The sequence below is a fragment of the Planktothrix prolifica NIVA-CYA 540 genome (assembly GCF_963864145.1).
GTDB classification, from domain to species: Bacteria; Cyanobacteriota; Cyanobacteriia; order Cyanobacteriales; family Microcoleaceae; genus Planktothrix; species Planktothrix agardhii.
In genome coordinates this window covers 1-100,065 of the sequence record NZ_CAWLTW010000001.1, presented here as the reverse complement: position 1 = coordinate 100,065, position 100,065 = coordinate 1, and the positions used below count along the sequence as shown (strand labels likewise).

Annotated in this window: 78 protein-coding genes, 2 tRNA genes and 4 pseudogenes; 34 read left to right on the top strand and 50 right to left on the bottom strand. The window is 39.5% G+C overall.

The features are described 5' to 3' along the window. The 3 genes from AC559H_RS00420 to AC559H_RS00410 all read left to right on the top strand — a co-directional run. Positions 1-703 (top strand): WD40 repeat domain-containing protein (locus AC559H_RS00420; RefSeq protein ID WP_040957857.1); only part of this gene is annotated, 703 nt, incomplete at its 5' end. 53 nt (positions 704-756) lie between these two features. Continuing rightward, positions 757-2,889, top strand: coding sequence for a caspase family protein (locus tag AC559H_RS00415; RefSeq protein ID WP_026793379.1), 2,133 nt, complete (start codon positions 757-759; stop codon positions 2,887-2,889). Positions 2,890-3,304: 415 nt separating this feature from the next. Beyond that, positions 3,305-3,724, top strand: coding sequence for a hypothetical protein (locus tag AC559H_RS00410; RefSeq protein WP_026793378.1), 420 nt, complete (start codon positions 3,305-3,307; stop codon positions 3,722-3,724). Positions 3,725-3,775: 51 nt separating this feature from the next. Here the strand turns inward: AC559H_RS00410 and ftsH are convergent, their stop codons facing one another. From ftsH to AC559H_RS00390, 4 genes are all read right to left on the bottom strand, one after another. Next, a complete protein-coding gene (gene ftsH, locus AC559H_RS00405; protein WP_026793377.1) occupies positions 3,776-5,629 on the bottom strand; it encodes an ATP-dependent zinc metalloprotease FtsH in 1,854 nt (617 codons plus the stop codon). Between the two features lie 192 nt (positions 5,630-5,821). After that, positions 5,822-7,720, bottom strand: coding sequence for an ATP-dependent zinc metalloprotease FtsH (gene ftsH4, locus AC559H_RS00400; protein ID WP_026793376.1), 1,899 nt, complete (start codon positions 7,718-7,720; stop codon positions 5,822-5,824). A gap of 389 nt (positions 7,721-8,109) precedes the next feature. Next, a complete protein-coding gene (locus AC559H_RS00395) occupies positions 8,110-9,348 on the bottom strand; it encodes a RuBisCO small subunit-like domain-containing protein (protein WP_026793375.1) in 1,239 nt (412 codons plus the stop codon). Between the two features lie 170 nt (positions 9,349-9,518). After that, positions 9,519-9,713: a hypothetical protein gene (locus tag AC559H_RS00390; RefSeq protein ID WP_141292508.1), complete on the bottom strand. Its 195-nt coding sequence runs from the start codon at positions 9,711-9,713 to the stop codon at positions 9,519-9,521. A 210-nt stretch (positions 9,714-9,923) separates the two neighbouring features. On the opposite strand from AC559H_RS00390, the gene dps reads away from it, so the two are divergent. From dps to AC559H_RS00375, 3 genes are all read left to right on the top strand, one after another. Beyond that, complete coding sequence (gene dps / locus AC559H_RS00385; protein WP_026793374.1) at positions 9,924-10,430, top strand: DNA starvation/stationary phase protection protein Dps; 507 nt, start codon at positions 9,924-9,926, stop codon at positions 10,428-10,430. A 41-nt stretch (positions 10,431-10,471) separates the two neighbouring features. Further along, entirely contained in the window at positions 10,472-11,110 is a 639-nt protein-coding gene (locus tag AC559H_RS00380; protein ID WP_026793373.1) for a helix-turn-helix domain-containing protein, read from the top strand. Between the two features lie 101 nt (positions 11,111-11,211). Next, a complete protein-coding gene (locus AC559H_RS00375; RefSeq protein ID WP_026793372.1) occupies positions 11,212-11,541 on the top strand; it encodes an STAS domain-containing protein in 330 nt (109 codons plus the stop codon). 116 nt (positions 11,542-11,657) lie between these two features. Here AC559H_RS00375 and AC559H_RS00370 read toward each other — a convergent pair whose 3' ends face one another. Then, positions 11,658-12,794 carry a PP2C family protein-serine/threonine phosphatase gene (locus AC559H_RS00370; RefSeq protein ID WP_026793371.1) on the bottom strand — a complete coding sequence of 379 codons (1,137 nt, stop codon included), beginning with the start codon at positions 12,792-12,794 and terminating at the stop codon, positions 11,658-11,660. Positions 12,795-13,120: 326 nt separating this feature from the next. On the opposite strand from AC559H_RS00370, the gene AC559H_RS00365 reads away from it, so the two are divergent. After that, the gene (locus AC559H_RS00365) at positions 13,121-13,540 is read left to right on the top strand and encodes an ATP-binding protein (RefSeq protein ID WP_026787585.1); all 420 of its coding nucleotides are present in this window, start codon (positions 13,121-13,123) and stop codon (positions 13,538-13,540) included. Positions 13,541-13,582: 42 nt separating this feature from the next. Here AC559H_RS00365 and AC559H_RS00360 read toward each other — a convergent pair whose 3' ends face one another. Next, the gene (locus tag AC559H_RS00360; protein WP_026787586.1) at positions 13,583-14,617 is read right to left on the bottom strand and encodes an amidohydrolase family protein; all 1,035 of its coding nucleotides are present in this window, start codon (positions 14,615-14,617) and stop codon (positions 13,583-13,585) included. A gap of 558 nt (positions 14,618-15,175) precedes the next feature. Here AC559H_RS00360 and AC559H_RS00355 point away from each other — a divergent pair. Continuing rightward, a complete protein-coding gene (locus AC559H_RS00355; RefSeq protein WP_026793370.1) occupies positions 15,176-16,516 on the top strand; it encodes an adenylosuccinate synthase in 1,341 nt (446 codons plus the stop codon). Between the two features lie 110 nt (positions 16,517-16,626). After that, positions 16,627-17,736, top strand: coding sequence for a hydrogenase formation protein HypD (hypD, locus tag AC559H_RS00350; RefSeq protein WP_026793369.1), 1,110 nt, complete (start codon positions 16,627-16,629; stop codon positions 17,734-17,736). A gap of 45 nt (positions 17,737-17,781) precedes the next feature. On the opposite strand, the gene AC559H_RS00345 is transcribed toward hypD, so the two are convergent. From AC559H_RS00345 to AC559H_RS00295, 11 genes are all read right to left on the bottom strand, one after another. Then, entirely contained in the window at positions 17,782-18,627 is an 846-nt protein-coding gene (locus tag AC559H_RS00345; protein WP_026793368.1) for a M56 family metallopeptidase, read from the bottom strand. Beyond that, positions 18,627-19,049 (bottom strand): BlaI/MecI/CopY family transcriptional regulator, encoded by a 423-nt coding sequence (locus AC559H_RS00340; RefSeq protein ID WP_026793367.1) that lies wholly within the window; start codon positions 19,047-19,049, stop codon positions 18,627-18,629. Before AC559H_RS00340 ends, AC559H_RS00345 begins: the two co-directional genes overlap by 1 nt. Before the next feature lie 116 nt (positions 19,050-19,165). After that, positions 19,166-19,501: a cytochrome c6 PetJ gene (petJ, locus tag AC559H_RS00335; protein ID WP_026793366.1), complete on the bottom strand. Its 336-nt coding sequence runs from the start codon at positions 19,499-19,501 to the stop codon at positions 19,166-19,168. Positions 19,502-19,704: 203 nt separating this feature from the next. After that, positions 19,705-21,606, bottom strand: a complete 1,902-nt coding sequence (locus tag AC559H_RS00330) for a hypothetical protein (RefSeq protein ID WP_051319791.1) — start codon at positions 21,604-21,606, stop codon at positions 19,705-19,707. A 31-nt stretch (positions 21,607-21,637) separates the two neighbouring features. Then, a complete protein-coding gene (locus AC559H_RS00325) occupies positions 21,638-22,591 on the bottom strand; it encodes a lysylphosphatidylglycerol synthase domain-containing protein (RefSeq protein WP_201799587.1) in 954 nt (317 codons plus the stop codon). After that, complete coding sequence (locus tag AC559H_RS00320; protein WP_026787593.1) at positions 22,591-23,001, bottom strand: lysozyme inhibitor LprI family protein; 411 nt, start codon at positions 22,999-23,001, stop codon at positions 22,591-22,593. Before AC559H_RS00320 ends, AC559H_RS00325 begins: the two co-directional genes overlap by 1 nt. An 82-nt stretch (positions 23,002-23,083) precedes the next feature. Continuing rightward, positions 23,084-24,337 (bottom strand): rod shape-determining protein RodA, encoded by a 1,254-nt coding sequence (rodA, locus tag AC559H_RS00315; RefSeq protein ID WP_026793365.1) that lies wholly within the window; start codon positions 24,335-24,337, stop codon positions 23,084-23,086. A gap of 25 nt (positions 24,338-24,362) precedes the next feature. Beyond that, entirely contained in the window at positions 24,363-24,713 is a 351-nt protein-coding gene (locus AC559H_RS00310; protein WP_026787595.1) for a VOC family protein, read from the bottom strand. A 79-nt stretch (positions 24,714-24,792) separates the two neighbouring features. Next, a complete protein-coding gene (locus AC559H_RS00305; RefSeq protein ID WP_026787596.1) occupies positions 24,793-25,701 on the bottom strand; it encodes a tetratricopeptide repeat protein in 909 nt (302 codons plus the stop codon). Between the two features lie 125 nt (positions 25,702-25,826). After that, positions 25,827-26,441: a pentapeptide repeat-containing protein gene (locus AC559H_RS00300; protein WP_026793364.1), complete on the bottom strand. Its 615-nt coding sequence runs from the start codon at positions 26,439-26,441 to the stop codon at positions 25,827-25,829. A gap of 22 nt (positions 26,442-26,463) precedes the next feature. After that, a complete protein-coding gene (locus AC559H_RS00295) occupies positions 26,464-27,879 on the bottom strand; it encodes an HD domain-containing phosphohydrolase (protein WP_026793363.1) in 1,416 nt (471 codons plus the stop codon). Between the two features lie 192 nt (positions 27,880-28,071). Between AC559H_RS00295 and AC559H_RS00290 the strand changes: the two genes are divergently transcribed. Continuing rightward, positions 28,072-28,854: a calcium-binding protein gene (locus AC559H_RS00290; protein WP_051319792.1), complete on the top strand. Its 783-nt coding sequence runs from the start codon at positions 28,072-28,074 to the stop codon at positions 28,852-28,854. A gap of 7 nt (positions 28,855-28,861) precedes the next feature. On the opposite strand, the gene AC559H_RS00285 is transcribed toward AC559H_RS00290, so the two are convergent. From AC559H_RS00285 to AC559H_RS00260, 6 genes are all read right to left on the bottom strand, one after another. Beyond that, positions 28,862-29,932 (bottom strand): sensor histidine kinase, encoded by a 1,071-nt coding sequence (locus AC559H_RS00285; protein WP_237745613.1) that lies wholly within the window; start codon positions 29,930-29,932, stop codon positions 28,862-28,864. Between the two features lie 398 nt (positions 29,933-30,330). Beyond that, on the bottom strand, positions 30,331-31,410 hold the full coding sequence (gene fba, locus AC559H_RS00280) for a class II fructose-bisphosphate aldolase (protein ID WP_026793361.1): 1,080 nt from the start codon (positions 31,408-31,410) through the stop codon (positions 30,331-30,333). Between the two features lie 436 nt (positions 31,411-31,846). Beyond that, on the bottom strand, positions 31,847-33,118 hold the full coding sequence (locus tag AC559H_RS00275) for a hypothetical protein (RefSeq protein ID WP_026793360.1): 1,272 nt from the start codon (positions 33,116-33,118) through the stop codon (positions 31,847-31,849). 91 nt (positions 33,119-33,209) lie between these two features. Next, positions 33,210-33,281: transfer RNA gene (locus AC559H_RS00270), tRNA-Lys, on the bottom strand. A gap of 71 nt (positions 33,282-33,352) precedes the next feature. Continuing rightward, a complete protein-coding gene (locus AC559H_RS00265) occupies positions 33,353-34,246 on the bottom strand; it encodes an aldose epimerase family protein (protein ID WP_026793359.1) in 894 nt (297 codons plus the stop codon). Between the two features lie 69 nt (positions 34,247-34,315). After that, on the bottom strand, positions 34,316-36,304 hold the full coding sequence (locus AC559H_RS00260; RefSeq protein WP_051319793.1) for a CapA family protein: 1,989 nt from the start codon (positions 36,302-36,304) through the stop codon (positions 34,316-34,318). Between the two features lie 647 nt (positions 36,305-36,951). On the opposite strand from AC559H_RS00260, the gene AC559H_RS00255 reads away from it, so the two are divergent. Further along, positions 36,952-37,113, top strand: a complete 162-nt coding sequence (locus AC559H_RS00255; protein WP_141292963.1) for a ribbon-helix-helix protein, CopG family — start codon at positions 36,952-36,954, stop codon at positions 37,111-37,113. Here the strand turns inward: AC559H_RS00255 and AC559H_RS00250 are convergent. The 6 genes and pseudogenes from AC559H_RS00250 to coaE all read right to left on the bottom strand — a co-directional run bounded on the left by AC559H_RS00250 (position 37,097) and on the right by coaE (position 41,918). After that, positions 37,097-38,935, bottom strand: a complete 1,839-nt coding sequence (locus AC559H_RS00250) for an AAA family ATPase (RefSeq protein WP_026786305.1) — start codon at positions 38,933-38,935, stop codon at positions 37,097-37,099. The two genes, AC559H_RS00255 and AC559H_RS00250, sit on opposite strands and share 17 nt — an antisense overlap. 557 nt (positions 38,936-39,492) lie before the next feature. Further along, a pseudogene (locus AC559H_RS00245) lies at positions 39,493-39,675 on the bottom strand (CapA family protein); the annotation flags it as partial. Beyond that, positions 39,666-39,848: pseudogene (locus AC559H_RS00240) on the bottom strand (AAA family ATPase); the annotation flags it as partial. The pseudogenes AC559H_RS00245 and AC559H_RS00240, both read right to left, overlap by 10 nt. A gap of 270 nt (positions 39,849-40,118) precedes the next feature. Then, positions 40,119-40,565: a T3SS (YopN, CesT) and YbjN peptide-binding chaperone 1 gene (locus AC559H_RS00235; protein WP_026786304.1), complete on the bottom strand. Its 447-nt coding sequence runs from the start codon at positions 40,563-40,565 to the stop codon at positions 40,119-40,121. Between the two features lie 292 nt (positions 40,566-40,857). Further along, positions 40,858-41,208 (bottom strand): photosystem II reaction center protein Psb28, encoded by a 351-nt coding sequence (gene psb28 / locus AC559H_RS00230; protein WP_026793357.1) that lies wholly within the window; start codon positions 41,206-41,208, stop codon positions 40,858-40,860. A gap of 62 nt (positions 41,209-41,270) precedes the next feature. After that, positions 41,271-41,918 (bottom strand): dephospho-CoA kinase, encoded by a 648-nt coding sequence (gene coaE, locus AC559H_RS00225; RefSeq protein ID WP_026793356.1) that lies wholly within the window; start codon positions 41,916-41,918, stop codon positions 41,271-41,273. Between the two features lie 125 nt (positions 41,919-42,043). Here coaE and AC559H_RS00220 point away from each other — a divergent pair, with 125 nt between their 5' ends. After that, positions 42,044-47,359, top strand: coding sequence for a CHAT domain-containing protein (locus AC559H_RS00220; RefSeq protein ID WP_051319719.1), 5,316 nt, complete (start codon positions 42,044-42,046; stop codon positions 47,357-47,359). 115 nt (positions 47,360-47,474) lie between these two features. Here the strand turns inward: AC559H_RS00220 and AC559H_RS00215 are convergent, their stop codons facing one another. Together AC559H_RS00215 and AC559H_RS00210 are read right to left on the bottom strand one after the other, a co-directional pair. After that, positions 47,475-50,945: a CHAT domain-containing protein gene (locus tag AC559H_RS00215; protein WP_081694809.1), complete on the bottom strand. Its 3,471-nt coding sequence runs from the start codon at positions 50,943-50,945 to the stop codon at positions 47,475-47,477. 158 nt (positions 50,946-51,103) lie between these two features. After that, a complete protein-coding gene (locus AC559H_RS00210) occupies positions 51,104-51,958 on the bottom strand; it encodes a DUF4384 domain-containing protein (RefSeq protein ID WP_026793354.1) in 855 nt (284 codons plus the stop codon). Positions 51,959-52,441: 483 nt separating this feature from the next. On the opposite strand from AC559H_RS00210, the gene AC559H_RS00205 reads away from it, so the two are divergent. After that, a complete protein-coding gene (locus AC559H_RS00205; RefSeq protein WP_026798401.1) occupies positions 52,442-53,728 on the top strand; it encodes a DUF4407 domain-containing protein in 1,287 nt (428 codons plus the stop codon). A gap of 191 nt (positions 53,729-53,919) precedes the next feature. Beyond that, positions 53,920-54,474 carry a hypothetical protein gene (locus AC559H_RS00200; protein ID WP_026793352.1) on the top strand — a complete coding sequence of 185 codons (555 nt, stop codon included), beginning with the start codon at positions 53,920-53,922 and terminating at the stop codon, positions 54,472-54,474. 281 nt (positions 54,475-54,755) lie between these two features. Here the strand turns inward: AC559H_RS00200 and AC559H_RS00195 are convergent, their stop codons facing one another. The 5 genes from AC559H_RS00195 to AC559H_RS00175 form a co-directional block, all read right to left on the bottom strand. Further along, complete coding sequence (locus AC559H_RS00195; RefSeq protein WP_036833270.1) at positions 54,756-55,706, bottom strand: class I SAM-dependent methyltransferase; 951 nt, start codon at positions 55,704-55,706, stop codon at positions 54,756-54,758. Positions 55,707-55,768: 62 nt separating this feature from the next. Next, a complete protein-coding gene (locus AC559H_RS00190; protein ID WP_233423013.1) occupies positions 55,769-56,026 on the bottom strand; it encodes a type II toxin-antitoxin system HicB family antitoxin in 258 nt (85 codons plus the stop codon). Positions 56,027-56,074: 48 nt separating this feature from the next. Continuing rightward, the gene (locus AC559H_RS00185; protein WP_051319720.1) at positions 56,075-57,700 is read right to left on the bottom strand and encodes an S-layer homology domain-containing protein; all 1,626 of its coding nucleotides are present in this window, start codon (positions 57,698-57,700) and stop codon (positions 56,075-56,077) included. A gap of 12 nt (positions 57,701-57,712) precedes the next feature. Next, the gene (locus AC559H_RS00180) at positions 57,713-60,154 is read right to left on the bottom strand and encodes a calcium-binding protein (protein WP_026793348.1); all 2,442 of its coding nucleotides are present in this window, start codon (positions 60,152-60,154) and stop codon (positions 57,713-57,715) included. 43 nt (positions 60,155-60,197) lie between these two features. Beyond that, a complete protein-coding gene (locus tag AC559H_RS00175; protein ID WP_051319721.1) occupies positions 60,198-60,902 on the bottom strand; it encodes a polysaccharide deacetylase family protein in 705 nt (234 codons plus the stop codon). A 95-nt stretch (positions 60,903-60,997) separates the two neighbouring features. Here AC559H_RS00175 and rd point away from each other — a divergent pair, with 95 nt between their 5' ends. Together rd and AC559H_RS00165 are read left to right on the top strand one after the other, a co-directional pair. Continuing rightward, the gene (gene rd / locus AC559H_RS00170) at positions 60,998-61,159 is read left to right on the top strand and encodes a rubredoxin (RefSeq protein WP_071782528.1); all 162 of its coding nucleotides are present in this window, start codon (positions 60,998-61,000) and stop codon (positions 61,157-61,159) included. A 9-nt stretch (positions 61,160-61,168) separates the two neighbouring features. Continuing rightward, positions 61,169-62,407 carry a BaiN/RdsA family NAD(P)/FAD-dependent oxidoreductase gene (locus AC559H_RS00165; protein ID WP_026793346.1) on the top strand — a complete coding sequence of 413 codons (1,239 nt, stop codon included), beginning with the start codon at positions 61,169-61,171 and terminating at the stop codon, positions 62,405-62,407. Positions 62,408-62,561: 154 nt separating this feature from the next. Here AC559H_RS00165 and AC559H_RS00160 read toward each other — a convergent pair whose 3' ends face one another. Then, positions 62,562-62,753, bottom strand: coding sequence for a hypothetical protein (locus AC559H_RS00160; protein ID WP_026786290.1), 192 nt, complete (start codon positions 62,751-62,753; stop codon positions 62,562-62,564). 75 nt (positions 62,754-62,828) lie between these two features. Between AC559H_RS00160 and ruvA the strand changes: the two genes are divergently transcribed. Next, the gene (ruvA, locus tag AC559H_RS00155; RefSeq protein WP_026793345.1) at positions 62,829-63,461 is read left to right on the top strand and encodes a Holliday junction branch migration protein RuvA; all 633 of its coding nucleotides are present in this window, start codon (positions 62,829-62,831) and stop codon (positions 63,459-63,461) included. A 34-nt stretch (positions 63,462-63,495) separates the two neighbouring features. On the opposite strand, the gene AC559H_RS00150 is transcribed toward ruvA, so the two are convergent. The 4 genes from AC559H_RS00150 to mutS form a co-directional block, all read right to left on the bottom strand. After that, a complete protein-coding gene (locus AC559H_RS00150) occupies positions 63,496-64,116 on the bottom strand; it encodes an ExbD/TolR family protein (protein WP_026786288.1) in 621 nt (206 codons plus the stop codon). A gap of 67 nt (positions 64,117-64,183) precedes the next feature. Then, on the bottom strand, positions 64,184-65,008 hold the full coding sequence (locus AC559H_RS00145) for a MotA/TolQ/ExbB proton channel family protein (protein WP_026793344.1): 825 nt from the start codon (positions 65,006-65,008) through the stop codon (positions 64,184-64,186). 433 nt (positions 65,009-65,441) lie between these two features. Beyond that, complete coding sequence (locus AC559H_RS00140) at positions 65,442-66,683, bottom strand: RNA-guided endonuclease InsQ/TnpB family protein (protein WP_026793343.1); 1,242 nt, start codon at positions 66,681-66,683, stop codon at positions 65,442-65,444. Positions 66,684-66,857: 174 nt separating this feature from the next. After that, entirely contained in the window at positions 66,858-69,521 is a 2,664-nt protein-coding gene (gene mutS, locus AC559H_RS00135; RefSeq protein ID WP_026798400.1) for a DNA mismatch repair protein MutS, read from the bottom strand. 141 nt (positions 69,522-69,662) lie between these two features. On the opposite strand from mutS, the gene AC559H_RS00130 reads away from it, so the two are divergent. After that, positions 69,663-71,546 (top strand): putative bifunctional diguanylate cyclase/phosphodiesterase, encoded by a 1,884-nt coding sequence (locus AC559H_RS00130; RefSeq protein ID WP_051319722.1) that lies wholly within the window; start codon positions 69,663-69,665, stop codon positions 71,544-71,546. A 72-nt stretch (positions 71,547-71,618) separates the two neighbouring features. After that, positions 71,619-72,296 carry a lecithin retinol acyltransferase family protein gene (locus AC559H_RS00125; RefSeq protein WP_026793342.1) on the top strand — a complete coding sequence of 226 codons (678 nt, stop codon included), beginning with the start codon at positions 71,619-71,621 and terminating at the stop codon, positions 72,294-72,296. Positions 72,297-72,487: 191 nt separating this feature from the next. Here the strand turns inward: AC559H_RS00125 and AC559H_RS00120 are convergent. Continuing rightward, positions 72,488-72,559: transfer RNA gene (locus AC559H_RS00120), tRNA-Gln, on the bottom strand. A 190-nt stretch (positions 72,560-72,749) separates the two neighbouring features. Between AC559H_RS00120 and AC559H_RS00115 the strand changes: the two genes are divergently transcribed. After that, a complete protein-coding gene (locus AC559H_RS00115) occupies positions 72,750-73,199 on the top strand; it encodes an NUDIX hydrolase (protein ID WP_026793341.1) in 450 nt (149 codons plus the stop codon). Positions 73,200-73,268: 69 nt separating this feature from the next. Here the strand turns inward: AC559H_RS00115 and AC559H_RS00110 are convergent, their stop codons facing one another. Next, positions 73,269-74,150, bottom strand: coding sequence for an NAD(P)-dependent oxidoreductase (locus AC559H_RS00110; RefSeq protein ID WP_036833273.1), 882 nt, complete (start codon positions 74,148-74,150; stop codon positions 73,269-73,271). A gap of 353 nt (positions 74,151-74,503) precedes the next feature. Between AC559H_RS00110 and AC559H_RS00105 the strand changes: the two genes are divergently transcribed. Next, positions 74,504-74,707, top strand: a complete 204-nt coding sequence (locus tag AC559H_RS00105) for a hypothetical protein (protein WP_148292349.1) — start codon at positions 74,504-74,506, stop codon at positions 74,705-74,707. Between the two features lie 216 nt (positions 74,708-74,923). Here the strand turns inward: AC559H_RS00105 and AC559H_RS00100 are convergent, their stop codons facing one another. Beyond that, entirely contained in the window at positions 74,924-76,015 is a 1,092-nt protein-coding gene (locus AC559H_RS00100) for an ISAs1-like element ISPlr1 family transposase (protein ID WP_026795269.1), read from the bottom strand. A gap of 81 nt (positions 76,016-76,096) precedes the next feature. Between AC559H_RS00100 and AC559H_RS00095 the strand changes: the two genes are divergently transcribed. Continuing rightward, positions 76,097-77,299 (top strand): hypothetical protein, encoded by a 1,203-nt coding sequence (locus AC559H_RS00095; protein ID WP_237746343.1) that lies wholly within the window; start codon positions 76,097-76,099, stop codon positions 77,297-77,299. An 87-nt stretch (positions 77,300-77,386) separates the two neighbouring features. Here the strand turns inward: AC559H_RS00095 and tatC are convergent, their stop codons facing one another. Next, the gene (tatC, locus tag AC559H_RS00090) at positions 77,387-78,358 is read right to left on the bottom strand and encodes a twin-arginine translocase subunit TatC (RefSeq protein WP_173401002.1); all 972 of its coding nucleotides are present in this window, start codon (positions 78,356-78,358) and stop codon (positions 77,387-77,389) included. A gap of 199 nt (positions 78,359-78,557) precedes the next feature. Here tatC and AC559H_RS00085 point away from each other — a divergent pair, with 199 nt between their 5' ends. Next, positions 78,558-80,060 (top strand): CHAT domain-containing protein, encoded by a 1,503-nt coding sequence (locus AC559H_RS00085; protein ID WP_237745633.1) that lies wholly within the window; start codon positions 78,558-78,560, stop codon positions 80,058-80,060. Positions 80,061-80,155: 95 nt separating this feature from the next. Here AC559H_RS00085 and acsF read toward each other — a convergent pair whose 3' ends face one another. Beyond that, complete coding sequence (gene acsF / locus AC559H_RS00080; RefSeq protein WP_026786282.1) at positions 80,156-81,232, bottom strand: magnesium-protoporphyrin IX monomethyl ester (oxidative) cyclase; 1,077 nt, start codon at positions 81,230-81,232, stop codon at positions 80,156-80,158. Positions 81,233-81,612: 380 nt separating this feature from the next. On the opposite strand from acsF, the gene AC559H_RS00075 reads away from it, so the two are divergent. Together AC559H_RS00075 and AC559H_RS00070 are read left to right on the top strand one after the other, a co-directional pair. Continuing rightward, complete coding sequence (locus AC559H_RS00075) at positions 81,613-82,707, top strand: permease (protein ID WP_026786280.1); 1,095 nt, start codon at positions 81,613-81,615, stop codon at positions 82,705-82,707. 27 nt (positions 82,708-82,734) lie between these two features. Next, positions 82,735-83,526, top strand: coding sequence for a TIGR03943 family putative permease subunit (locus AC559H_RS00070; RefSeq protein WP_148292071.1), 792 nt, complete (start codon positions 82,735-82,737; stop codon positions 83,524-83,526). An 80-nt stretch (positions 83,527-83,606) separates the two neighbouring features. On the opposite strand, the pseudogene AC559H_RS00065 reads toward AC559H_RS00070, so the two are convergent. Continuing rightward, positions 83,607-84,236: pseudogene (locus tag AC559H_RS00065) on the bottom strand (RNA-guided endonuclease TnpB family protein); the annotation flags it as partial. 120 nt (positions 84,237-84,356) lie between these two features. Between AC559H_RS00065 and AC559H_RS00060 the strand changes: the two are divergent. The 3 genes from AC559H_RS00060 (at position 84,357) to AC559H_RS00050 (ending at position 87,169) form a co-directional block, all read left to right on the top strand. Then, complete coding sequence (locus AC559H_RS00060; RefSeq protein ID WP_026793335.1) at positions 84,357-85,880, top strand: hypothetical protein; 1,524 nt, start codon at positions 84,357-84,359, stop codon at positions 85,878-85,880. Positions 85,881-85,979: 99 nt separating this feature from the next. Next, a complete protein-coding gene (locus AC559H_RS00055; protein WP_026793334.1) occupies positions 85,980-86,993 on the top strand; it encodes a succinate dehydrogenase/fumarate reductase iron-sulfur subunit in 1,014 nt (337 codons plus the stop codon). Further along, positions 86,990-87,169, top strand: coding sequence for a CAB/ELIP/HLIP family chlorophyll-binding protein (locus AC559H_RS00050; protein WP_026786275.1), 180 nt, complete (start codon positions 86,990-86,992; stop codon positions 87,167-87,169). The genes AC559H_RS00055 and AC559H_RS00050 overlap by 4 nt, the downstream gene beginning before the upstream one ends. A gap of 58 nt (positions 87,170-87,227) precedes the next feature. Here the strand turns inward: AC559H_RS00050 and AC559H_RS00045 are convergent, their stop codons facing one another. Next, positions 87,228-88,460 carry a molybdopterin molybdotransferase MoeA gene (locus AC559H_RS00045; RefSeq protein WP_026786274.1) on the bottom strand — a complete coding sequence of 411 codons (1,233 nt, stop codon included), beginning with the start codon at positions 88,458-88,460 and terminating at the stop codon, positions 87,228-87,230. Between the two features lie 328 nt (positions 88,461-88,788). Here AC559H_RS00045 and AC559H_RS00040 point away from each other — a divergent pair, with 328 nt between their 5' ends. Then, on the top strand, positions 88,789-89,055 hold the full coding sequence (locus tag AC559H_RS00040; RefSeq protein ID WP_051319842.1) for a hypothetical protein: 267 nt from the start codon (positions 88,789-88,791) through the stop codon (positions 89,053-89,055). A 208-nt stretch (positions 89,056-89,263) separates the two neighbouring features. Here AC559H_RS00040 and prfB read toward each other — a convergent pair. Then, positions 89,264-90,386, bottom strand: a protein-coding gene (prfB, locus tag AC559H_RS00035; RefSeq protein ID WP_144018148.1) for a peptide chain release factor 2 whose coding sequence is annotated in 2 segments (ribosomal slippage) — positions 89,264-90,313 and positions 90,315-90,386 — 1,122 coding nt in all. Because the reading frame shifts where the segments join, the coding sequence is not laid out codon by codon here. Positions 90,387-90,474: 88 nt separating this feature from the next. On the opposite strand from prfB, the gene AC559H_RS00030 reads away from it, so the two are divergent. Next, the gene (locus tag AC559H_RS00030) at positions 90,475-92,154 is read left to right on the top strand and encodes an ArnT family glycosyltransferase (protein ID WP_027249628.1); all 1,680 of its coding nucleotides are present in this window, start codon (positions 90,475-90,477) and stop codon (positions 92,152-92,154) included. A gap of 316 nt (positions 92,155-92,470) precedes the next feature. Here the strand turns inward: AC559H_RS00030 and AC559H_RS00025 are convergent, their stop codons facing one another. After that, positions 92,471-93,442, bottom strand: coding sequence for an SPOR domain-containing protein (locus AC559H_RS00025; RefSeq protein WP_052349299.1), 972 nt, complete (start codon positions 93,440-93,442; stop codon positions 92,471-92,473). Positions 93,443-93,578: 136 nt separating this feature from the next. On the opposite strand from AC559H_RS00025, the gene mnmA reads away from it, so the two are divergent. The 4 genes and pseudogenes from mnmA (at position 93,579) to AC559H_RS00005 (ending at position 99,780) form a co-directional block, all read left to right on the top strand. Beyond that, the gene (mnmA, locus tag AC559H_RS00020; RefSeq protein ID WP_026793330.1) at positions 93,579-94,667 is read left to right on the top strand and encodes a tRNA 2-thiouridine(34) synthase MnmA; all 1,089 of its coding nucleotides are present in this window, start codon (positions 93,579-93,581) and stop codon (positions 94,665-94,667) included. 197 nt (positions 94,668-94,864) lie between these two features. Continuing rightward, the gene (locus AC559H_RS00015) at positions 94,865-96,157 is read left to right on the top strand and encodes a M16 family metallopeptidase (protein ID WP_026786269.1); all 1,293 of its coding nucleotides are present in this window, start codon (positions 94,865-94,867) and stop codon (positions 96,155-96,157) included. A 357-nt stretch (positions 96,158-96,514) separates the two neighbouring features. Beyond that, positions 96,515-97,971: pseudogene (locus tag AC559H_RS00010) on the top strand (GAF domain-containing protein); the annotation flags it as partial. A 39-nt stretch (positions 97,972-98,010) separates the two neighbouring features. Then, positions 98,011-99,780 (top strand): EAL domain-containing protein, encoded by a 1,770-nt coding sequence (locus tag AC559H_RS00005; RefSeq protein ID WP_367184629.1) that lies wholly within the window; start codon positions 98,011-98,013, stop codon positions 99,778-99,780. Positions 99,781-100,065: the final 285 nt, after the last annotated feature.

The following is a 100,065-nucleotide window of genomic DNA, read 5'->3' as shown; positions in this document are numbered from 1 at the left end:
AGCGGTGAGTTTCAGCCCCGATGGCAAGCACCTGGCGACCGGGAGTGGTGACAGCACGGTGAAACTGTGGGATGTCAGCACCGGCAAAGAAATCAAAACCCTGAGAGGGCATACCCATACGGTTCATGCGGTGAGTTTCAGCCCCGATGGCAAGCACCTGGCGACGGGGAGTCACGACAACACTGTGAAACTGTGGGATGCCAGCACGGGAAAGGAAATCAAAACCCTCAGTGGGCATACCCACTTTGTTCATGCGGTGAGTTTCAGCCCCGATAGCAAGTTGCTGGCGACCGGGAGTGCTGACAACACGGTGAAACTGTGGGATGCCAGCACCGGGGAAGAAATCAAAACCCTGAGAGGGCATACCCACTGGGTTATTACGGTGAGTTTCAGCCCCGATGGCAAGTTCCTGGCGACCGGGAGTGCTGACAGAACCGTGAAACTGTGGGATGTCAGCACCGGGGAAGAAATCAAAACCCTGAGTGGGCATACGGACTGGGTTTATGGGGTGAGTTTCAGCCCCGATGGCAAGCTCCTGGCGACCGGGAGTGGTGACAACACCGTGAGACTATGGCGATTAGATTTTAATTATTTAGTTGGGAAGGGATGCCATTTTATTGACAATTATCTCAAGCCTAATCCTGATGATGCCGATGCCCAAGAAATTGAACGGGAGTTGTGTAGTAAACTACCTAAAAGATAGGCATCCAATTCTAAATAAACTCAAGCCTTTGCAAACATTATCCCCTTAAACAGATGACTAATTCAACCCCTAACTTCCACGCCCTATTCATTGGTATTAATTTCTATTTCCCCCATCGCTTACCCGAAGGGAACTGCTACAAAAATTTAAAGGGCTGTGTCCAAGATATTAACCACGTCGAAACCTATTTAAAAAATACCTTTAACCTCACCCCCGACCAAATTATTAAACTCACGGCCACAGCTTCCGATAATCCTGAACAACCCCAAGAACCCCCGGAATTGTTACCGACTTATGAAAATATTGTTAACAAATTTAAAGAAGTAACCGCCAAAGCTCAACCTCAAGATCTTGTTTATATTCACTATTCCGGTCACGGGGGACGAGCTAAAACAATTTATGAAGATATTAAGGGGTTTGGAGCCTTCGATGAAGCGTTAGTTCCCACCGATATTGGTCAACCTAATTCCCGCTATTTACGAGATTTGGAATTAGCCAAACTTCTCGATGATATGGTACAAAAACAGTTAGCCGTAACGGTGGTTTTTGATAGTTGTCATTCGGGAGGAGCAACGAGAGAGGAAACCAAAGAGGAAGAAAATGTTGCTGCGCGGGGTTCCCATTTTATTGATATGACAGACCGACCGAAGGATAGTTTAGTTGCTCCTCCTGATGAATTTGCCCAAATTTCACGAAATATTGTTACTAATAGTCGCAGTATTACGGTTGCTGATAGTTTATTTCCAACCCCAAACGGTTACACCTTAATTGCAGCTTGTCGGGATCATGAATTAGCTTATGAAAAGGTATTTGAAGGCACAGAACGTAACGGTGCTTTAACCTATTTCTTGTTAAAAGCTCTACGGCAATTCGGTACAGAAATCTCCGCCCAAGAGCTATATGATCGCATTTCTAATCTCGTTAATAATGACTTTAAACGACAAACTCCATTGTTAATTGGAGAGACAGAACGTACCTTTTTTGGTGCTCAAACGGTTAAGGTGAGTCGTACTGCTCCAGTGATGAAAGTAGATATTACTAAAAATCAAGTCCAGTTACGAATGGGTCAAGCCAATGGGATTAAAAAAAGCGCAGAATTCGATATTTTTAAATTCAGAACCAGGGATTTTAAGGATAACGACCAGCGCATTGCATCAGCTACAGTTGTAGAATTGGGAGCCTCTGACTGTTGGGTAGAAATAACGGAGCTACACAACGAATTTATAAGCAGAGAACCCCGTCCTAAATTAGCTGAAAGAATGATTGATATTGGTTTTCCTGCTTATTATGTAGGGCCAGGGGTAAAACAAATTCGCAAAATTCGGATGCTTTTACCTGACGCATCAGTGCAATTTCCCGGTATTAATCTGTTATCAATTCCAACAAAAATTAAACAAATTAAAGAAAGAGTGGAAGGTCATCGCTGGATAGAATTCTGTTCAGAAGAAGAACCTGATGAGAATGTAGATTATTTTGTTTCCCTGAATTCAGAAGGAGAATATTGGATTTTAGATGCTAACAAACAACGGATTAAAAATATTCTATTTCCGATAAAAGTCGATGAACCGGAAGCCGAGGAAAGGTTAATTAACCGCCTCATTCATGTTGCTCGATATTATACTGTTTTAGATTTGGATAATGATGATGCTTTTGCTCCCTTAAATGGTAAACTTAAGGTTGAATTAGTGAAATCTGAAAAACGCCAACTTAAAGTTTTGAATACGGGGAACAATATTCCTGTAATAACAGAACGTGAAGAAAATATTTATCTAAAAGTTCGGAATGAATCTAAGCAAACGTTAAATATTACTATCTTGATCCTAGATGCGGATTTAAGTATTTCTACATTCTATCTTGATGGTGTAGCTGCTGAGGCAATAGAACCTGGACAAGAGCAAAACTCAAGAAAAAACCTCACACTTGAATTACCCCAAAATTATCAGGAAGCACTAAATGTGATCAAAGTGTTTGCAACGGTGAATAAAACAACTTTTGAATTATTAGAATTACCCGCCTTAGACCAAGAACGAAGAGGATTTGGAACTCAAACACCGACTAATTCCTTGGAGAAATTATTATCGGCTGTTGTGGATGAAGATAACCCAACGCGAAAGGTTACAATGGCGGTAGATGCTAGTGACGAATGGACGACGGAAAAGGTGGAAGTGGTGGTGAAAAAAAGCTAGTTTTGTTTGATAGCAGGAGACAGGGGATAGGATGCTGAAACCTAAACAGAGAACTCTTTTCCTGCCTGTTCCCTCCCCCCAAGCCCCCCGTGCACGGGGGTTTGGGGGGGCTTGTTCCCTGTCCCCTGCTATAATTGACTTTAACAAAGTTTTTTAGTAAAATTTAGCTAAAGTTAATTAGATTAAATATAGCAGTCGCGCCTGGGGTGTTAGGACATACACTGATGCTAAAACCGCGCACAGAGAAATCTTTTCCTGCGGTGTTCCCTGCTATAACACAGATTAAAATCCGTGAAATCCGTGAAATCCTCTTAAATCCGTGATCGCTGTTCCCTGCTATAATAGATAGGGATAAAACCCTATTTTAAATCGGTTCACCCCCAAACAATAGACTGACTTTAGCTGGAGTTTTTCAATGCAAGATTACAATGAATTAATCCCACAGTTATTAGAACTAGATGAAGAATCCCTAGAAGAACAGTTGGGTCTTCAAGTTGAAGGTACACTGGATTCCATTGATATTAATGCCACCGCTAGAGCAGCCATAAATCCTGAAGTATTAGAAGCAGGTAAACATTTCCTGAAACAACTCAATTCAGGACTTTATGATTTGATGTGTAATCCTTTAGGTTCTGATCCAGAAACAGAGAAAGTATTAGATGAAGTCATTAACGAAAATTATACTAAAGCGGCAGGAATATTGGCTCCTGTTCTCGTATCTGGATTAGGATTAACTCCTGCTATTGCCACTTTAATTGCCACATTAGTAATTAAAAAAATTGCCAAAGAAGGTTCGGAAGTAATTTGTAAATCTTGGAAAGCTAGTTTACCCTAGATGCGAAAGTTAATGTCCTCATATTTTCTAAGCGAGGATGGAAAATATCAATTATCGAGATCCAGGTTGAACCCGATCTAATAACTGTTGTAATTCATCCCCTTCTATTACTTCTGTTTCCAATACTTTTTGAGCAATTTCTGTTAACAATTCTCGGTTATAATTCAAAATAGCTAACGCTTTTTGGTGAGCATTATTAACAATATCCTTCACCTCATCATCAATGGCTTCTGCGGTTTTTTCACTCATGGGACGGCGCAAATTTGCCTCCGAATTGCCTAAAAAATTATTCTGTTTGGCTTTTTCATAAGCTAAGGGCCCCAGGGCTTTACTCATGCCATAATTAAGTACCATTCTTTCGGCTAATTCCGTTGCCCGTTGTAGGTCATCGGAGGCGCCATTGGTAACATTTCCAAAGACTAATTCTTCGGCAGACCGTCCTCCTAATAGCATGGCAATTTGTTCCCGAAATTCGATTTCATCCATCAAAAAACGGTCTTCCGTTGGCATTCTTAAAGTATAACCTAACGCCGACATTCCACGCGGCACAATCGAAATTTTAGTCACCTTTCCACCGCCGGGCATTAACGCCCCCACAATGGCATGACCAACTTCATGATAGGCGACAATTTTCTTCTCTTTTTCATTTAACACGCGACTGCGTTTTTCTAACCCGGCAACCACCCTTTCAATAGCTTCATAAAAATCTTCTTGTTTGACCAATTTGCGTTGATTTCTAGCCGCTAATAGGGCAGCTTCATTAACTAAATTAGCTAATTCTGCCCCGCCAAAACCCGGAGTTCTGGTGGCAATTGTGTGTAAATCAACATTGTCTTCTAATTTAACTTTTTTAGCATAAATTTCTAATACGGCTTTGCGTCCGGCTAAGTCGGGTCTATCGACTAATACCTGTCTATCAAAGCGTCCGGGGCGTAATAATGCTGCGTCTAAAGCTTCGGGGCGGTTAGTGGCTGCTAATACAATCACCGTCGCATCTCCTACCCCAAACCCATCCATTTCTGTTAATAATTGATTTAGGGTTTGTTCCCGTTCATCATTACTGCCACTCTGGAAACTTCCACTACTTCTGGACTTACCAATAGCATCTAATTCATCAATAAAAATAATACAGGGAGCTTTCTTTTTCGCCTGTTCAAATAAATCGCGCACCCGGGCGGCTCCGGTTCCGACAAATAATTCTATAAATTCAGAACCGGATATACTAAAAAAGGGAACTCCGGCTTCTCCAGCAACGGCTTTTCCTAATAGGGTTTTTCCGGTTCCTGGGGGGCCAACTAATAGCACACCTTTGGGAATTTTTGCCCCAATTTCGGTGAATCTTTCGGGACTTTTCAGGAAATCTACAATTTCGGCTAATTCGGTTTTGGCTTCATCTACTCCAGCCACATCGGCAAAGGTAATATTATCGGTTTGACCTTTAACAAAAACTTTGGCTTTACTTTTATTAATTGATAAGGCCCCTTGGGGATCTCGTTTCATGAAATATTGAAACGCCACGACTAAAATTAACGGGGGAATTACCCAATTTAAGATCACATTCACCCAACTTTGTTTGGGAGGGGGAGAAGCGGCGAATTCAATTCCCCGAGTTTCTAAGCGTTTAGGAAGTTCTAAATCAAAAATAGGGGTTGTGGATAAAATTCTTTCCGGTTGTTCATTTTGTGCTTTAATTTGGTAAAGAATTTCGTTTTCTCCGACTAGAACTTTTGAAACTTTACCATCTTCAATTTGTTGGATAAAAAAACTATAGGGGACTTTGGGAAACCGAGGGCGAGTTAATTGAGGTAATAACCAATTTCCAATTAAGATTACTCCGGCTGAGATTAATAAAAATTGGGTAATTTTTTGAGAACTGGGTAATTTAGGTCTTTTTTTAATACTCATAAAATTTGGTTCTAGTTTACTCTCATTAACCTCGTTAACCTCGTTAACCTCGTTTCTAGGTTCTACCTAGAAATGCTCCTAGGGTGGCTCTGCCACCATTCTTTAAATAGGATAGCATTGTCAGAGGCAGAGCCTCTGATCGGCATTCCCTGGTAGAACCAGGGAACGAGAAACGAGAGGGGGATAGATTAATTATGCGATCGCGGCGGGAATTTTGCCCTCGTATTTAACTTGATTTAACAAGTGTTGTAAATTCTCCCCTTCAATAACTTCTGTTTCTAAGATTTGTTGGGCAATTTGCTCCATTAAATCTTTATTTTGATTCAGGATATCTAGGGCAATTTCATGGGCGTTTTCCACTAATTGTTTCACCTCATCATCAATGGCTTTTGCGGTTTCATCACTGACATAACGGCGAGGATTCATCATCATATTATCACCGAGGAAGGTATTTTGTTGACCCTTTTCATAGGCCAAGGGCCCCAATACTTTACTCATCCCATAACTGGTGACCATGCGTTCAGCTAAATCTGTTGCCCGTTGTAGGTCATTTGTTGCGCCTGTGGTAATACTTCCAAATACAACTTCTTCGGCCGAACGTCCCCCTAATAAAGTAGCAATTTCGCCTTTAATTTCTTCTTCACTGAGTAAGAAACGGTCTTCGGTGGGCAGTTGTAAAGTATATCCTAAAGCCGCCATTCCCCGTGGCACAATTGAGATTTTAGCCACTTTATTTTGACCGGATACTACTGACCCAACAATGGCATGACCAACTTCATGATAGGCGACAATTTTCTTCTCTTTTTCGTTAAGAACACGGGATTTTTTTTCTAACCCCGCAATCACCCGTTCAATGGCTTCAGCAAAGTCGGCTTGACTCACGGTTTCCCGTTTATTTCTAGCAGCTAATAAGGCAGCTTCATTAACTATATTAGCTAAATCTGCGCCAGCAAAACCAGGGGTACGAGTAGCGATCGCTTTTAACTCCACATCGGGCCCGATTTTAACTTTTTTAGCATAGATTTCTAGGATTTGTAAACGACCCGATAAATCAGGGCGATCAACTAAAACTTGGCGATCAAATCGACCTGGACGCAATAAAGCTGGGTCTAAGGTTTCGGGTCGGTTGGTAGCAGCTAAAACAATCACCGTCGCTTGTCCGGCGGCAAACCCATCCATCTCGGTTAATAACTGGTTTAGGGTTTGTTCTCGTTCATCATTTCCCCCATACATTCCACCACTAGAACGGGATTTTCCAATAGCATCTAATTCGTCAATAAAGATGATACAAGGGGCTTTCTTTTTGGCTTGTTCAAATAAATCTCGAACTCGCGCCGCGCCTGCACCGACGAACAATTCTACGAATTCTGAACCAGAAATGCTAAAGAATGGAACGCCTGCTTCTCCGGCTACGGCTTTGGCTAATAGGGTTTTTCCTGTTCCTGGTGGGCCGACTAATAACACCCCTTTAGGAATTCGAGCTCCTATCTTTAAAAATCGTTCAGGAGTCTTTAAGAATTCCACCACTTCTTCTAGTTCGGTTTTGGCTTCTTCTACCCCAGCTACATCTTGAAAGGTGACTTTAGTTGCTTCATTCTCGACATAAACCTTGGCTTTACTCTTACTAATAGAAAGTGCACCCTGGGGCCCGCCAAAACCTCCGCCTCGACTTTGCATAAATTGTCCGACGGCGACCCAAATTCCGACAAAAATTAAGGGGGGAATCACCCAACCGATTAAACTAGAAAACCAAGTATTTTTAGGGGGTGCGGCGGCGGCAAATTCGACCCCTTTGGCTTCTAAACGTTTGGGTAAATCCATATCAAAAATTGGGGTTGTTGATAGGATTTGTCCGGTTTCTTCTTGTTCGCTTTTGACTAAATAGCGGATTTGATCTTGACTGAGATAAACTTGGGATACTTGTCCGTCTTCGACTTGTTTAATGAATAAACTATAGGGAACCTGGGGAATTTGTGGCCCGAACAATCCGGGTAAGGTGAGGTTAGCAATTAAAAAGATAATTCCTAACCAAAATAGGATACTTCCGATGGGAAGATTCCGAGGAAATTTGGGTTTGTCTTTTACACTCATTGTATTTGGTTAAAGGATAAGAGAGGTAATCGGTAATGAACTTTTAGTTATTTTATCAAGGTCTGAAATCGTTAGAATTTATTTAGGATTCCTATATTATATAGCAATTTTAAATTAGTTGTATAGCATTTACCATAACGCTTAGGATATAGATTCGGTGGGTGGGCGGAAATTACCACCTATATTTTGTCTTAATAGTCATGTCGGTTGCTAAGTAGTTACACAAAATAAATTACCTAGTTGAGAGAGGGAACAGCCCCCCCAAACCCCCCGTGCACGGGGGGCTAGGGGGGGAGGGAACAGGGTGGAGGATGTGTAATTAATTTTGTTTAGGTACTTATATAATATAAAATTCTTAAAATCCTTAAATTTTGCCTACAAATTTTCCCTTATTCTGGTTTCTGAATGATCATTTCGATAACTCGCCGCTTGACAATGGGGTCAATTCCTAATAAACGAATATAATCCTGGGGATGTTCGGTTAAACAGGTTTCAATTCCTTGAATAATATTAGGTTTTGATTCATTACTATTTAACCCACAACTATTCCAAGATCCGGTTTTGAATCGACGTTTATCAGCATATTCTAAGCCAATACGATAGCTACTGGATAAAATATAATCAATTTGTTCTAAAACTTCAATTGGTAATTTTTTACCATCAGAATTTGGTTCTATTTTGTTCTGTAAATTAATTGGATTTTCTGAATTTTCTGGGGTTGGAGGCGCTCCAAATTGACTGTTAAATGTCCGAAACTGATTATATTCTTCAACTAATCGCATATTTTGAATGCGTTTTTGTTCTCCTACCATCAATTTACCCATTTCAATTAAATGGGGTAATTTAAAATTGGGATTTTGAAATTCGGGAGGTTTTTCTGCACTATTAACAATTCGTTTAGAAATTTTTTCTACTCCCAATTTATGAATAAAATCACGAATTTGTTCATCATAAATCCGCGATCGCACCGCACTAAAAAAGTCAATAGATTGTTCAGGAAAAGTATCTACTAATTGGGTAATATCCTGTTGAGATAATTCCGCCGTGGGGAAAATTCCACTTAACACTCCAATGCGTTCTTCCCTAGTCGGTTCCCAATAAAATTTTTCCATCCGTCCATCCCGAATTAAAGGAGCATATAGGGTGGAAAAATCATTTCCTGTGACGATAATTGGAATCCGATTTAAGGGCGTTGCATCATAACTTCCGGGTAATTGTACATTAGTTGGATTATCCGCTATATTCATTAATGTAGCATTAACTAATTGAGTATTAACGGTATATTGGGTTCCTGAATCAAAACGTCCTGCACCCGCATCTAAATCATTAATAAATAAGGCGCACATTTGCCCCCGGACTTTCACTTGTTCCGAGGCTTCTCGATACCGTAATCTAATTAAACGCGCCGGATCTCCCGCGTCGGGACTTTCTAATTCTCCACCGGAGATCATCACGGGTTCAAAACCCATTTTTTCAAAAACTAATTCACATTGAAAGGTTTTTCCCTCTCCTTTGCGGCCATGAATTCCTAATATCAAAGGAACTCGCACCCCAGGCAATTGTAAGAAATTTTTGGTGATATGAACTGCTAGTTTATCGAGAAAGCGAGGCGAAACATAATAAGACATATTGAATCAGTTATCAGTCATCAGTTATCAGTTATCAGTGCAAGAGTTAATTTATTAGTGAAAAAATAAATCACTATTACCCATTACCTATCACGGATTTAAAAGGATTACGCAGATTAACACAGATCAAAATCCGTGAAATCCGTGAAATCCTCTTAAATCCGTGATCCCTATTGTTTATCTAACCAATCTAACAAGCGTTTTGAAACTTTCAATTGATTGTTGAGAATTTCATCCGATGCTACAACCACACCTAAGATGATTACTAAAGAAATAATATCCATAAGTGCGCCCTCATGCGGATTGATTAAACAGTATACTTTTGTAACAATATCAGCATAGACTGTACCGTCTAGTTTTGTCAATCTTTAAGTTACAAATAGTTTCAATTATACTACATTAATCAAAGGACTCGACTTAATGGTTTAAAGCCAAGTATCCTCGCCTCGACTCTGCAAAAACATCTGGCTTGAGGCAGATTTAGAAAGGTTTAAAATCCGATATCATTTCCTTAGTTTATTGTCTATTTTGATTTTTTTTAATCCGATAAAACCCTTAAAGGAGAATTTTCAATCATGGTAACAACTAGCCGTAAACAACGTCTTTATGCGACTCGAATTGATTTACCCGAAGCTACCCGCGCCGAAATTATCGAGATTCTTAATCACAGTTTAGCGACAACACTAGACTTAAAAACCCAAGTCAAACAAGCTCACTGGAATGTCAAAGGGATTAATTTCTATCAGTTGCATTTGTTGTTTGATGAAATGGCAACGGAATTAGAAGGATATGTGGATTTAATTGCAGAACGGGCGACGGCTTTGGGAGGGACGGCTTTGGGAACGGCTCGGATGGCGGTTGCCGACACTATTTTACCTGAATTTCCCTTAGATCTAGCCAATGATAAAGATTATGTAGTGGCCTTAGCCGATCGCTATGCTCCTTATGGCAAAATGGTTCGAGAAGCCATTGATAAAACAGGCGCACTAGGCGACGCGGATACAGCCGATTTGTATACTGGAATTTCCCGCGCCATTGATCAGCGCTTGTGGTTCTTAGAATCCCATTTACAAGGCAATTAAAGAGCCGTCAATGGCAGATGACTCGTGAACTAAAACTTAGAATGAGTGAATCTGCGTTGCCTGATTATACTTCCCAGTTGCAGGAATTAATGCAACGGGCGGGGGTTTCTAGCCTAGAAGAACTTAGTCAAAATGCTGGGGTTTCCACGTTACAGATTATTCGACTGCGACGGGGACTTGCAATGCAAACCCATGTGGGTGTTTTGCTGAAAATTAGCCAGGGTTTAAAGATTTCCCTGACGGAACTCTTGTCGGTGTTTGCTCCGGGTTCTGTCCCGGATGAAGAAAAAGCCTCTGAAGGGAATTTAGAACAGGAATATCAACGTTTACAAACCCAGATAGAACAACAACGTTCTGTGTTGATCGAGGAGTGGAAACAGGAAAGTCTGCACACCCTGGAGTCTTGGCTCTTGCAATGGCCAACGGTGGTGTATCGCGTTCAAGAAAATCCCCAACTCCCGGCGGTCAAATTATTACGTTTTGTAAGTCCGGTAGAGCAGCTTATGGGAGAATGGGGAGTAGAAGCGATCGCACCTGTTGGGGCAGAAGTTCCCTATGAACCCCATCTCCATCAGCTTTTGGAGGGAACGGCTAAACCCGGAGAACCAGTGATTGTGCGATATACTGGATACCGATATGGAAGTAAACTGCTCTATCGCGCTAAGGTCAGTCCGGTATAGGCGTGTTTGAGTTAAACGGATGTATTTGGCATGGAGTTCAACTCAAAGCTATACTAACGGAGTCGAGCGAGTCTTATGGAGGGTTCAACCCCTAGAAAACTATGAGTTCTGATGTTAAAATTCTTAAACCTAACGGGATTTTGGATGGCACTAAAGCAAGTCAATTTCGGCAGGATATTGTTGCTTTAGTTGAAAAAGGAGCCAAGATCATATTAATTGACTTCCAAGATGTCACGTTTATGGATAGTTCTGGTTTGGGTGCATTGGTCTTAGCTTTGAAAGGAGTGAGAGCGGCTGGAAGTAAATTATTTGTTTGCTCTATTAATGAGCAAATTAAGATTTTATTTGAACTTACCAGCATGGATCGGGTATTCGATATTTTTGAAAACCAAGAAAAATTTTTGGAAGTGATTACTCAATTGGGTCAATAAGTTAGGGTGAAAACGGGGGGTAATCTGAATTCAAACAGATTGGTGTTTCCCAATTTCACCCTCGGTTAAGTTTTACATTTCTGTCACAAATCTGGACAGTAATTCTGGGCAAAAGGTTAATCAAAAGTTAATTTTAGTAAGGAGAAATCATCATCAAAAGGATTATCAGCGTTGTATTTTTTCACTGTATTTAAGACCGATTCTAAAGTGTTCGATTGTAAATGATTATATTCTGTTAAAATAGAGATAAATCCATCTAAACCCAACATTGTATTCTCCGGTTGTTGGATTTCATAAACTCCGTCACTAAAAATATAAAGATTACTGAATTCTGGAATATCGTGGGTTGCATCTATATATTCGGCTTCTAAAAACATTCCAACTGGCATTCCCCGGGTTTTTAACATTTCAATTTTGAGATTTTTGGGATCTTTGCCAGTTAACAAAATAGCTGGGGGATGACCAGCACTAGAATACAATAATTTTCGAGTTGAAAAATCATAAACCCCATACCAAATCGTAAAATATTTATCGTTTTGGTAGGTCATTTGAAAGGTGGTATTTAATGCTTTTAAAACGTTACTGGGTTGATAGTAATTAATATTAGGAATTGCCCTAGATCGGAGTAAATTCAGCACGGAAACCGAAGGGAGTGCTGCTTTTAAACCATGTCCTGATGTATCTAATAAATAAATTGATAAATGGTCAGAATCCAGCCAATAATAGTCAAAGGAGTCACCGCCTAATTGACGAGAAGGAATGAATTTGGTATCAATTCTAATCGGTTCCGTTAAAGGTTCAGGAAGGAGCGATCGCACATACTCAGCAGCTTCGGCGAGTTCAGCCTCAATTAATTGTTTTTGAGTTTGTAAATCCTGACTTAATTGATGTAATCTCAACCCAGCCCGAACTCTAGCATAGAGTTCATTCATTTCAATCGGTTTAGAAATAAAATCATCAGCCCCCGCATCTAACCCCGTAACTCGGTCAGAAACCGAACCCAAAGAAGTTAATAAAAAAAACTGTGTTGTTGATAATTCTGGGGTGGCTTTAATTTGACGACAGACCTCAATCCCCGTCAGCCTGGGCATGATCCAATCACAAATAATTAATGCCGGACATAGCTGTTTAGCCTGTTCTACACCTTCTTCACCATTAGTTGCCACGCTGACATCATAACCCTGTTTCTTCAGCGTTCTTTTCAGAAGTTCTAAAATGGCAACATCATCATCGATAACCAGAATTTTAAACATGAGTGTTGAGGTAGGTCGGTACACCAGATGAGGGTAATCAAGGCCAAGTTAAGACTTTGCTCTTTTGATCTTTGAGTATAGTCTAATTGGAAGGTTGACTGAATTTGAGATTCAAGCAATTTAGCATGATGTTCAGTTAATAAAGAAGCATTTTACTTGATTTGGCACAACTGCGGTTCAACCCCACTGCAAAACTTTTTAAAAATGCAGTATAGACAAATATCGCCAACTATGGCTAGAATTATGGGAAGTCCATCCCTAAATACTGTTCAAGACTTAGGGAATCAGTCAAACTTATTGTGATTGAATAAGAGGGTTTAAAACCATTGCCATTACCCCAAATTACTCAACTTCAAGTTCCTTCTAGCCTAGATAGTCTAGCTAAGGTTTTGTCTTGGTTTGATCAACTGTATCAGTCCTTTATTCCTAAATCCGTTTGGCTACGCTGTCAGTTAGCTTTAGCGGAGGGATTTACCAATGCTGTTCGTCATGCTCACCAAGGACTTTCTTCTGATTTACAAATTGATTTAGAAGTTACTATTTTAGATCGACAAATTGAAATTCGGATCTGGGATTTTGGCGCACCTTTTGATTTAATGAAATACATCAAGGATATTCCCATGGATATTGATCACCATTCAGGAGGAGGAAGGGGTTTAAAATTAATGCGCGATATTGCGGACTATTTAAGTTATGATCACGGTGAAGATGGACGCAATTGTCTATTAATTATTAAGCAATTTTAAACTGATAACTGATCACGGGTAGAGACGCGCCATGGCAAGTCTCTACTGATAACTGATAATGGGTTCGGGCTTCAATAAACCATGAAGAATTTGTGTGGGCGGGTTTTGATGGGGCCAGGCAAAGGCATGACGGAATGCAGCTTGTTGACAGGCTTCTAATTGTTCAAATTCTATAATATCCAGGGTTAATAAATTTTCGTATTCAAAGGGTAAACGAACATTATGTAACCCGGCGTTATCGGTACAAATAGCAATATCAACCCCGGCATCAAAACAGCGTTCAAAAACTATTTTTAACTGCTGAATATCCTTGAGGGTTCCAGTTTTAATATAGGTCGTGGGACAAACCTCTAAACATTGATTATTTTTGGCTAATTCCGGTAATAATTCGGGATGTAATAACGGAATTTGGATACCGTGACCAATTCGCATTAAATAGGGCAATAATTCAGGATAACAACCTTCCGGGGTTTCATATAAATGTCCGGTGGTTTTCAAGCCCAAGGATAGGGCATATTTATACAAATTAATAAATTCATCCAACCGTTGACCATAATGATTATCCCCTCCGGCGATATCAACAGCACAAACATATTGGGGCATTTGGGCAGCTAAATCAATAATAGCTCGGTTGACTTCAAAGGGAAGTCGGGTGTGCATACATAAAATTTGGCTAGTGATAATAGGAGTATCACTCAGTTGACTAGCTTTTCCCACCACCTCAACAATTTCAGCCATACAGTCAATTCTTTGGGACTGACTCAGATGTTCTGGAGTTCGTAAATAAGGAGTATAACGTAATTCTAAATAGGCTAAATTTTCAAAAGTATAAGCCCCGCGCATCAACCGATAAATAAAATAGGGGAGGGTTTCAACGGTCTGCACACTTTCAACCATAGTATGCAGTTCTAAATATTCATCTAAGGTATTGCGGGGCTTGGTATAAAAATCTTCAAACCCTTCATATTCTGCGAAACCTTGGGTAAACTGAGGGTTATGACGTTGGAAATACCGCCACAGAATGCGCGGTACAACTGAACCCCCTAAATGGCGATGTAACTCGGCGTGTAACGGCATAATAAACTGATGATGATATTGACTATTCACCATAGCACAGCCCTAAAAAAATATGGGGTCAAACCTAGTATTTTTATGAAGATTATTGTTTTTTAGGATAATCAACCAAAACCTATTTTTTTGTTATAATGAAAGGCTGTATAAAAATGTAGCAAGTCTTCTAAACAGGTTGTAATCCTTTGAGAATTTCAACCATATATTTCAACCATATATTTCAACCATATATTTCAACCATATATTTCAACCATATATTTCAACCATATATTTTAGCGAGCGAGGACGCTCGCACTACAGATTACTGTTTTTTTGCTGAAAAAACCGATAAGCTGTTGCTGCATCTAAATTAGTCATGCAGAAATCTTGAATCCTATGCAGTGCGAGCGTCCTCGCTCGCTGGAATATACAGTTTAAATGCAGTACAGCTTATCAAGATCAGCATCTTCAGTGGAGAGGTGCTATGCCGCGTCTCCACAAAAGATTTCACAAAACTTAATTTGACAGAGTGCCTGTAATCATAGATAATCAGGATTTGTGTAAACTGTCGGAGTGAAAACTCTCTTGGCTAACGTAGTTGTTATCGGTGCCCAGTGGGGCGATGAAGGAAAGGGCAAAATCACAGATCTGCTCAGTGGTTCAGCAGATGTAGTTGTCCGCTACCAAGGTGGCGTAAATGCAGGTCACACGGTTGTTGTGGACAATCAAACCTTCAAACTGCACTTGATTCCTTCAGGCATTTTATATCCCGATACCGAGTGCATTATCGGTTCAGGAACCGTAATTGATCCCAGAATTTTAATCGAAGAATTGGATCAACTGGAGTCTCTGAAGATTTCCACCAAAAATTTGATGATTTCCCAGACGGCCCATGTGACGATGCCATACCATCGCCTCTTGGATCAAGCATCAGAAGAACAACGGGGATCTCAAAAGATTGGGACAACGGGCCGGGGAATTGGCCCGACCTATGCCGATAAGTCTGAACGCACGGGAATTCGGATCATTGATTTGATGGAAACCGAGAGTTTACCCGATCAGTTGCGCTGGACGATTAGCAATAAAAACGTTATTCTCGAAAAACTCTATAATCTCCCACCCCTTGACCCGGAAGCGGTGATTGCGGAATATTTGCAATATGCAGAACGCTTACGTCCCCATGTCGTCGATGCGTCACTAAAAATCTACGCTGCGGTGCAGGATCGACGGAATATTTTATTTGAAGGGGCACAAGGGACACTGTTAGATTTGGATCATGGGACATATCCCTATGTCACATCTTCTAACCCCGTTGCTGGTGGTGCCTGTGTGGGTACGGGAGTTGGCCCGACAATGATTGATCGGGTAATTGGGGTGGCGAAAGCCTATACTACCCGGGTCGGTGAGGGGCCATTCCCGACGGAAATGGTGGATGGAATTGGCCAGGTTTTGTGCGATCGCGGTGCGGAATTCGGAACCACCACCGGACGTCAACGCCGTTGTGGTTGGTTTGATGCGGTGATTGGCCGTTATGCAGTCAGAATTAATGGTTTAGACTGTTTAGCGATTACCAAACTAGATGTTTTGGATGGCTTGGATGAAATTAAAGTTTGCATCGCTTACGATATTGATGGCGAACGGTGCGAACATTTCCCCAGTAGCGCCCGAACTTTTGCCCGGTGCGAACCTATTTATGAAACACTTCCGGGTTGGAAAGAATCCACCGCCGACTGTCGGAAATTAGAAGATTTACCGCAAACAGCGTTAGATTATTTGAAATTTTTAGCGGAATTAATGAAAGTTCCGATCGCTATTGTTTCATTGGGTGCGAGTCGAGATCAAACTATTATTGTTGAAGATCCGATTCACGGCCCGAAACGAGCGCTATTAGACGCAGATGGACAGCCAATCAAGGTCGGCGGTTAATATCTTCTCCCTGATTCCCTGGTTTCGGCCGGGGAATGCTTTTTTATAGTTTCTGCCTTAAAATTAGGGTGTTAGAATCACCCCAAAAGTATTTCTAGGTAGAAAATATTATGAAATTTGTTGATGAGTACCGGGATGGAAAACTCGCTCAAGATTATGCAAAAGCGATCGCGTCAATCACCACAAAACCCTGGAAAATCATGGAAATTTGTGGAGGACAAACCCATTCTATTGTTAAATACGGAATTGATGAGCTTTTACCCTCAGAAATTACCTTAATTCATGGCCCTGGCTGTCCTGTTTGTGTCACCGATATTAATATTATTGATCAAGCTATTGCCCTCGCTTCCTTACCTAATATTATTTTTTGTTCCTTTGGAGATATGTTAAGGGTTCCAGGGAGTGAAAAAGACCTATTAAGTGTTAAAGCTACCGGGGGAGATATCAGAATTATTTATAATCCCTTAGACTGTTTAAAAATTGCCCAACAAAACCCAACAAAACAGGTAATTTTCTTTGCTGTTGGCTTTGAAACCACCGCCCCAATAACGGCAATGGCAGTCTATCAAGCCCACCAACAAAATATTAATAATTTCTCCCTTTTAGTATCTCATGTTCTGGTGCCTCCGGCGATGGAAGCCCTCTTATCTAGTCCTAATTGTCAGGTGCAAGGGTTTTTAGCCGCGGGTCATGTTTGCACCGTCATGGGATATACGGAATATGAACCTATTGTTAATAAATATAAGATTCCAATTGTTGTCACCGGGTTTGAACCTATTGATATTTTACAAGGAATTTATTTATGTATTCAACAACTGGAAAAGGGAGAATATAAATTAGAAAATCAATATAATCGTTCGGTGCGTCAAGATGGGAATGAAACTGCTAAAACGATAATTCAAGAAGTCTTTGAAATTGTACCGCGTGAATGGCGAGGATTGGGAGAAATTCCCCAAAGTGGGTTAGGAATTAAACAAAAATATATTAATTTTGATGCTCAAAAACGCTTTAATTCTCAACAGTTAATTCCCGTTTCTTCCCCCTGCCAAGATTGTATTAGTGGTGAAATTCTCCAAGGGATTAAAAAACCCCAGGAATGTCCGGTTTTTGGAACCCGTTGCACTCCCGAACATCCGTTAGGGGCTCCAATGGTTTCTTCTGAAGGAGCTTGTGCTGCCTATTATCGCTATCGTCAACAAACCAAAATCCCCGTCCTTTAATGTTAAAATATGACGGGGTTAAGGGTATTCAAAGAATTGGTATGATTAGGAATAATGAAAGGGTACAGTAATCCAAGGTAAACAGATCCAAAATAGTAATATCCAGACCCACCATCCCCAGGTTAAAGGATCAGAATCTTCCGTTAAAATTGCATCTATTCTTTCTTCTAAACGACTACTACGAATGGAACAACTAAAAGACAAATTGCCATAATCGGGGGATTTAAAGGGAGCTTTGGCAAGATATAATAGGGATTCTGCTAATATTAATGGGTCAACTTGTTGGATTGCGTAATGATCCGCCCGCATCTCCCTTAATAATAGTAATTCTTGCCATAATTGGTTGGTATTGGGAAGCCAACTGGTTAAGATTTGTAGCCACCCCAGGGTAAAAAACCAAAAAGTATCCCGATAGTTTAAATGGGCTTGTTCATGGGCAATAACTGCTTCTAAATGAGTCTGATCTAAGAGGTTTAATAATCCTCTACTAACTACCAATTGTGGCTGCCAAAATCCAATTTGAGCGCTATAGGGAAAATCATCCTCTAAAATTCGTGCTGTTTTTCCCATCACAAGCTGTTGAGATAGGCGATGAATTCGGTATTGAGATTGCCACAATTGACCGATTAACTTAATAACCGTTAATATTCCCCAACCGATAAATCCCAAAGCCAGAATATAACTAAACCAACTGGCTTCGAGTCCCAACATTTCCCCTTTTGTTCCCATCCATAATACAGCCAAAGCTGTCATTAACAAAACCAAAGGCGGACAGACGAACAAAAATAGAGATTTTTGCCAGCGTTGATGCCAACTTCCCCCTTGAGGTAAGGGGATGAGTCGCAAACCGACCGCGCATCCTAGGGCGAATAAAATAATCATTAAGTGCATTATTGTTGTCCCTCCCGTTGGCGACGAATAGCATCAAGGCGTGAGGCAATAGCATCAATTTGATCTAAACTTGCAGTATCTAAACTATCAGCAAAAGAAGCAACTATATCGGGATTACCTATGGCTAAAAATCTATTTAAACGATCATAAGCTAAAATAGCCTGGGCTTGTTCACGGGTGAGTAAAGCTTGCCAATAAAAAGCCCGCTCCTGTTTATTGCAAGTTAACCAACCCTTATCTGTTAAACGACGCAATACTGTTGTTACTGAAGTATAAGCTAATTCTCGATTTGGGTCAGATAAAATCCGTTCATGGACGTCTTTAACCGTGGTTATACCGAATTCCCAGACTATTTCTAGGATTTCCGTTTCTAACGGGCCGAGGGAAAGTTGTCGAGGACGATAATTAGGCAGAGGAGCCATAGGGAATCCATAAAAATAATACTAATTAGTTAGTGTAATAGATGATTTGAATAAAAACAAGTAAAGGCAATTCATGAATTGCCCCTACCCTAAATTATTCAGTGAAATTTGCTATATTACTTTTTCCAATCCTGATCCGCTTGAGCTAACACATAAGCAGCAACATCAGCAATTTGATCGTCTTTTAAACGACCCTTGAAGCCGGGCATTGCACCTTTCCCATTTGTCACTTGGGTTTTGATTTTCTCGACATCATACATCCCATATTTTTCGAGATCCGCTTTTTTCAAAGTTTTCGCACCATTGACTAGGTTTTTACCCCCAGCATGACAAGAAGCGCAATTTGCTGAAAATACTTTAGCCCCATTTTCTAAATTGGCGGCAAACGCATTAGGAACAAAAGTTAAAATAGCCACGGTCATGACTAACAAGACTGAGATGATTTTTTTCATCTGTATTCTCCGCTCCAGGAAATTTAATCAATTATTCTATGGTGCAAAATGGGTTTCCCATTGTCAAAAGACAGGCCGTCAAACTTGTAAATATTTAAAATTTTACTTCATATTAATTAATGAAAATTAAACAAAAAAAGTAGTATGGTGCGTGAGCTTCCCTTCCCCACCTCCTCAAGATTAAAAACCATTAATGTAATCCTTCAATCTTGACTAGGAGAAATCTGTTTATTTTCTTCAATGTTAGCCGTTTTAATGATTTGTTTAGCTTCTAAATCTTTAACTTGATTGGATTTTAACCCTTCTAACCACTTGACTAAAATTAGTTCGGCATCATCAAAAATTTGTTCTTTTTGTAATTCTATTCTTAATGTATCTACGAACTGTCGTGTTAAGTGTTTTTGTAACTGTATGGCGATAAAATCTGGAGGTTTGTTTTTTCCTGCTTCCAGGGATTTTTTAGGACTTTCTGAAATGGTAATTGCAATTTTTTTAACAAAACTATCAGCAACTTGTTGAGGAAAATGTCCAATAAAAGGAATTTTATTTAATCCTTTATAAATCGGAGACTGTTGAATTGAGTTAGTGACTTGATAGTGTAGATATGCTTCTAATTCAGGACGAATGGTGGGTAAAACTTTAGCAATTGTAATTTCAACAATTTGGTTAGAAATTCCGGGGGGAGACTGGGATTCAAGTTCAATATCTTCTAAGGAAATAGATTGATAGGAAGAAGGAGGATTAACTAACTTTTTCAGGCTTCCTTGTTTAACAAAATCTTTGATTTTATCAACCCCTTGATTCACCAAAACTTGAACTAATTCCTGAGCAAAACTATAGATTATTTTTAATTTTAGGTAATCAATAGTTGGTTGTAAACTCGGAAAATTGGCTCGATTTAAGTGATAAATGGCTGAAATAAAACGTAAAAATAATAATTTAGGAATTAACAAAAATACATAATACCATAATTTTAAAATTGCCTCCCTTAGTGTTAGTTGGGGTTGGCGAGAACGAAGAACATAGATTTCCATTAAGAAGATTAAGAAAAACAGGCTGATCCAAGGTAAATCAATCAACCAAAATCGATTCACAAATTGACCATTTAAACTCAATTGTCGAAAATAGAATGACTCCATTAAACTTTGAATATCATTTTCAAAAAATTTGAGTTCTTTTTCCCATCCTTGTTTTTCTAAATTTTCCACACTCCAAAAGACATAAAAAGCCTGTCTGGAGGAGCGATCAGCCCAAATTAACTCCGGGGCTAAAAAATTTAATAGGTTAATTTTATATAAAAATTTTAGGGTAGGGGTCAGCCGAGTTGTTACTTTGGGATCTCGACTATAAATATGATCAATCATGCGATATTTAGCTTCGGTTAATGGCCCCAAATTATGTTCTAATTGTAAGAAATAAGTCCGATCAATAATATCAGCACTGGATTTTTGGAGATCTTTGAGTAAAGTTTGGGCTTTAGGCGTATTTAACTGATTATATTTTAAATAAACTTTTAATTCTGAAACTTTAACTAAATAACTTTGAGTTAATCGATCTGGTTCAATCCCTTTAATAATATCATAGGTTAAACTAGGTTCATTAAATAAAATTAAAAATCTAATATTTTGATTAAAAAATTTTAACTCTTTTTGCCATTGTTTTTGATTGAAAAAATCAGGACTCCAGAAGGTTTCCAAGGCTTGCTGAAAATTATTAATTTTGACATGGTTCTGAAAGCGTTTTTGAATTTCTACTAAAGTTCCATAGGAATTTAAAACCCGAAATGGGGGATTTTCTATAAATATTTGTAAACTCGATTCACGAATATTTTTTAATGCTAACTTAACTTCTTTAGACTCAATTCCAAATTGATTAATTGTTTTTTCAAGTTGATCAACTTGCTGCAAATATTGATTTTTAGGTGTATTTTCAGATTGGGCTTGATGTTGACTCCATTGTAAATAAAATCGACGAAGTTTAATATAACTTAAATCAAAAACGACTAAACAAAAATTAGCCGTAACAATCAGAGCTAAAATTCTAGCGACGAGGAGAGATAAACCTGTACGTTGAGTAGAAATTGGGGGTTCAAATTTCGTCGTCATAATCACCTATAGCGGATAACTTTTAAACAGCTTAGTGATGCTTTTTTAGTTCATTAATTCCCAGTAATATAGTTGCGACAATCATTGGAAGTAGATAATAAATGGCACGATAGGCTAATAAAGATCCTAAAACATTAGCTGGATTTACTTGAGAAGAAACCAAGGTTAAAACCACAGTTTCAAAGACCCCTAAACCTCCTGGAATATTACTAACCATACTAGCCGTCATTGCTAATAAATAAATGCTAAAACAACTGAGATAAGAAGCGGTGCTACCTTCAGGTAATAATACATATAAAACCCCGGCGGCGGCTCCCCAATCTACGGAGGCAAAAGCAATTAAAGCCAGTGAAACACTGACGGTAGGAAAGTTTAATTCTAATTCTCCAAGTTTGACAGGTTTATGATTAAAACTTGCCCATAATAGATAGACTCCAATGATGAGAAGAAAGATGATTCCCACCGGACGAACTGAAACAAAGGGTAAATCTAAAATACTGGGAACCTTTAAGGGGGTCAACAGAAAAACTAATCCACAGACTCCCAATAATCCTAACCAAAATGTTAAGTTAGTAAAGGCAATTACCTGGGCAATTATACCTGGAGGAACACGCCATTTTGAATATAACCGATAACGAACGGCACTCCCTGTCAATAGGGACAAACCAACATTATTACTAATTGCATAACTGGTAAATGCACCGAGGGCGACTTTAACATAATTCAGGGGAAACCCGATATAAATAAACGCTAAAATATCATAAGCTGTGGTCATTAAATAACTGGTTGTCATTAGGGCAATTGCACCCAGCCTATTAATTTTAGGAATATTAGATAGACTAATCAAAACATCATCTATAGAATATTTTTCCAGCTTTTGGCTAATGGCCCAAATCGAGAGACAAAATAGAAAAAAGCCGAGAAGAGAAGGCACAATCTTACGCATTCGATTCATCTCGGAATTTAACCCTAAACTGTTGGACATTACTTAATTTTAGCTAAATAGTCTTGCAAATCTTGAACCCTTTGCTGAGTTACTTTTGCTAAACATAGGGTTAAAAATAAAGGTTCGGCTGTACCCCCTAAAACTTGACTCGATTCAAAACTACAGGTTTTGTCTCGAAAGGAAATCCAAGCTCTTTGGGCTTCAATTAACCGTTTTTTGCGTTCGGGAGATAATTGACCGATGAGTTTTTGGTAAGTTTGATTCAGCTTTTGATCCGCGATTTGATATTGATCAGAGGCACATTTTCGCATTTCTAAAGTATTGCCATCGGGCTTACACTGAACATTTTGGGCAATCAATGTTTCAGGTGTGGCTAAACTCAGATTTACAAAAGCCGTAAAGTTGGCAATTATAAATACCAGAAAACAAACTTGTAATGTTTTTCGCATAGAGTAAGAAAGAATGGATTTTTTAAGAAAAAAAGTGTTAAGTTAAGGCAATATTTCCTATAGGTATTAAAGGTAAAATTGCTTAAAGATTAAGCTTTTGCCGGTAGTTAGCCACCGATTGTACAATCCCAATGGCTATCCAATTACTCAGTAATGAAGATCGACCATAGCTTAAGAAAGGTAGAGGAATTCCGGTAACTGGTGCTATGCCAATATTCATCCCAATGTTAACAAACACCTGAAACAATAACATACAAAGGACTCCAATAGCAATTAAAGATCCAAAAGAATCCTTAGCAGTTTGGGCAATAATCACTAGACGTAAACAGATAAACCAAAAAATAGCTAATACTGCAATGCAACCGATCAAACCCAACTCCTCACCGATGGCGGAAAAGATAAAATCCGTATGTTGTTCAGGAATAAAATTCAATTGAGTTTGAGTCCCATGATTAAGTCCCCGTCCATATAATTGTCCCGCACCAATGGCAATTCGAGACTGAATTAAATGATAACCACTCCCCAAGGGATCTTGTTCAGGATTCAAAAACCCAATCAGTCGCATTTTTTGATAGTCTTGCAACACATTCCAGAGAATATGGCTTAACTCTCCGGCTCCTAAGTTAACTAATAGGGCTAAAGGGCCAGTTAGCCATCGCCAAGGGAGACTCCACCAACCGACAAAACCCATTAATACAGCCCAAACAATTCCCGCCGGAAGATAGACATTAAAAATAATTGCAGTGATCACTGGAGAAAGGAGCAAAATCAACCAACCAGGATGAATATTACCCCAATACATCATCCCTAAAGTAATCGCACCAAACACTAAAGAAGTTCCCAAGTTAGGTTCAATAAAAACCAGCCCCCAAGGAACAGCAGCGATCGCTAAAATCCGAATCATATCCCTCAAATTTGGATTTTTTAACTCTTGGAGTAGGGCTGCTAAAGTAATAATAATTCCGACCTTAGCAAACTCCGAGGGTTGGACATGAAAACCCGCAATATTAATCCATCGTTGCGCCCCTAATGCCGTTGTCCCAATAATTTGTACCGCAACCAACGATAAATTTGTGATTCCATAAATCACCCATTTCCACTGAATCAGACGTTCATAACGACAACGGGAAAAAATCAAAGCTAAAGTTAAACCAATCGCTCCCGTCACCCAATGTTGCCACCAATCAGTTAAACCTTGATTTAACTCCACACTGCGGATCATAATTCCTGCAAATACGGTGAGAAGAAGACAGGCTCCCATCAGCCACAAATCTACCTCAACCCGAGTATAAAACATTGAACTCCGGCGACTTCCCCATCGAATTTTTTGAAACATAGTTTTTAGTTAAAACGCCCTTAACTCATTTAATGGGTTCATACAGGTATTCAAAGCCATTTCCGTCAAGATCTCGCCCATAAAAGGAAGCCGTACCATCCCGATGTTCATGAATTGTTGTCACCGGAATCCCTTGAGCCTTTAAGCTATGATAGGCACTTTCCATCTCGGTGCGATCGCTAAATACAAAACCAAAGTGAGGGCCAGCTTGATCATAACCCGGACTCAGTAAAGCTAATCCATCCTCACCCGCTTTTAAATAAGCCCAGTCCGTATCCTTCCAAACCAAATCCATCCCTAAGTTTTGATAAAACGCTGCGGATGAGTCGATATCATTCACACAAATAGCAACATGGCCTAGACGTTTCAAGTTCATAATTAGATTGAAAAAATTAACGTTTCCCTAACTATATTCTAGGGAATATAACTAGATTTTGCAGGAGAAAGCCACCAGTTTACTCGGCCGATTTTTTGGGTGCAGAATTAGCTTCCGGTTTAGTTTCCAAAGCATTAGGAGAACCGGGTTTAACAGACTTAGCTGGAGCTATACTACTACCAGCTTGTTTTTGAATTTGATCTTTATAAACTGCTGGGGCTAAATCCACCGCTTTAGCGAATAAAGGTTCCGCTTCTCCCGCATTTCCCTGTTCTTTTAAAACTAGAGCTTTAGCAAAAACTGGACGAAAATCTTTCTCATCATTTTTGATCGCTTCATCATAAATAGCGATCGCCTCATCATAGCGTTTATCCTCTGCATAAACCTGTCCCAAAATTAACTGCACCGACATTTCATCAATCGTATTGGGTACAGTTTGATTCGCATTTGCAGCGGCTTTCAGGGTATCCTGTAATAATCCAATCGCCGCTTCTGGACGTTTTTGTTGTAGGAATAAATTTGCTAAACCTTGTAAGGCTTGAATATCTCCGGGTTGACTGGCTAAAACTGTACGATAAATTTGAGCCGATCCTTCTTGATCTCCGGTATAGGCTTTCGCCTGTGCCAATAAAACACTGTAGCGTGTATCTTCAGGGTGTTTTTTTGCCAGTTTCTCTAAAGGTTCAATCACATCCTTCATTTCGGCTTGCTTAAACCGAATTAGCTCTAACCTGGCTTGTAATAAACCCTTCAAAGCCGTTTCGTTATCGGGTTCTCGCTGCAATACTAACTCATAACCCCGGGCTTGTGCTTGTAAATCGGATTGTTTACCCGTTTGAGCCGATTGTGTGGGAGTGGGAGTCGGTTGTTGTTTCGACTGATTGTTCTGGACAATCCCACTAATCAGTGGCCCCATAGAAAATCCCACAAAGGCAATCACCGCTAAAACCAAAACTACACTAATCAACCCACGACGTTTATCTACCATGAAACTCAATCCTGTACATATTAGGCCAACTTCCTTGCAGCTAATATGTTAACAGAAACAGTGTCCACAAGTGCAGAGGTGAAAGCATAAATAACAAATTTTAGACGGATTTAAACTAGAAACCATCAACAATTCCCTAACTCTGTTCCTTCCAGACAAGCGCCATCTAAAACCACACCTAGAAATAAGGTTTGTTCCAGAATTGCACATAGTAAATTAGCCCGTTCTAAATTTGTTCCTCGCAACACCGCGCCGGATAAATTAGCTTCTTCTAAATCAGCTTGAGATAAATCTGCACCGGATAAATTAGTATTTCTTAAATCCGCTTGATATAAAATTCCTTGGGATAAATTAACACCGCGTAAATCTGCACCCCTTAAATCAATACCACTTAAATCCAAATTTCCACAGGTGGCTCCGGTTAAAAAAGCTCCAGCAAAACTCGCTTCTTTTACCTCAACATCGAATAGAATAGCCCCCCTTAAATCAGCATTTCTCAAGTCAGCCCCAGATAAATTAGCCCCGGATAAATCAGCCCCTCTTAAATTAGCTCGGAGTTGCGCTCCTTGTAAATTAGCCCCGGATAAATTAGCCCCAGATAAATTAGCCCCAGATAAATTAGCACCGGACAAATCAATACCGGACAAATCAATACCGGATAAATTTATATTAGTCAGGTCTTTAATATTTCCTTGTTTAATGGCATTAAAATCAACCGATAATGTGCGAGTCATAGTCATAATCAATGATGATTGAAACAACTTAAATTTTAGATTCTTTTTGAGGTTGAGATTTAGAAGTTAACTCCTCCTCTAACCAAATATTCGGTAATTGACTGGGTTGAGTTGGCAATTGCATCAACCCTATTTCCGTTAATTTTACAACGGTTTTTAAAGATTCAATTATGGCTGGATCAAACCGAGTTCCACTCAACTCCTGACATTTTTCTAGCGCTTCACTTAAACCCAAAGCCGGACGTTTACCACGGGGTTGAATAAAGGCTTGAAAATAAGCTACAACAGCTAAAATTCGGGATTTAATATCAATTTCTTCTCCTTTTAAACCATTGGGTTTGCCCGTGCCGTCCCAATGTTCTAAATAATAATACACGACATCCCGAACTTCCGATAATTCTGGCATAGATTCTAATAATCTAGCCCCAATTAATGTCCGTTCTGACCAAAACCTTTTCGTGGCATCATCCATTTCTTCCGGGGTTTGATTAAACACCTCATCCGGTGCTGATGCTAACCCAATTCTATATAATAATCCCGCTAACCGTAACCGCCTTAAAGTCACCGTAGGCAAATCTAAAATTTGACCAATGGTTTCCGATAAAGCCGCGACTTGTAAGGAAGCACAGGGGTTATCGTGATCTCGTTCATCCACCCGTTGTGCCATTCTTAAAAACGCCTGTAATTTATTGCCACTAATATTCCGGCTGACTCGTTTGGCTTGCCCTTCTAATTCCCATAATTCTCGGGTTTGGCGGTTAACGGTAATTAATTCTTGTTGAGAAGATTGTAAATAACTAACAATCCGAGAAACTACGCTAGTTAAATCAGGAACTTGATGATAAGGTGTAGCTACAATTTGCTGATGTTGTGCCAATAAACTATCCGCTAATTCAGGATTATAGGGTCGAAACCGCTCAATTAAAATTTCAGCAGATTTACGAACCAACTTTTGATCAAATGTCCATAATCCATAAAATTTTCGTTCGCTATCAATCGTTGGTTTACTATGATGGGCATATTCATCTTCCCTCAATTCATGGCACAATACCATGGTGGTATAACTCGGAGCTAAAATAATTAAATTCCACTCCATCACTAAACTATCAGAACGGTCTAAATTAACTAAAGAGACATTCTCTAATTGTCCGGTGCGATGGGTCAAAAATCCACTATCCGCAACGGCACTAATCACAACATGGCGACAAGATTGAACCATATCAAAATACCGTTCGGCTTCTTGAAGATACCATTTTCCCTCCTGAAATGTGACTAATACTAGAGGTTGTTGATCCGGTGTGGCATCACTATTTTGTAAAATGTGATCTTCGAGGGCATGACACAGGGCAACTAGGGTATTTTTGAAGTAAACACCGTAACTAGAAGGCAGTTGACCATCCCCAAGGGATGATTTAAGCTGATTGAGCGTGGATTCTGGATTCATTGGCAAAAGCGAGTCCCGACTATTCCTTAAATCTTAACTGTTATGGGCAGAATTTCAGGGTCAATCATGAAAAATTTTCATTTTCTCGTCGAGATCGCCCCCAATCCAGGGTAGGATCAATCACCGTAAGATATTATTGCTTTTGAAACCCAGTGATTTCCTTTGCCTTAATGTTTTAGGGAGAGTCGATTTATGACAATGCAACCAGATTTTTCATCTCTATCTGTTTCACAACCTGTGCCAATGTCCACAGGGACTACAACTTCCCTAGTGGGGGTTAATATTATTACGATTACCCAAAAAGATGTCAATAGAAAGGGTCAATATATTGGCACAAGTGGCCCAGATTATATTCAAGTCTCTCCGTTTCTCGCCCCGTTTAACTTTGCCATTTATGGTTTAGAGGAGCAGGATACCCTATCGGGAGGTGCTGGAGATGATAGTTTATTTGGAGGGAAAGGAAACGATTCTTTGATCGGTTTAAATGGCAATGATATTATTCAAGGAAATTTAGGTGCGGATTATATTAATAGCGGAGATGGGAATGATTCTGTTTATGGAGGACAGGGAAATGATACCCTTTTGGGCGGAGGAGGAAATGATTATCTGGCCGGAGATAAAGGGATAAATCAGTTAACCGGAGGATTTGGGATTGACAACTTTTCGGTTCGTGCTTTTCCTCCCGAAAATACAGGTTCTTCATCCAATTTTATTCCCACTAATGCAGATATAATTACGGATTTTACCCCCGGAGAAGATCTAATTATTGTTAGTGGAGTTCCTTCTTTTGCTCAGTTGCGTTTAACCTCCATTCCCCCAGAAGCTGTGCGAGGGGTATTTCCTAGTATTGAACGTACCCTTGGCGGTGGAACTTTAATTGAAGTTCAAGGCACAGGTCAAATTATTGGCTTTTTAGAAAATATTCAACCCCAACAATTATTAACATCTTCCTTTCTCTTTTTCCCGACTCCTTGAGGTTAGTTTATTCGTTTAAATATGAATTGTAGGTTTCTCCATCACTTAAGGGTAAAAAGATTTCAATGATGGTTCCTTGATTCTTCCCTGGACTAACTAATTGAATTCTACCTCCCATCATTTCGACTAAATTTTTTGAAATTGCTAATCCCAATCCGGTACTTCCTAGGGTGTGGAGTCGAGATTCATCTTCCACCACAAAGGGTTGAAATAGTTTTTCTTGAATGTGAGGTGAAATCCCAATTCCCGTATCCTTAATCGTAATCACAGCTATTTCTTCACTCTCTTGTGTTTGAGGATGATTACCATGACGAATTTCTGTACTAATTGAAATACTGCCTCGGTCTGTAAATTTAATGGCATTCCCAATAATATTAATGAAAATTTGCTTAAGTTTTGTGGGGTCAGCTTTGACCTTAATTCGGTGGGAATAGTCCTGTTTATAGAGTCGTAATCCTTTTTGACGAATATTAGAAAATTGTAGGTAAAGAGCAGCCGTTAAACACGCCTGTAAATCAATAGTTTTAATATCAAAAGAAATTCGACCTTCTTCAATTCTAGCTAAATCTAAAACCTGATTAATTAACGTTAATAGATGCAGGGAAGAATCATGGGCTTGTTTTAAAAGCTCCAGTTCTTCATCTCGATCATCACATAAATCATCCAATAGGAGTTGTAAGGAACCAATAATCCCATTCATCGGCGTTCTTAACTCATGGGATGTTTGCCTCAGAAAATCATCTTTTCGATGATTCATCTCCTGCAAAACTTTATTTTTAGATTCAAGATTGCTATATTTTTCAACCGTTGTTTTCAGTTGTTTTCCTAGATCATGTTTTTCTAGTAAAAACCGTTCTTTCGTAGTTTGTAATAGTGCCTCTAAGGAAGCATTTTTTTGTTTTAACTGTTGCAGATTTTGATAATAAATTAACGCCATTAGAGAACTGAAAAAAGCCACTAATACGGAAACAATCGGTATCAATACTTTGGATACCGAAAAACTGTGAGCAAGATAAGCAATAACTCCCAATGCTATCAAAGCTATTATAGCAATTGGCACTCCTCGCTTTAGCTCCATTGATTGTCTGAGCTTTTGCCCCATATATTACACCCGTCAGTTGCTCCAAAGGTTAATTTTTAGCGATATAGCAGGGAACGCCGGATCAGGGAACAGCCCCCCAAACCCCCCGTGCACGGCCAGGGGGAAAACACTTTACCGTCTGGGTTCCAAGATCCGTCTGGTGTCTTAACTGCCTTGGCGGTTGCTATATTAAAACTTCCCCTCCTATGCTATCTTGCAAAGTTGATTTTGAAATCCCCCTTTTTTGCCAGGACGGAAATCTTAATCACTGAGTTTCAAATCAAAATTAAGCCCTGAAGGGCTTACTACAAGGAAAAACCTGGCCTCTTTTTTAAGAAACCAGGCTTTCAATTCATCAACTTAGATGATTTAAAGCTAAAATCAGGGCCGATTAATTAAACTGCCACAGCCGTTTTAGTAGTAGCACTCAATTCACCTTTAGCGTACTTAGCTGCAAACTCATCTAAAGTTTGAACTTTGATCTTATCTGCATTACCCGCAGAACCGAATTGATTATAACGATCCGCACAAACTTGCTTCATATATTTGATAGAAGGTTTCAGGAAGTGACGGGGATCAAAGTTAGAAGGATCTGAGAAAGCCGCTTCCCGGAAGGCTGCGGTAATCGCTAAACGGTTGTCAGTATCAATATTAACTTTCCGAACACCGCTCTTAATTCCTTTTTGGATTTCTTCCACAGGAACCCCATAGGTTTCAGGGATTTGACCACCGTATTTGTTGATGATTTCTAACAAATTTTCAGGAACAGAAGAAGAACCGTGCATCACTAAGTGAGTATTCGGTAAACGACGGTGAATTTCTTCAATGCGACTAATTGCCAGAATTTCACCAGTCGGTTTCCGGGTGAATTTGTAAGCACCGTGACTGGTGCCAATGGCGATCGCTAAAGCGTCTACTTGGGTACGTTCCACGAACTCAACAGCTTCGTCAGGGTCAGTTAACAACTGTTCCATGGTTAATTTCCCTTCTGCACCGTGACCATCTTCTTTGTCACCTTGCATGGTTTCCAGGGAACCTAAACAACCTAGTTCGCCTTCAACGCTAACACCAATGGAGTGAGCCACTTTCACCACTTCTAAGGTGACAGCCACGTTATATTCAAGGTTGGCGGGGGTTTTACCATCGGCTTTGAGGGAACCATCCATCATCACGCTAGTAAAGCCATGACGCATCGCCGAATAGCAGGTGGCGGGAGAGTTGCCGTGATCTTGGTGCATGGCAATGGGGATGTGGGGATAGGTTTCCACCGCCGCTAAAATCAGGTGGCGTAGGAAGCTTTCGCCCGCATATTGACGAGCGCCGCGAGAAGCTTGCAAAATCACAGGGCTATTAGTTTCTTCCGCAGCCTGCATAATGGCTTGGATCTGCTCCATGTTATTCACATTGTATGCAGGAAGTCCATAATCGTTTTCAGCCGCATGATCTAGCAAAAGCCGCATGGGTACGAGCGCCATAAAATTGCCTCCTAAGTTGTTGTTTTGTAAATTGGTTCCGAGATCGTCCTAATCAAAACAATATTAAGACAATTTGGTAATTTCCGGTGGCTCTGATCAGAAATTTGTTATTTTTTTAGGGGCAGGGCTTCAAAATCGTAGTAAGCCCTTCAGGGCTTCAATCCCATGGCTACAGGTAAGGAACTTTAAAATCACTCTAAGTTAAGCCCAGAAAAGCTCACAACAATTGATCTTGTTGCCTCGTATCGGTTTTGCACTTTCCGATATGACATAATGTTACTTTTGTCAAGTATCACTGTTGGCTTTTGGGAATTCTGCGATCGCTCGTCATCAGCGTTTCAATGCCCTCTATAGAAAAGATGAGGAGCCTTTGAGAGTTCAAAGGCTAATACTTGTCAAGCCTCAGATTTTGATGCTCACAATCAATTTACTTGCATTACTTACAGTTAGCTATAGCCCATTCTTGCAAGTAGTTTCCTATAACTATTTTACCAATTTGATAGCCACCATAAACAGCTGCACCTGTCCCTCCAACTAATAGAAATCCCATGACAGCAGGGCCACCTACGGCGGAAGTCACAACTGCTGTAGCTGCTGCTCCACTTGCACTGCTACCCAACCAGCCAGCTATTAACTGAGTTAAGCCACCTAATCCCAACTGAGACACAGTAGAAGCAATTCCGGCATAACCAGACAAAGCTCCTGCACCAGCAGCAGAAGCACTTGTTACAGATCGAAGTATTACAACTGTTGCATCTGCACCTTTTTCAATAGCCGTCCAACTGGAACTATCACCTCCTTGAACTTTATCCAGATAAGATTGACACATAGTTTCTGGAGTTGATTGTAGAAAAACTTTCATATCTTTTCGGAGTTGTTTGTTCTTTCCAAGCACTTGTTCACCCGCAAAAGATATAGAGTCCAAAACCAGTTGATTGACCGGAATATTAATGTTAGCTAAAAATGAGTTAGTTTTGTTGGAAATATCTGCGTAGTCAATTGCTTGAAGGTTGTTTCCAAAGTCTTGAACTAGCTGTTGACCGTACTTTAATTGATCCCCACTAACTTTACTTGCATCTTTCAAGATTTGATTCGATGAAATAAAAGTATTTCCTAATGTAGTTTGGGTGTTGGCAAGAATCTGTTTTCCTAATTCAGCCTTGGCATAAAGTAGTTGAGCCGTTTCTTCTAAAACCTGGTCTTTAGCAATGTTTTGCTGTTCTAAAACATTTTTAGTAGTTTCGACAAACTGACTGCTACCCACAAAATTACTGAGGTCTTGCATAGCTTGTTTGCTAAGAGCAACATCTCCCTCGATTGCACCACTAACATCGGTGATTATCTGTGATAGATTGATCTGATTTAATAAAGATTTTGCTTCAGCACTTAAACGGCTTCCAATTTCAAGCTGCTTTCTTGTAAGCTCGTTGACTTTTTGGGAAAGTTCTGATCCGTGTTGAAGTTGTTCTCCGATAAAACCTTGTGATCCTTTTATCAGATTGAAAGATCCTTTTTTCGTATCCTCGAAGACTTGACCCATATTACTGAGTAGAGTTGGGTCACTAGCTAAAATTACAACAGGTGAGTTAGCATTTATTGGCGTTATCGGATCTGCTAAAGCTTTGGCTGTTTCTATAAATCCTGAATGAATGAGTAGAAACAAACTTGAAATAAGAATTACTAATGGTTTCCGACAAGACTTAAACATTATTAAATTTCCCTACAGACACATAATTCAATGATGAGCAACTCACCTTTATCTCAATGATGAGTTACTCACCTTTATCATGCCTTAAAAATGGGTCGCCCGGGGCTCGAACCCGGAACAAATCGGTTAAAAGCCGAGTACTCTACCATTGAGTTAGCGACCCGCGCGTTTTGTACTTTTCTCACGCACAGTTTCTAATAGTAACACAACACTTTCGGGTTGACAAGTGGTTTCTCAAAAAAATGTTGCATTCAGGTGGACGAGCATCTCACAACTGGCTCCGGGCTTGAGATAGGTCAATAATTTTCCCGTATTCATCGCATTGCGGGGGGCTGTCCAAGGTTCCAAACAATAGTAATCTTTGCCCTTGACTGTCCAATAGACCACACTAGAATAGGCATAACTATAGCCCATAATAATTTTAGAGCGACGACTGTGATCAATGGTGGTGGTGGCTAACCCGGTGAGGGGATTAAACAGACCGTCTATTTCCTCCTCCAATGGATCAAACCGCCCCGTAAACACATGGTTTTTCTGGGTGCGTTGATCTCGATACTGCATCGCCGGAATTTCAAAAGCCAATTGCTCCTTATCTCCCGCTAGGAAATAAGGATGTAACCCCGTGGAAAAGGGCATGGTCTGGGCGGGTAGACTATCCATTGTCCCGCAGAGGTTCGTATAACGTTGGAAAATCTGTAGAGAGTTACCCTTGAGCGTGTAGGTAAACTCCACTTCAAAATCAAAGGGATAAACGGAACGGGTTTGGGGATTACTTGTCAAGACCAAGGTAATCGCAGCCCCCTGGGTTGTCGCCTGTTGCGCTACTGTCCAGGGCAAATTTCGAGCAAAACCATGTTGTTTGAGGTGATACTTTTGACCCTGATATGTGTAGGTATCATCGGGTAAATTCCCACAAATGGGGAATAAAATCGGGATTCCGCCCCGTACCGTTAACTCAGGATTAGCAAACCGTTCACTATCTAAATACAGTAAATCCTGACCCTCGACTTGCCAACGGGTAATGATTCCGCCCCGTTCGGGTACAACTTCTAGGCTCGACTGGGTAGCCGGGTCAGACAGGACGTAGGTTTTATATTGTTGATGGGGTTTCAGTGCGATCGCAAACACAGTAATAGTTAGGAATAAATAAACTTTGGACAGGTAAACAAATTCACTCAGTGGGTGACCGTTAGGATCTTAGCCTATGACTTGATCAAGCTCTCGATGTTTCAAAGGAAGATCAATTTCAGCATGAGATCCCGTGCTCACAGATTGCTGTTTAGGAATAGCAATTTGAAACGAAATTGGGGAGTTGGAACCCCTATAACTTTGGGTGCTAGGGACGGGAGCCTGGGGAAAAGAAGGAAGGGAGATAAACGGATCTTTAATAAAAGGTTGATCAATATAGGGTTTGAGGTCATCCTGGGTTTCCGTTTTAGTTTCTAATTTAGGGGGTAAGGGGGATTCAGTCTGTGACATAGACCCCGACCCCTCAGAAACTGGAGACTGCATGGGTTCGGAGAACAGTGTTTTCGGGGGTTCCGATGGGACTATCTCCGTCGCAGTAGGTGGACTTTCTGGCTTAGGTTCCGTCACTAAGGGTAAAGTCGGTTCGGTTAAGGCTGCATCCACCTGTTTAATCTGTCGTTGGGGGGTGTCTAAGACGACGGAGGACTGCATGGGCTGATCAAAAATTTGTGAGAGTCGCCCCACCCGTTTAATAATATCCTCGCCTTTTTTAGTTGATATCACCTTAGCTTGATATTGGGTCACTTCTACTGGTAAAAACTCGACCTTCATTTGATGGTTAGCATTTAGGGCAACTCTAAGCACAGCAGTTTCATAGTCCGCGCGACTATTTCCCCCAAAAATAAAATTCCCCAGGGAGTAAACAATCGGCCGACCTTTATAAATTTCTGCACCCTGTAGGGTATGGGGATGATGACCAATCACCACATCGGCTCCTTGATCAATCGTAAATCGAGCCAGGTCAATTTGCCAGTCCCCCGGATATTCCGCCAGTTCTACGCCCCAATGGTAGTTAACCACCACCCAATCCACCTGATCTCGAATGGCTTTAATATCGGCGGCTACCCGCTCATCATAACGGGGATTGGTTCCGGCTAAACTCTCAGTAGCAGCATGAAAGTCGGCATCGTAATAGCCTAAATAGGCAATTCGTTGACCTTTAACTTCAATAATCGTGGGCCGACGAGCTTCTTTAATATCTCGACCTGCTCCCACGGCCTTAATTCCAGCTTTGTCTAAAGTTGCGATGGTTTCCACTAACCCCGGCTCCTCATAATCCATCGTATGATTATTGGCAAGATTGACAATATCAATTCCTCCTTGAGTTAAAACCTCAACGGATTCTGGGTCAGCTTTGAAATTAAACTGTTTGTTGGGACGGCGCAAAGTAGAACGGGTGAGGGGATTTTCTAAATTCACCATTGCCACATCGGCATCCTGATATTCGGGGAGTTGGGCAAAGGGTAGGGAGTAGTTCGTCCCAATCACATCTTCAAAGTGATCGGACAGGGTGACATCTCCCCCAAATACTAAAGTCACCGTTGGATCTTGGGGATTTTTGACTTGTTCCTGTTGTACCACTGGAACTACTTCTAAGGCGGCTTGCACGGTATCATGGCGTTTTGGTGGCGGTGCGACCATCACTACCTTTTCTTGAGGGTTGGATAGGGGGAGTTGTTGGGCGTTGACTTCGTAGTAACTCACCCAACAGCCCAATACAAAGGTAGAAACGGCCGAACCCATCATAAACATTAACCGCAGGGTTTTAAATTTAATCCCGTCCAGATTTAACCACCGTCGGTATGCTTGTCCTTTGCTTCGATAAACTTGATTGGCTGGAGTCACTAGCCGTACCGATTGTTTCCAGAGAATCTCCCCATCTCCTTGATACCGGGCGGCAATTTTTACTCCTTCTAGGTTAGGGGCGTTGAGTTTCCACAGCAAGTGACAGATAAACTTAACAATGCCCTCATTCATGGCTTCCTGTTGAAATTCAACCAGGACGGGTAAACAGCCTTTATGATCGGGGGGCGCGACTCTCGCTGAGATCCCTTCAGGTCTGAGATAGGTATTAATTAAATCGCTAATTGCCCTTAGGTCTCCAGTCCGGGCTAATTCAAAAATAGAAGGTTGACCTAAATATTCTGCATAAACCATAAAAATACTATCCTCTCCCTATAGAAATTTTGCTTGCGGTTCAGTTTAATATAAAGATCACCTTAACCCTGACCCTAGCGAGTCGTTGATCATTAGATTTTATCAAAAATGGTAGCCATAGGAATAGATTTAGGAATTTCTAGTCTACCTACAACATCTATTCGTAACTACTAATCAAATAGTGGCTACAGGCTTCTAATATAGGATAAACTCTCAGGTTGCACCCTGCCGCCAACATCCAGAATAATTAGGTTAGGGAATACAGCTTAAAGTTTTGGTTAGGGTTTGGATTGAGTTCGATTTGACACTCCCACGGGTGAACCGCGTAGGATTCTCCTGTCTAGCCCCGATTGCTCGGTATTCATGGAGTTGCCCCCTACTGTTTCCAGAATTGCTTCACAGCAATATTAGAGGAGAGTACGAGACTCTGAGGAATGCCAAGTACCTCGTCCCAATTGACGGCACACGACTATTACAGTCTTTGGCTCTGCCAAGATTTTTCGGAGCTTTCTGTAGTCAACAGGGATAATCACAGTGGTTGCCTTTTTCTCGCCATTGACAACTTGTTTTTAAGGAGGTCAGAACATCTGACCAGATAAGCGAGGAACATCCTTGCTATACTCTGATAATAGAGTCTTAAATAGAGTATGTCAAGGGAAAAGAAAATTCAGTTTAATGTTAACGAGAAAGAATATGAACGTCTCAAAAGTCATGCTGAATCAGAAGGATTATCAATGGCTGAAGTTCTTAGGGATTACATTAAAACCCTCACACCCCCTAAAGGGGGTCGCACTACATCCCACGACTGAAGTGCGTGGGCTTTGTGCGAGGTTGTTGTAAGATCAATCCTTCATATCCTAAACGGAAATCTTCGGTCGTAATCGAAATTTCTTTCGGATCAGTTAACCCTTGGCGACGATAGCGACGGATGGCTTCTAAGGCGGCTTGATTACTTAATAATGCTAAATCTGCCCCATTCCAACCTTCAGTTTCCGTTGCCCAATTTGTTAAATTAATATCAACTAAAGGACGGTTTTTATTATGAACTTTCAGGATCGCTAAACGACTATTAATATCGGGTAAATCGACTTTTAATTGTAAATCTAATCTTCCCGATCTCAAGAGGGCTGGATCGATAGCTTCGGGGCGATTTGTTGCCCCAATTAATAAGACTTCAGAACTATTTTGTAACCCGTCTAATTCCGTTAATAATTGCCCTACAACGCGATCGCTTACCCCTGAATCTCCCAGATAAGCCCCACGAATCGGAGCTAAACTATCAATTTCATCAATAAAAATAACACAGGGAGAGGCTTGTCTGGCTTTCGCAAATAATTCTCGAACAGCGGCTTCGGCGGCTCCTACCCAACGGGTTAATAATTCCGGCCCATTCACCGCAATAAAATTAGCCCTAGATTGGGATGCGATCGCTTTTGCTAATAAGGTTTTACCCGTTCCGGGTGGCCCCCAAAGTAAGATTCCACGGGGGGCTTTGGCTCCGGTTTGTTGATATAATTCCGGGTAAAGTAACTGACCTTCTACGGAATCCTGTAAGGTTTGTTTAATACTCTCTAAACCGCCAATTTCTTCCCATGAAATATTAGGATTTTCCACTTCTACCGACCGCAAAACTGAAGGCTTAATTTCCGTTAAAGCGGTGATAAAATCCTGTTGATTAATATATAATTGATCGGGAACGGTCGCTTCTAAAGAGGGAACCTGACGACGTAAAGCGGTATAGGCGGCGGCTTGACAAGTAGCTTTTAAATCTGCCCCGACAAATCCCACAGATAAATCGGCAATTTCTTCTAAATTAACTGTTTTTAAGGGCATGGATTGTGTTAGAATAGTAAGGATTTCTAAGCGCCCATTTCTATCAGGAACTCGAAAGCGAATTTCTTTATCAAATCTGCCCGGACGTCGTAGGGCTGGGTCAATAGCATCGGGGCGATTTGTTGAGGCTAAAACAATCACTCCTGGGGTTTTGGCAAAACCATCCATTAAGCCTAATAATTGAGCCACTAATCGTTTTTCCACTTCCCCTTCCACTTGGGAACGATGGGGGGCTAAACTATCAATTTCATCAATAAAAATAATACAAGGGGCTGATTTCGCGGCTTTCTCAAAAATTTGTCTTAATTTGGCTTCCGCTTCCCCATAATATTTGCCCATAACTTCCGGGCCGACAATAGCAATATAACTGACTCCTAATTCTTCTGCAAAAGCCCTGGCGGTTAGGGTTTTACCCGTTCCTGGGGGCCCGACAAATAATACGCCGCGAGGGGGTTCTAGGCCTAATTTTGCTAACAATTCAGGACGTTTTAAAGGCAATTCTACTAATTCTCGTAATTGTTGAATCACATCTCCTAACCCCCCCACTTCTGAAATATTGCATGGGAGATGGAAATTTTGAGGGGAAAAATTAGGGGTTTCTGAGGGGGTTTCCACCGATGGAGGAGTAATAATTACAGAACGGAATTCTGTATTGTTTTTTGGTATATTCCCCTGTCTAGGAATACTGGTACGAGAACCGATTTGTACGTTGGTTTTAATTTCTCCACTTTTGATTTTTTCATCTAAGGTTTTTGCTAGTTCAAATAATTGATCAAACCCATCAAATAAATTAGTCATTTTAAAACCTGATTAAAAAATAGGATTACGGGCGGATTTATTCAAGTTAATTATAACTAAAAAAAATAATCAAAACCACCATAAAACTGTTATAGTGCGTAGCACTCGGGAACAGGGAACAGTAAGCAGTGAAAGGGTTTCAGGAATAAAAAGTGTCTTAACTGTAATGCGTAGCGCTATATAATCTTCGGAGCGCATCTAAATTGGGTATTTGACAAAAACTAATCCAGTAAACCACTCGTGGTAAAGTCTGTTCCCTGTTCCCTGTTCCCAATTCCCAGCTATCATTATTTTTAACTTGAAATCCGACCCGCGCGTTTTGTACTTTTCTCACGCACAACTTCTAATAGTAACACAACACTTTGGGGTTGGCAAGGGGTTTCTTAAAAAAATGTTGCGTTCAGGTGAACGAGCATCTCACAAATGGCTCCAGGCTTGAGATAGGTCAATAATTTTCCCGTATTCATCGCATTTAGTTTCTAATTTAGGGGGTAAGGGGGATTCAGTCTGTGACATAGACCCCGACCCATCAGAAACCAAGGATTTCAAACATTAGTCCCCGGATATTCCGCCAGTTCTACGCCCCAATGGTAGTTAACCACCACCCAATCCACCTGATCTCGAATGGCTTTAATATCGGCGGCTACCCGCTCATCATAACGGGGATTGGTTCCGGCTAAACTCTCAGTAGCAGCATGAAAGTCGGCATCGTAATAGCCTAAATAGGCAATTCGTTTTCCCCATAATATTTGCCCATAACTTCTGGGCCGACAATAGCAATATAACTGACTCCTAATTCTTCTGCAAAAGCCCTGGCGGTTAGGGTTTTACCCGTTCCGGGTGGGCCAACAAATAATACGCCACGGGGGGGTTCTAAGCCTAATTTTGGTAACAATTCAGGACGTTTTATAGGATTACGGGCGGATTTATTTAAGTTAATTATAACTAAAAAAAATAATTAAAACCACCCATAAAACTGTTATAGTGCTACCCACTAGGGAACAGGGAACAGGGAACAGTAAGCAGTGAAAGGGTTTCAGGAATAAAAAGTGTCCTAACTGTAATGCGTAGCGCTATATAATCTTCGGAGCGCATCTAAATTGGGTATTTGACAAAAACTAATCCAGCAAACCACTTGTGGTAAAGTCTGTTCCCTGTTCCCAATTCCCAGCTATCATTATTTTTAACTTGAAATCCGATCTAAAGCCCGTCTTCCTCCCCAACGTTCTACTATTTTATCATCATAATCATCGGCAATTTCTAACACTGCATTAACTGAGGCTTCTAGTTCTAATTTATCACAAGTAGAACCAACAATAGTATGCTCAAAAATAATATCCCCGTGTTCATCAATCCCAAAAGCTCCAAACCTCATAATATTATTTTCTCGTAGGAGAAAATGTAATAAATCTGGAGAAAGTTCTACATCTGTCACCACATAAGACCGAGCATTAATAATGGCATCATCTTTTTCCCAAGGGAATACAAATACCTCAACTAATGCTGAACCCATGACCATTGCTAATCCGGGTACGTCTTCTCTAGCACAAGGAAATTTGCCATATAATTCTCTCATCCAGGTGGCAATTTTGTTATAACAGGCTTCTTGGATTGCGGTTTGAAATTGCATTTTTAGCATTCTCCCTGAACTTTTTCCTCAGTTTTAACATCTTTGGGGTCACTAGAAACAGAGTTTGTATTATTTCTCAACACGCTGAAACTCGGTTACACTAAAAATAGTGAATCTGAAGTTGAGTTTGATTGGAGGGTAAACCATGGATGAAATTGCAATCACTAATGCTAAATTAATTGCTCAAGTGATTACTGTGTTAGGTTCATTGGGCTTTTTCTTTGCCACGTTTCAAGCGTTGAAACAATTGGAAAAATAGGATTTAGGACGCGCTCTGGCGCGTTCTGATTTTTTAGGTAGACTGAAATTGGAATCCATTCTCATCAGCATAACGATTTAAAAACCGCATGACTCGCTCAAAAATGTCTTCTGAGTATACTTCAAAGTAACATTCAACCTTAGAAAGATCCTCATTTTCTGCATAGAAGAACTTGACATTGCTGGGGGTAACTTTAATTTGTCCTTCTTCATCGCGTAACCACAAATTAGTGATTTGTTTCCGATAGGCTCTTAATCTTTCTATAGCTTGCAGACGCTCAAATAGCAAGACCACAATTTTTGTTTCGGAGTCTTTACGTTTCCGCAGACTAATCCCGCTAATTTCTTCATCCAATCCATCAATAAACTGTACAGAGGTTGTCATGATTTTTTCCTCTCTGCTTTTTCTTGATTTTATCCTATTTTCAGGAAAACCTCAACTCTTTTCTAGTTTTGGGGGATATTTTGCCCCCGAATTGCTGCATCCACTTGTTTAAAAAGTTCTGCTGGCGTTGAAGAATTGTCTAAAATTATATCTGCCTGTTTACATTTTTCTGCTAAAGACATTTGGCTATTAATTTTAGCTTTAGCTTCTTCGGTGGTTAAAATTTGACCCAAATTATTTTTTTCTCGTTCTATCAACCTCAAATATTGCTGTTCAACAGAACAATAAACAACCCAAATCTCCGTAACTAAATCCATCATTTGCGATTCAAATAATAATGGAATCACTAAAACCCCTTCAGCGTAAGGGTTGCAATCAGGATTCTCGATTTTTTGAGCTTTTAATTGTTTAATATTGTTAACAAAACAATGGCGCACAAAGGGGTGTATCCGTTGCTCTATCCAGATTCGCTCCGATGAGTCTGAGAAAATCAGACTAGCCAATTTCTGCCGATTTAAGTTACCATTATAAAGTAGAATATCCCTCCCATAGCGGTCAACAATTTGTTTGAGAACAGGTGAACCGGGTTCCACTGCCTCTCTCGCATATAAATCCGCATCCCAAATGGGGAGTCGGTAGGTCGTGGTAAGATAGTTGGATACGGTCGTTTTTCCGCTTCCTATCCCTCCGGTAAGACCAATTAAACGCATAATCCTGTTTTTAAATCTATAATACTATTCATAATAGTAATAGAAATAGTCTATCTGGGTGGCTTCTGTAAAAAATAAATAGTAGATTCCCTTTCGGTAATTGTTTATTCAAGGCATAAACCCTTATGCAGCCTGGACGTTTTGTTAAGTTAATTTTCATCTCCCTACCTTTAACTGGATTTTGGACAGTGGGGATGGGTGATTTCCCTAATTTTTTGAGTAATAATCTTAAAATTAGTTTTCCCATAAATCAAGTTTTAGCCCAATCAATTGTTCCCGAACCTAATAGTACAAATACCCTGACTAATTCCGTTAATAATCGTGTGGATATTACCGGAGGTCAACAGTCGGGAGATGGGAGAAATTTATTTCATAGTTTTACACAATTTAATGTGCCGCCGGGTCAGATTGCTAATTTTGTTTCTAATAATTCCATTCAAAATATTTTTAGCCGTGTCGTGGGCGGACAACCTTCGGTAATTGAAGGGTTAATTAAAGTGACCGGAGGCAATTCTAACCTATTTATTTTAAATCCCTCTGGAATTATTTTTGGTTCGGAAGCACGTTTAGATGTTCCGGGTGCATTTACCGCCACAACCGCTACAGGTATAGGATTTAATTCCGGTTTATTTAATAGCTTAAATTCTAATGATTATAATAGCCTTTCAGGGGAACCCAATAGTTTTCTTTTCTCCACATCCAACCCGGGTAATATTGTTAATTCTGGAGAACTTACGGTTTCCCAAGGACAAACCTTAACCTTAATTGGGGGAAACGTTATTAATACCGGAACATTGAATGCACCCGCAGGACAAATTACCATTGCAGCTATTGAAGGAAATAATTTAGTTAGAATTAGTCAAACTGGATATTTACTCAACTTAGAAATTGAAACCGTTACCCCCAGTCTTGAGAATAATGAATCCGTAATTAGTCCCCTAGACTTACCCAAATTATTGACAGGAAATTCACAAAATAATCAAGCCTCTAGTGTTAATATTTTATCCGATGGAAGCGTAGAATTAACTAATTCTAATACACCATTTTCTCCTCAAGGCGGGGGAGCTTTAATTTCTGGTTTTTTGAATACCAGAAATACCAATTTCAACTCATCTTCATCAAATCTTCCTCAAGTTAATATTATTGGCAATAATATTCATTTATTTAATTCGGAAATTGATGCTTCTGGTGTGAATGGAGGCGGAATCGTCCGAATTGGAAGTAATTATCAAGAAAATAGTCTTTTGCCCACGGCTTCCCGCACATTAATTAATGATCAATCTACGATTATAGCCGATGGCTTAACCGATGGAAATGGGGGGAAAATAATTATTGGATCCAAGGATTCAACCCAGTTTTTTGGTAATATTAGTGCTCAAGGATTTTCTAATCCTAATACAACTGAAAGATTGGGAGGATTTGCTACAATTTTCAGCCAAAATAATCTAAATATAGCTGGAAATATTAACCTAAAAACAACTAATTCAATTCCTGGGAATTTAATAATTAATGCACCGGAAATAAACATCGGTAATCAAGATAAAACCCAAGAAAATATTAACCTATCCCAGCAAACTTTAGAAAATCTTGCCCTAACAGCAAATGTATTTATAGAAGCAAAAAATAGTATTAATATTGGCAATCTAACTGACAATAAATTAAACTTTCCGGCTACCACTGGAACCTTAACTTTTACCGCCGATGCGGATAAATCTGGGAGTGGTAATTTTACTATAAATTCAGGAAATACTCTCCAGACTTCCGGCGCTGCAATTGTAATTACCGGGGTGAATTTACTCACGGGAGATATTATTACCCAAGGGGGAAATTTAGACCTAACAACAACTAATAATGGGGGGATTCGGACTGAAAATCTATCGACTTCTGCGAATACCCAAGGCGGGAATATAACCCTTAAAAGCGACCGAGATATTATTACTAATACCATCTCAACCCGCGCGATAGAAAATGGCACTGGGGGTAATATATATCTTAACACATCAAACCGCATTCAAACTAACAGTATTAATACCTCTGGTAGTAGTAAATCGGGAGATATTACCTTCACAAGTTTACGGGGAGATATTATTTTAGAGGGAAATTCTTATAGTATTGATGCGACTTCTAGTGAAGGTTCGGGGGGGAATATTTTAGTTAATACTCCTCGAACTTTAACAACAGATTTAATAGATACTAGAGGCAAAGAAACCGGAGGAAATATTATTCTGAATGCTGAGTTAAAAGTTGAAACTAAAGGACTACGAACCGGAACATTTGATCATTTAGAACCCGCCACAGGAAATATTGAAATTACCAGTGATGAAATTAATTTCACCGGGGGTGAAAACTCAATTCAAGGTCAAGGTCAAATTGTCTTACAACCAGCAACGGTGGCTCAAGATATTGAAATCGCAGGTCAAGACAATAACTCGGAACTCACATTAAATTTAACCTCTCGTGATTTAAACAGTTTAGAAAATGGATTTAAAGAAATTATTATCGGAGGAAATCAAGGAAACGGAACTATTTTTATCGCTGGAAATATTGCATTCAAAGATCCCGTTATCATCCAATCTCCCCAAGGTATAATTGCTAGTGGAATACCATTTCGAGAACAATTTTATACCGTTACTGGTTTAGATAATGCCAGTTTAAAACTATCGGCATTAGAAAATATTACCTTGGGCAACCTACTCACAAACGGTGGGAATATTTCGATTACCAGTGAATCTGGAACTATTTATACTGAACAGTTATCAACGGGAAATTCTGGCTCTGCTACAATTAATTTAACCGGAACAGAAGTAAATTTATTAGGAGGACTAAATTCTGTTCAGGGTTCAGGAGTTCTAATTTTACAACCTAGTCGGAACACCCAAGCTATGACATTAGGGGGAACAGAAAATGCCTCTAGTTTTGATATGAGTAGTCGGGATTTAGAAACCTTAACGAATGGATTTAGTCAAATTAGAATTGGCCGAGTAGATAGCACAAATACCCTAAATTTAGACGGAGATTTTACGGTTTATGATCCGCTTAATTTACAAGCACAATCTATTATTGGAACTGGTCGAATTACGGGAGTTGATAATAGCTCAGTCACCTTAACCGCCGGATCAAATATTTTAATTGGAGATATTATGACCCAAGGGGGAACCATTCAACTCACCAGTTCTCAAGGAGAAATTCGGACAGGATCTTTACAATTATTATCAGAAAATCAAAGAAGTGGCAATATTAATATATCGGCATTAGGTCAGATTGAAACGGGAGAAATTCGTGCTATTGCCCAGGATAATAGCAATAAAAATAGTAATGTTTTATTGAATAGTCAAGATATTAATTTAATCAGTCGAAATGGGGGAATCAGAGTCAACGGTCAGATTTTTAATTCATCCTTAGTGGGCGACTCCATCGCTATTGAATTGTTAGCAAATAGAAACATCACCACCGGAGATATTAAAGCCTATCGAGGAATTAATTTGAATAGTACGACGGGAATAATACAGTCAGGAAACATAAATTCAGCCGGAATTAGAGGGGGAGGAAATATTTTTATCATTGCAGGTTCTAGCATTAATACTGGACGAATTAACGCTAGTTCTTCCGAGGGAAAAAGTGGCAATATTTCATTAAATGCTGCTCAAGATATTGATGTAGTTTCCCTGCGGGGGGAAGGAGAAACTCAAGGCGGCGATATTGGAATTTCAACTCATGGATTATTTAGAGCCACGGGAATTTTTAATAGTCGTAATCAAATAAACTCCAGTATTTCCAGCGTAGGAGGAGAAAAAGGTGGTTCGATTGTTATTCAACAAGGAGGCGACCATTGTAGCACTGCTGAATGTGGTAGTATTCCTTTTTCCGTGGGAAATCCCCTTTTAAATGGGACGGCTGGAGCAATTACTGATGGCAATTTGGTGAGTCTTTTACCTACTAATAATTCTTCCTCAAATTCTAATCAATCAACCGGAGAAACCCAGACTATTATTAATCAAATTAATTCCGAATTACAAGGGACAAATCAAGAAATTAAAACCTCAACCATACCCTCTAAAACCGAGAATACCACACCTGTTTTAACCGATTTAACATCGGATGCTGTACTAGAAAATACCTCGGATATTTCATCTAATCCCAACGAACCCTTAGAAACCCCTATTATTCCCCTCAATACTCCCACCATTCCAATGGATCAAATTGCTTCCGGTTCCGTGATTTCCTCCTTGGCTCAAATTGATACATTTCGAGGAATTGAATTTTCTAACTATTTAGGTTCAAACTCAAATAATACAACCCTTACGGATCAAAGTATTCGTAAAACCTTAAATGAAATCTATAAATTAACCGGATATAAAACCGCCATTATCTATGTATCCAGTCAATCGAATCAATTAGAATTAAGGTTGATTTTACCCGATGGACAACCGATATTTAAAAGTATTCCAGTTCCGCGAGAAACGGTATTAAAAACCGCTAGAACTTTTTCTAATCAAATTCGTTCGCCCGAAAATTTAGAAGATACCCGCTATAAAGAAAATGGCAAACAATTATATCAATGGTTAATTGAACCTCTGGAAAGCCAATTAGAAGCCGAAGGAATTAACACCCTAGTCTTTTCAATGGATACGGGATTAAGAACCCTACCCTTAGCCGCCTTATACGATGGGAAACAATTTCTGTTAGAACGCTATAGTTTAGGATTAATTCCCAGTTTAAGTTTAACAGATACTCGCTATGTTAATATTAAAAATTCTAAAATATTAGCGATGGGGGCTTCTGTTTTTCCCAATTCCAATCAACTCCCTCTCCCCGCAGTTCCGATGGAATTGGACTTAATTATTAATCATAATACTTGGCAGGGAAAATCATTTTTGAATGAGAATTTTACCGTTAATAATCTCACATCCCAACGTAGTCAAAATCAATTTTCAATTGTGCATTTAGCCACCCATGGAGAATTTCAAACCGGAGGGTCTGACCAATCTTATATTCAATTTTGGGATCAAAAATTACGGTTAAATCAACTCAGAAACCTCAAGTTAAATCAACCCCCTGTAGAATTATTGGTTTTGAGTGCTTGTACAACAGCCGTAGGGGATGAAAAAGCGGAATTAGGGTTTGCCGGGTTAGCGGTTCAAGCAGGAGTTAAATCGGCTTTAGCGAGTTTATGGTATGTTAGCGATGCGGGAACATTAGGGTTAATGAATACCTTTTATCAAGCCTTATCAACCAGTCCAATTAAAGCAGAAGCTCTGCGACAAGCTCAACTAGGAATGTTACAGGGAAAAGTTCGTTTAGAACAGGGTTATTTAATCAATGAAACCGGAACAAATACCGCTAAAATTCCCCTTCCCCCAGAAATTGCTTCCCGTGGAAATGTTAATTTATCCCATCCTTTTTATTGGGCTGGTTTTACGTTAATTGGTAGTCCTTGGTAAGATTAAATCCTGTTCAATACTATCTTTAATTCCAAGATTAAGAAACCGGGTTTCTCTTTGAGATTGATTGTATCCCATCAAGATATTTTCAGAAACCCGGTTTCTGGGGGTACTATTATAATTCCCCTTGAGATATCCATGCACCCCAAAAATAGGGATGGGATAATAATTGATGATTGGGGTTACTTTCAATAAACTCTTTTGGGATTACTCTTTCTTCAATAAACTCATCAAGAATATCACGACCTAGAGGCAATTTTTGTAACTCTTGAATGGTAATATTGCGAATATAAGATTGGGCTTTTAATAACGCTTTTCGTTTCCCTAAACCCGTTTCTACCAGGGTTAAAAATTGATCCATTAATAACAGCGATGCACGGGTAGGAACTGACCATAAACTCATAATTAATGCTTGACATCCGGCAACGGCAAACGCTCGACGTAAGCCAAATACACCCTCTCCTAATTGTACATCTCCTAAGCCCGTTTGACAAGCAATTAATATCGTTAATTCATTATCCCATAAATCAATTCCAGCCACATCCTGAGCTAATAAGACTCCTTTACCTGCTTCTGTTGGTAATTGTTGCCCTTCCCGCCAAGTATTCGCCCCGGCAAAGGCTAAACCTCCCCGAATCATAGCATTATTAACGGGAGCAACGGAAAAGCGATCAAAGGGGTTTTCCGTGGGGAGAGGTGCGGGGAAAATTTGATATTGTTGGGAAATTTTATTAGCAAAGTCTTTTAACCATTGGGCTTGATTTTCTTTCCCTTGTTTGCTGAAGGTTGCGGCTTGATTTTCCATAACCAAAAGCAGTTGAGAGTTAACTAAATCCCGATTTTTTGCTAATAGATTATCTTCTTCTCCTAATGAACAGTTTAGCAATTCTTCGGTTAATCTAAAATAGGGATTTTCCGATTCAAAATAGCCATGAGTAGCAATTAATAATATCCGAGGACAGGATTTTTGAGAAAACAGAGGTTCTAAGGCGCGATCACCTAAATACAAATTAGAAATATTGAGTTTTTCTGCTATACTATTAGCTAGGGTTTCGGTTTCGGGAAGGGGAGAAAATTCTTCTGAGGATAGGCTCTGAAAAACGGGTTTTGTCCGCGAAGATTGAGCTTCAGATTGAGTTAAACCTTTGGTTTTCGGTTTTGCTAAACTGGGAGGATGGGGATAGTTAAAATTGGGATTTGCAATAATTAAGGGTTCGGCGGGAATGCGATCGCTTTTAATTTTCCATCTTAAGACATCTCGCCCACTACTGAGATAACTGATTTGATAGTGATCTCTTAACAGTTGGTTTCCGGTTTCATCCAAAGGTAAAACGCCAAAGGGAATCAAACTTAAACTAAAGTCGGGAGCAATAAAAATGTTTTGATAAGCGTTAAGAATAGTCAGGAGAGGATCAAATATTTTTTGGCGTAAGGCGTTGGGATATTGGAGGTTATATTGATGCTTTTTTAAGATATCTTCTAGGACTTCATCCTGTGTTTTCGCGCCTTTTCTTGCACTCGTTGAGGGGCCATTTTTTTCTGGTTCTACTAAAACCTGCCGCACTTTATCAATTAAATCGTCAATGGGTTGTGCTTCTCCTAATGAAATCATCTGCACCGCATCGGGATTTTGAGCAGGTAAAATAAACGCCCAATATTCGGCAGATTGCCAGTTTTCACCGTTGGGGGCAGTAAAATCATAACGATTAAACCGCACATATTCTACTAATACCGTATTAGCGGGTAATTCCAAAGCAACCGCCCGACGGTCAAGGGTTTGATGGTCGAGTTGAATTTCAGGAACTTGGGCGGCGAGTTCCTTTTCTAATTGTTGACATTGTTGTTCTAATTCGGCAATATCTTTTTGATAGTTTTGCAAACGAATCCGATAATCTTCTATGGGAGTTTCTGCATCGGGAAGGGGTGGGTTATAGGTGCGGTGAAACAGTGATTCTTGCAAGGAACGAAGTTTATTAAACTGGGGTTTGAGGTGGGAATAGCGTTGACTGTGGATGGCAAAGTTAAACGCTGCTAATGCCGCTGCTGTCATAGATTTGCGTTTGAGAACGACATCTAAGGCAAGTCTGACTTCTGCGGGAGAGTTGGAGAAATATTGAGCAACTAAGGAGAGGAAAATATCAAATTTTTTTCTGTTATTTTTAATTAATTGAAGTCGCTCTTGTTCTGAACTAAAGGCAAAATTCCGCTGAATCAAGCGAGTTTCCATTGCGATCGCTTGCTGCTTTTTCTCAAATGCTGCACCAGGACGGTTGGTAGAAGCTAAAAAATTCCCTAATTTATTCAGACTATCTGCCACATCAGGATGGTCGCCTGTAAATAGGCTTTTTCTCATCTCTAATGCCTGTTGAAAGAGAGATTCAACTTTCTCGTAGCGTCCTTGAATTCTGTAGAGTGATGCCAAGCCATTGATATTGCTTGCTAAGTTAGGATGGTCGCCATTAAATAGGCGTTGGTAAATCTCTAATGCCTGTTTGTAGAGAGGTTCAGCTTCATTATAGCGTCCTTGGGATCTGTAGAGTAATGCCAAGTTATTGAGACTGGTTGCCACATCAGGATGGTCGCCATTAAATAGGCGTTGGAACATCTCTAATGCCTGTTTATGGAGAGGTTCAGCTTCACTATAGCGTTCTTGAGACCTATAGACTGACGCTAAGTTATTAATACTAAGTGCTACTTTGGGATGGTCGCCATTAAATAGGCGTTTTCTCATCTCTAATGCCTGTTGCAATAGAGGTTCAGCTTCGGAGTAGCGTCTTTGGGAGTAGTAGAGTAATCCTAAGTTATTGAGACTGGATGCCATATCAGGATGGTCGCCATTAAATAGGCGTTGGAACATCTTTTGTCCCTGTTTGCATAGAGGTTCAGCTTCAGAGTAGCGTCCTTGGGATATGTAGAGTAATGCCAAGTTATTGAGACTTTGTGCCACATCATCATGGTCGCCATTAAATAGGCCTTTTCTCATCTCTAATGCCTGTTGCAATAGAGGTTCAGCTTCAGAGTAGCGTCCTTGGAAATCGTAGAGTAATCCTAAGTTATTGAGACTGGTTGCTACATCATCATGGTCGCCATTAAATAGGCGTTTGCTCATCTCTAACGACTGTTTGTAGAGAGGTTCAGCTTCAGAGTAGCGTCCTTGGGATTCGTAGAATGCTGCCAAGTTATTGAGACTGGTTGCCACATCATCATGGTCGCCTGAGTGAATGGATTTAGCTAAGGTTAATGCTTCTTCAGCAACCAGTATCGCTTCATTTGATTTTCCTTGATTATGAAGTTTAATACCTTGTTTATTGAGTTTTATCCAAGTTTTTTGTTGTTTTTTTGACTGAGCAACTGGATCGGATTCAGATAACTTATCCTTCAGTTGAATAACTAACTTAACAAAACGATCTGCTGCGTCTCGTTCTCCTCGATTGGCTAAAACAGAGATAGCTTGTTTCATTATGGTAATTAAAGTTTCATCAATTAAATCGGGATATTGATTTAAAATTCCCCATTCTTGACCAATAGGAGAATCTTTAATTTCTTTAATTAAGTTAGCGTAGGCTGTCATCCTATCTTCATTCATATTGATTCTTGACTCTAGTTATTGATTTTCGGCTGGGTTAAACCTATCAAACCCCAACAGGACTTACCAACATTGAGGCGAGAAACCGGGTTTCTTTGTAGATATCTAGTTGAGAATCTTAGATTTTTCATAGAAACCCGGTTTCTTTGCGTGGGAATTTAAGAATTAACAACCCAATATTCCGTATATAACACCTCAGCGTTGGTTTGACTATTCACATAGTCCAAAATTCCCGCTAAATGATCTTGATTGACTTCTAACGCTTCCTGTCGGCTATCTTCCAACCACTGCAACGGGGGTAACTCTGGCGTAATCACAGCAACCAGTTGTTCCCATCCTAGCTCATCGGAGCCAAAATATGGATATTCGGAGTTGGGATGGGGTAACTTCGTCTCTTTCCCAGGATACTCCGACTCTGGGGCAAACTCCGAAGGACACAAACAAACAATAGTTCCGTTAGGTTCCCGTTCAAATAATATTAAATGCCCAGGTTTCGGAAAATCAACCCGATAAATTAAATTGCTATTAACCGGAATTTCGTGGCGTTTGCGGTTGGGTCTAGCCGCCATATTTCCTAAAGCGGGTATTTCGACGGTTAATCCTTCTTGATGAGCAACTTTTTCTTTTAATTCCTGCCAACATTCATCAATGGATTTCAGTTTAATTAAACCCTGTTCTTTTGCCCATATTTTAAACATTTCCTCGCGTAACCAGTATCGGCAATTTTTCCAGCGACCATCCTCTGTACTGGGGGGACATCCCATTTTTTCGAGTTTATCACAAATAGAAGCTAAGGTTTGCCGAAAAATTTGACCCGCATTAGCTTCATTACCTTCATCCACTAATTTTTTTTTGTACTTCTGTGCTAAAGGTTCATGCAAGTAACCATCATGATCCTTGATAAACCGGATACGAAAAACGATTTCTTTTTTTCCAGAAAACTTAAAGTGATTAATCATCCCATCGATAAAATCGCCTTCATATTCATCATACAATTGCGTTAACGTTGCCATAGTTTTGAACTCCTTTTGATCTACCTATGAACTGTAGGGGCGGGTTCCGCAAAGATTAAATATTCCCACCAATAATCTTGATAAACCCGCCCCCACCCCATCAAGAATCATTGAAATCGGGGCGGGTTTAGTCAAATCTGGGTTGGGTGACAGCATCCTCGGTGAACCCGCCCCTACCGCCGATAAACTTGTTATCTTTTTTATAGCACTACCTTCTTTTAAAATCTAGGTTTTTTTACAAAAATCGACACAATTCGACATCGACAAAAAACTACATTTACAGACACTAACTTTCTAACTTATCAAGTATACCTATTAGTACATCGTATTGAGAAGAATATCCTTTAAGGAAAAAAGACAATGGAAAAACTAGACGACAAAACTAGACGTTTATAGATAGATCATAGAACTCGAATCTATCAAAATATACCTATTAGTACATGGTATTCAAAATCGAGACTATCCCTTAAGGAGAAAAAGACAATGAATCGATTTTTATGGTGGTGTGCGGGTGCCGATGCGGACGTATTAGCAGATTGCCGTTCCCAAAAAGAGAAGCATAAATATGCTGCGATTGGGGCTTCAGTTCTCTTAACCACAGCCTGTGCGGTATTGTCGGGTGGCTATGCCTTTTATACAATCTTCAAAAACCCAACTCAAGCCCTACTTTTAGGGCTATTCTGGGGATTGTTCATTTTCAATATGGATCGCTTAATTCTCATCACGACCCATAAAGAAGAGAAAATTAGCTTTCAACAAATTGGGATGGGAGCAACTCGGATTATGGTTGCTCTTTTAATAGCAGTTGTTGTGGCTAAACCCTTAGAATTGAAAATCTTTGAAAAGCCTATTTTAGCTTACCTCGCTCAAGAGAATGCTCAAATTGCGCTAGAAATCAAAAAAGACCTGAATCAAGGAATGCCAGAGATTGTTGAATTAGAAGCGAAAAATCAAGGCTTGGAAAAAAGTCTCTTAGAAAAAGAAAAAAATCGAGATTTATTGTGCAATGAATCCATTAAAGAAGCCGAAGGAATTAGCGGCACAGGCAAAGAAGGAAAAGGCCCAGTTTATGCCGAAAAACAAGCCATTTGCCTCAAACAAGAAGAAGAATTAAAAGCCTTGCGGAGCCAAATAGAACCCCAATTAGCGCAAAATCGGCAGCAGATTAGCCAGCTGCAAGCCCAAAAAGACCAGCAATTTCAAACCGTAAAAAATGCCAGAGAAAGAGCCGATGACATGATCACTCAGTTAAACGTTTTGGAGAAAATAGCCAAAAATAATCCAGCTATAGCCCATGCAAGTCACGCCATCTCTTTGCTGTTTATTATCATAGATACGGCCCCGATATTCGCCAAATTGCTCGCCAAACGCGGCCCCTACGATGTGATGCTACAGCAACTAGAGGAAGAAGAAAATTTGAGGGTAGAAGAAGAGGGAAAGTATTTCTCAACTAAACTCAATGAGGAACAAAAACTGGAGAGAAATTTTTACAAGGATAGCATCGAAGCAGCCTATAAGAGTCCAGAAATGGAAACAGTCAAAAATGAACTGTCTCAAAAGATTGTCAACGGCACCCGCAAAAAATACAAATTGGGCCGAAAAAAGCGCAATTTCATTGATTTCTTGTCTTCTTGTTTGGGCAATATGTTTGATTTCTTTTCAAAAAAAAAGAGCGGCAGTTTTGGGCAGAAGTCCACAACAAACTCGCCACAGTCAGCCAAGAAATTCAAAATATCAAGGCCCAAAGCCTCCGGTTCCAGTGTAAAGTAAATTCCTTTATTGCTGAAGCCACAACCAAGCTCGAAGAGTATATGAATCGTCTGTTATGACTCCAAAACCCCGGTTTATTAAAAACCGGGTTTTCACTTCTAAATCTTTGCACAAAAAACGATATTTACCGACAGACAAAACATCAATAATTAGATACGGTATAAATATCAACTTGATTTGAGGATAAATTCATGTCTAGTATTGAAAAAAGAAAACCGATGGAGTTAGTTAAGCAACAACAAGAATTAGAAATCGTTGCGTCCCCAATTGTGCGGATGACGGATCAAGCACAGGTAGCTATTGACTCCGTGATGGCAAAACGCGAAGGATTCTTACAGCGTTGGTTCCCAGATGCTGCCACTCGTGCAGTTATTAATGGAGAATTAGCCTTAGTTAAAGATGAATTTGAGTTTCGCAAGCGGGCATTAGAAAAAGTGCGAGAAACCCAAATTCAATCCTTAACTGAACATTGCAATCAATATTTAGTTCGGGAAAAAGCCGCCATTCGCAGTGCAACAGCCGCATTTTTATTAGAGAAAAAAATGGAATTAGAAAATAAAATCAATTTTCTATTTGAGGAATTCATTAGTCGTCTGGAAGTCCAAATGGCTCAAGCTGAAATGATTACTAACCCTACCTTAAAACGAGTTCGCCAAACTCAATTAGAAAAATCCGTTGAAGATTTTGCGGAACTGCAAAATTGTTTAGTTGATCAATTTCAACGCATTGTTTCTGAAGGAGTTTAATCTCAAGAAACCGGGTTTCTAATTGTTGAGAAACCCGGTTTCTGGATGCGATCGCATTATTCTAACTATAATTCGTAGGGTGCGTAAGCAACGCGCACGCACCATCTACCATTATTTAACCACCAAGATGGTGCTAAAGCACAACAACGGGGTTTGAGCGCACGCACCATCTACCATTATTTAACCACCAAGATGGTGCTGAAGCACAACAACGGGGTTTGAGCGCACGCACCATCTACTATTATTTTATGACCAAGATGGTGCTGAAGCACAACAACGGGTTAGGGTTTGAGAGCAATAATTGTCCGGTGGCGAGGGTCACTGGGAAGGGTTATTTTATAATCAAACCCCACCTCTTTTAAGGTTTCTTCCACATCAAAAGTATAGTATTCATCACTCCAGGGTTCGGTACTTTTCATCAGAATAAATAACGCTGGAGGTAAATTCTGAATTACTTCTGATTTAGGGTTATTATCGACAATGGCTAAACAACCGCCCGGACGTAAAATTCTGAGAGCTTCTTGAAAGATATCTCGACTGGGTTTGTTCGGGAGTTCATGCAATAGGAATTGCAGGGTAACAACATCAAAACTATTATCGGGAAAACTGGTATTTTCAGCTAGTTCCTGTCTCCATTCGGCTATTTCTCCCTGTTTATCTCGGACTTTTGCCACCGCTAACATATAGGGTGATAAATCTAACCCAACTGTTTTAATATTATCGCCATATTTCTGTACTAAATAACGGTGTAACGGCAGAGTAGACATTCCCACAGAACAACCAATATCTAACACATTCTCCACCCGTTCAGGAGAATATTTTCCTAAGATTTCATGGAAACTAGAACGTAAGCGATGTTCGGCGGTTTCCCAGGTAATTTGTTCTTTTGGCCAGACTCGTAAACCCATTGCTTTTGTTGCGGGTTCGGCTTCATAAGCGGCTAACCAACATAGATTTCCCTCATCATAAGCATGAAAGGGAACTTGATAATAATCGGGATATTTAATATTAGGATTTGTGACACTTTTTAACAGTTCTTTGGCTTCTGATGTGTCTAATTCTTGACAAGTTTTTCGCCATTGAACTCCATTTTTTTCGGCGGTTTTAATTAAAACTTTTCTCGCTTGAAGTTTCATTAAACTGTAAAGCGGTTTAGTTTTGATCAGAACATTAACAATTTGAGACAGAAAATCTTTTCCCGCCCAGTCTGGTTTGAGTTTGGCATTAATCATAGTTTAAAAATGGTTGAAGACAAGGATTAATTTATCATGAAATAGAATGAGATCAGAAAAAATTAAAGACTATCCCAGTTATTAATAATGGGTAATGGATGCCCCAATTTGATCCCCAATAAAATCCAATCTTCTAAAGTTGAACGCAATTCTTGTTCACATTGTTTTAAGGTTGAACCAAAAGCAATAACTCCTTGACAAATAGGGATTTTTCCCACAAAAGTTTGATCTTCAAGTTTGTCATAAATTGCTTCAGCCATTGCCTGCTCAAGATAATCACTAAGGATATACTGTACAGCCATTGCTAATCCTAAATTCATTGCATTTTTCCTATTATAGAATATTTGAGTCAATGTATTTATGAAGTTTTATTCCATGTATCCTGTCTGTTTTAACCATTGGCGAAGTTGAGTAAAAAATTGGTTTTTATCGGGGTTTTGATAAACTTCTTTAACCGTTTTCCAGCCTGCATCTGCTTCACCTAGTAAATACTGTTGGGCTAAATAAGCGGCTAAAACTCCTTTTAAATCTTGTTTCAGGCGATTACGTTTAGTGATTTCTTGTAACAAAACTGAGTTATGTTCGGCGAGCAATTCAGAATATTTTTTAGTCACATCTTGCCATTCTCCAAACTGATATTTAAAAATTTGTAAAGGCAATTGTTCCGGGGTATAGACTTGAAATTGTTTACTAAATCGTTGGTCATAATGAATTAAAATAGGAGTTTCTTGGTTGTCTGTTTTGAGTTGATAGGAAATTAAACCCCATTTTTGTTGTAAATCTCGATATTCCCGTTTAATCGGACTATACCGATAAATTACGGAATAGTAACTTTTTAAATTGTTATCTTCATCAACTAATAAATCTACTAAAATTTCGGGTTCTTTATCGTTATCTAAATCTAGGATTTTAAAATCAATCACTCTGGCATTTTTAACGGTTTTTACCCCAGGACTAGATAAATTTGCCATAGAAATAACATCTTCTGAAATCAAATCTCCTTTTCTGGTAATTTTAATTTGCATGAGTTGAATTGTACTATTAGAATCTGCTAATAATTGAGCTTTAATCTCTCCTAAAGTAACTGTTTTTTGCACCTTTAAATCCTTTATTTCTGGATAGGATTCAGGTTTTGATTCTATTGGGGGTGTCCCTTGAGGTTTCATTGTAACTGGTGGAGTTGTCGGAGAAGATTTAGGCTCTGAACTAACTGCTGGAGTATCAGAAATTGAGATTCTGGCAATATATTGAGTCGGGACTAATGCCTGTTTTTTATCTTCGGAAATGGCTTGACAAATTAAGGTAGCAACTTCCGCCCGGGTTGCGGGTTTATTAGGATTTAATCGTCGCAGATTGGGATAATTAACTATTAACCAATTTTCTGTTGCTGTTGCGATCGCTTTTTTAGCATATTCAGGAATATCAGAAGCATCATCAAATATTTTGGTTAATTGTTGATAGGAAACTTGGCTGGATTTATAATCTAAACCATTAACTACCGCCACTAACGCCTGGACTCTGGGGATATTTAATAAAGGATTAAAAACACTTCCTAAATATCCTGACATAAACCCTTTTTGATTCGCCCCTTGAATAGCATTATAGGCCCAAAAATCCGTCGGGACATCGACAAAATCAATCGCTTTTTCACTTCGAGGAATTTTAGGAAATGCTTGACTAATAATAGCTGCAAATTCAGCCCGATTAACGGGACTATCGGGGCGAAAAGTATCATCTTCATAATAGCCTTTCACAATATTTTTTTGGGCTAAATTCTCAATACAATTTTGCGCCCAATGACCTTTAATATCTGAAAATTTTTGAGAATCTTCGGCGAAAACGGGATTGATAAATGGTAGAGATTTATGAGTAATAATTATTCCCAAAGCGACGAGAATAAATAACTTAATTGGGGATAGATTAGACCTCGATTTTAGCATCGAAACAGCCATCAATTTTGCAGACTGAAAATAGGATAAAATTTTAGATTTCATATTACTCCTTATTTAAACAAATTGAACAACAGCACCCACACTAGGTAAGGTGATATCTAAATTAGGAACACCCACCAAGACCAGATTACCAACACTAGCAACGGATGTTCCAAAATTCAAGTCGGTATTGGAATTATCCGTAACCGGACTTAAATAAGTTTGAACTAAATTTCCGCTTCTTAATTCATAGCGAAATGTTCCTCCTAAATTTCCTAAACCGTAGCCCGGAGAACCAATCAAAACCTCATTTCCTATCAAGGCTAAGGCTTGACCAAATTGATTAAATTCCTCCACTTTAGGAGCATTATAACGTTGTAAAACCGCTCCGGTAATCCCATCGAATAAAAAGGCGATTCCCGCATCTATTCCCCCCTGGTCGTCTCCTGGTGCACCGATTAAAATATCTCGACCAACACCCGTCCAAGCGACGGAATAACCAAAATTATCTAACCCAGGATTGGGATTTTTAAAGGTTTGTAAAAGCTGTCCAGTTACACTATCAAACATATAGGCTTCACCGGGTTGTTTTCCCCCAGTTGAAGTTAAACTGGCGGGCGCACCAATTAATACTCTATCTCCACCAACCGCCGCCACGGACGCACCAAAAAAATCATTAATTTGAGGGTTGGGATTCAAAAAGGTTTGCAATAGTTGACCTGTATTTCCATCCAATAAATAGGCGATTCCTCCGGCGGGTGCTAAGGTGGAATTACCGGGTGCACCGACAATAATATTATTGCCTAAAGTTGCCACGGAATAGCCAAATAAATCAAATATATTTGGGGTCGGGTTATTGATAGTTAAATAGGGGGCTCCCGTGGCGGTATTAAACCCATAAACCGCACCGGAATTAGGAGCTAAACTACTATCTTGAGATGCACCAATAATAATATTATCTCCTAAAGTTGTAGCTACGGACTGACCAAATTTTGCAGTCCCCGCACTGGGAGAAGGGTTACGAAATGTTAATGTTGGTTGTTGAGTTGTGAGATTGAATAAATAGGCGATTCCTTGATTATTGGTTTGACCGGGGGCGGTTATTGCTAAGAAATTATTTCCTAACCGAGATAAATTTGAACCAAATTGAGCATTAGTTTCAGGAATCGGATTAACTAATTTTCCTAATGCTGAAGGTGGAATTTCATCATCTATAATGTCTAAAATAGCTTGATTAGGTGTACCAATTTGGGCAAAATTAGTGGGGTTTTCTAAGGTTAAAAGTAAGTTAGATGAATAATTAGGGAAATTATTATTAACAATGGGAATTTTAATGATTTTAGGAGTAGTATCCCCATTGGCAAAATTAACAATAATTGGTGTGGTATCGACTTGATTTCCCGTTGGTGTTAAGGGAGTAGGAATTGGAACTACCGTAACGCTGATTTCTCCATCATTTCCACTATTTCTAACAACGGTAATCGGATTAATTATAGTCCCATTTTCATTAACAGCAAACTGCTCGGAACTAAAAGCTACCGACCCAGGAATAATAAAGTTAGAACGATTGATTTTATCTGGTTTAATTCCTTGTAAAATAGCTACAATTCCCCCTGAATTAGAGGATATAATTGTACTATTTTCGTTGCTGGGATCGGATTTAATGCTTAGGTTTTCAAAAGCTAAATCACCCGTTAAAAAAATAATATATTCTTCTGGTTTATAATCTACAATTATATCAGATAATTCCAAATTATTACTATCTAAAACAAAAATATCTTTACCTTCTCCACCGATTAAAGTATCACTTCCTGCGTCCCCAGAAATCCAATCATTTCCGTTATCTCCAATGATTTGATCATTTCCTTGACCCCCAACTAAAGTATCATTTCCGATCCCTCCCGATACCTGGTCATCTCCAGTATTTCCTGTTACTAAATCATTCCCCCCATCCCCTCGAACCTGATCATTTCCATTACCTCCAAAAACCGTATCATCTCCATCTTCTCCCCCGATAAAATCATCTCCATCATTACCCTCTACCCAGTCATTGTCGGCGCCTGCTCGAAGTTCATCATTTCCTTGACCTCCGAATATAAAATCCTTCCCTAAATCCTCTCTAACTTGATCATTTCCTGACCCTGAATAAATAGTATCATCCCCTTCAACTCCCGATAATTGAGTGGGATTATCTGGATCTATAAATCCCACAAATTGATCATTTCCTGCTTCTCCAAATAACAGATCATTGCCTTCACCTCCTAAAATTTGATCGTCTCCAACCCCGCCAAATAGGGTGTCATTTTCCCCTTCTCCAAATAATTGATCGTTATCTGAATTACCATAAATTAGTTCAGGATCTGACGAACCCCGAACCGTATCATCTCCTCCTAATAAAAAAGCACCTAACTTAAATACTCCCAATTCTCCAGGGAAAAATCTGATGTCTTCAGGGGTATTATCTCCGACTAGGCGAAGTAAACCTGTGGTAGAATCTGTTTCTGGTTTTAGCACCATAATGTTATTCTGTAAACTAAAATTAAAATACTAACATTGCTAATTATAGCATCGGTTTTGCTGACTGCCAAAATTTAGAAATCGTTACAAATTGATAGCCCTGTTCTAATAATTTAGGAATAATTTCTTCAGTGGTTTTTGCCACATCTTTTCCCCCATTATAGCCATCATGGAGGACAATAATTGACCCATTTCGGGTTTGTTTGATCACCCTATTACTGACAATTTCAACCCCAGGTTGTACCCAATCTTCAGGGACAACACTCCACATCACCGGACGATATCCCCAACTTGTTAATAAATCTAAAGTTCTGGGTAAAAATACACCGTTAGGGGGACGAACATCTAGGATTAATTCCGGTTCCAGACCACAAGCATTAAAAATAGCAGTTTTAGTTTTTTCTAGGCTTTGTTTTAATGCAATTTCTGTTAATAAAGGGAAAGTATCGTGTTTATAACCATGTAACCCTATCCAATGACCTTGTTGATAGACAGCTTGGGCAATTTCAGGATATTTTTCTACCCATTGTCCTAACCAAAAAAAACTGGCCGTAATTTGAAACTGTTCTAAAACCTTTAATAATTCTAAAGTATATTGGGGGTGCGGCCCATCATCAAAGGTTAAGCAAATTTCCGGTTGAGATAAATCCCCTGTCCATAGACAATGAGGAAATTTTGGGCTTAAAAGTGGATGCAAATAGGGGAAAAATGAGGCAAATTGTAGTTTAAAATTGAAAGGGTTATTCATAAAGGTTTAAGTTCACAAATCTTTGTATAAATCAGTGGGTATTGATTGAAAAAAAATGTACCATATTGATCGGTAATTTATTGGCAACTCTAACCATGAAAAAGTATGTTTGTAAAACCTGTGGCTATACCTACGATCCCGAATACGGTGATCCCGATGGCGGTATTGAACCGGGTACAGCTTTTGAAGATATCCCTGAAGACTGGATTTGTCCACTTTGTGGAGTTGAAAAAAAAGATTTTGAATTAGAAGAATAGAGGGTTAATTTGTCTAGTATACAGCCTTTAAAAGTGATTGTAATTGGGGGTGGGGCGGCAGGTTTTTTTGGGGCCATTACTTGTGCAAATCACCATACCCAGACTCAGGTGATTTTGCTCGAAGCCGGACAACAAACCCTGGCTAAAGTGAGGATTTCCGGCGGGGGACGGTGTAATGTTACCCATGCTTGTTTTGAACCGACTCAATTTGTGCAGAATTACCCTAGAGGAAGTAAAGCTTTACGCGGTGCTTTTAGTCGATTTCAAGCTAAAAATACCGTGGAATGGTTTGCTAATCATGGGGTGAAGTTAAAAACAGAAACCGACGGGCGAATGTTCCCCATAACGGACGATTCTGCCACGATTGTTAACTGTTTAATTAGAGTAGCAGAACAGGCGGGAGTCAGGATTAAAAATCAAGCTCCGGTGGCTTCTATTTCCTATAATAATTATCACCCCCATCCTTTTAAAATTCAACTGAAATCTGGAGAAATTTTAGAAGGCGATCGCATTTTATTGGCGACCGGAAGTAACCCCTCCGGTTATAAGTTTGCTCAATCTTTAGGACATACAATTATTCCACCAGTACCCTCTTTATTTACCTTTAATCTTAAAGATAAACGACTCCAAGATTTAGCGGGGGTTTCTGTTAGTTCGGCGCGGGTTAAACTCCCCCAAGCTAAATTAGAACAAACTGGGCCTTTATTAATTACCCATTGGGGATTAAGTGGGCCAGCAATTTTAAAATTATCGGCTTGGGGAGCAAGGGTTTTATATGATTGTAATTATAAATCCCCTCTACAAATTAATTGGCTTCCCCAGGAACATCCAGAACAATTAAAGGAAAAATTATTAGACCTAAAATCACAATTCCCTAATCGTTTAATTTCGGCAAATTGTCCGGTTGATTTACCTCGTCGTCTTTGGAAACAATTGGTTGATTATCTTGGAATTGATGAGGAAAAACGCTGGTCAGAAATTTCTAATAAATCTTTAAACGAACTTATTCAAGAGTTAACCCAAGGAAGTTATAATATTAATGGCAAGGGTGTTTTTAAGGAGGAATTTGTTACCTGTGGTGGAATAAATCTAAAAGAAGTTGATTTTAAAACCATGGAAAGTCGCTGTTGTCCAGGGTTATATTTAGCCGGAGAAATCTTAGATATTGATGGAGTTACCGGGGGATTTAATTTTCAAAGTGCTTGGACAACAGGATGGTTAGCAGGAAAATCCGTTGTTGGGCTTTAGCCCAGGGAAAGAGCGCTGAAGCGCAACAACAAATAAGAGCGCTGAAGCGCAACAACAAATAAGAGCGCTGAAGCGCAACAACAAATAATAATAAAGAGCGCTGAAGCGCAACAACAAATAATAATAAAGAGCGCTGAAGCGCAACAACAAATTATTAAATTTTGGGTTTTCCGTCCTCTGATTTTGGAATATCTGGACAGGAATTGAAGGTTTTTAATTGATAACCTTGTTTCTCCATTGTCTCTACAAAATGAGTAGGATCTTGATTATTATTTTCAGGTAATATTTCGGGAGGATGATTTTTTAAATCCTGGCGTTTGTGTTTGAGTTTAGATTGTTTACCCATGATTTTGATATCCTTATAATTAATGAAAATAATGGTATAATAATTATAACACTTTCAACTATTTTAATTTTCTATATGATGGGTTATCTCAATGGGAACGTTGCCGATCTGCAAAAGGGAAATGGAAATAGAATTACCCTATTACTCGATGTTAATAATATTGGGTATGAAGTGCAAATTTTACCTCGAATGAGAGCAGAATTACCTGCGGTTGGGGAGTCGATACAAATTTTTACCCATTTACAAGTCCGAGAAGATCAAATTGTTTTATATGGCTTTTCTAATATGGCTGAACGGGATTTGTTTCGCCAATTAATTAGCGTTAGTGGCATCGGAACTCAATTAGCGATCGCTCTTTTAGATACCCTCGGACTTCAAGATCTAATTCAAGCAATTGTCGGCGGTAATACCCGTGTTTTAGCTAAAACTCCAGGCGTCGGAAGCAAAACCGCAGAACGCATCGCCCTAGAACTCAAAACCAAACTATCGGAATGGCGACAACAAGCTGGAATGCTTTCATCTAATCCCTCCAATATTACCCCAAAAATTCAAGAAGAAGTCGAAATGACCCTACTGGCTTTGGGTTATACTGGAGCAGAAGTGATGCAAGCTTTACAAGTTATTAGTCAAGATTCTAGTTTAGCCAAACAAACTAATTCCGATGAATGGATCAGAAGTGCGATCGCTTGGTTAAGTCAAGGGACTTGAAAGCTATTGACAGAAACCCCCCAAAACTCAAGTCTCATAGCTTACCCTCAGGGGGAATAGTATTTCCAGCAGGGGGAATTTGGGGAGCAAAAGGATTAGTATTGTCCGACGGGGGAACCGGAGAAGGTAAAATCGGAGGCAGCATATCTCCTGAGTTGGGTGCTGTGGGAGCAAAAGGTGGGGTGAGATTAGTCGGATTGGGAGGCGTTAATGTAGGATTTGAAGGATTGATTGGGGGTTTGATTTCCTGAGAACTGGGTAATGTCGCCAGGGCGACCCGTTCTCCGCCAATAGCTCGTAAACGGTCTAATACCCGAATCACATCATTATAAAGGGCTTCTCTTGGGGCATAGAGTACGATTAATCCACTGGGATTCCAACGTCGAAATCGGAGTAAAGATCGGTCTAATTGATCTTGATTAACTGGTTGTTGTTCAATATAGGTTTGTCCAGATTTATCAATCCCCACAATTAACATTTTTTGCATTTGGGTTTCCCCCGTACTCGCCTTGGGCAAATCCACATTAATTGCCTGTTGACGAGTTAATTGTAGGGATGCCAAAATAAAGAACGTGAGAATACAAAACACGACATCAATTAACGGAATTAATTCTATTCTGGCTTCATCAGTGGTCGAATCTGTTCTAATTTTCATAAAAATTTGGGGATTAATGTTTTAGAGTCTTCTTGGATAAAAAAGTAACTTTTTCTGTTGAAAACATTTATTTTTCCTCTTTTTCTTCCTCCTCCAAAGACTCAGATTTTTTTACGGGTTTAGGCTTTTTTTCTGTTTCAGGAATAGAGTTATTATTGTCTTCATCTATTAGAGGAAATTTCAAAAGTGGCTCATTTGTTTCTTCTGATTCTTCTTCTGATTCTTCTTCTTCTTCATCGGTTTCAAGAATTTGTAACTGAGATTTTGGATATGGCCAATTCTGACGATACATCAATTCTAATTCGTTTCCCGCTTTCCGAAATATTTTGGCTTGACCAAACATTAATCCCTGAAACAATCGATAAAATGCCAAACTAATAATCGCTACAATTAATCCCGTTGCAGTGGAAATTAAGGCTTCCGCAATCCCCAATGTCACATCCGCAGAGGATGAAGTCCCGATATCACCCAAACGAATCGAACCCAGAGAGTTAATTAACCCTAACACAGTTCCCAAGAGTCCCAATAGAGGGGCCATGGCAATCACCGCCTCGAAAATTTTATCCCCCCGACGCATAAAGGCTAATTCTTCATCCGCCCCCGCTTCTAGGGCTAAACGAAAAAGTTCGGGGTCGGGAGACTCTAACCGTAGGGGTGCATAGAGAAACCGTCCCATTGGTTGATTGCTAGATTGTTTAGCAATTTGATGGGCTTTCCCCCATTGTCCCCGTCGGGCTGAGTCAATGACTCGGTTAACGATTTGTTTTTCTTTGGTCAGGGTCGTACCCCAAAACCAAATCCTTTCTATGACCACACTCATCGACAGAATGGACAAGATCAGCAATGGCCACATTGCTGGCCCACCCTTGGCAAAAATCTCTTGAATATTCATCGGAAAAATGGGTAGAAACCCCTAACTTCTAGTTAGGCTTTATATTTCCCCTTTCGGGGTAGAGGGGTATGGTTGCCCCTCTGTGGAGATATGGTTGTCTCCTAACACCTATTTCTAGGGTAAAGTTAGCTTCGCCAATGTTTTAAGAGCTTGTTAGGCTAGTAGCACTGTCTTACCCCTCGTAAAACTGTTTAACTACTAACGACAGAGCCAGGGACTAGCTTCGCATCCACAGGGTGTCATGACTCAAAAAACGTAGTCAGTTAAGACTTAGGCTGGTCAACTAACTGAAGTGGGAGGCATGAAGCCCCGTAACTTCAGTGCGGGGTGCTGACCGAACTCGCACAACCTCCTAAAAATCTCACCCCTACAACTGTATTAGATGTTTGACACTCTCACCGTTAAGCCTTCGGCTGTAACGGGAGATTCTTGCTTAATGACACTTAACTAGCTCAAACAGTGTTAACTGTTCAAACCCCGCCAGTACGTCTGACCCGATTAAGGGTACTTCACAAGCATTTTCGCTCACGGTATGCCCTACCGCAATTAAGCCTCTATTTTTAATTACTTTGGCACTAGCTATGTCTCTTGGTTCTGTATGACCACAATACTGGCAATTATGTACTCTTTCACTCAGTAGCTTTTTGCCAGTATGTTTTCCACAATTAGGACACTCTTGAGATGTACCATTTTTATCTACTTTCAGATAAAATCTATCCCTTTTCCAGCAGACATAAGGTAATATCTCATTCATAAATCCACCTATCCCAGAGTCTAAAGATGGCTTTCTCACAATCCCACGACTCCAGGCTGTGTAATTGATGTCCTCTATAAATATATTCTCTCCTAAGTCACACAGAGCATGAGCTAGTTTAAAATGCCAATCTTTCCTTGCATTAGAGACTTTTTCATGTAATCTTCCTATTTTATCTTGCAATTTTAACCAATTGTTTGACCCCTTATTTTTATGTTTTAAGCGTCTTTGTAGCGATTTCAGCTTACTAGATGCCTTTAACAAAAACTTCGGTGCTTTGATTAATACGCCTGTACTTGTTGCCACAAATGATTCAATACCCGCATCTAGTCCTAAACTGGTCTTGCCGATTGGTATATCAGGACATACCTCTTGTGACTGAAACACAATCAGTAAATAATATCCACTCGCTTTTTTTACAATCCGAGCTTGCTTGGGCACAAAACCTATGGGATATTCCCTTGATTGTCTAATCTTTAACCAGCCTAATTGTGGTAGTTTCACCTTGCCTATTGCTAAACAATTTTTTAACATGGCCGGAAAAACAAAACTACGCATTTTCTTTTTATATCGAGGAAAACCACGACCTTGAGATTTCATATCAGTAAAGGCTTTGTCTAATGTTTTCAACGTTTGTTGTAACACTTGAGCATTAACTGACTTTAAATCCTGATTATTTTGTTTGGCTATAGTTAAATTCTTGGCTTGTACATGATAATTGGGATAAGGTTGCTCCGCGGGGATAATGTATTCTGAGACAATTGAACAACTATTAACAGGTGATTTCCTACTGCGTAACCAGTGCTTACGTTCAGCCAAGGCGTAGTTATAAACAGATCGGCAGACATCGAAGATATGCTCTATCTCTAACTCTTGCTGTCTATTTACATCTAACCTGAACTCATAAGTAAGATTAATCACTGGCTTTCATTGATTTTTTTGTGACATTTATGTATTTATTATAAACTTACTCATTAATTATGTCAACTAATTATCATAAAATTGACAATTGTTGATCTTATAATTCTTGATAACGCTAGGGGTAGACTGTTTAAATACTTAACAGTCTACCCCTATTATAAACTATTTTTGAAATTAATCCTCAAAAATATCTAACTGTTCTACAGAATCATCTTTTTTATCCTGTTTTTTAATTCCTTTTCTCAATCCCATGGCTATTTTACTATGCTTTTCAATTTGACGCATCACTTGTTTAGCCCGTTGAATTACAACATCTGGTAAACCCGCTAACCGTCCGGCTTCAATTCCATAGGATTTATCTGCACCTCCGGGCTGAACTTGATGCAGAAATATAATTTTATCGGGTAATTCTTTAACTGTAACTTGATAGTTAGCCACATTAGAAATAATTGAAGCTAATTCGTTTAATTCATGATAATGGGTGGCAAAAATTGTCCGAGAACGAATTTCTGTGGCTAAATATTCTGCTACTGACCAAGCAATTGATAACCCGTCAAAGGTAGCCGTCCCTCTCCCAATTTCATCTAATAATACTAAGGATTTTTGAGTTGCATGATTTAAAATATTAGCGGTTTCATTCATTTCTACCATAAAGGTAGATTGACCTGTGGCTAAATCATCCACCGCCCCCACTCGGGTAAAAATGCGATCGCAAATTCCTAATTTAGCCGATTTAGCCGGAACAAAACTACCCACTTGAGCTAATAATTGAATTAAGCCAATTTGCCGTAAATAACAACTTTTACCACTGGCATTCGGCCCAGTTAAAATAATTAAATCAGGGTGAGAATAGGGTTTAATTCCTGGGGTTTCTGACCCTTCTTCTTGACTTCCCAACTGGGCGGTATTCGGAACAAAAAACCCAGGAGGTAAGGATTTTTCGACCACGGGATGGCGACCTTCAATAATTTTAACTTCTCGACTATTTACCATTTCAGGGCGACAATAACCTTGATAAACTGCAATATCCGCTAACCCAGATAAAACATCAATTGCAGCCACCGCCCGCGATACATCTCTAATTAATTCTGAGTGTTCTCCTACTTCTAATCTTAATCGCAGAAAAATCTCATATTCTAATTGGTTTAAATCGTCTTTTGCGGTTAAAATTCTGGCTTCTCGTTCCTTTAATTCCGGGGTAATAAATCGTTCTTCATTGGTTAAGGTTTGTTTCCTAATATAATCATTGGGAGCTTGATCTAATTTAGAACGAGTAATACTAATATAATAGCCAAAGGCTTTATTAAAACCTACTTTTAAAGTAGAAATTCCGGTGCGTTCCCGTTCTTTAATTTCTAAATTTGCTAACCATTGTTGATCTGCTTCTGCTAATACCCGCAGCGAGTCTAATTGTTCATCCATTCCCGAACGAATTATCCCCCCTTCTTTCAAGTGTTGGGGGGGAGAGTCTACTAAATAGGATTGAATTTTATGGGCTAATTCTTCTAAGATGGGGGGAACAGTTTGTAAGGATTTTAAATAAGGAGAATGACCTTGACTAACTAAAACCGATAATTCCGGTAATTTGGCTAAGGAATCCGCTAAAGCAACTAAATCCCTAGCATTTGCAGTCCCATTTCCCGCCCGTCCGGTTAACCTTTCTAAATCATAAATTTGCCGGAGTAATTGCTGTAACTGATATCTTAATTCATGGTTGTCAACTAACTCTTGAATTGTATCATGGCGCGCTCTAATTCCTCGCAGATCTAATAATGGTTGTAATAACCAACGACGCAACGCCCGACCTCCCATAGCGGTGCTAGTTTTATCTAAAGCCCATAATAAAGAACCGTGTAAAGTTCCATCTCGAACGGTTTGGGTAATTTCTAAATTGCGGCGACTTTGATAATCTAAGATTAAATAATCGGTAATTGTATAGGTATGAAGTCTTTGTAGGGGAACTTGATTTTGCCGTTGAGTATCTTCTAAATAATCTAATAATCCTCCGGCGGCTCGTACTCCTAGGGGTAAATGATCACAGCCTAATCCTTCTAAAGAACGCATTTGAAATTGTTCTAAAATTTTATTTCTGGCTTCACTTAAACTAAAGGGAAATTGCGATCGCAAGGAATAACAAAAACAATTCGGTAAACAGTCCGGTAACTGACTAGATTTTTCCCCTGGACGCAACATTTTTCCTAAATCCGGGGCATTAATAGGAAACAACACTTCCGACGGTTGTAGACGCATTAACTCTTGGGTTAGTTGTTCTAAATTTTGGGATTGGGTGGTTAAAAATTCCCCCGTAGAAATATCAGAATAAGCCAGCCCCCAATGATCTCCAGCAATCACAACTGCTGCCAAATAATTATTTTTACGACCCTTGAGCATTCCGTCATCCGTCAAAGTTCCGGGGGTTAAAATTCGGGTAATTTCTCGACGCACTTGGCGTTTTTCCCTGGCCGCAATTTCCGCATCTTCAACTTGATCACAAATCGCCACCGCATAGCCTTTTTCTAATAGCATGGTAGCATAGCGTTCTACTGCATGATGGGGAACACCCGTCATCGGAACTCGGCCAATTTCTTTCCCTCCGTGTTTTGCAGTTTGCACTAATTCCAATTCTTGAGCTATGGTAATAGCATCCTGAAAAAAGCACTCAAAGAAATCCCCCACCCGAAATAATAATAAGGCATGGGGATATTGTTCTTTGACTTCGATATAGCGGTGCATCATTTCCGATAACTTTTCCCGATCGATCAGGTGATAGTCTGCATTGGGCGGAAGCGAATTGTCGGGAACTGAAGGAGCAGAGGACGCACTGGGGGGAACGCTCATAGTTTTTTGAAGATGCAAACCAAGACTAATCCTTAAGACTTTAGCGCGTTTAGTGCTTTTCTGCCAATAGGTAGCACTTTAGTTTAGACTTTAATTCATACAAATCTTAGTCCACAACAGTCGTCAGACTGTATTTTTAAAGTGAAACGCGATCGCATTTCATCCGAAAACCTAGCTCGTCAAGTTGCTAGTATTTATGCCTTTCTCAGTAGTATTTGGATTTTTTCATCCGATCAAATACTGCAATTTCTCGTGCCTAATCCCCAATCTTTGACCCTGATTCAGAGTATAAAAGGAGGAGCATTTGTTGTTATTACGACTACCATTCTCTACTTTTTTGTGCGCTTAGGAACTCGTCGTTTAGAAAAATCTGAACAACGGTATCGAACTTTATTTTTTGCCCATCCCCAACCGATGTGGGTTTATGACATAAAAACCCTTAAATTTCTAGCGGTTAATGAAGCAACAATCGAACATTATGGCTATTCAGAAGCAGAATTTATCTTGATGAAAATTACAGAAATTATACTTCCTGAAGAAATTCCGCGACTATTAGAAAGCCTATCTAAAATTGAAATGGGACTTAATCGAGTTGGACTATGGCAACATCATAAAAAAGATGGCACGTTAATATCTGTAGAAGTAACAGGTCATACTTTAGAATGGAAAGGTAAATTTGCCGAAGTAATTCTAGCTCAAGATATTACAAAACGGCTACAAACTAAAGCCGAATTAGAAAACTACGCTTTTAGTGATTTACTCACCGGATTAGCCAGTCTTAGTTTGTTATTAGAACGCCTACAATTTGTGATTAATTATCCGTCCCAAAACTCAAATAATTTTGCCATTTTATCCTTAGATATTGATCGATTTAAGCCTCTCAAATATGCCTTTGGTCATGATTTAGCAGAACAACTATTAATTGCCGTTGCCCAGCGCCTTAAAACCTTGGTCAGCCCCCGCGATATAGTTGCTCGGGTGGGAACCGATGAATTTGCAATTTTATTTACTGATATTGCCAATTATAATATTTTAACCGAAAAAATTGAACGTATTCATGCGGCTTTAGATTTTCCCTTTCGGTTGGATACGGTGACTATTTCATCGGCGACCAGTATTGGTGTGGTTTTGGATAAACTCCAGAGTCAACGTCCAGAAGATTATCTTCAAGCCGCCGATACTGCCATGTATTATGCCAAACAAAAAGGACGGGGAACAACGGTATTTTATGAGCCTAGTATGGCAAAAGTTGTAGCTGAACACCTGCAATTAGAAGCGGATTTACAACGGGCAATTGAACGTCAACAACTCAGTTTAAATTATCAACCAATTGTTTCCCTAGAAACTCAAAAAGTGGTGGGTTTTGAAGCCTTAGTGCGTTGGTATCATCCCGACCGGGGTTTTGTGTCTCCAGTTCAGTTAATTAATTTAGCCGAAAAAGCGGGATTAATTGTTTCCATGGGGCAATGGGTTTTATCCCAAGCCTGTAAACATTTATTAGAATGGCAAACCCGATTTCCTGACCTCTATGTGAGTGTTAATCTTTCGGAAATTCAGTTACGACATCCGAGTTTAATTCAAGAAGTTAAACGGGTTTTAGATTCTTTACAACTTCCACCATTTAGCTTAAAATTAGAAATTACAGAGAGCAGTTTGATGGAGAATATTACCTGGTCAACCGGATTATTAGAACAGTTAAAAACCCTTAAAATTAGATTATTAATTGATGATTTTGGCACGGGATATTCTTCCTTGAGTTATTTACAAAAGTTGCCCGTAGATACCTTAAAGATAGACCGCTCTTTTGTTCAGAATATCGAAGTTAATAATAAAGATTTTGAAATTGCTAAAACTATTATTAATTTAGCTCATAGTTTGGGTTTACAAGTGGTAACTGAAGGAATTGAAACCTCCCAGCAAGTCGAAATTTTTCAACAACTGCGCTGTGAATTTGGACAGGGATATTTATTCTCTCCTCCCCTAAACCCAACAGAGGTGATGGATTTTCTCAACCAAAACTGTTGAAATAACCGTCCTAGATGTTCACCTGAAAACCGTTAAAATAAAATAGTAATTGAAGTAATTATTAAAAATAATATGGCAAGAGGCGACCAAATCTATATTTTTCGGGAATTTTGGAACCTAGAGGGTTTATATGAACATCATGGCATTGATTGTGGTGATGGCACTGTGATTCATTATCGCAAACCCAGCGAAATTATTGAACGGACTTCTATAGAAATTTTTTCCAGGGGTCAAAAGATTTATATTCGACAGTATCCCATTCGTTATATAGCGGATACGGTTATTAACCGCGCCCAAAGTCGCTTGGGGGAAAAACAATATAATTTACTGTTTAATAATTGTGAACATTTTGCGACTTGGTGCATAACTGGGGAGAGTAAAAGTCAACAAGTTGAGAATTTTATTCCCCTTCTCCGTTATATTAATATTGATACCTTATCTGAGCCTCTCAAACAAGCGTTTATGGGTAGTCAACCCCAAGATGCTAAACGACTTTTAAATCAAGCATTAGGGGAAATTCGCGTCGCTTGGGATGACGTTCATCCTCAGTATAAAAAAGCCCTAGATGAAATGAATTCTTGGCATCAAGTGGCGATGGAAGCCTTAAAACGAAATCGAGAAGATTTAGCAAAAGAAGCCATTAAGCGAAAACTAAATTCCAAAAAACGAGCAACGGAATTAGAAGAAAATTTGGAAAAGTTAGCAACGATGACTCAAAATTTGTTAAAAAATCAAGCGGATAATGGGTAATGAGGATCACGGATTTAAGAGGATTTCACGGATTTCACGGATTTTAATCTGTGTTAATCTGCGTAATCCGTTTAATCCGTGATGCGGATTTTAATCTGTGTTAATCTGCGTAATCCGTTTAATCCGTGATGCGGATTTTAATCTGTGTTAATCATCTTAAATCTATGATCGTTAATGGGTAATGTTTATAACTGGGGCGAAAGGATTCGAACCTCTGGATGTCGGGACCAAAACCCGATGCCTTACCACTTGGCGACGCCCCATTGCTTCACAGTTACTAATAATAGCATCACCTACCCGGGATTTGTCAAGGGTTTTTACCAAAAAATTGATAACATTTTTACATAATTCTCTAAAACCCTTATAAAATAGAGCTTTTAGCCATTTTCACCTTGAAATTGGGTTTCGAGGGAAGCCAGAATAAAGAGAATCGACTTCAAACTGTTATCGTCTATGTCCGTTAATCTGATCCCAACAAAGTTGTTTGTGGTGGTTGTTGTGCGTTCTGACAACCGCTTTTTATTGATTCAGGAAGTCATAGGAAACCGCCCTTGGTACTTTCCGGGGGGACGGGTCGAACCTGGAGAAACTTTTGTCGCGGCTGCCAAACGAGAAACCCTGGAAGAAGCCGGAATTCCCATTATCCTAGAAGGGATTTTAAAGATTCAGCACGTTCCCCACATCAACGGACAGTCCCGTTTAGGCGTGTTTTTTCTAGCTCGTCCCGAAGACCATACCCCGCCAAAAAGCCAACCGGATCAGGAAAGTTTAGGCGCGAAATGGTTTACCTTAAAGGAATTAGAAGATTTACCCTTAAGAACTAAATTTGTAAAATCAATTATTTCCGAAGTATTAACCCAGGTAGAAGTTTATCCTTTACAGTTAATTATGCCCCATAATTAGGGAGTTAATAAAACTATAATTCAACTAATTCTTCCATCGAAAGATTCAATTTTATAAGTCAAATCACATTTAATTATCGGCTTCTTTATAGGCTCGAATCATTGCTTGTGTCCCTTGACTTTCCCCTAATCCTTGGTCTAATTTTTGGACAATTTTAAATAGATGATCTGCTAATTTAGTACCTGGTAAAGTGGGGTCGGAATTGAGAGTTTCTTGAACAATTCTGAGGTCTTTGAGGATATGTTTAATCATAAAACCCGGTTCAAAATCGCTATTAGCAACTTTTAATCCTAAATTTGATAAAGCCCAAGACCCGGCGGCTCCGGTACTACAAATTTCTACCACTAAATTTGGATCAATTCCTTGTTTTTCGGCTAATAATAGGGCTTCACAAATGCCCACCATATTTAAAGAAGCTAAAACTTGATTACATAATTTGACGGCTTGACCACTCCCCACTTTTCCACAATAACGAATTGTTTTTCCCATAGTTTCTAACAGGGGTTTTACAGTTTCAAAGGTGTTTTGATCCCCTCCAACCATAATGGTTAATGTGCCATTTTTGGCTCCAATATCACCCCCGGAAACCGGAGCATCTAAGAATTTAATTTGATGGGGTTCAAGCTGTTGAGCAATGCGACGGGCGGCTTCTGAACCAATGGTACTAAAATCAATCACAATTGCCCCAGGTTTGGCAAAATTAATTATGCCTTTTTCGCCTAATATAACGGCTTCCACGTCGGGAATATCCCCAACACAGGTAAAAATAAGATCAACATCTGTAACGGCTTCTTGAATAGAAGAAACAATATTAGCACCCGCTTCAGATGCTATTTTAACACCCGGGCGATCGCTCGTTCGATTCCAAGCCTGAACAAAATATCCTGATACTGCGAGGTTGGCACCCATGAAACCACCCATCACTCCTAAACCTAAAAATGCTGTTTTCATTATTTTATTTTATGAGTATAATTTGCTATGGGCTTGTGCCATTAATCCTAGAGAATAGGTGCGGAAAATTTGACCAAGCCCTTAGAGCCGGGAATAGGGAACAGGCAACAGGCTCACGGCAACAGGCAACACCGAAGGAAAAGACTTAACCGTCAGGTTTTCTGGATCAGTCTTTGGGATAGCCAAAATAGATTAGAATACCATAATTGAAATTTTGCTCATTTTCAACTCCCCAGGAGCGATTACTAGGTTTAAATCTAAATTGATGGGGTCAACCAACTACTCCCCATAAAACTAAAGCCATAATAAGATATCAATAATTTACGTTCAGTATATAAGGTTTATTGGTAAAAATGGCTATGAACACCGATTACAACCAACAGTGCTTGTCTAAGCTAATCTGGGCGATGCAGAAGCTCAATATTGAGATGGATTATACAGAAATGCCTAAAATAGCAGAACTGATTGTACAAACCATGACCGGGCCTTGGCGCTATTTTCACACCCCCAATCATATTTTTGAGGTGGGGGGGGAAGCAGGGCTGTTTCATGTTTGAAAATTATAGCCTACTTTTGGGTCATAATTCTCAAACATGATAGCTATTTTCCGAATAATTAATATTTCATATAATTGCTATATTAATATTAATTATAGGAGGTATTATCTAAGCAGCATAAATATTCTTATTCCCTATGGAGTAAGACTTACATTCCCGATTTTTATCTATTTTTCCTAAATTAATTGCTCTATTTTTTCATTTTTAACTTTCGGATTAAGAGATAGCCACTAATTTCTCCCAATGATTTCCTAACCACCTTCTTCCCTCTGTTATTGACAAAAATCCTAAACCTCTGAAAATATTCAATCCTAGGGTGTTGAGCAGTGCCCAATTAGTCGCGGCTTGTACTTGATGAATTTTCATACTATCCTCTTTAAATAACACATCTTTTACCCAATGAACTTGATTCTCAATCCCCCAATGCCCTTTAATTTTTTTGGAAAAAAAATCCGCCTTTTCCCAGATACTACTTATATAATAAACCGTTTCTCTATAAGGCTTTTTTCCTCTGTATCCCCACCTTTCTACCTGAATTATACTTTGAATATGTTCCCAAGGGCTTTCAATTTTTATCGAATTTTTAAACACTGATACCCGACGAGTTATTTCTCGTCCATGACCCCTCTCTTTTTGAGTATCTATACTTTCAGCTTTCGTCGTTTTTGTAATTTTTTCAATTTGATTATACAGTTTGATTTGATTCTTTTTAACCGCGATTAAATAATCGTTTTCACTCTCGATAATCTTTCGGACTGTGGTGACATTACAATGTAACGCATCCGCAGTTATTAACTTTCCTTTTAGACCACATTCTTCTATTATCCCTTGGGCTACAGCTTGTTCTGAACCGGTTTTACTCTCGAACTTTTCCGTCGCTAATACTAATCCGGTTTCTTGACTAAATAGAGATACCATTATTACCATGTTTTGCTGCTGATTGCCTGGGTCTTTTACCGTACTTCTTAAACTTTTTCCATCTATTGCTAATCCCTCTATTCCCTTTAATTTAGGAGAATTCTCTCTTGACCATTCTTTTACTATTTTGCTTAAATCCTTCTCGTCTACTCCTCTCATCACCCTCCTTATTGTTGAATAAGATGGCATTCCTTGGCTATAGATATTGAATGTTCTTTTCAGGATAACTTCGTTGGCTTTGACAAAATATTCCATCTCTCGATATCCTTGATGCCCTGACATCACCCCTAAAACTACTACTAATAGCACTTCCCATAAACTATACCTTTTTCCCTGATTTTTTCGGAAATCCTTGACTTCTTTTAAATTTTCTATTAAACTTGTTAGCATCTTTATTTTAGAAAAAAATGGTGATCGCTCTCCATTTTATCAGGTGGCGATCGCTCTTTCTTTACTCTTTTTCACCTGACTTTGAAACAGCCCTGGGGGGAAGATGACCCAATTGAAGTTTTAGCCGCCTTGTTTCATGATGTTGTCTATGTACAGGTGGATCAGAGTGTTAATTTTAATTTAACCTATTATATTGTACCCTTTGTTCGACAGGTGGGGGAACATTTAGTCATCCGTGAGGCTCAGGAATTACCCGAAGATCAAAGTTTTGAAATGGTCAGACAAATATTTGATTTTGTTCCAGGTCAAACCCTGTCTCCGATGACGGGACAGAATGAGTTTTTGAGTGCATTAGTCGCTGGTAAAGTCTTAGAAGATTTGTTATCTTTAGAATTATTAGTACAAGTAGTAGCCTGTATTGAAGCGACTATTCCCTTTAGAACCAAAACAGAATTAGGCAGTAATAGTGATATTTTATATGGACGATTAAAGGATGTTTGTGAACGGTTTAATTTAAAATTAACCGATGATGAGTTAATCGAAACCATTAAACGTTCGATTAGACTTTCTAATCGAGATGTGGGAAGTTTTGCCCATGAAAGTGCAGCAAAATTTTTAGATAATACCTGGAATTTATTACCAGAAACCAATCACTATCTCAAAAATTCTAGTTCCTATACAATTAATCAATATCGGACAGCTTTGCAAAAAATGGAAGGGTTTATGAATTTTATTAAACCCGAAATTATTTTTCATCAATTTAGAGAATATCCCGATGATGCTACCTATAATAATCTAGTCGTAATGGCGAGAAAAAATATTGAGGTGGGGCGGCTTTATTTGGTGAGTAAATTATTTACGATTGCGTTTTTAGAAGCTTTATCCTTACGATTTGGGCGAGTGATTCCGGTTTCAACTTTAATGGGTGAAATGCCATCGGAAGGATTTTCTGCGGTTTCTTTAGTAGATTTTCTGCCCCTAATTCCCCAACCACACCAACCGACAACGGACTTAGAAAAACTGGTTTTAACGTTATTAGATGAAGGACGCACCCAAAGTTCATCCTATGATATCAAAAATTCCCCATTAACTACTTATATGGTTAAGTGTTTAGGGTTTGATGAAATTATTCATCAACGCAACCGCGCCCAACAATTTTTTCAAGATAAAATTAGTCATGAAGAATTTTTGGCGGGTTTTGATACGGATGTTAAAAAAGCTGTCACCGATGGAATTGTTCAGTTATTTGACTCTCGAAAAGCTTCTCTTTGTCAATCTTTGTAAGAGGGAACAGGGAATAATGGGTTTTGGGTTTTGGGTAATGGGTTTTGGGTTTTGGGTTTTGGGTTTTGGGTAATGGGGCTTTATTTTTTATTGGTTTTGAGAAGGTTTTGAGGTATTTTCAATCATTTTGACAATGCCAATTCCGCCAAAATAAAGCCCTAATATAGCCCCGGCTAATAAACTTTGGGTGAGGGGGTCAGTTGATGGGGTTAATACTGCTCCTAATACGGCTCCACCTAAAATAACGTATCTCCAAGCGGATAACATTTTCTCAGAAGATACAATTTTTAATCCGCCTAATATGGCTTGAATCACAGGAATTTGAAAGGCTATTCCGGTACAAAATAATAAGACTAAAACAAATTCAAAATATTTTTCAATGGAAAAGAATTGTTCAACTACATCCGCCCCATAACTGACAAAAAAGTTCAATGCTGCTGGAATTAAGGCAATATAAGCAAAGCCTAAACCCAATAAAAACAATACACTCGAACCCAATAAAGTAGGGACTAATAAACGGCGTTCTTTGCGGGTTAATCCGGGTAAAACAAACATAGTAATTTGATATAAAATAAACGGAGTTGCGACGACCAACCCACTATAACCCGCTACTTTTAAGGAAACAAAGAAATATTCTCCGGGGGCAAGTTGAACAAATTTAATCCCCGATGCGGGACGTTGTAATAATTGTACAATCGGATTAACAAAAGCAAAGCAACCAATAATCGCAATAAATACCGCAATCAAAACATAAAAAATTCGTTGTCTTAATTCCTCTAAATGGTCGAAAAAACCCATCTCAACTTCATCGGGAATTTCATCACCTTCATCGGTTGTAGTTTGACTCACAGGAAGATAAAACTCAGGTTGAGGGATTTGGCTTTCAGAAGATAACTGATTTTCCTTTTCTTCTCCTAATTCAGTCGATAAGTCAATATCCTGAGAAATATCATCAAGATTAGAGATAGGAGAGGGAGAATTTTGTTCGGGATTTTCCGGTAAAACGGGGTTTAAGTTGGAGTTAGATTCCGGTGTCTCCGAATTTGAAGCAGGTGTCATAATTATCAGTAAGCGTTAAACTAGGGTTAGAAACTACCCAGTCTCAAGGGACGGGATTTTTGAAAACTAATCATCAATGTTTAGCCAACATCTATTCTACTTCAAGATTTAGACCTTAGATTAGACAACCACCAGACGGAAACCGAGATAAACAAAGATTGATATTAATTTCCTCCAATTATTTTTTCATCTTGAATCTATGAAAATAATACAACGTTATTGTCTGCTATTTTTAGATATTTTAAAATATCTGGGTTCTGGTTTCACGAATCCCCGGGTTAATCAACTGATGCGCCGAACCCTGCCAATATTTTTATTCATTCTGGTTGTGATTGGACTCTGGGGGTCGAGTCTAGTCCATGGGGAGAAATCATCTTTTGGTCGTCCAGTTCTCACCGAAACTGTTCCCACTTCCCAACAACAAATCATTCGCAGTATTAACGGAAATAATCCGATTACCACGATGGAAAAAAAATGGGAGTTGGACTATGAAACCTATTTTGGTCGAAATCTAACCGATAGTAAACTTCAGGCTTCTGATATTGCCAAAATTTTAACAGAAATTAGCCAAAAAACCCAAACTAAACACGCGGTTCTCTGGGTCGTTCCTGAACCTCAAGGATTAGTATTAGCCTTAATTACCCCCGGAAAAGAACCTTTAGGTTTAATTCAACCCAATGTGCAAACCGAAACCTTAAAAGCTGAAGCGATTAATTTATTTCAAGAAATAACCAATCCTCGAAATTTACAAAATCAGTCTTATTTGGCATCGGCTCAACGACTTTATGATCTGATTATTAGGCCCGTTGAAGCCCAATTAAAAGCAGAAAATATTCAGACAATTTTGTTCTGTTTGGGTAATGGATTAAGAACGCTTCCCCTAGCGGTTTTACATGATGGAGAACGTTTTTTAATTGAAAAATATGCCTTAACTCGAATTCCAGCTTTTAATTTGATGAATCTCAATTATGAAAGTGTAAAAGATGCTCTAGTTTTAGCTATGGGAGCCTCGGAATTTAAGAATCAAAATCCCTTACCTGCGGTTCCTTTTGAGTTATCTACAATTGTCAACTCCAACGGAATGAATGGGGTAATCTTTCCGATGGGAAATCAGGAAAATTCAGGACAGTGGCAAGGACAATCTTTTCTCAATCAAGGGTTTACTGTAGATAATTTAAGACGTTTATTATCCTTCAGTCCCTATAGAATTGTTCATCTGGCGACCCATGCGGAATTTAAACCTGGAACACCCGGAAATTCCTATATTCAATTTTGGAATGAGCAGCTAAAATTAGATCAAATGGGTCAGTTTAATTGGAAAAATCCTCAGATTGAATTATTAGTTTTAAGTGCTTGTAAAACCGCAGTTGGAGATGAGGGGGCGGAATTAGGATTTGCGGGATTAGCCTTTCAGTCGGGGGTAAAAACAGCTTTAGCGAGTTTATGGTATGTGAGTGACACGGGAACTTTAGCCTTAATGAGCGAGTTTTATCAACAGTTAAAAACCGCTTCTACTAAAGCCCAAGCCTTGCAACAAACTCAAATTCAAATGTTAAAAGGGAATATCCGTTTACAACGGGGAGAATTATTATCATCCCGGGGTGAACTGACCTTACCGCCTGAAATTGCCGCACAGGGAAACGACAATCTTTCCCATCCCTATTATTGGGCAGCATTTACATTAATTGGTAGTCCTTGGTAGAGTTGATAATTGAGTTCAGTTGAGATCCGGTCAAAAAAAGAGGTTCCATAAACACAGAAACCCCTCCAGCTTAATTTAGATTGTGAAACTACCTATTAATAAACAGCACCTTGAGATGCGGTAAGATCAATCGGTTTCATGAAGTACAGGCTAATTAATTGCCATCCGTTAGACAGATAATAGGGTAGTTTTTGGAAGAATTGCACGAATTTAGGACTACCAGAATTCGCGATCGCCGTCAACTGTTGGTTATTCTTCACGCAAACATCTAACCGGTTATAGAACTCAGGATTATTTACATCCAGCATCACAGGGAAAACACGACCTGCGGTTTGATTGGTTTTTTCAATGACGTGAATATCATAATCCCGGGCATTTAAACCTAAACAAGCGTAGAAGTCCGCCCGTTGTAAATCGTTTAAATACATTGTTGCAAATACAGATAATAAGAAGAAACGACACCAGAGTTTCGCCTTCCAATCATTCAGCATTTGGGGTTGAGATTGCATGATGGCATCAAAGAAATCGCCATGACGGTTTTCATCCTGACACCAATTTTCAAAGAAGCGGAAAATCGGGTAAATCCGGTTTTCAGGATTCGCTTCTAAATGCCGATAAATCGTGATATAGCGCCAATACCCAATTTTTTCTGACAAATAGGTGGCGTAAAAAATAAATTTCGGTTTAAAAAACGTATATTGATGGTTTTTGGTCAAAAATCCCAAATCTAAGGAGAGGTTAAAATCTGACATCGCTTTATTCAGAAAACCCGCATGACGAGCTTCATCGCGAGACATCAATTCAAAACACTCTGCCAAAACCGGGCTTTTTCCCTTGAGACGACGGCTGAGTTCTTTATAGAGCAGGAAACCTGAAAATTCGGCGGTGCACGAACGCTCTAAAAATTCAATAAACAAACCACGGGTATCTCCATCAATATGATCCCATGATTGGTCAAATTGTGCATCTCGGACAAAGTGATGGCGGTTGTAGTCTACACGAAACTCTTCCAAAATGGCTAAGAGTTCTTCCTCATTGACGGAGATGTCCATTTTCTCCATTTCCTCAAAATCCGTCGTATAGAAACGAGGAGTGAGAATGGTTTCTTTCGCTGGGCTTTTTACCCCAGGTCGGATTTCGTCAAAAGCGGGTTTTTTCAGGGAATCTACCATGTCTGTTGGATCTCTTTCTTATCGCGTTGTGTCTTAAAGTTAGGAGTTCACGGGACATTTCGCCCGTCACCCCGCTTGAGGTTAGGCTTAATTTTGAATTAGCTTAAAATTGCCATGCAATACAGTCTAGCAACCTCTATACCCAAAAAAGAGGTTATTTGCGTTAAGAATTGCAACAAAATCAGGAATTACTTGACAATTGACCGTGAGCGGTTCACCCAAGTTATATCCGATACCCGTATTTTTAATTCCTTCTGGCAATCGAGGCCTAACATCTGCTAAGTTGAATAGGGAATCCATCGTCACCCAATCGCTCAACTCCCATGGTTTCAATGATCCCCTGGATCTCAGAATTGTTTTGTCCTTCCTATAGGTAACGGATGCAAGCAACATTCATCCATCAATTTAGTAGTGGTTTTACCCTATTTCTCAGTTTGCTGGTAGAAGCGATCCCCTTTCTAATGTTAGGGGTTTTGCTTTCCAGTGTGCTGTTGTGGTTTGTCGATGAACGGAAACTTTTGTCTTATATTCCTTCTAATCCCCTGTTAGGGGCGTTTGCGGGTAGTTTGGTTGGGTTTCTGTTTCCGGTGTGTGAATGTGGGAACGTTCCGGTAGCCCGGCGCTTAATTTTGCAGGGAGTTCCCTCATCTGTGGCCATTGGGTTTTTATTTGCCGCCCCCACTATTAATCCGATTGTAATCTGGTCAACCTGGGTCGCCTTCCGAGATCAGCCAGAAATCGTGGTTTTACGGGTTTTATTTTCTTTAACCATTGCTACAACTTTAGGCTGTTTATTTGGTGTCCAGAAGGATTTAAGACCCCTAGTTCAACCCGTGATCGCCAGGGCTTTACCCATTGCTGATCTAACTGAACCCCCACCCTCGGATATATTGGTTTCTCCCTTACTCCAGTCGGGAACCTATTTTTTAGGGGAGTCGGCCCAACCCACTCGCCTAGAGTCCATTCCCGCCTGGAAAACTCAAAACCTGCTGAAAACCCGTAAAAAAGCATCTGTTGGTGTTAAACCTTCCCTTCCCCCTTGGAAAACAATATTTCTGACCCCGACTCCAGAGCGTTGGGGTTCAATGTTGGAAAATATGGTGCAGGAATTTCGAGAGTTAGGGGGAGTATTAGTCTTAGGAAGTTTTATCGCTGCTGTGATCCAAGTCGCAGTTCCCCGGGAATTTATTCTAAATTTAGGTCAAAGTCCCGTGACGTCGATTCTGGCGATGTTATTATTAGCGGGAGTTGTTTCCATTTGTTCCACCGTTGATTCCTTTTTTGCCCTGTCTTTTTCCTCCGCATTTACCAGTGGATCGCTGTTAGCCTTTTTGGTATTTGGGCCGATGATCGATATTAAAACCATTGGATTGATGCTATCGGTTTTTAAGGCTCGGGCAGTTTTTTATCTAGTGATTCTTGCCTTTCAGTTAACCTTTTTGTTTACCCTAATTGTCAACTTAAATTTTAGTTAATTTGACTTTGGAATCTGACCCACAATGATGCACCTGACTCAACGACTAACACGCTTCTACAATCGATTTTCACTCTTGTTAGAAAACCCTTGGTTAGATGTAGTTGCCCTGTTCATTTGGGGGATTTTATTATTAAAATATTGGATCACGGGCAAACTTTATATTCTTATCCATCCCAACTATTTTAGTTTGTCGATCATAGCGGGAATTACACTACTGGTTTTAGGAGGATTAAAGGCTAGACAAATTATTCAAGAAAGTTCCGTAGGTTCTTCGCCTTCAGTACAACATATTACCTTGTTTCCAAGGGGTATGGGGAGCTTATTATTAATCATTACTGCCTGTTTAGGATTATTAATTACCCCCCAAATGTTCGGGGCACAAACGGCATTAAAACGGGGTTTAACTGAGTCTTTACCCATAACTCGCGCTCAACCCCAGAAGTTTAGAACCGCAATTCAACCGGAAAATCGCTCTTTAATTGAATGGGTTAGATTACTCAATGTTAATCCTGAACCCGATGCTTATACAGGTCAAAAGGCAAAAATTACCGGGTTTGTGATCCATCCTCCAGATTTACCTAAAAATTATATTTGGTTAGGGAGATTTATTCTTACCTGTTGTGCAGCAGACGCTTATCCTGTGGGGATTCCAGTTTTACTTCCCGAAGGAAAATCACGAGAGTTATATCCTCAAGATACTTGGTTAGAAATTGAAGGTATAATGTTTACAGAAACCTTTAATAACGAACGGAAATTAACCTTAAAAGCCCAAACAGTTAAAGCTATTCTCCCCCCCAAAAATCCCTACGATTATTAAACCGTAGTAAGCCCTTTAGGGCTGATTATACTCAATCTTGACATCCACCCCGCCGTAAAACGGGCGGGGATTCCCAAACCTCACGATTTAGGTTTCTGCTTCTTAGCAGTTGCCTTCACAGATTTACTCTGTTCGGGTCTTACACTCGCTCCACAGACTAACACGGCAAGCCCTGCCGCCAAAATATTTTTACTCGCGTTGAGATCTCGGTCATGGATTACCTCACACTTAGGGCATTTCCATTCACGAATATTTAGTGGCAATTTATCCATTGTGTGACCACAGTTCCCGCAGCGTTTAGAACTAGGGAACCATTGGTCAATCTTAACTAGATTACGCCCATACCAAAGACACTTGTAATCTAATTGCCGAATCAACTCACTCCATCCGCTATCAGAAATAGCCAGTGCGAGCTTGTGGTTTTTGACCATATTCTTAACTGCTAACGACTCAACGGCAATCGTTTGATTTTCGCGTACCAAGTTAGTCGTCAGCTTATGCAAGAAATCTTTACGGGAATCTGCAATTTTAAGGTGAACTTTTGCTACCTTAATCCTCGCTTTTTCCCTATTCTTGGAACCTTTTTGTTTACGAGAAAGATTCTTTTGCGCCCGTTTCAATCCTTGAGTTCTCTCATGGAGAGCCTTGTTGTAAACCAACCTTACACAACCCAAAGTGCGTCGCAATAGCGACTCTTGCTCTGGACTTGGGTAAAATCGGTAACTAAAGGCTTTTTCCATACCTCACATTATAGTATATCTTTTTGTGAATGTGTTAAATTAAAAATATAAAGCCGTCGTAGAACGACGGGGTTTCTACCCAATTTTTCGATGAACAATACCATCTCAAAATTCAAACAATTAAAATGGGTTGAACCCTTAGATAAAGCCGCCTGGATTTTAATTACAGTTTTAACCGTATTAATCGGAATTGTTTTATTAACAGGCGATCGCACCACTCCCCAAGTCAAAGAATTTAGTTGGCAAAACAAACAAATTGGGGCAGAAGACATGGGATTATTGCTGACTTTCAATCGTCCTATGAATCGGGAAAGTGTAGAAAAAAACTTTCAAATTGATCCACCTTTACCTGGTAAAATTAGTTGGGCAGGACGACGCATGGCCTATACCTTATCGGAACCTGTACCCTATGGAACCCCCTTTAGTGTGCAGTTAAAAGGAGCTAGAGACCATTTATATGGCGATAAACTAGGAACATTAATTCAACCCTTTAATGGCTTTTTTAGAAGTCGCGATCGCGCCTTTGCTTATATTGGAGTTCAGGAAAATCAAGAAGGAAAATTAGTTTTAGTTAATCTAAGTGAAAAAGAACCTAAACCTATTATTTTAACTCCTGAAGATTTAGTTGTTTTAGATTTTAAAATCTATCCTAAAGGGGATAAAATTCTTTTTTCTGCTATTAATAAATCCGAACAAAAACAAGGATCGATTTCACCTGAATTATATACTGTTGCCACAGGAATTAATCCTCAATCCCCTGGAGAAGATCCTGAACCTGCTCAACCAGTCGGAAAAATTGAAAAGATTTTAGATGCTAAATATTATCGAAATTTAAAATTTGATTTATCCCCAGATGGTAAAATTATTGTAGTTCAAAGGGTTAGTCAAACTAATCCTAATGATGCCAGTCCCTGGTTTATTGAAAGCGGAAAATCTCCTAAACCCTTAAATATACAAGGAGGAGACTTCTTAATTGCTCCAGATAGTCAATCTCTGGTTATTGCTCAAGGGCCTGATTTAACAACAATTTTACCTCTAAAACCCGATGCTAAACCCTTAGAATTTTTACCAAAATTTGGTCGAGTTTTAGGATTTGCTAATGATGGTAGTGCGGCGGCGATGTTAAAATTTAATCCCGATGGAACCCGATCACTATTTATAGTTAATAACCAAGGACAAGAACAGGAACTCTACCGTACCCCGCCGTTTGGGAATATTGTTAGTGCCGAATTTGATCCCAGTAATAGCCTTTTATATTCTTTAATTACTGAAGTTTTGGATAATCCTGAAGTCTACAAAGAACAGCCTTATATTGTAGCAATTGATATCAAAACCAAGCAAGTTGTTCCCTTTGTGATTTTACCTAACCAACAAGAAATTAATATCAGTTTGTCTCCCGATGGATTAGCCTTACTTTTTGATCAAACCGTTATTGAAATAGGTGAATCTAATAATTCGAGTCAATCCACAAAAACCCAAGCAGGAGATACAATTAAAACCAGTCGCATCTGGATTTTACCATTAATGATAGATACGCCTACCGATGGTTCCAAACCTCAAGTTAAACCAGAAGAATTGCCCTTTTTTGGTTTCCATCCCCAATGGCTACCCTAAAATAGTAGTAAGCCCTTTAGGGCTAAGAAGTAGTAAGCCCTTTAGGGCTAAGAGAGTCCTAAAGGACTTACTACGAAATTAACTAATCAGTGTAAAAATATGAGAGTTAAGTTTAATATTGTCCGCCAAAATCCTAATACCTCAAGGGAGGTGCAAAGTTATCTCCTCGATGTCGAACCCGGAAATACTATTTTAGACTGTCTTAACCGAATTAAATGGGAACAGGACGGAACTTTAGCCTTTAGAAAAAACTGTCGCAATACCATCTGTGGTAGTTGTTCCATGGGAATTAATGGCCGTTCTGCGTTAGCCTGTAAGGAAAATATTGGCAGTGAAGTTGCCCGTTTACAAAAAATTGCCGAGGCGAACTCCAGTCAGACTCCTTCAAACGATATCCCAGAAATGACTATTGCTCCGATGGGGAATTTCCCCGTGATCAAAGACTTGGTGGTGGACATGAGCCGTTTTTGGGATAACTTGCAAACCGTTGAACCCTATATTAGTACCGCAGGTCGGGCTATTCCTGAACGGGAATTTCTGCAAACCCCAGAAGAACGATCCCAACTTGATCAAATGGGCAACTGTATCCTCTGTGGGGCTTGTTATTCCGAATGTAATGCCGTCGAAGTTAACCCCGATTTTGTCGGGCCCCACGCCTTAGCTAAAGCTCAACGGATGGTAGCCGACTCCAGGGATGCCAAAACTGAACAACGTTTAGAACAATATAGCGAAGGAACCAACGGGGTTTGGGGCTGTACCCGTTGCTTTAACTGTAACTCTGTTTGTCCGATGGAGGTCGCCCCCCTAGATCAGATTACTAAAATTAAACATGAAATTCTCGAACGCAAAGATGCCAGCGCCAGTCGTCCCATCCGCCACCGGAAGGTTTTAGTGGAATTGGTAAAACAGGGAGGTTGGGTAGATGAACGCAAATTTGCTGTAATGGTAGTGGGGAATTATTTCCGCGATCTCAAGGGGTTACTCAGCTTAGGGCCCGTGGGAATGCGGGTGATCATGCGGGGTAAATTTCCCTTGACCTTTGAACCCTCTGAAGGCACAGAAACCGTGCGATCGCTCATTCAATCTATTCAAGACTTAGAAAAACAACCATGACTTCTTCCACACCTTCTACTCCAGCCCAACCCAACCCCCAACCCGAACCCGCCATGGGTTGGACTCTCTACGCCGAACAAATTAACGGCCGTTTTGCCATGTTGGGATTTGTTCTATTAATTGTATTAGAATTTTTTACCCATCAAGATTTATTCACTTGGTTGGGTTTACGTTAGGTTTTCCAACTAGATGAAAGTGCGAGCGTCCTCGCTCGCTCAGGGTTTCCCTCGGCTGTTAACGAATTTTCAATACCTTAACAGTATCCCCCGCATTAATTTGAGATTGACCAATCGGTAAAACTGCTAAACCCGTTGTTTGTGCCAAATTAATTAAATTACCAGAAATTTGACTTCCGGGGGCTAATTGAAACTCATATTCCCCATCAATTAAACATAATTGACCCCATACATAAATTTCCCGTTTTCCTCCTCCTTTTAACTCTTGACGCGATCGCGCCTTCACAAATTCTGGCCCCCAAAACTGAGATAATAACCCCGATTGTTTTTTAATTGCAGGTTGGACAAACCGCCAAAATGTTACTAAAGCAGAAACAGGATTTCCGGGTAAACCAAAATATAAACAATTCGGGAATTTGGCTACTGTTAAAGGTTTTCCCGGTTTAATCGCCACCGATTGGATATGAATAGTTCCCCCTAATTCCGTTAAAATTTCCTCAACATAATCATAATCCCCAACAGAAACCCCCCCGGTTGAGATCACAATATCGGCTGTTTCTATCGCTTCAGAAATGGCTTTTTTTAACACATCCGGTCGATCAGGAATTATCCCTAATTCGATCACTTCCGCCCCTAAATTCCTAACTGCCGTGAATAACGCATACTGATTAGAGTCTACTAATTGTCCTCGTTTTAAAGGGGTATCAGCCGTGACTAATTCATCCCCCGTTGATAATAACGCCACCCGCAACCGTCGATAAACCGGAACCTGGGTACATTGTGCCGCTGCTAACACCGCAATCTCCGCAGCATCCAAAGGAATGCCAGGAGTAAGCAGGGGTTCTCCTGCTTTGTAATACGAGCCCTGATGTCGAATAAAAGCCTGGGGTTTGGTGGGAGACGATAAAATTTTAACCTGATTTCCCTCCCGTTTTGTATCTTCCTGAATTACAATAGTATCCGCACCATTTGGAATACAAGAACCTGTAAAAATTCGGGCAGCTTGTCCCATTTTAATTGTAGATTTAGGAGTAGATCCAGCCGGGATTTCTTCAATAATTTCTAATAGTTTAGGATGGTCTATGGAAGCATCCGCAACATCTTGATATCGGACTGCATATCCATCCATTGCCGAATTATCCCAATGGGGAAAATCCAATGAACTTACAACGGATTTCGCCAAGATTCGACCAGAAACTTGAGTTATTGCCACCTTTTCTTGATCAATTTCAGCATCCAAAGGTTGGACTAAACTTAATATTATTGATTCTGCTTGTTCTACAGGTAACATGATTATTTTTCTAGGATTGACTATAGATGATCTTTACTGTGGTAAAGTTGAATTATACTTAATATCAAATCTCCCTAAACCTCCACACCGGATTTTAGAACCGGTTTTGAGATCAAAAGGTCAACTTTTTCTCTTTTGTCTGGCTTTCTGTGATCTGTATCACAAAAAAGGCGGGAATTGATCATCATTCTTCCCCAATAAGCGTCACTGAAACTGATTAAAATTTTTGTCACAATTAGAACAGGATCAAATATTAAACAATAATCAAAACTATTTCTGAGTTTTAAGACTAAAATTTATTAACCCCTCGCCTTACTGGGATATAACCATGATAAAACCAAACCGGACTAAAAGCATCATCCCCGATCCCGAGGAGTGGATCAAAGAGCATTATGTATTGGCGAGTTTTGCCAATACTCTCAGTACCCTAAAACAACTTTTGGGGGATGAAGAAACCCAGGTTGATCATAAAATTTCCTATACCCACGAAGGAGAATTAATTCTGGGAGTGGCAACCCGAAACCTGTTAAAAGAAAGCTATGGTGATGACCATTGGCAATATGTCGAAAATTACCTATCAGTCTGCGAATATTAAAGATTAGTGGATAAAATCTGATCCTTTGCCCTTGTCAACATAATAAGGGCAGATTGGTAATTGTGGTTATTATCAGTAATATTATTTTATCAAATCTTAGTTATTTTACCAGTTTTTGGACTAAACTTTTACTCAATAGGGGTAACTGCTGTAATGTGGTCATATTAATTAAGTTGGACGGGAAAAACCCGCCCCTACAGTATAAAATCTAGGCAGTTTGGGGTTCTAGGATTTGATTTTCCTGACGTAAATAGGCTTGAATGAACGCATCTAAATCTCCATCCATGACATCCTGAATTGCCGTTGTTTCTTCATTGGTGCGTAAATCCTTTACCATTTGATAGGGATGAAATACATAGTTTCTAATTTGATTTCCCCAAGCTGCTTCGACTAAATCCCCGCGAATTTCTGCAACCGCTATTGCCCGTTGTTCTTGGGCAATAATTAATAATTTTGCCTTCAACAATGCTAGGGCTTTTTCTTTATTTTGCAACTGAGAACGTTCTTGAGTACAACGCACGGCGAGTCCCGTGGGTAGGTGAACAATACGCACGGCTGTTTCAACTTTGTTAACGTTTTGACCGCCTTTTCCTCCCGACCGAGTGGTGGTAATTTCTAGGTCTTTATCAGGAATATCCAACTGAATAGAATTATCCAAAATTGGCATAATTTCCACCCCAGCAAAACTGGTTTGTCGCTTATCATTGGCATTAAAAGGTGAAATTCTAACTAAACGATGGGTTCCTTTTTCTCCTTTCAAATACCCATAAGCATAACGACCATCAATTTCCAAAGAAACCGATTTAATTCCCGCTTCATCCCCTTCAGAAATTTCGGTTAAATGTACTTTATATCCCTGAGCTTCTCCCCAACGAGTATACATCCGTAACAGCATTTCTGCCCAGTCTTGAGCATCAGTTCCACCCGCTCCGGCATTAATGGTTAAAATAGCACCATGTTGATCATAAATCCCAGATAGAAGTTGTTGCAATTCCCATTGATCAAATTCTCGATTTAGTCGCAAAACCGTAGCTGTTGCTTCTTCTAAAAGGGAGTCATCGGTTTCTATCTCCAATAATTCCAAGATAGCCTTTGTATCTTCAATCGCTTGCCGCCAGTGTTCCTGCTGCTGCACAATTGATTTAAGATCATTCAACTGTTGAAGGGTTTGTTGTGCGGTTTTTTGCTCATCCCAAAAGTCGGGTTGGGCACAAACTTGCTCTAAATCTTGAATTTTGGCTTGAAGTGCAGGAAGGTCAAAGATAGTCCTGGGTTTTACCCAGGTGCTCAGACAACAGTTCGATTTCTCGTTTAATTTCTAAAACATCCATTGCGATCGCTAACCGTTTTTATATACTAAAAGGTACACTTTTAATTTTAGCGGAAATTAGGAAACAGTCAACAGTTAACATCGAAACTATGTCACGTCAAATTTTTACTGGAGACAGTCCTTTGCGCCAAATGCGTCCTGTTGATCGTTGGGTTGATTTATTATGGTTTTTGGGTTTATTGGTAGCGGCGCTGACCCTCTATGGACTGAATCTAGGTGGAGTCCCCCTGCGAGATTGGGATGAGGGGTTAGCGGCTCAAGTGGCGCGGGAAATTGGCCGAGGACAACAAACTTGGCTTCATCCAACTTTGCATGGAATTCCCTATTTGAATAAGCCTCCTTTAGTGCATTGGTTAATCGCTTTTGCCTATCAAATTGGGGGCGTTAATGAATGGATGGCGCGGCTTCCTTCTGCACTATTAACAGCCATTTCGGTTCCTATTTTATATGGTATTGGTTTGGAACTATTTCGCCATCGTACTTCGGCTCTATTTTCAGCTTTAGTTTATTTAACTTTAATGCCTGTTATCCGTCAAGGACGGTTAGCAATGTTAGATGGAACAGTGATATTTTTATGGTTAGTTTTAGTTTGGTGTGTGTTGCGTTCTCGACGGGATTTAAGGTTTGCTTTAGGGTCGGGAATTGCCTTTGGTTTATTATGTTTAACTAAGGGAATTTTTTTAGGATTATTATTAGGTGCGATCGCCTTTTTCTTCCTATTTTGGGATACGCCTCGCTTGTTAACCAGTCCCTATCTGTGGTTGGGTTTAGGGTTTGGTTTAGTACCCGTGGGTTTTTGGTATGGGGCACAATGGATTTATTATGGACAGGGATTTATTCAGGGAAATTTAGTCGATCAATCTTTACAACGAGTTTGGCAACCTGTTGAAAACCATTCCGGGCCGATTTGGTATTATTTGTTAGAAGTTTTTAAATATGGCTGGCCATGGCTATTATTTTTGCCCCAGGGATTAAGATTAGCTTGGCAAAATCGGAATTTAAGTTGGGCTAAATTAATTATAGTTTGGACAGGGATTTATTTTAGTGCAATTTCATTGATGACCACCAAATTACCCTGGTATATTTTACCGATTTATCCGGTTTTAGCCTTGGCGGTCGGGCGATATTTGGCGGAAGTTTGGAAGGAAGGAGATCGGGATATTGGGTTATGGAAATTGGGGAAAGTGGGGCGAGGCAAATATGAACATTTTGTTAAACCAACGCCCGATCAACTCTTACCATTTTTTATTCTATTAGCGATCATTTCAGCCATTGGATATTGTTATTTTGGCGGGATGCTTTCTTGGGTTGATCGTAATTTTATCGCTCAAAGAGATTTACAATTTACCTTGGGCGCTTTGATGTTAACAATGTCCTTTGTATCGGTTTTAATTAGCCAAAAAGATCGACAATTTTTGATAGTTTTATTTTGGGGAACCTATGTATCTTTATTGTTATTTTTTACTTCCAATTATTGGGTTTGGGAATTAAATGAAGATTTTGCTGTTAAACCCGTGGCGACTATGATTAGGGAAGGAACACCCCCCGGAGAAGAAATTTATATGGGTCATCCTTTTGGGCGTCCGTCGTTGAATTTTTATAGCGATCGCCATATCCATGCTGTTGATGATGCTACCCTCAAAGATAAATGGCAAACCATGGAAAAACCCTATTTATTATTGAAAGAAAATACCCTGAAAAAATTAAATTTAAACAAAGTTAAAAAAATTGATCAAACTTCCGATTGGATTTTAATAACTCATAAGTAGTTGCACAAAATAAATTACCTAGTTGTGAGAGGGAACACCGGAACAGCCCCCCCAAACCCCCCGTGCACGGGGGGCTAGGGGGGGAGGGAACAGGGTAGAGGATGTGTAATTAATTTTGTTTAGGTACTTACCAATTCTATAGCGCTACGCACTGGGGAACACCGGAAAATCCCCCCAAACCCCCCGTAAACGCAGGGCTAGGGGGGGAGGAAAAAGTAAGTAGTGAATGAGTTTGTTGGATTTAGAAGTGTCCTAACTGTAATGCGTAGCGCTATAGGGTTAAAGATATTCTTCCTACAATATATCTAACTGAATATTATCTCCCAAAATAAACAATAGCGCGAGATAAACCCGAACTTTGCAAGTAAGTTTCCCATTGTTTAGCTAACTGTTGATTGGCAAAAGGGCCAACTGCAACAAACGGATTAGCAGTCGCCTGTTGCATCTGAATACTTTGGGAAGGAATACCCAAAGCTACCACATTTTCAGCCAAAGAAACCAGTTGGTTTCTTTGGCTAGGAATTAAGATAAAATAGCTATCGGTATTCCCTAATCCTAAACCAGAACCCGGAAAGGCGGGCAAAGTATTCGGGGGGATATTGGGAATACTAGCTAAAAATGCTTGTAATTGTGCGGTACTATTAATAATAGTCGAAGAAATCCCCGCGAAGGATAACTTTTGACGAAGTTGGTCAGCATTAGATTGATTCACAAAACTGCCCGCTTGAATAATTAATTGTCCTTGATAGGTTGATGTTCGAGCATTGGGAGAAATTTGGCGGACTGCACTTAAAGAATTTGTAGTCGGACTGACGTAAACTTGATATAATCCTAAGTCTGTTGTAATCGGAAGTTGACCCGTAGGAATCGAACTTTTAATCACTTTAATATCCGTTTGGTCAGGGGGAATCACCATGGGATTAACCTGGACTGGACTATTGAAATCTTCTCCAGATTTTAAGTTAATAATTTCTCCTTGAACTCCCTGTCTTCTTAAATTTTCAATCAGTTTTTGAGCTTCACTTTGATTAAAATAAATACCCAGATCAATAATGTTACGATTATCATATCGTTGCATCATGGCTCCGGGCTGAATTTGCTGCACGACTTCTAGGAGAAAAGGACTTTCGCCATTGACATAAACCCCATAGCGTTCTTGAGCTAAAACAGGGGAAACTATGGCTCCATATCCCCCCAATAGCATCAGACTAGAAAATAGAGGTATTTTCCAGATCAATTTTGTCAGGCGATTTGTTTTTTTCTGTATTACAATAGGATGGAATGACATTTTGGTGTTCTCCCGTTTTGAGTGGGTTCGTTTGATATTGGTAAGTGAGTCAGTTCAGATTAATCAAAACTGGTAGAACAGTCAAGATTAAAGTTAGGTTAGTTGATCAAGATTAGCAAGTTATTCTAATGGAATTATGAGCAAAGTTGTTGTAGGTCTTTCAGGTGGAGTCGATAGTTCCGCCGCCGCCGCCCTGCTACACCACCAAGGTTATGAGGTGGTGGGCTTAACCCTTTGGTTGATGAAGGGAAAAGGACAATGCTGTTCTGAAGGGATGGTAGATGCAGCCTACATTTGTGAACAATTAGGTGTTCCTCATCATATTGTGGATAGTCGAGATTTATTTCAAACCCATATTATAGACTATTTGGTGGATGGATACCGGGAGGGAATTACCCCCTTACCCTGTTCTCAATGTAATCGGACGGTGAAATTTGGCCCGATGTTAAATTATGCCCGGGAACAGTTAGGAATTGATCGAATTGCCACGGGTCATTATGCTAGAATTAATTACGATGAAAAGAGCGATCGCTATCAATTAAAACGAGCCCTAGACCGCAATAAAGATCAGTCTTATTTCTTATATGATTTAACCCAAGATTTACTCGCTGGAACCCTATTTCCTCTCGGAGAAATATTAAAAACCGAAACCCGGAAAATTGCCAATCAATATGAGTTAAAAACCGCCGACAAACCTGAAAGTCAAGATTTATGTTTAGTAGAAGCGAATGGCTCCATGCAGGCTTTTTTAGATAAATATATTACGGGAAAAAAAGGCGATATTATTGATACCAAGGGTCAAGTTTTAGGACAACATGAAGGCATTCATCATTATACCATTGGACAACGCAAAGGCTTAGGAATTTCGGCTCCCAATCCCCTATATGTTGTTGGGATTGATGCGGGTCGGAATCAAGTGATTGTGGGGGACAAAGAAAGTGCGGTACAAACTGAATGTGCGATTAAACGAGTAAATTGGGTGGGGATAGGGACACCTAACACCCCCATTCGTGCCCAAGTCCAAATTCGCTATCGGTCGGAACCCCAGCCCGTTACCGTGATTCCGATTCATCCCCCAGATGGAGCAGAAATTGATCCCAAAATCGGTTCCTGCGTTAAACTCATTTTTGATGAACCCATCTTTGGGATTACTCCGGGTCAAGCAGCAGTTTGGTATGACGGAGATTTAGTTTTAGGCGGAGGAATTATTGATATTCAAAAATAAGTTTTAATTGAACGATGACAAATTGGGGTTTATTTGTGTTAAAAAATGCAGTAACAGGGAATAGGGGATAGGCAATGGGCAATAGGAAGAAATAGGGATTACCCAAAACCCAAAACCCAAAACCCAAAACCCATTACCCATTACCCATTACCCATGCCGATCTCACCCCCTGACCTTGAAGGAAAAATAGAGGAACTGTGACCCAAACTTTAACCCCATCTAATGCCATTCGTAATGTCCATCGCACAGTTCTCGATAACGGAATTGTGTTGCTAGTCACCCAAAATCCTGCCGCTGATATTGTTGCAACTCGTTTATTTTTACGCACAGGAAGCCGATGGGAACCCCAAGAAAAAGCAGGATTATCCCATCTATTAGCGGCGGTATTAACCAAAGGAACAGACCAGCTTTCTTCCCTGGAAATTGCCGAACAAGTTGAATCAGTAGGGGCTAAATTAAGTGCAGACACCTCAACGGATTACTTTTTACTCAGTCTAAAAACCGTTGCTTCCGATTTTCAAGAAATCTTAAGTCTAACGGGTCAGTTATTACGATTTCCCTCCTTTCCCGAAGAAGAAATCGAACTAGAACGTCGCATCACCCTCCAAGGAATTCGCTCACAACGGGAACAACCTTTCTCCGTCGCCTTTGAACAACTGCGACAACAGATGTATCAACATCATCCCTACGCCCTCTCCATCCTAGGAACCGAAGCCAGCGTTGCCCAAATCAGCCGCACTGACCTACAAGAATTCCATCAAACCTATTTTCGTCCTGATAATTTAATTATTTCCATCGCCGGATGCGTGACCCTAGAACAAGCCCTAGAACAAATACAACAGGTATTTGGTGACTGGAGGGCCCCTTCTACTCCCTTACCTACCCTATCCCTACCCACCTTAACTTCCTATCCCCAAAACACCATTACTCCCCAAGAAACCCAACAATCCGTTGTCATGTTGGGCTATTTAACCAGTTCTGTCAATCATGAGGACTATTCAGCCTTAAAAGTCTTAAATACCTATCTGGGAAATGGGTTATCCAGTCGGTTATTTGTGGAATTGCGGGAAAAACGGGGTTTAGCTTACGATGTATCGGCTTTTTTCCCCACCCGTCTCGACCAGTCTCAATTTGTTGTCTATATGGGTACGGCGCCGGAAAATACCGAAATTGCTATTGAAGGGTTACGCACCGAAGTAGAACGCCTGGTCAATATTCCCCTAACTCCCGATGAGTTACAAGTGTCTAAAAATAAACTGTTGGGTCAATATGCTCTAGGAAAACAAACTAACTCCCAACTGGCGCAAATTTATGGCTGGTATGAGTGTTTGGGGTTGGGGATTGAATTTGATACGGAATTTCAGAATAATATTGCGGCGGTGACTTCCTCAGAAACCCTGGACGTCGCTAACCACTATTTTATTGAACCCTATCTTTCCGTTGTTGGCCCGGAAGCTTTCGTTAGTTCCTTTTCTACTTCCCAGTCTTAGGGGTTGATTCTGGCTTTGAACCCATGGGGAAATAGTGTGAGATCCTCCTGCTAACTCAGAACCGATGGAGCTACGATGTATATATAGCAGTCTTGTTGTCAAGATTTTGAAAGAAAAGTCTGAATCTTGTCGGGTTTGACATTCTTGTTGATGTCTTAACTTCCTTGACTACTATATTAAACTTGAAGCAAAGTTGCATGGAAAACATGAGTAGTTCAGCTTGCCAAAAGCGGCAATTACTCATATTTTCCATGCAATTTAATATTAAGGGAATGAATAAATTAAAATATTGTAACAATAAATAATCGGCAACTATCATATCATCTATTAAGAGGGAAAAATGTATAAAACAAAAAGATGATCTTAAATAATGATTATGTTCAAACCAACCCAGAATTGATTCATACCCAGGATGGAATTCAACCTCATGGTCTGTTGTTAACCTTAGAAGAAACCGACCTGAAGATTTTACAGGTTAGTCAAAATGCCATGAAACTCTATGGTATTTCCACTACTGCTTTGATCAATCGACCTTTAAGCGATTTTTTAGACAAACAGCAACTTTTTCAAATTCAAGAATGTTTAATTACTAATAACTTTAACTATTATAATCCAATTCGGCTAATTTTTCATATTAAGAATAAAAAAATTATTTGTGATGGTATTTTACACCGACACCAGGGCATAGTTATCTTAGAACTGGAGCCAACTCAAGATCAAAATGTCACCTTTATCAATTTTTATCATTTAGTCAGAGGCTCAATTTGTAAAATTCAAAGTGCTAATAATTTCAAAGATTTAAGTCAATTTCTGGCGGAGGAAATCCGAAAAATAATTCAGTTTGATCGGGTGATGATCTATCAATTCGATCAAGATAATAATGGGGTTGTGATTGCCGAAGATAAGCGACAAGATTTAGAAAGTTTTTCAGGATTACATTATCCCGATACTGACATTCCCGAATTTGCCAGGGAACTATTTAAGCAAAATTGGTTGCGATTATTAGTAGATATTGATTCTCAACCCATTGATATTATTCCTTCGCTTCATCCCCTCACCCAAAAACCCCTAGATTTAAGTTTTTCGGTATTGCGGTCAGCATCTCCGTGCCATTTACAATATCTCAGAAATATGGGGGTAAAAGCCACCCTATCTATTTCCTTAATTAAAAAAGATAGACTTTGGGGTTTAATTGCCTGCCACAATTATTCACCCCGTTATGTATCCTACACCATCCGCAAAGCCTGCGAATTTTTAGGACAAGTTATGGCGGTAGAATTACCCTATAAAGAAATTAGTGAAGATTATGAATATTACCGTGAAATTCTTAAATTAGTTCGGAAAAATTTACTCAACGCACCTGCTTTAGAAACCTCTTTTATTCAAACCTTAGCTCAAGACCAAACAAATTTACTCAATCTTGTTAAAGCTCAAGGAGCAGTAATCCGGTTTGGAGAAGATTTAATTTTAGTCGGTCAAACCCCGCCTTTAACCGAAGTTAAAAAACTAATAGAATGGTTATCTCGATATTGTCATCAAGAGATATTTTATACCGATTGTTTACCTAAACTTTATCCCCAAGCCGAATCTTATAAGAATATCATTAGTGGAGTCCTGGCGATTTCCTTGTCTCCGAATCAAAGCGAATATCATTTAATTTGGTTTAGACCGGAAGTGATTCAAACCGTTGATTGGGCGGGAAATCCCCAGGATGGGATAGAAATTGAACCGCAAAAAGAGATTAAATTAACCCCCGGCGGTCTTTTGAACTTTGGAAAGAAATCGTGCAGTTAAAATCCCTACCTTGGAAACTCGTTGAAATTGAAACCGCCCAAGAATTAAGAAATTCCCTGATGTTAGCCGCCTTAGAATCGAGCGAAAATCAGTTAAGACAAAGCCGAGAATTAGCCCAAGTCACCTTACAATCTATTGGGGATGCAGTGATTACTACTAACAGTCGTGGAGAAATTGAATCCCTGAATCCCGTTGCTGAAGAATTAACAGGTTGGTCATTAATTGAAGCCAAGGGTTTACCATTAAATGACATCTTCAAAATTTTTGATAGCCAAACTCATAATTTTGGTGAAAATCCAGTTAAAAAAGTTTTAGAAGAAGGGTGTATTTTTGATTTTTCCGATAATGTAATTTTAAAGGGAAAAGACGGAAAAGAACGAGCTATTGATAATTCTGCCGCCCCCATTAGAAGTCGAGAGGGTGAAATTATTGGAGCCGTTTTAGTGTTTAGAGATGTCACCCAAGAAAGAGAACTTACCCGGCGATTATCATGGCAAGCCTGCCACGATGCTTTAACCGGATTAATTAATCGCAGTGAATTTGAAAAACGGGTGACAGAAACCTTAAAAATGTTGCGGGAATCTTCGGGTCATCATGCAATTTGTTATTTAGATTTAGATCAATTCAAAATTGTTAATGATACCTGTGGGCATTTAGCCGGGGATGAATTACTCAGACAATTGAGTTGTTTATTGCAAAATCAAGTCACGGAAAGGGATACCCTAGCCCGTTTAGGGGGAGACGAGTTTGGCTTATTATTAAATAACTATTCTTTAGACGAAGCCCATAAAAAAGCTGTTTATCTATGTAATTTAGTTAAAGATTTTCGCTTTACCTGGAAAGAAAGGGTTTTTTCCATTGGAGTTAGTATTGGATTGGTCGGATTTGATGATCAAATCTGCGATTTAGCCACGATTTTAAGTGCGGCGGATGCGGCTTGTTATGTGGCTAAAAATCAAGGTCGTAATCGGGTTCACCTGTATCAAGTCGATGACCAGGATTTGATTCAACAACGTCGAGAAATTCGCTGGGCGGCTCAAATTCCCCAAGCCTTAGAAGAAGACCGTTTTTGTTTATATTATCAACCGATTGTTGAGACTAATTCCACCTCAAAATCTCCTAAACACGGGGAAATTCTATTGCGGTTAAGAGATACATCGGGTCAATTAGTACCACCCATGGCATTTATTCCCGCCGCCGAACGATATGATTTAATGAAAAGTATTGACCGTTGGGTGATTCGCACGGTTTTTAGCCATTTAGAAAAACATCATCAGAGTTTAAATTTAACCCTAAATTCCTCGAAAAATCAAGACTTTTATGCGATTAATTTATCGGGTGCAAGCCTGAATGACAATCAATTTATTGAGTTTCTTTATCAACAGTTTGAATTGTATAAAATTCCTCCCCAAATTATTTGTTTTGAAATTACAGAAACCGTAGCCATTGCCAACCTAAAAAAAGCCGTGTACCTAATTCAATCTTTTAAGAGGTTAGGCTGTTCCTTTGCCCTGGATGATTTCGGCAGTGGAATGTCTTCTTTTTCCTATTTAAAAACCCTTCCGATTGATTACTTAAAAATTGATGGCGGTTTTGTTAAAGAAATTCTAACTGACCCGATTGCCCTGGAAATTGTTGAATCTATTCATCGGATTGGTCACGTTATGCAAATTAAAACCATTGCCGAATTTGTTGAAAATGATACTATTTTTACAGAAATTAAAAATATTGGGATTGATTATGTTCAGGGATATGGCATTGGCAAACCCCAGCCTTTTATTTTGCCCGTGATTAAAAATTCTGAGGAAATGGATCGCAATCCAGATTAAAAATTGTTGGGTATTGAAACAATATGCCCATAGAAAGCCAGGATCTCAGATCTCAAAATCTATAATAACGACAGAAGATGGTTACTCCCCAATTTTGGAGAGTAAAACAGTCCTGTTTAACGGGGGGAGTCCAAGTGGCACTAACAGATTTATTTCTCAAAGGTGGAAGCAGGGGAACCCGTCCCTGAGCCATGGGTATCATCCCGATGTCCAATAAATTTTTGCTGGATTTCGTTGTGCGTTCAGTTTATTTCTCAGATCTGCCTAACCTCAAAACAGCCCAAA

Excerpts from the sequence above, each read along its gene's own strand:
- AC559H_RS00415 (WP_026793379.1), top strand. The coding sequence starts at position 757 with ATGACTAATTCAACCCCTAACTTCCACGCCCTATTCATTGGTATTAAT.
- AC559H_RS00410 (WP_026793378.1), top strand. The coding sequence starts at position 3,305 with ATGCAAGATTACAATGAATTAATCCCACAGTTATTAGAACTAGATGAA.
- ftsH (WP_026793377.1), bottom strand. The coding sequence starts at position 5,629 with ATGAGTATTAAAAAAAGACCTAAATTACCCAGTTCTCAAAAAATTACC.
- ftsH4 (WP_026793376.1), bottom strand. The coding sequence starts at position 7,720 with ATGAGTGTAAAAGACAAACCCAAATTTCCTCGGAATCTTCCCATCGGA.
- AC559H_RS00395 (WP_026793375.1), bottom strand. The coding sequence starts at position 9,348 with ATGTCTTATTATGTTTCGCCTCGCTTTCTCGATAAACTAGCAGTTCAT.
- dps (WP_026793374.1), top strand. The coding sequence starts at position 9,924 with ATGGTAACAACTAGCCGTAAACAACGTCTTTATGCGACTCGAATTGAT.
- AC559H_RS00380 (WP_026793373.1), top strand. The coding sequence starts at position 10,472 with ATGAGTGAATCTGCGTTGCCTGATTATACTTCCCAGTTGCAGGAATTA.
- AC559H_RS00375 (WP_026793372.1), top strand. The coding sequence starts at position 11,212 with ATGAGTTCTGATGTTAAAATTCTTAAACCTAACGGGATTTTGGATGGC.
- AC559H_RS00370 (WP_026793371.1), bottom strand. The coding sequence starts at position 12,794 with ATGTTTAAAATTCTGGTTATCGATGATGATGTTGCCATTTTAGAACTT.
- AC559H_RS00360 (WP_026787586.1), bottom strand. The coding sequence starts at position 14,617 with ATGCCGTTACACGCCGAGTTACATCGCCATTTAGGGGGTTCAGTTGTA.
- hypD (WP_026793369.1), top strand. The coding sequence starts at position 16,627 with ATGAAATTTGTTGATGAGTACCGGGATGGAAAACTCGCTCAAGATTAT.
- AC559H_RS00345 (WP_026793368.1), bottom strand. The coding sequence starts at position 18,627 with ATGCACTTAATGATTATTTTATTCGCCCTAGGATGCGCGGTCGGTTTG.
- AC559H_RS00340 (WP_026793367.1), bottom strand. The coding sequence starts at position 19,049 with ATGGCTCCTCTGCCTAATTATCGTCCTCGACAACTTTCCCTCGGCCCG.
- petJ (WP_026793366.1), bottom strand. The coding sequence starts at position 19,501 with ATGAAAAAAATCATCTCAGTCTTGTTAGTCATGACCGTGGCTATTTTA.
- AC559H_RS00330 (WP_051319791.1), bottom strand. The coding sequence starts at position 21,606 with ATGACGACGAAATTTGAACCCCCAATTTCTACTCAACGTACAGGTTTA.
- AC559H_RS00325 (WP_201799587.1), bottom strand. The coding sequence starts at position 22,591 with ATGTCCAACAGTTTAGGGTTAAATTCCGAGATGAATCGAATGCGTAAG.
- AC559H_RS00320 (WP_026787593.1), bottom strand. The coding sequence starts at position 23,001 with ATGCGAAAAACATTACAAGTTTGTTTTCTGGTATTTATAATTGCCAAC.
- rodA (WP_026793365.1), bottom strand. The coding sequence starts at position 24,337 with ATGTTTCAAAAAATTCGATGGGGAAGTCGCCGGAGTTCAATGTTTTAT.
- AC559H_RS00310 (WP_026787595.1), bottom strand. The coding sequence starts at position 24,713 with ATGAACTTGAAACGTCTAGGCCATGTTGCTATTTGTGTGAATGATATC.
- AC559H_RS00305 (WP_026787596.1), bottom strand. The coding sequence starts at position 25,701 with ATGGTAGATAAACGTCGTGGGTTGATTAGTGTAGTTTTGGTTTTAGCG.
- AC559H_RS00300 (WP_026793364.1), bottom strand. The coding sequence starts at position 26,441 with ATGACTATGACTCGCACATTATCGGTTGATTTTAATGCCATTAAACAA.
- AC559H_RS00295 (WP_026793363.1), bottom strand. The coding sequence starts at position 27,879 with ATGAATCCAGAATCCACGCTCAATCAGCTTAAATCATCCCTTGGGGAT.
- AC559H_RS00290 (WP_051319792.1), top strand. The coding sequence starts at position 28,072 with ATGACAATGCAACCAGATTTTTCATCTCTATCTGTTTCACAACCTGTG.
- AC559H_RS00285 (WP_237745613.1), bottom strand. The coding sequence starts at position 29,932 with ATGGAGCTAAAGCGAGGAGTGCCAATTGCTATAATAGCTTTGATAGCA.
- fba (WP_026793361.1), bottom strand. The coding sequence starts at position 31,410 with ATGGCGCTCGTACCCATGCGGCTTTTGCTAGATCATGCGGCTGAAAAC.
- AC559H_RS00275 (WP_026793360.1), bottom strand. The coding sequence starts at position 33,118 with ATGTTTAAGTCTTGTCGGAAACCATTAGTAATTCTTATTTCAAGTTTG.
- AC559H_RS00260 (WP_051319793.1), bottom strand. The coding sequence starts at position 36,304 with ATGGTTTATGCAGAATATTTAGGTCAACCTTCTATTTTTGAATTAGCC.
- AC559H_RS00255 (WP_141292963.1), top strand. The coding sequence starts at position 36,952 with ATGTCAAGGGAAAAGAAAATTCAGTTTAATGTTAACGAGAAAGAATAT.
- AC559H_RS00250 (WP_026786305.1), bottom strand. The coding sequence starts at position 38,935 with ATGACTAATTTATTTGATGGGTTTGATCAATTATTTGAACTAGCAAAA.
- AC559H_RS00235 (WP_026786304.1), bottom strand. The coding sequence starts at position 40,565 with ATGCAATTTCAAACCGCAATCCAAGAAGCCTGTTATAACAAAATTGCC.
- psb28 (WP_026793357.1), bottom strand. The coding sequence starts at position 41,208 with ATGACAACCTCTGTACAGTTTATTGATGGATTGGATGAAGAAATTAGC.
- coaE (WP_026793356.1), bottom strand. The coding sequence starts at position 41,918 with ATGCGTTTAATTGGTCTTACCGGAGGGATAGGAAGCGGAAAAACGACC.
- AC559H_RS00220 (WP_051319719.1), top strand. The coding sequence starts at position 42,044 with ATGCAGCCTGGACGTTTTGTTAAGTTAATTTTCATCTCCCTACCTTTA.
- AC559H_RS00215 (WP_081694809.1), bottom strand. The coding sequence starts at position 50,945 with ATGAATGAAGATAGGATGACAGCCTACGCTAACTTAATTAAAGAAATT.
- AC559H_RS00210 (WP_026793354.1), bottom strand. The coding sequence starts at position 51,958 with ATGGCAACGTTAACGCAATTGTATGATGAATATGAAGGCGATTTTATC.
- AC559H_RS00205 (WP_026798401.1), top strand. The coding sequence starts at position 52,442 with ATGAATCGATTTTTATGGTGGTGTGCGGGTGCCGATGCGGACGTATTA.
- AC559H_RS00200 (WP_026793352.1), top strand. The coding sequence starts at position 53,920 with ATGTCTAGTATTGAAAAAAGAAAACCGATGGAGTTAGTTAAGCAACAA.
- AC559H_RS00195 (WP_036833270.1), bottom strand. The coding sequence starts at position 55,706 with ATGATTAATGCCAAACTCAAACCAGACTGGGCGGGAAAAGATTTTCTG.
- AC559H_RS00190 (WP_233423013.1), bottom strand. The coding sequence starts at position 56,026 with ATGAATTTAGGATTAGCAATGGCTGTACAGTATATCCTTAGTGATTAT.
- AC559H_RS00185 (WP_051319720.1), bottom strand. The coding sequence starts at position 57,700 with ATGAAATCTAAAATTTTATCCTATTTTCAGTCTGCAAAATTGATGGCT.
- AC559H_RS00180 (WP_026793348.1), bottom strand. The coding sequence starts at position 60,154 with ATGGTGCTAAAACCAGAAACAGATTCTACCACAGGTTTACTTCGCCTA.
- AC559H_RS00175 (WP_051319721.1), bottom strand. The coding sequence starts at position 60,902 with ATGAATAACCCTTTCAATTTTAAACTACAATTTGCCTCATTTTTCCCC.
- rd (WP_071782528.1), top strand. The coding sequence starts at position 60,998 with ATGAAAAAGTATGTTTGTAAAACCTGTGGCTATACCTACGATCCCGAA.
- AC559H_RS00160 (WP_026786290.1), bottom strand. The coding sequence starts at position 62,753 with ATGGGTAAACAATCTAAACTCAAACACAAACGCCAGGATTTAAAAAAT.
- ruvA (WP_026793345.1), top strand. The coding sequence starts at position 62,829 with ATGATGGGTTATCTCAATGGGAACGTTGCCGATCTGCAAAAGGGAAAT.
- AC559H_RS00150 (WP_026786288.1), bottom strand. The coding sequence starts at position 64,116 with ATGAAAATTAGAACAGATTCGACCACTGATGAAGCCAGAATAGAATTA.
- AC559H_RS00145 (WP_026793344.1), bottom strand. The coding sequence starts at position 65,008 with ATGAATATTCAAGAGATTTTTGCCAAGGGTGGGCCAGCAATGTGGCCA.
- mutS (WP_026798400.1), bottom strand. The coding sequence starts at position 69,521 with ATGAGCGTTCCCCCCAGTGCGTCCTCTGCTCCTTCAGTTCCCGACAAT.
- AC559H_RS00125 (WP_026793342.1), top strand. The coding sequence starts at position 71,619 with ATGGCAAGAGGCGACCAAATCTATATTTTTCGGGAATTTTGGAACCTA.
- AC559H_RS00115 (WP_026793341.1), top strand. The coding sequence starts at position 72,750 with ATGTCCGTTAATCTGATCCCAACAAAGTTGTTTGTGGTGGTTGTTGTG.
- AC559H_RS00110 (WP_036833273.1), bottom strand. The coding sequence starts at position 74,150 with ATGAAAACAGCATTTTTAGGTTTAGGAGTGATGGGTGGTTTCATGGGT.
- AC559H_RS00105 (WP_148292349.1), top strand. The coding sequence starts at position 74,504 with ATGGCTATGAACACCGATTACAACCAACAGTGCTTGTCTAAGCTAATC.
- AC559H_RS00100 (WP_026795269.1), bottom strand. The coding sequence starts at position 76,015 with ATGCTAACAAGTTTAATAGAAAATTTAAAAGAAGTCAAGGATTTCCGA.
- tatC (WP_173401002.1), bottom strand. The coding sequence starts at position 78,358 with ATGACACCTGCTTCAAATTCGGAGACACCGGAATCTAACTCCAACTTA.
- AC559H_RS00085 (WP_237745633.1), top strand. The coding sequence starts at position 78,558 with ATGAAAATAATACAACGTTATTGTCTGCTATTTTTAGATATTTTAAAA.
- acsF (WP_026786282.1), bottom strand. The coding sequence starts at position 81,232 with ATGGTAGATTCCCTGAAAAAACCCGCTTTTGACGAAATCCGACCTGGG.
- AC559H_RS00075 (WP_026786280.1), top strand. The coding sequence starts at position 81,613 with ATGCAAGCAACATTCATCCATCAATTTAGTAGTGGTTTTACCCTATTT.
- AC559H_RS00070 (WP_148292071.1), top strand. The coding sequence starts at position 82,735 with ATGCACCTGACTCAACGACTAACACGCTTCTACAATCGATTTTCACTC.
- AC559H_RS00060 (WP_026793335.1), top strand. The coding sequence starts at position 84,357 with ATGAACAATACCATCTCAAAATTCAAACAATTAAAATGGGTTGAACCC.
- AC559H_RS00055 (WP_026793334.1), top strand. The coding sequence starts at position 85,980 with ATGAGAGTTAAGTTTAATATTGTCCGCCAAAATCCTAATACCTCAAGG.
- AC559H_RS00050 (WP_026786275.1), top strand. The coding sequence starts at position 86,990 with ATGACTTCTTCCACACCTTCTACTCCAGCCCAACCCAACCCCCAACCC.
- AC559H_RS00045 (WP_026786274.1), bottom strand. The coding sequence starts at position 88,460 with ATGTTACCTGTAGAACAAGCAGAATCAATAATATTAAGTTTAGTCCAA.
- AC559H_RS00040 (WP_051319842.1), top strand. The coding sequence starts at position 88,789 with ATGATAAAACCAAACCGGACTAAAAGCATCATCCCCGATCCCGAGGAG.
- AC559H_RS00030 (WP_027249628.1), top strand. The coding sequence starts at position 90,475 with ATGTCACGTCAAATTTTTACTGGAGACAGTCCTTTGCGCCAAATGCGT.
- AC559H_RS00025 (WP_052349299.1), bottom strand. The coding sequence starts at position 93,442 with ATGTCATTCCATCCTATTGTAATACAGAAAAAAACAAATCGCCTGACA.
- mnmA (WP_026793330.1), top strand. The coding sequence starts at position 93,579 with ATGAGCAAAGTTGTTGTAGGTCTTTCAGGTGGAGTCGATAGTTCCGCC.
- AC559H_RS00005 (WP_367184629.1), top strand. The coding sequence starts at position 98,011 with ATGTTAGCCGCCTTAGAATCGAGCGAAAATCAGTTAAGACAAAGCCGA.